Source organism: Pseudomonas sp. DCA-1, assembly GCF_046523955.1.
Taxonomy (GTDB): Bacteria; Pseudomonadota; Gammaproteobacteria; order Pseudomonadales; family Pseudomonadaceae; genus Aquipseudomonas; species Aquipseudomonas putida_Y.
Genome location: NZ_CP169881.1, coordinates 110,859 through 225,242, shown reverse-complemented (window position 1 = coordinate 225,242; position 114,384 = coordinate 110,859). Strand labels below are relative to the sequence as shown.

Sequence of the window (114,384 nt, the reverse complement as noted above, 5' to 3'; positions counted from 1 at the left end):
CACAATTGACGACCATTCCCCCGGTATGGCCCGATTCGTATGGCGTACATCACGCGCTTTGCGCTATCCCTTTAAGCTGGCGCCCAGACTACCTGGCGTACTCGAAACTGCAGGTCGCCCTCGGCCGCGGGGAATTGAGTCGAGAGGAGTTCAAGGCACATGTGCTCAACCACGAGCGGCTGAGGCACCTATGGTCGAATCCTGGTGATGATTACTTAAATTACCTGGTGCACCTCGATGACCTGGGCGGCGTCCAGGAGGTTGGGCCGTACAACAGCCAGCAATTGCTTGAACGCAAGGAGCGGAGCCGTATGGCAATGCTCGCTGCACGCTGAAGGCAACGCTACCGACCGGCCCTTGAGGCCGGTTTTTTTTCGGGCACAAAAAACCGCTGACCTAGGTGGCCAGCGGTGGGGTATTGCGTTGGTACCTCATGCAGCAAGATTGCGCGTCTGGAAAGTCACGTGGTCCATACAGGCAAACAAGCTTTGCGCTTTCTGCTGGAATAGGCACAGGGCGATTTGCTTGAAGTCAGTTTCTTCATCCCTGCTCGGTGTTGATTCGAAGGAGAAGGTGACGGTACCGCCGTATTGGCCTCGGTTGTACAGCACCTCGATGTCAACCAGCGCAACGAGGCGGCCGCCTCGTTTGATGTGCCGTCCCTCGAACTTGTATTGCTGGTGCCGTAACAGGTCACGCCCCATCTCCACGGAGATAGGTTTAATCGTCGCAGCACCATCCTTCAGCAGGGTGATTTCGAAAACCTGCAGTGCCTCCTTCATGTCGAGCGCGCATTCCACAAACTCAGTGAGCTTGGGATGCAGGCCGAGTGAAGCCAGGTGTGTGCCGTTTTCGCGGATGACCCAAACGTATCGACCGCCGACCGTCCCAGTTTTGGTGAGGTGGAGCAGGTCAAACTGGTAAAAGTCTTGTTTGAATCCACGCAGAAGGCAGTCATCAGCCTCAACGATGGCACGCATTTGCTCAAACGCTGGTTGGAATTGCATAGGGTCTCTCCTAGAAAGGCTTTTCATGATGCAAGGAGATGTCCCACAGGCATGTAGAAGGTGGATTGTAGGGCTGTGTGGAGCATCCCCTGAAGTCAGTTAAACAACCAACTACCTGGTGCCCCTCATGAACGATCCAAAAAGCTCCCTACAAGCGGTGGAAAGCCTTCTCAGTGCCGTCAACGCGCACGCCCGAGACCTCAACGACAAAGTATTACCTCCTGATGGGGATAGCTACAACGAGCTCTTGCACTTGGTCACTGATCAGTTGAATGCGATTTTGGGCGCTGCCCAGGGCATCACTGCTGATCCTGCACCTGACACAGCGAGCGCTGTAGCTAAAGCGACTCAGGTGTGTGGTTCTCCTGTTGCCATCGTGCTGGATGCCATCGTCGGCCGGCTCTCCCTAGGCAATCTCCGGTCAATTCTCCAGGCCTATGAGTGCTGCACCCAAGAGCAGCTCAACGGTAACGCAAACTCGCAGCAAATCGCTGGAAAAGCGCTCTCTGCAGCTATTTTGCGGGGTGTCGAGTCGATGGTCGCAAGTGATCGACAACACCTTGAGCTACTGCTGGCGCCGCAAGCGTGAGCAGGTAACCCCACAGCCGGGGTTTGGGGAGCAATGGAACCAAAAACCAACGTAAGCTCTGAATCCCACCGTAAAGGGGCTTTCCGATCTCCAGCTCACCCGCCAGGCATTACTCTCTGATCAGTGCCTCGATGATCGGGCAGATCGTTCCGCCGTCTCCCGCATCACATTGCTGCACCAGTTCGCCTAACAGTTGCTGCATGACGACCAAGTCGGCCATCTTCTGCTCGATCAACGCGAGCTTGCGTGCAGCCCGTGCTCGCGTTTCGGCACAGGCGCACGACTCATCCAGCGTCAGCAGTCCACCGACTTCCGAGAGCGTGAAACCCAGCGCCTGAGCCCGCTTGATGAAACGCAGTCGCTTCACCATGTCCACCGGATAGCGCCGATGGCCACCCAAGGGTTTGGCTGGTTCATCCAGCAGCCCGCGTCGCTGGTAGTAGCGGATCGTCTCGACGTTCACCCCGGCGGCGTCTGCCAGCTTGCCAATGGTCAGCTCTGTGGCCATCACTTTCTCCTTGATTCCGTACTTTGGTACGGAGTTTAGAATAGCACCTAGGCAATCAGGCTCAGGAGATGGGAATGGGGATGCAACTCACCGGGAAAGGCTCGCTGGTCGCGAGTTCGCTGACCGCCATCGGTGCGTCGGTGTGCTGTGTCGGGCCACTGGTGCTGTTGGCACTCGGTGTCGGCGGTACGTGGGTGGGCGCTCTGACCATGATGGAGCCACTACGCCCCCTCTTCATCGGGTTGACTCTACTGTTCCTGGGATTGGCATTCCGCAAGCTCTACCTGGTGCCACAGGTTTGTACGCCAGGTACACCCTGCGCCGATCCGCGCACGCTCGTGCGACAGCGACTCGTGTTCTGGATCGTCAGCGTGCTGCTGCTCGGCCTATTGGCCGTGCCGTGGCTCGCCCCGCTGTTCTACTGAAGGAGATTAACCATGCGCAAACTGCTGATCGCCGTGCTTTTCGCCTTGCCCTTCGTGGCGCTGGCGGCTCCCCCGAAAACCGTCACGCTCGACGTGCAGAACATGACGTGCGGACTCTGTCCGATCACGGTCAAGAAGTCGCTGGAGAAGGTGTCCGGCGTGAGTGACGTCCAGGTCAATTTCGACCAGAAGACGGCGACCGTCACCTACGATCCCGATAAGGCCCAGCCCGAGGCACTGACTGAGGCGACCGCGAACGCGGGATACCCCTCCACAGTGCAGAAGTGAGGTCACGATGAGCGCCATTGTCCTTGAGTCCGTGCTGACTTGCCCGCGCTGCGGCTTCGCCAAGCCGGAAACCATGCCCACGGACGCCTGCCAGTTCTATTACGAGTGCAGCAACTGCAAGGCGCTGCTGCGCCCCAACCCAGGGGATTGCTGCGTTTTCTGTTCGTTCGGCTCGGTGAAGTGCCCGCCGATCCAGCAGCAGCTTGGGTGTTGCTCATAGCGTTTAGGGGGATCACAGGTCGTCGTCTGGATTACGCAGTGGCCGCAGCTCGCCGCGCGCAACTTCTTCCGGTACCGCAAAGGAATACCGCCCGAGCATGTTGATGTGCTCGTAGATCAGCGGCGATAGCCGGGCCAAATCCTCTTCCAGCACTGGATAGCCGTGCTGCTTGAGCCGTTCCACGGCCGCCGTCATGTAGAGGGTGTTCCACAGCACGATGATGTTCACCACCAGGCCCAGAGCACCGAGCTGGTCTTCCTGGCCTTCGCGGTAGCGCTGGCGGAGCTCGCCGCGTTTGCCGTGGAACACGGCGCGGGCCAGGCTGTGCCGGCCTTCGCCTCGGTTCAACTGGGTCAGGGTGGCGCGGCGCTTGGACTCGTCGTCGATATAGGTCAACGTGTGCAGAGTCTTTTCGATCCGCCCGAATTCGGCCAGCGCCTGGGCCAGCCGGGTGGGTCTATCTCCCGTTTGCAGCGTGCGCATGATGCCAGTCGCCGGCACCCGGCCGAGTTTGAGCGAGCCGGCCAGGCGCAGCAGGTCGTCCCAGTGCTCGGCGATCAGGTCGAGTTTGACCGACTGGCGGGCCAGCCCGTTGAGCTTGCCGTAGTCCGCGTCCGGGCGCGTGCGCCAGAAGCGGGTACCGCCGACATCGGCCAGCCGCGGACTGAAGTGGTAGCCAAGTAGGCGGAAGAGCCCGAACACCACATCGCTGTAGGCCCCGGTGTCGGTCATGATTTGCGTCGGCTGCAACTCGGTCTGCTGTTCCAGCACGACCGCCAGCAACACCAGGCTGTCGCGCAGCGTGCCGGGCACGGTGATGGCGTTGAGGCCGGAGAATTGGTCGGAAATCAGGTTGTACCAGGTGACACCCCGGCCGGTGCCGAAATACTTCGGATTGGGGCCGGCATGCACGGTGCGCACCGGTACGACGAAGCGCATGCCATCGGCGGAGGCGACCTCGCCGCCACCCCAGACTTGGGCCAGTTCCAGTTGGCTTTGCGCTCCGACCAGGATGGCGTTAGCCGCTGACAGGGTGTCGTCGCGGATATAATTCTGGCTGACCCAGGACAGCCGGTCACGGCGCAGCGCCGGGTTGTCGGTGCGGATCAAGGGCTCCAGGCCGGTGTTGCAGGCCCCGCCCAACAGCACCGCGCAGAGGCTGGTGACCAGGTTGTCGGCGCGTGCATTGCGTTCGGAGACATGGGTGAAGGCCTCGGAAAAGCCAGTGCGGGCGGCGATTTCCAAGAGGATTTCCGGCAGATCGACACGCGGCATCAGGTCAGACACGGCCGCCCGCAGTTGCAGCAACGAGCAGGGCTCGTCCAGCTTGTCCAGCGCCCCGAGCGACAGTTCGGTCTTGCCCTCGGTGTTCTCGCTCAGTTGAATCGCCGGGTTGTCGGGCAGGCGCGCGGCTACTGCCAGCCAGGTTGCATCCAGCTCGACGGACAAGGCGTCCAGGGTGGTTTTGGCGTCGATGGTCAGGCCCAGTGACCGGCAGATGATCGGTCGCGCCGCCAGCCATTCGGCACCGTCGAGCAGGCCAAGGCGCGGGTCGGCATAGCGCCAACTGGGCGAGACGAAGACATCGCGGCGGCGCAGGGCCGTGCGCAGCGCATCGAGCGTGCAGAACACATAGGCACCCATGTCGAGGGAGCCATCTTCGCGGGTGATGTGCTTCTGCCAAGCCTTGGCCACGATCTCCTGCGGCGCGTCATCCTCTGGCTTCCGGCGCGGCAGGTTCAGTTGCAGCCACTCCAGACTAGCCGCCACGCCCTTGCCGGCCGGGCTGAAGCCGAAGCGGATGTGCTTGAGCAGGTCGGGCAGGAAGCGGCGCACGCTGCGGTAGCGCGCTTCCAATGCAAGAAAATAGACGTCATCTACCGGGCGGATCAGCGCGTTGACCTCTTCCAGGGCCTTTTCCAGGGTGGTCCTCGGCAGGTCGTTGAACAGCCGGGCGCGCACGTTGTCATCGCTGATCGAGCTGTCCAGCACGACCTTGCACGCGGCGGCGAGCGTCGCGGCCGACCGATCCAGGTCTTTCAGGCTGCGCATGCGGGCTTTCTTGTCGGCCTTCTCCGCGTTGCTGAACAGGTCGCGCAGCAAGGCCTCCAGGACTTCCAGTGCGTCGTCGTGCGCAGTCGCCTCCAGGCAGAGTGCGAAGGCCACCAGTGTCGCCATCCGCCGCGACGCCGGCAGCCGATTAATCGCGGTGACCTTGGCCGTGTTGGCGAAGCGGGCCAGGGCGGCGATACGGCTGGGAGGGATGTGCGCCGCCGCCGGCAAGGTGATGCCGATGCCGCGCACGTCATCGAGCCGGCGCAGTGCCCGAATCAACGCGGGGCCACTGACCATGACCGGGCCGGAGCGCAATTGATCCAGCCGGGAGCTGCGGTTGCCTTCGGCCACCGTCAGCAAGTCTTGCAGTTGCAATCGCTGTTCCTCAGTCACGCTGCGGCCCAGCGTAAACCAGAGGCGTTCTTCGACCCGACTGCGCAACTGGGCGATAAAGCGCTCTAGTTGAGACACACCAGGCAGGAGGACTTTCTGTGTGAACAGCCACGAGGTGGCTCGCTCAAACAGCACTCCCGGCCGGTCGGTGCCCGTCCAGCAGAGGGCATACAGCCAGCGGCTCAAGCGAAAGCCGATGCCCGGATCGGTGAAATGACGATAGCCAAAGCGGTTCTGAATATCGGTGGCATGTATCCAGCGGCGATGATCGCTATAGCGCTGGAGGCAGTCGGGGTCTGGAATCGCCAGTTGTCGGCAAAGCACCTGCAGGACTTCCACCGGCACGGCGGCGGGCTTGTCCGGCAGAACGCCAACGAAGCGGACGGTGGTCAGCAGAACGGCATAACCCAGACGGTTATGGCTACCCCGCAGCACCTGGATGGCTTCACGGTCTTCATCGCTCAGGTGGAAGTAACGTTCCAGCTCTTCACGGCTGGGCGAATCAACATAGCGGCCAAAACCGTCGCGTTGCTCTTGAGTCAGAAAACCGACCGGCATTGATCACAGCACCTCGACGCAGAACACGGCGGGCGTGACGATCCGCGTGCGTTCGATGTGCCCGCGTTGCAGCAGGCCGGCGCGGCGATCACCGGTTACCAGGTAGTCCGCATCGCCCGCCAAGGCCATGGCCAGCAAAAACGAGTCATCCGGATCATCGGCTTCGACCTCGATGGTCAGGCGCTCCAGTACCACAGCCCGTTGCAGGTTATTGATCATGGCGCCCACCTTGGCGGGCTGTAGGATGGCCTGAAGCTTGGGATAGCGGCTGGCTCGACGAATTTCATCGAGTTGCATCCGCGAGGTCACCACCTCGAAACGCGCCGCCCGCCAGGCACGGTAGATCGCATCGGGCGCGCCATGTGGCGAGATCAGGGCGCTGAACAGGATGTTGGTATCCAACACGACCCGCATCAGCGCTTACGTGCCCAGTCGAGCGCTTCGTCAACCGCGTTGGTCAATTCTGCCTCACTCAGATGGGCGTTAGCGGCCTTGGCCTGCTCAGCGCTCAGCTCCAGGATGTGTGCCCGTACCGCTTCTTCGATGAAGCGCGACAGGTCGCCCTTACGGCCGCCGCCCTGGCTGGCCAGAAACATCCGAAGCGACTGGTCGGTGTCGGCCGAGACGGCGACATTCCAGCGAATGGTATTCATAGCGTTCTCCGCTAATAGGTGTTTGTGTGTTTATACGCCAATCACAAAGGGCGATGCAATGGTTCGACAAAACGATGGTTTTCCCGAACTAACCAGACGCCACAAGGGTTTGCGGGCAGGCGCTGGGCTTAAGTGCACTTTCTGTTCCGTTGCTCCCCAAACCCCCTCGACCGGCCTCTCATTGGACAGCACGACATTCGGTGCCGTTAGCCAGTGGAGCGCACCTCCTAGATCCCCATCGTACAGCTCCAATAGCGCATCGAGGATCTCGATAAGACGACAGAACACCTCACCAGCCTGTATAGACATCACGGCACTGCCGGGGGACGCAGTGATCCACTGCGCGATCTGCGCTGGCGATCGCTCCAACTCGCTTGCCAAATCGGAGATCAACGACACCGGCAGGCCCGCCAGTACGGCGACGTGCAGATAGTAGTGGCCTCTCGGCAAATCCAGTTTTTCGCGGAGCCTTTCCATAACTGCCTCCAGGATAATTGGCCATTTGATAATGTCATCTTGGCCCCGAGTTTGCGCATGATGGTCTCGAACCATCCGCACCGTAGCTTCGAGAGAGAGCGAATGAACACTATCTGAAGGCTACTCGGCAGTGCGAGAGGGCTTTGGCAGTGACGCTTTGATCGGTGTTATTATTGAAACCTGCCCAAGAGCTTCCTCTCCCGGGTGCGTGTACCGGTGATGAAACTTGGTTTGAGGCGGTCTCGTTGAGGCCGCCTTTGTCGCTTCTGGGAGAGCCCCCAGTACTAAGCAGCCGTTATGCGTCGAAGCGCAAAGCCTCGACCAAAGCTGTTCGCAGGCCCTCTAACTCGGCATTTCTCCAATCTTATGAACTCGCGCTGGGTACGGACGGCGGGAATTATCTGCAATTATCTCGGCATAGATAATTGATCAATATTTAGCCGCCACTACTGAGCAGCGCCTCTCAAAGTTAATCCTTTAGATACAGCAGGTTACAGAACGAATGTCCTAATTTTTGCCTTATCTCGGCATGCCCCCTAATGCGGAAAATGGCTGCTGCGAGGTGCTCGCGGCGGCCAAAAACGGAGAACTGAGCGGGTTACCTGGTCGATTTTGATCGACGGCCCGCTTTCAAAAGCAGCAAGGGCTGAAGTCGACCGGAAATACAGGGTTACTTCAGACCTTCCTTAGGTAGCGGCCATTGCTGCGAGTGAACAACGCGCCAACTTCCGTTCGACAGACATTCACGGCGATCGCCAGGCAAAACAGCGGGAACGAGAGGCGTCCCAGAATGAACAGGTTATCCAGTGATGGCCATGCCAGACGCATGTGGTCGAGCACCATCGTGAGCAGGGCGATCCACTTGATGAGGTCCTGTCCGTTGTGTCGTTCAACCCGCGAAGGTGGTGATTCGTACGCGCTCAACTCAGGTTCTCCAGGATGAGAATCGCAAGGACCAGATACCGTCCGCCCTTGGCGAGCGTGACGATCAGGACGAACCGCCAGAGCGGCTCTTTCATCACGCCGGCGATCACGGTTAGCGGGTCTCCAATGATGGGTACCCAACTGAGCAGCAGCGACCAGTACCCGTAACGTTCATAGGAGGCTTTGGCTTTTTCGAAGGCCGCTTGCTTTACCGGAAACCAGCGCTTTTCGCGATAAGCCTCGATACCTCGTCCCAGCAGCCAGTTCACAACCGATCCGAGTACGTTGCCTGTGGTGGCCACCACCAGCAGGATGGCTGTGGAAAAACGCTCGGATATCAGCAGTCCGCCCAGCACTGCCTCCGATTGCATGGGCAGCAGGGTTGCCGCGCCGAATGCAGCCAGAAACAGGCCGAGGTAACCGCCGTACTCAAACATTCAACAACCGAGCACCGTGCCTACAGGTATTTGGTGATTTGCTTGAATTCGTCCAGTGCCGAACGGTCGCCCTTGCTCAGGGCTGTCACCGAGTCTTCCAGGCAATGGTCGATGTGGTCCTGGATCAGTGTCCGCTTCGCCTGGCACACGGCCTTTTCAACAGCATGGAGCTGCTGGGCGATGTCCACGCATTCACGTCCTTCATCGATCATGGTGATGATGCTGCGCAGGTGGCCGTCCGCTCGCTTGAGGCGTTTGATGATGGCGTCGTGAGTCTGGTGGGTATGAGCGTGACCATGCGGTTGGTCGTGAACGTGTTCTGACATGACTTGAGTCTCAGACGGCGATACTTTACGCTCTGCATGCTATCCCCCTGGGGGGGTTGGGTCAAACGCGCTATTTCACACCGTGTTTCAACCGGATAAGCATTGGGATGTCTCGTCGTTTTCTTTCAGCGACCATGATCGTGGCTTTGGCAATGGCCTTTCTGCTGGCCTGGACCGGTCATGCCTATTCACTTTCCGTCCTCTCGCAAATCACGGCAAAGAGCGCCCAGAGCCTGACTCATGATCACTCCCACGACTCGTCCCTGAGTTGTGCGCAGTGCTCTGATCACTACCACTCCCCCCTGACGCCCGATCACCAGCACGAAACGCCTCAGATACCAGCTGCAATCCACTTCTCCAGTCATTTCGAAGCCTCGGTACACCTGGCCATGCTGGGCGATTCCGTGCCTTGGCCCCCCATCTTCCGTATCGAACGCCCACCCCGTCCTGTGCTTGCTTCCTGACCAAGGCCGCTCTGCGGCCAACAATCACTGCAAGAAAGGATTGATCCATGCATTCGCACTCCCTAAAGGGTGGGGGCCTGTTCGCCATGCGTTCACGCCACCTGTTGTATCTGCTGTTCCTGCTCGTCGCCTCGCTGTTCATCGGCATGCCAGAAGCTCTGGCCCATGCCGTGGCCGAGGGTGACAAGGGCTTCATCCAGGAAAGCACCGGGGTCATGCTGATCCCCTTCATCTACATGGGCGCCAAGCACATGGTCACGGGATACGACCATCTGCTGTTCCTGTTCGGCGTCATCTTCTTCCTCTACCGGCTGAAGGATGTCGGCCTGTACGTCACGCTGTTTGCGGTCGGCCATTCGGTGACGCTGCTGATCGGCGTGCTGACGGAAGTCAGCATCAGCTCGTACGTCATCGACGCAATCATCGGTTTCTCGGTGGTGTACAAGGCCCTGGATAACCTGGGCGCCTTCCAGCGCTGGTTCGGCTATCAGCCGAACACCAAGGCCGCCACGCTGATTTTCGGCCTGCTGCACGGCTTCGGCCTGGCAACCAAGATCCAGGAATACGAGATCTCTCCCGATGGGCTGATCCCCAACCTGATCGCCTTCAACGTAGGGGTGGAGATCGGTCAGCTGATGGCGTTGAGCGCCATTCTGATCCTGATGGGCTTCTGGAGGCAGACCCCAAGCTTCTGGCGTCATGCCTATACCGCCAACGTCGCAATGATGAGTGCTGGTTTCCTGTTGATGGGTTACCAGATCTCCGGCCTGTTTCTGACCGCTTAAGGACTCCTGATCATGTTCAATTCTCCACTCCCATCGGCAAGCGAATTGCCGAGCAGCCGCCAACTCGTTCGTTCCACCGTCATTGCCCTGGCTGTCGCCATGGGCCTGCTGGTCACCGTGGTGATGCCTTCGGAATACGCGGTCGACCCGACCGGCCTGGGCCGCGCCATGGGCCTGACGCAAATGGGCGAGATCAAGATCACCCTCGCTGCCGAGGCTTTGGCTGACGAGGCTGCGTCGAAAGCGGCAGCTGCTCCGGCCCCAGCTCCTGTCGTTGCTGCTGCACCGGCACCTGCACCGGTAGCGCCACCCGTACAGCAAGTGGCAGCAGCCCCTCAGCCCGCGGCTCCCGTATCCAGCAAACCTGCTGCCAACGCCAAGTCCGATCAGGTCACCGTAACCCTGACGCCAGGCGAAGGTCGGGAGATCAAGCTGGAAATGCTCAAGGGCAGCACTGTGAGCTATGAATGGACCGCATCCGGCCCGGTCAACCACGACACCCACGGTGAGATCTACAACGCCGCCCAAGGCGATTTCCACAGCTACAGCAAAGGGCGTCAGGTGAAAGGCGACAAGGGCGACCTGACCGCGCTGTTCGATGGCACCCATGGCTGGTTCTGGCGTAACCGCACCAACGCCGATGTCACCATCGTGCTGAACACGACTGGCGACTACCTGAACGTGAAGAAGTAATCCCGCCGGGGCGAACCTGTTGTTCGCCCCGACTTTTTGATCTCAATTGGAATAGCTGAAGATGACTACCAAAATCCTCAAATCGCTCGTTGTGCTGAGCTTCCTCGGCCTGTTGGCTGCCTGCGGTGGTACTGATACCGAATCGAAGTCTGGCGATGCGGGTCACGGCCACTCGCACGAGTGATGCAAACAGGGCCGCTAAAGCGGCCCTGTTTCTTTCTGGATTACGCGAAGATCATCGATAGAACCCGTGCAACGCGGGCTTTATGGCTTTGGCCATTTCCGGTGATCGTCATCGATGACGAACGAGTGCGCATGCGCATTGCCGTTGGCCACGTGCGGGTGGTCTTCCGGCAGGTCATCGTGATTGTGCGCTACCACGTCTTCCTCATACTCCGGGCGCCAGATCCGCTTGCTCACCAGCCAGGCTACGGCGGCAACCAGACTCAGTCCGATGAACGAAGCCGTCAGGCTGACGCTTGCCCCCAACCATCCCGCGAGCGGGTAGGTGATCAGCCAGCAGGCGTGTGAAAGGGCGAACTGGGCGGCGAACAGCGCAGGTCGATCCTGGGCTGAGGACGAGCGCCGCAGAATGCGTCCGGACGGTGTCTGTGCCAGGGAGTAGCCGGCACCCAACACCAGCCACAACAGGATCAGCGCCGGGTAACTGGAGACGAAGGTACCCAGGATCAAACCGGCTACCAGCACGGCACCGCCGGCCAGCATCGCCTTGCGATCGTCCAGTCGTTCCAGCAGCTTGGGCAGCATCAGGGCGACCACCATCGAGCCACCGCCGAAGGCCATCAAGGCCATGGCGGTAGAGCTCTGGGGCAGCGCGAACTTGGATTGCACCAGTACCACGGTGTTGACGATGACCATGGCGCTGGCGGCTGCGATCGTCAGGTTCAGTGCAAGAAGGCCACGCAGCCGCGGGGTGCGCAGGAAAATCCGCATGCCCTTGGTGGTGCGTTCATAGATGCTGCGTTTGGGTCCTCGTGCCGCCAGGGGCAGCACCACGGTACCGACCATCGCGGCGGACACCAGGAAGCCCACCACCGTGCCCGCGAACAGGCTGTGGAAGCTGACCACCGTAAGCAACAGCGCGGCCAGCATCGGACTGATCACGCTTTCCAGGTCATAGGCCAGGCGCGAAAGGGAAAGCGCCCGGGTGTACTCGCGCTCATCCGGCAGGATGTCAGGGATGGTGGCCTGGAAGGTTGGCGTAAACGCCGCAGAGGCCGACTGCAGCACGAAAATCAGCACGTACACCTGCCAGATCTCGGTGACGAAGGGCAGCATCAGCGCGACCGCTGCCCTGACCAGATCGAGGGTGACCAGCATCGCCTTGCGCGGCAGATGCTCGGCGAACGCGGCGGCAACCGGTGCAACGCCGATGTAAGCCGCCATCTTGATGGCGAGCGCGGTACCCAATACAGCTCCCGCCTGGGCGCCGGCCAGGTCGAATGCCAGAAGCCCGAGGGCAACCGTCGCCAGACCAGTGCCCACCAGGGCGATCACCTGGGCCAGAAAGAGGTGTCGATAAGTACGATTTTTTAGAACGGATAGCATGCGCTACCTCCGGGTAGTGCGGGTGATTCATGTTTCTAGCGTATCCCCCCTGGGGGGATACGGTCAACGTGAGTGAATCGAACCCTCATCCCGGCAGTGCATTTTCCTGAGAACAGAGCTAAAGTAGAGATTCATACATTTTATGTTTGATTCTCTACATGAAAAATTGGCTTCTTCTTGTGTTGGCACTCCCCACGGCCAACGCGACCGAACGTATGCGTGCCTGGCGGGCGTTGAAGGCTTGCGGCGCTGCCGTGCTGCGCGACGGTGTGTACCTGTTGCCTGAGCAGGACGCGGGCCGCGAGGCGTTCGAGTCCGTGGAGCGCGATGTGACGGTCAGCGGCGGCACTGCGTTTCTGCTGGCATTCCCGGACGAAGAAACTCGCTTCGCCGGCCTGTTCGACCGGAGTGAGGAGTACAGCAAGCTGCGCGACGAAGTCGCCGCGTGCAGGGAGGGACTGCTTCCCGAGAACGCCCTGCAGGTCGCTCGCCAGGTCAGAAAACTGCGCAAGAGCTTCGCCCAGTTGGCCCTGATCGACTTCTTCCCCGGCGTTGCGAAGCAGCAGACGGAGACCGCGCTGGAAGCGCTGGAGACGGCAATCAGCCGTGCCCTCTCACCTGATGAACCGCACATTCAGGATCATCCCGTCACGCTGCTGGACCACAGTCATTACCAGGGGCGTCGCTGGGCAACCCGTCGACGTCCCTGGGTCGACCGGCTGGCCTGTGCCTGGCTCATCCAGCGCTTCATCGACAGCGGCGCGGAAATCCTCTGGCTGGAATCCCCGAGCGACTGCCCCGCCGATGCACTGGGCTTTGACTTCGATGGCGCCGCGTTCAGCCATGTCGGGCACCGCGTCACCTTCGAAACCCTGATCGACAGCTTCGTGCTGCAGGCTCCAGGCCTTTCACGCATCGCCGCGCTGGTTCACTACCTCGATGTCGGTGGCAGCCAGCCTGCGGAAGCGTCCGGCATCGAGCGTGTCCTGGCGGGCCTGCGCGAGAGCATTACCGATGACAACCAACTGATGGCAGCGGCAAACGGCATCTTCGACGGGCTGCTGGCGGCCTTTGCCAACGAGGAAAACGGTCATGGCTGAAACGACGACGCTGGCCACGGGCGAAGCCCCCCTCAAGCCAGCGACCCCGGTGGGCTTGTTCGAAGCGTTGCTGTTCTGGCTGAAGATCGGCTTCATCAGCTTTGGCGGGCCGGCAGGACAGATCTCCATCCTCCACCAGGAGTTGGTGGAGCGTCGCCGCTGGATCAGCGAGAAGCGCTTTCTGCATGCCCTGAACTACTGCATGTTGCTGCCCGGGCCCGAGGCCCAGCAGCTCGCGACCTACATCGGTTGGTTGATGCACCGGACCTGGGGCGGGGTGATTGCTGGCGGGCTGTTCGTGCTGCCGTCGCTGTTCATCCTGATCGGGCTGTCGTGGGTCTATATCGAGTTCGGCAACGTTCCGGTGGTTGCCGGGATCTTCTATGGCATCAAGCCGGCGGTCACCGCGATCGTCGTTCATGCGGCGCACCGCATCGGTTCCCGGGCATTGAAGAATGGCTGGCTATGGGCGATCGCCGCAGCATCCTTCGTCGCCATTTTTGCCCTGAACGTCCCGTTCCCGCTGATCGTTCTGGCCGCTGCCGTGCTGGGCTACATCGGCGGAAAAGTGCTGCCGGACAAGTTCGTGACCGCTGGCAAGCATGGCTCCGGGAAGGCCAGTTACGGGCCTGCGCTGATCGATGACGATACACCGCCACCCGCGCATGCCCGTTTCCGCTGGAGCTATCTGCTCAAGCTGATCCTGATCGGTGCGGCGCTATGGATGCTCCCCATGGGGTTGCTGACCGTCATCTTCGGCTGGCAAGGCACTCTGACCCAGATGGGGTGGTTCTTCACCAAGGCTGCGTTGCTCACCTTCGGCGGTGCCTACGCGGTGTTGCCCTATGTCTACCAAGGTGCGGTCGGTCACTACGGCTGGCTGTCGCCCACGCAGATGATCGACGGCCTGGCCTTGGGGGAAACAACGCCGGGGCCGTTGATCATGGTGGTGACTTTCGTCGGCTTCATTGGCAGCTACATCCACCCGATGTTCGGCACCGACCATCCGTTCCTGGCGGGCGCGGTGGCGGCTGTGCTGGTCACCTGGTTCACCTTCCTGCCCTCGTTCCTGTTCATCCTTGCCGGCGGTCCGCTGGTGGAGTCGACGCACAACGAACTGAAGTTCACAGCGCCGCTGACCGGGATCACCGCCGCCGTGGTAGGTGTGATCCTGAATCTGGCGTTGTTCTTCGGTTACCACGTGCTCTGGCCCAACGGCTTTGGGGGAGGATTCGAGTGGGCCTCCGCACTTATCGCCGCGGCCGCCGCTACTGCCCTGTTCTACTTCAAGCGCGGTGTGATCCAGGTGCTGGTGATGAGTGCACTGGCGGGGCTGGCTGTCCAGCTGTCGATGCGTTGAGGAGGATGCCGCTTGAGGGTGATCCGGGGCAGGCGGTCAAGCGCCTGCCTCAAGATCGAGGGGGAAGGAGGAAGTAGAGAAACAGCACATCCATGAGCCTAGGATGGGCTTTTAGCGTTTTCCTTTTCTTTGGTCTCTGCCGGTTTGGCTTTGTCTGCGGTGTCTTTTTCACCCCAGAGGCGTTTCTGGTCCTCGCGGAATTTCTTGTTGAATTCGATCGAGCGGTCGTAGCCATCTTCGGCAAATACCGGTGTCGTCACACCAACAGCCAGTACACCGATGAGAAGCGCTTGGGTCAGTCGCATTTTCAGAAACTCCAGGGGTTTGGATCTCAATGGATCGTGAGATTTTCGATACCCCTGAAGCTTAAAGAAGCGTCTCTGACGACAACGTGAGGCGCGAATTACAATGTTGAAAGACGCCTTGGGCTCAGAGACGGTTCACCGGAAAACTCAGGTGGAACCAGGTAAAGCCCGAGCCCGTTATTTCTACCTTCGCCACGCCTTGGTGCAGGCTCATGATCGATCGCACGATGGCAAGCCCGAGGCCTGTGCCTCCCTCGCTGCGCGCACGCCCTTTGTCGACCCGATAGAAGCGTTCGAACAGATGAGGCAGGTGCTCTTCCGGAATACCTTGGCCTGGATTGCCTACGCTGAGCCTGATGTGCTCCTGCTCACGGTGAACCTTCACCACTACAGCCTGCCCTTGTGGGCAGTAGCGAATGGCGTTGGAGAGCAAATTGGACACTGCCCGTTGAATCATCAGGCGATTGCCTTGGATCACATCGACACTGCCTGACACATCGAGCCGAACGCCGCTCTCTTCGGCACTCAGGCTGAACAAGTCACTGACCCTCTGCACCTCGTCGACCAGTGCCACCGTCTCGAATTGCACCAAGGCTGCAGGCTGGCTGACATGTGCCAGGAAAAGCATGTCGGCCACCATGCTTTTCATGCGATCCAGCTCCTCGGCGCAGGATTCCAGCACCTCACGGTACTCCTCCGAGCTGCGTGGTCGTGACAGGGCCACCTGTGCTTTGCCCATCAGGTTAGTGAGCGGAGCACGCAACTCGTGGGACAGGTCGTCCGAGAACTGCGATAGCTGCTGCACGCCACCGTCCAGGCGGTGCAGCATAAAGTTGATGCCGTCCGCGAGCTCCAGCAGTTCGATCGGCAAGCGGTCGGTAGGCAGCCGATGCTGCATGTTGTCGGTGGAGATCTTCGACGCGACTTTCAGAAAGCGCGTAAGCGGCAGCAAGCCCCGGCGTACCGTCCACCAGGCCACGACCATGATCAGCGCCAGGATGAAGGGTGACGCCATCAGGGCCCAGCTCAGCATCGCCCGGAGCAATTCGGCATCGGAGGATTCATCCACGGTCATGTACACACCGACCTGGGTACCGTCAGCCAGACGCATGAGCTGGGAAACGCTGAGCATGGGCATGCCCAGTTCGTTGTTCCACTCGTAGAACTCCACTTGATCGTTGGCAGGAAAGCTGGTGAGTTCGGTGGTTATCTTTTTCGAGCCGATGGTCAGCAGGGGGATTCGGCTGTTTGCCGTATCGAAAATGCTGACGAACAGGTTGTTGTGGCCCATCGCAAGGTCGACCAACTGGTGGGAGTCTGCGGTGACCTCGGACAGATCCGCGACGGTCGATAGGTTATGGGCCATGCCACCCATCTTGGTGATCAGGCTGCTTTGCGCCGTGCGCTCCAGCGCCTGGCCGAGCATCAGGTAGCCCACGATAGAGAGCAGCACCAGCAGTATCACGCTCATCAAGCCGACTTTGAGTCCCAACCTGGCGGCCAGGCTGAAGCGCTTCATGAACGCTCCTCGATCACATAGCCCACACCGCGCAGGGTGTGGATAAGTTTGTTCTCGAACGGATCGTCGATCTTGGCGCGCAGGCGCCGGATCGCCACGTCGATCACGTTGGTATCGCAGTCGAAGTTCATGTCCCAGACCAGGGAAATGATCTGCGAGCGGGTCAGGGCTTCCCCTGGGTGGCTCATGAGCAGGCGCAACAGGGCGAATTCCTTGGTAGTCAGCTCGACGCGCAGGTCACCCCGGAACGCGCGGTGGCGACCCGGATCCAGCTCAAGGTCTGCGACCCGCAAGGTCGGGTGGTCCACCACCTTGTCGCCACGCCGCTGCAGCGAGCGGATGCGGGCAAGCAGTTCCGGAAACTCGAACGGCTTCACTAGATAGTCGTCGGCGCCGCCGTCCAGGCCCTTCAGCTTGTCGTGCAGGCGGCCACGACCGGTCAGCATGATGATGCGAACCCGACTGGTCTTGCGGATCGTGTCGAGCACGTCCCAGCCGTCCACCTTGGGCAGGTTCACATCCAGGATGACCAGGCCGTAGGTGTTGTGCTGGAACAGGTGCAGCGCATCGACACCATTACTTGCCCGGTCAACGATATAGCCACTTTCGGTAAGCCCTTGCTGAAGATATTCGGCAGTTTTGGCTTCGTCTTCCACTACTAGAACACGCATTATTTGTTTATCTCAAATTAAAAAAGTATTCGGGTGTCAAATAAAAAAATATTCATTTATTTCTTGAAGTGTCATTGCCTCATGCACCGAACCAGCATGGTGATCATCGATGAATCAATCTTAAAACGAAAATCAGGAGGGAGGTGGAATCCAATGTCATCAACCTAAGCTGCAGCCCTGCCCAAGGCAAGCCCCCCGAAGCAGCCAGCCGCCATGGCCGTCGGGCGATGACCAGGCCTCTGCCGCTCAATCAGGCGGTCTAACTGGGCTGGCGGTGATGTGATCATCGTCTGTTCCGGCTGTCTAGGCGAGATTTCTCGTTCTCCGGACGAGCCTATGCCGACCGCTTGTGGCCAGCTTTTTTTTGCACGGAGGTTGGGCGGTGGTGTTTCTTCAGCGCGTCGGTTTGTAGCCCTCACAACCTCGGCTGGCTGCGCGTTTGCGTTGGCGCGCAAAGCTACGGCCTGAGCGTACGGCACTGAGGCTTTTAGCCATCAAGGCCAGCACATTGCTCAGCCCCTGAGCACAGTGCCGCACCAGCAGCTCGACCAGGGTATTTTTGAGCCGTGACACGCCTTGGGTGAAGTTGACTTTCCATCGCAGCTTGCGACCTTTGTGGCGCTGTTCGATGACCGGCTGTAGCAGGTGCTGCATCAACAGCGCCAGGTTCTTCAACAGTTGAGCGGCATGAAAGTCCTGCTTTACAGCAGTCACGCTGCGGCCGCTGAAGTTGTCCAGCGTCAGGGTTTGTTTGAGGCGACGGAAGTCGGTTTCGATGCCCCAGCGGCGGTGGTAAAGCTCGGCAAACACCTCAGCGGGAAAGGCTTCTCGATCCAGCAACGAGGTCAGCAATACCTCGCTTTCGCCGTTGGCCAACTCGACCCGGATCAGTCTCAGCTCGATCTGGCTGGCAGGATCAACGCCAGCCTCGGAGCAGAACAGACGTGCTTCAGGATGGTTGGCCACGAAAAGCTGTGTGTCTTCAACTTGGCCAGAGTATAGAAACGCTTTGACCTGGGCGTTATAGCCACAGGGCAGGCGCATCAGAAAGTGCCGCTGTTGCTGCGCGAACAGCGCGAATAACCAGTGCCCAGGGTAACCACGGTCAAACAGCGTCAGGCTGTCAGCCGGCAGGTGCTCAAGGTGCAGATGGGCACAGTCGCGCTCGCCGACGGTCAGGGGCACGATCAGGCTATGCAGGGTTTGACCGTCAGCGACTTCGTAGAGTGTGGACAAGCGAGCCATGGGAAAGCCAGAGTGACTGCCAAAGAAGGTCGCCATGGTCGACTCCAGGGGTAAATGCACGGTCGAGCCATCCACCGCGAGCACCCTCAGCCCACGCCACTTCTGACGCAGCCCGAAGCAGTCAATTTGTTGCTGCAGGAGGTGATTGAGACTTTCAAATACCTCGGGGTTGAGCTTTTTGCGCGCTTTGCAGAAGGCCTGCGCAGTGACCATTTGCGTCTCAGTCGACGCCTGATTGAGTACGCGATAGAACTGATCGAGTTCGGTTTGCAGGGCCGTGCGCGGCTGATTGAGCAGGAACAGGACGAGGTTCTTGAAGGTGAGCTGGCGTCGGCGGGTAAAGTCTTGAGGATTCTGGCGGTGGGCGGCGATGAAGGCGGGACAATCGAGCGGACTGGTTATTTTTTGTACAATTTTCAAACCAGGGCTTGGCTGGCGGTGTCAAGCGATGCGGTATAGGTAGTCAAAAGGGCTTCTCCCATGCACTGATTTTAGCGCTAATTATATGATATTTATGGATAATTTCCAAAGTTGATGACATTGAGGTGGAATCCTTCAAATTTGTAATTCAGCGGTAACGTTCCTGATAGTCACCCCCCTCTAGAATCGAACCTGTAGAGGAGTCTACGACAATCTCCTTCCATGCAAAGGGTGCAGCAGACGAGTGGGTTACTCATGTGTGTCCTGCGACCGCGCTCGCCTTGCGATTTAAAAATCCTCAAAGACAGGTCTAAAGCATGCCCATGTCATGGCGCTTCACGGGGAACTTTCGATGAATAACGAACATTATCTGCGCAGTGTAAAGGGGCTCTCTTTCGCCATCGCTTTTATTATTTCAGGGCCTGCCATGAGTGCTGAGAAGTTCTCTGTCGCCAATGAACAGATTCAAGCGCTGGGTATCAAGACGTCTGCTGTGCAAAGCATGAAACAGACGGTCAGCACGCGATATCCCGGCCAGGTTGTCGTGCCTCCGAAAGCGGAGCAGATCGTCAGTTCCCCACTTGAAGGTGTGGTGGTGCAACTGCTGGTGGGCGAGTACCAGGCCGTTCGCAAAGGCGAGCCGGTCGTGCGCCTGTCCAGTCCGGCGATGAGCCAGCTCCAGCTCCAGCTGTTGCAGGCATCTGCCCGCGCCACGCTGGCCCGGCAGGCCTACACCCGGGAACAGAAGCTGTTCGATGAGGGCATCATTCCGCAGCGTCGGGCGCAGGAAGCCCAGGCAACGCTGAAGGAAGCGGAAGCGACTCTGGTGCAGACCAAGGCCGAACTGGCCCTGGCGGGAATGACCCCGGCCATGATCGAGCAGGTCATCCGCTCCGGGATTCCTTCCGACAGGATCACCCTCAGCGCCGTTCAGGACGGCATTGTCAGCAACATCTCGGTCCGGCCCGGCCAGCGGGTCGACGGTGCCACGTCGCTGCTGAACATCACCCAGGTCGATGCGCTGTGGCTGGACGTGCAGATTCCGGCCGCGGCCAGTATTGGCATTCAGCCGGGCGCGGGCGTAACGGTGGTCGACAAGGGCATTAATGGGCGTGTCATCAACCTGAGCCCGACCCTCTCGGCTACCAGCCAGTTCGTGGTGCTGCGCGCCGAAATCGAAAATGCCAACGGCGCCCTGCGTCCCGGCGAGCTCGTCACCGTGGAGATCCCGGTTCAGGCCGCTGGCAAATCCTGGGACATCCCTCTGTCTGCCGTCGCTCGCAACAAGACCGACTCCGTGGTGTTCGTCCGCACGCCCGACGGTTTTGAAGCCCGCCCGGTCAAGGTCGAAGTCAGCGCGGGGCAACTGGTCCGTGTCCAGGGCAACATCAGCGAACAGGACCAGGTTGCCGTCGCCGGCGTGATTGCGCTGAAAGGCGCCTGGCTTGAAGAGGACGGTGAGTGATGCTGAGCCGTCTTATCCAATTCTCTTTGTCCCAGCGCCTGTTCATGGTGCTGGCGACGCTGTTGCTGACCGGCGCGGGCTGGTATGCCTACCGTGGGCTGCCCATCGATGCCTTCCCTGATGTGGCCAGCACCCAGGTCAAGGTGATCATGAAGGCACCGGGGATGACCCCGGAAGAAGTTGAAAGCCGGATTGCCGTGCCGATCGAAGTGGAAATGCTCGGTATTCCCAAGACCAAGATCCTGCGCTCGGTCACCAAGTACGGCCTGGTCGATGTCACCATCGATTTTCAGGATGGCACTGACATCTACTGGGCGCGGCAACAGGTTTCCGAGCGTCTCGGCAACCTGAGCGACAGCCTGCCGGACGGCATCAGTGGCGGCATGGCGCCGATCACCACACCGCTGGGCGAGATGTTTATGTTCACGGTGGACGGTACAACCTTGTCTCTGGTCGAACGTCGCAGCCTGCTCGACTGGGTGATCCGGCCGGCGCTGCGTACCGTACCTGGCGTGGCGGATGTGAACTCCCTCGGTGGCCAGGTCAGGACCTTCGAGGTACTGCCAGATCCCATCCGCATGGCTGCCAGCGGCGTGAGCCTTGAGCAGCTGACCAACGCGGTCAACACCAACAACCGTAACGACGGTGCCGGCCGACTGGGTGAAGGTGACGAAGTCCTGCTGGTACGCAGCGAGGGCAGCATCCGCACCCTGGATGACCTGCGGGCCGTTGTGGTCAATTCCAACAGCTCCAGCCCGGTGCGGGTTGGCGACCTGGCCGAGGTTCGCCTTGGCACCCTGACCCGCTACGGCGTGGTGACCCAGGATGGCAAGGGCGAGGCTGTGCAAGGCCTGGTGCTCGGCCTGGCTGGCGCCAACGCCCGCCAAGTGGTCGCCGGTGTGCAACTGAAGCTCAAGGAACTGGAGGCCACACTACCGAAAGGCATCACCATCACCAGCTTCTACGATCGCTCGTCGCTGGTCGATAAAGCGGTAGGGGCTGTGTCCAAGGCGCTGATCGAGGCCACCGTGTTGGTCATCGTGTTGCTGGCCCTGTTCCTCGGCAACGTTCGCGCAGCGCTGACGGTTGCCCTGGTACTTCCGCTGGCGGCGTTGATCACCTTCATCCTGATGCGCTTCGTCGGCATGTCCGCCAACCTGATGAGTCTGGGAGGGCTGGCCATTGCCATCGGCATGTTGGTGGATGCCGCGGTGGTGGTGGTCGAGAACATCGTCCAGCGTCTGGCCACCGATCCTTCCGGTGGCAAGCTGCCGCGTCTGCACATCATCTACCGGGCGGTGCGCGAGGTCGCGGTACCGGTGACGTCCGGCATCCTGATCATCATCACGGTGTTCCTGCCGCTGCTCACCCTGCAGGACCTCGAAGGCAAGTTCTTCGTCCCGGTGGCGCTGACCATCGTCTTCGCTCTGGCGGGATCGTTGCTGCTGTCGCTGACCGTGATCCCCGTGCTGTCCTCCTACCTGCTGCGCGAGGTCAAGCACGAAGACCCCTGGCTTGCCCGCAAGCTGCTGGGCATCTATGGCCCGGTGCTGGAGTGGGGGCTTGGCCGGCAGAAACTGATCGCGATCATCGCTGGCGCCATGTTGGTCGTCGCTGGCCTGGTCTACACCCAGGTGGGCAAGACCTTCATGCCGACCATGGATGAAGGCGACCTGATCGTGGGTATCGAGAAACTGCCATCGGTCAGCCTCGAACAGACGGCCGAGCTGGACAAGAAGATCCAGACCGCGCTGATGGCAGCGGTCCCGGAGATCCGGGGCATCGTGGCGCGGGCCGGTTCCGACGAGATCGGTCTTGATCCCATGGGCCTGAACCAGACCGATACCTACCTGCTGCTCAAGCCCATGAGCGAATGGCGGATGGACACCAAGGAAGAGCTGATGGACGAGGTCCGCAAGGTGCTCGATCCAATGCCGGGTATCGGCTACAGCTTTACCCAGCCCATCGAGATGCGCGTCTCCGAGATGATCATCGGTGTGCGCGGCGACCTCGCCGTGAAGATCTATGGCCCTGACCTGGGCACCCTGAGCCAACTGGGCGGCAAGATCGAGTCGCTGCTCAAGACTGTGCAGGGCAACCAGGACGTCTACACCGTGCAGAACGACGGTGTGCAGTATCTGCGCGTGGAGATCGACCGGCTGCAGGCTGGCCGTTTCGGCCTGAGCGTCGAGGCCATCCAGGATGCACTGCGCGTGCAGATCGAAGGCCAGCAGGCCGGCCTGGTGATCGAAGGCAACCAGCGCACGCCGATCCTCATTCGCTCGGACGAGTCGGTGCGCACGTCGCCGGCGGACTTCAACGCGGTGCGGATCACCACGCCGGATGGCCAGACCATTCCGCTGAGCAGCGTGGCGAGACTGGAGCGTGCCGATGGCCCGGTGAAGATCGACCGGGAAATGGGCAGCCGCTACAGCGTGGTGATCGCCAACGTCAGCGGTCGTGACCTGGTCGGCTTCGTCGAGGAGGCCAAGGCGCTGGTGGCTCAGCAGGTGGAACTGCCCAACGGCTATCGCATCAGCTGGGGCGGCCAGTTCGAGAACCAGCAGCGTGCGGCTGCCCGGCTGTCCATCGTCGTTCCCGTGGCGCTTGGTCTGATCTTCGTCCTGCTGTTCTCGACCTTCGGCTCCGTGCGCCAGGCGTTGCTTATCCTCAGCAACATCCCCTTCGCCCTGGTGGGCGGCATCGTCGCGCTGTGGGTCACTGGCGAGTACCTCTCGGTGCCAGCGTCGGTGGGGTTCATCGCTTTGTTGGGTATCGCGGTGCTCAACGGCATCGTGCTGGTCAGTTACTTCAACCAGTTGCATGGCGAAGGCCTGCCACTGCGGGAAGTGGTGCTCCAGGGTGCCCGTCGCCGGTTACGCCCGGTACTGATGACCGCCTCGATCACCGCCTTCGGTCTGGTCCCACTGTTGTTCGCTACCGGGCCCGGCTCCGAGATCCAGCGGCCGTTGGCCATCGTGGTGATCGGCGGTTTGATCACCGTCACCGCGCTCACCCTCATGTTGCTCCCGATTCTCTATCTGCGATTCGCCCACGCGAAAAAGGAGGCCAAAGATGCCTGATACCTGGTTGACGCTGCTCTGCACCCCAAGCTTGGAGGAGAAGCTCATCGACCACCTCCTGGTCGTGACGGGGAACCAGATCTTCACCAGCACACCGGTTGCGGCGCACGGGCTGTCCACCGCGGCACTCAATCCGATGGAGCGTGTCATGGGGCGGGCCAAGGCTGTGCAGATCCAACTCGTGGTGGAACGGCAGCAACTCACGGAGGTGCTGCAATCCCTCAAGGAGGAGTTTCCAAATACCGGGCTGCGCTATTGGACGGTCCAGGTCAGTAACTTTGGGGAGTTCGTGTGATGAAGCGCCTTGTTCCCCTGGCTCTGCTGATCAGTGTGTGTGGCACGGCCGTGGCGCAACCTGCCGCTCCGGCAAACATTCTGCCCAAGCCGCTGGTGGTGTCGCTGCTCAACGCCGATCCCCGCGTGGCCTCGGCACGCTCCAGCATGGATGCCGCCATGCTGGAGGCTGGCATCATCCGGCGTTCGCCTTATGAATGGACGGCCACGGCAATCGGCCAGCAACGGCGTACCGACGCTGGCCCCAACTACAACGAATGGAACGTGGGTATCGAGCGCACGGTGCGCCTGCCTGGCAAGGCCAGTGCCGACCAGGACATCAGTTCGGCAACGCTGCGATTGGCAGATGCCACCTATGGCGAAGTCCGTCATGAAGCCGCGCGGGAACTGATGACCCTGTGGCTGGATTGGCTGGTGTCGGAGCACGCGCTCACCATCGCCAATAAAGGCCTGGCCTCAGCCAAGGAAAGCCTGGCGGCGGCGGAAAAACGCAACCGTGCGGGTGACGCCTCTAAGCTGGATGTAAGCCTGGTCAAGGCGGAAGTGGCCGAGCAACTGCGACAAGGCAACGAAGCCAAGATAAAAGCCGCTGCGAGCTGGGCAACACTGTCGCGGCGCTTCCCTGGCATCGAGCGCAAAGTGGTTGATCTGCCCATTCCTTCGGCCGAACTCGGTCAGTACGACACCTGGCGCGAGCGGATCCTGGCCGAAAGCGATGTGCTGCGTCGGGTCGAAGCCTCTCTGCTGAGAAATCAGGGGCAATCGGCCCGGGCGAAGGCTGACAGGGTGCCGGATCCTACGTTGGGGGTATTCACCGCCTCCGAGCAGGGCAACCGTGAGCGCATCTACGGTGTCAGCTTCAGCATGCCGATCCCCAGCGGGTCGCGCAGTGCTCGCTACAGCCAGGCGCTGGCCCAGGAGAATGCGGCTCGCGAGGATGTCGACCTGGCCAAACGCGAGCTGGAAGCCGGGATTGCCCGTGACGTCGAACTGGCTTCAGGTGCTTACGAGAGCTACCTGATCGCGAAGGATGGCGCCGCTGCCATGACCCAGAACGAAGCACAGATGCAGCGTGCCTACGAACTGGGCGAGGTGGATCTGCAGTCGTTGTTGCTGGCTCGCCGGCAAGCCGTCGCATCGTCTACCAGCGCCCTGCAGGCCCACGCGGATACGCTGCGCACCCATCTGTCGCTGTTGATCGATGCCCACTGGATATGGGGGTTGGACGAAAGCTGAGTTGTTGCGTTGCCCGGCATAGGCCGGGCAACCTTTCAGAATCGTAATGAGTTACTCATGCTCCGGTTAGTTTTCGGCAGCAATGATAGGAAACGGCCAGTGACCACAGCTGAATAATAAACGGCCGTCCTATCTCAATAAGGGAAGGTCTGAAGTAACCCTGTATTTCCGGTCGACTTCAGCCCTTGCTGCTTTTGAAAGCGGGCCGTCGATCAAAATCGACCAGGTAACCCGCTCAGTTCTCCGTTTTTGGCCGCCGCGAGCACCTCGCAGCAGCCATTTTCCGCATTACAGGTGCACCTTTCCTGCGGTAGTCAGCAAATGTCGGCGCGCCATCCATAGGTTCGACAGCGCGAACAGCGTCACCAGCTGAGCGGTGTTCTTGGCCAGGCCACGGAAGCGCACCTTCACGTAACCGAACTGGCGCTTGATCACTCGAAACGGGTGCTCGACCTTCGCTCGCACTTGTGCCTTGGCCTTCTCGATCTTGCGCTTGGCTTTGTACAGGGCGCTGCGTTTATCGAGCTTCTTGTAGGTGCTGCGGCGTGCTGCGACCTGCCAGATCACTTCGCGGCCCGCATGTTCGGGGCGCTTTTCGACGCCGGTGTAGCCGGCATCGGCGCAGACGACGTTCTCGTTACCGTGCAGCAGTTTGTCGACCTGGGTGATATCGGGGTTTGGGGAGCAACGGAACAGAAAGTGCACTTAAGCCCAGCGCCTGCCCGCAAACCCTTGTGGCGTCTGGTTAGTTCGGGAAAACCAAGGTTTTGCCGAACTCTATCGAGGAATGGCTCGGTTCGTTAAGCTCCCCACGCTACGGTTCAAATAACTGGTACGCTTTATCAAAGTTCAACTATTACTAACGTAGTCGAGTAAACGGTACTTTTGATGAAGATCGGTTATGCGCGAGTGAGCACTCGGGATCAGAAAGCCGACCTACAAGTCGATGCCCTGAAACAGGCCGGGTGCGAACGCATCTACCAAGACATCGCCAGCGGCGCGAAAAGCGCCCGTCCGGAACTGGACAAACTGCTGGCCAACGTGCGTCCGGGTGATGCCGTGGTGATCTGGAAACTGGATCGCCTCGGGCGCTCGCTCAAGCACCTGGTCGAGCTGGTCGGCGAGCTGGCAGAGCGTAAGGTCGGCTTGCAGAGCCTGAATGACCCCATCGACACCACCCATGCCCAAGGCCGCCTGGTGTTCAACCTGTTCGCCTCGCTGGCCGAGTTCGAGCGCGAGCTGATCCGCGAGCGGACTCAGGCGGGCCTGTCGGCCGCACGGTCGCGGGGCCGGATCGGTGGCCGTCCCAAGGGTCTGCCCGCCAAGGCCGAGGCCACCGCCATGGCGGCGCAAACGCTGTACCGCGAGGGTCGCCTGAGCGTCAGCGCCATCGGCGAGAAGCTACACATCTCCAAGAGCACACTGTACAGCTACCTGCGCCACCGGGGTGTCGAGATCGGCGCATACCAGAAGAGCGCCCGGTCACGCGATCAGCAGATCACGGCCTCGTCGTCATCGCCGGCAGAGCCGCCCGCTGTCGAGCGGGTGGCCACCGTCACCCTGCGCCTGGCGGTGGTGAATAACAGCAAGTTCGTGCGCGGCCGGAAACGGGCCAAGGAGAACATCGAGCGCTACTGCCTGGAACCCTACGGCATGAAACGGCTGGAGTCGGGCCACTACGAGTTGGCCATTTCGTATCGAAGCGACGACGAGCTGGACAAGACCGTGCACGACCTGCTGACCGAGATCAGCCAGGAAGCCGACATGCGCAACTGCTTCATCGAGGCGGATGCCTGGGAAGAAGGCACCGAGCGCAGGTGGTAGGGCTTACGTTGGTTTTTGGTTCCATTGCTCCCCAAACCCCATGCAGTGAGCAATTTCATGGCCCGCCAGAGCTCTGCTGCGTAGTCAGGCAAGCAATCAGTCAGCACTTACACCATTACCACTGGACTGCTCAGCCCGGCCATACGCCGGGCTTTTTTATTGCTCGAAACTGATACTTTGGCCGTAGTGCTACGTGTTATGCTTGCAAAAATAACTGCGCATTGAGCGCTACCACTTTCCACCGCTATTAGGGAACGCCGCGATGACTGATACAGCGAATAGCCAAGACCAACAGCCAGGGGACCAAATTCGCCCTGATGACGACAAGGTAAGGACGAAACCAGCACCGGGTGGCAAAGCCAAGCAGGCACCTGCAGGGGTATCGTTTCTGACGTGCACGATCGTGGCTCTCGCTGTATCGGGCTTTACCAGCTACATGTCTTATCACTTCGCCGGTCAGAACCTCAATTCGGGAGCCCAGGTAGTGTTGGTTGACGGCACAAAGCTCGCCAATGCCCAAATGAAGCGAACCCTCGATAAGGCCAGTTTGAGCCCCGAGCAAGCGCAAGCCGACGGCCTGGCATTTGTGACAGACCTTCAGAATGTACTGAAGGGGTACACAGATTCAGGGGTGCTGGTGATCAACTCATCGGTAGCCCTAAACGCACCTGCGGGTCTGAACGTTACCGACCAGGTTGCACAGCACCTTGGCCTTGAGCTGGAGTGATCGCATGAACTCTAAAGCACTGGCGTCTCGACTGGTGTCCCCGCTCAAAACCCTTCGGATAGACAAAGCACGGCTTCGATTTCTTCGAAACTCGATCATAGGTATCGCCGCTTCGTTCATCGTTGCAATTGCGGCTGTTACGACGTTTCGCCAGGACTACCGGATCGGTGTTGATCTTGCGTCAGTCCGTTGCCTGCCCTGGCGCCTGTACATGATCACTTATGGCCAGCCTGCTGACCTCAAACGGGGTGATTTCGTCGCGTTCGTGCCGAAAGGCGGCCTCATGGGCGAGCACTTCGAAGGGAAGACCGTTGGAAAGATGGTCGCAGGCCTCCCGGGTGACAAGCTGGTCGTGAAGAACAATGTCGCCTACATCGGCGATCGACTGATCGGAGAGCTGGACCTCATCGAAAAGCTGGGCAAGAAATCCGGCGATTTCGATCGTGTCATGACAGTACCGGCCGGCAAGATTCTGGTCATTGGGACTGAGCCACGGAGCTATGATGGTCGCTACTGGGGCTTCCTTGATTCGAAGCTGATCATTGGCAAGGTAGGGCCCATCATCTGATGAAAGCTCCATTGAAACACATCATGCGTATGCGTACGCGTGGTGAATTATTGAAAATGGTTTCAGTATTGACGATCGCCGTCTTGTCCAATGTTGCCTATGCGGATACCGAAAGCGGATCCCCGAGGTTCATCGAGCGCAAAGCAGAGGGGTGGTTTTTCTACAAAGATCCAAAAGAGAATCCGCCCCCTCCGCCATTGATCCGTCAAGAGCCCAAAGCGCCTACCGGAAAACCTGCATCCAAAGAGCCGACAGTCCAGCCGTTTTCTGTGTCGTGGTTGCGCGAAAACATGCCGAAGCTGTTGGACGCCGCGATCGACGATCCTAGCAAGGAAAACGTTGAGGCCTATCTCTACGCACAGCGCGTGGCCATGGACAAGTCCCAGCGCTATGCAGAGATGACAACCCGGGTTGTGGCCGCCGATCCATTCCTGGACGAGAACAATCGAGTCCCTATCGCGACTTACACCAAACCGTTCTTCCTGAGGAATGCCCAGGCCGGTGTGACCGAAGCGTTAAAACATGTCGCGACCGTCGGCGGCTTGTGGGTTTTCTTCGATTCGAAGTGTGAATTCTGCCGGCCTCAAGTTAATACCGTTCAGAAACTGGCCAAGGAGTATGGATTTGTCACGAAATTCATTTCCATGGATGGCAAGCCGCTACCGAATGTAACGGAATTCGAAAATAACACCGGGCAAGCCAGCATCCTAAACCTGCGCATCACGCCAACTACGGTTCTCGTTGTTCCACCGAACAACTACTACATCGTCTCGCAAGGGATGATGGCCCAGGACCAGCTTGCTGAACGGATCATTATTGCAGCTGACAGCAACAATCTACTGCCAAAAGATATCGCACAGAAAATCAACACCTATGATCGTGGCGTCTTGACCAACGAAGATACTCAAAAGGGTGCAAGTGATGATCCAAAGCAGTGGGTTAAATACCTGAAGGACAAACTGGAAGGCCGCTACGAGGGGGGCAGAAATAATGCGGAATAAATTAAAGCAACTGGTATCGTTATTACTGGTGGCAACACTTACCATGGTTTCAGTACCAGCATCAGCTGGACTCGCTGATGCTCTTGACGGCATGTTCATGTCGAACAGCACCAGCGGTGGAGCCTTCACAAGCCAAAGCCGCGGCGGCATGGTCGGCGGTGGCGCAGCTCTTCGGAGCCCGGTGCGAAACATCAATCTGGTCGCTTTCGACCCGCCTCGATTCTCGGCCGGTTGCGGCGGGATTGATATGTTCGCGGGGTCCTTCTCGTTCATCAACGCAGATGCCCTGGTTGCATTGTTCCGCCAGATCGCAGCGAACGCAGTTGGCGTTGCGTTCAAAGCCGCCATTGACGCTATCAACCCGGCTCTGGGCAAGCTGATGCAGGACTTCCAGAACAAACTACAAGCCCTGAACCAAATGATGAAGAACACGTGCGCTGTGGCGAACTCCATCGTCAAATCGTTCACAGACCCATCAGCTCGAAAGGAAATGGTAGATCAGGCATCGACAGCAGCATCAGCAGCAACTGGCTCTTTCTCTGATCTGTTCGCTGGTTTGTCGGATTTGTTCAGCTCACCCAACAGCAGTTCTGACAAAGGAACAAATGACGGAAGCTGTGAGGAGTGCGGCAACCCTGTCTGGAAAGCGCTGACAGATACCTCATCCGGCCAATACCTGGGCAACCCCGACACTGGCGAAGCTGACAGCAACCTCGCTAACGAAGTTGTTATGAGTATGATTGGAGCAGTAGTGATGACTGCGCCAGACAGTTCCTCGAAGAACTCTGACGGTTCTGAAAAGCCTAAAGTTGGTCAAATTTATAGTCCAACTTTAACATTGATGAATTTCAAAAACGGCTCAAGCTCGAACAGCACACCACTTAAAATCCTGCATTGCAACAACGGATACGATCGAAATAAGTGCACTAATATCAACCCTAACAAGACGCTGAGCTTTGATGGCACGTTGGGTTACACCAACAAAATGCTTTTTGGATACGCACAAGGTGCGACTGCTGGCACAGCTAGTACATCGATCGTAGGAAAGCTTACAAACTGCACTGGTAATTCATGCGACTTCACCGCAGCACAGAAACAGTTCATTAACTCGATTAAAACACCAGCGCTGGCACTAATTAGAAAAGTACAGCAGTTCCCAGGGGCTATTCAGGGGGTTGCCGAGCAAATGGCACCTATCATCGCCAACGAGCTTGCCCTGAAATATGGTGAAGCTGCTCTGTACGCAGCGAACCAGACTTTCAACGGCGTTAAAGGCATCAAACCTGACTTTGTTGATCAGAACATCAACAAGCTAGTTCAAGAACTCGCAGCAATCAGGGCCGAGGACGCAAATTTCCAACCAAGGGTTGTTGCTACCGAGCAGTGGATCAAAATGATTTTAACCAGCAACCCAGCAATCTTTGTTAAGCCGGGCCTCTAGGAATATATTATGGACTTCACTGTTTTTGTACTTGGTGATGTTTCGACTTTTTACAATACCCTTAACAGCGTAGCAATGATCTTCAACGCCAAGGGCTTCATGACGGGCGTCTACCTCGTAGGGGGGTTCATTGCGTTGATCTCAGGGATTATGTTCGTAATCCAGAAGGGGGCTTCGGAACAGTTTATCCCTGCAAATGGACCTGTGGGTGGTCTGTTTGGCTTCGCCATGATGGTTGCTTGTTGCACGATCAAGGCGGATGTCAAAATCGAGGATATCTACACAGGGACAGTGAACAAGGTAGATAACGTTCCGCTTGTAATCGCCGCGCCGGCTAGCTTGTTCACAACGACAATGTATGGTCTGTTTGAAAAAATCAACACGGCCTACCAAAGCACTTCTGGCAGTTATATGGCCGTCACCCAGAATGGCTTTGTTACTCCGCTGAAGCTACTTCTAACCCTTCGTAAGGGTGTGGAGAATGTTGACCCGTACCTTGTAGCGAGTCTTAAACAATATATTATCGATTGCGTTCCTGGCTCTACTACATTCAGCATTGCGGACTTCCAAAAATCCACAAACATTGTCTCTTATGTATTAGGTCACTCCCGTGGTACTGGCCTCACCACCTATTGGGATAATGTAAATATTTCAGGCTCAGCACTTTCTTGCCAAGAAGCTCAAACCAAGATAGCACTCAAAGTTGATGCGTTTCCATCTTCAGCTGCCGCGAAGCAAATGGTCAATGCGGGCATGAAGGTTAAAAGCCCTACTGGCAGCGCTTACACACCCGATGATGTAAGCGCCGCAATTACCAACTTAGTGCCATCGCTTTGGTCTGCAGCTCAAAGTGCTGATGACTTCATGGTCAACGCGCTTTTTTACAACTCTGTTGTAGGAACTTATAACTGCCTTGATAGCGTTTCCGATCAGAACAGCTTCAACCTTTGTATGACATCGTTGACTCAGCAAGACGAACAATTCCGTTCGGACGCTGCGGCATCTGGCAGTTTCTTCGCCAAAATTATGACGCCGACAATGGTTTTCCTACAGATTCTTTTCTTCGGATTCGCCCCGATAGTGATCATTTACAGCCTCTTTAAAGGGGCTGGCTCTCTTATGATGTATGTGAAGTTTCTCGGCTTCGGAATCTGGACTACATCCTGGCTGCCATTCTCTGCTGTCATTCAAATGTACATCCAAAATGATGTGGCGGAGAAACTGGCGGAATTTAGTGAAAAGGGCCTAGTGCCGAGCAATATGAAGGCTGTCTTTTATGATGTTCTGGCGACCAGGCTCGGTATCGCATCAGACATGTTGGCCGCCACACCACTCATTTCAGCAGCAATGCTTGGACTGACGGCTTACGGCATGGTGAGCCTTGCCAGCCGGTGGTCTGGGCGCGACCATAATGACGAAAAACTTCAGTCTCCTGATATTGTAAAGAACGGGGCTCATGTTGATGTTTCAAGTCGGAATCAATATCAGTCCGAAAATGCTGGTAGCGTTCAAAATGGTCTTTCACGTAATGGGGCAAACTGGAATTCGGCTGATCTAAAAAATACTCTTAGTACATCCACCCAGAGTGCATTCGGTGCCGATCATTCTAAGCGCAGCGAAAGCTCCTCAGCCGTTGAGGCTTCACTCCGCCAAATGTCCTCCTACAAATCCGGTGACAGCTGGACAGATCAGCGCATGCAATCGCTCGATCGCCAGCACAGCAATATTTCTCAGCAGGCGATGAAGCTGGGGGATAGCATTGGTCAGGCATTGGGGTTCACTGGGAAGGAGATGAACTCGTTCAAAGAGGCGTTCGACGCGAAGGTTGGTTTCAGCGGCATCTTCGGCGGTGTTTCTGCTGGCATCCAGAACGCCACTGGGAAGGATATGACCAAGTCTCAAGCCTCAACCATTGCATCCCAGTTTGGTACGGAGATCTCCAAAAACGAAAGTGACATGTCCGGGTGGAAGGCCTCAGTTGCTGATACGTTCTCTCATAGCACTGGCAGAGAAGCCGCAACTGAAAACGCCCTGGGTCGACGTCTAAGTGCAACCACCGCAGACACTCAATCGTCTTTCAATCGTTTCCAGCAAGCTACATCAGCGGAGGCCGGCGTTTCCGCAAACGCGAAGATCAGTGAGGAGACCACCGGCGGGAATCTCACCCGATCGCAACAGGGGATGCAAGCTCTTAATCAGGCGATCGCCGGTCTCAGCGATTCGCAGCGCAGTGAATTCAACAAGAAATTCCCCGAGCTTGAAACCCGCTATGCTCAGCAATCCACTGGCATGGTTGGCGCTCGTGAGTCCGCCCAGCTGTGGGCTCTCAAGTCGATTGGGGCGGACACAGAGTTTGCGAACGTCATTTCGGCTATGACTGGAAACGTTGTGGGTGGACCGAGCGAAGGTAATGCGGCCAAATTCCAAGGCGTAGGGGGGCGAGCAGCCCAGGTCAGTGACAACCCAGCCGGTCAGGTTTCTCGCGCTAATATCGGCAACCCGTCGACCAATGTTCCCGGCGTCAACCCGAATCAGGTCGGCCCTACTGGTGCTCCACAGGCACAAGAGCTCAGGGAAGTCGCATCGGGAATGGATCCATACCGTTCCTACGAGGACCGCGAGACCTATGTATCGTCGCAAATGCCAAGCAGCCATGCCAAAGCTCAAGAGCAGATGCGGGCGGGTAAAACAGCACTCGAAAATGCGGACACCACCCTTTCCCCTGAGCAGATCCGCGACACGCTGTCGACCAAGCCAATTACGAACACCATGGTCGGCGTAGGCCAGGCCGAGCAGCAATGGGAGCAAGAAAACCCAAAAACTGCGATGGCCGTTACGGCAGCGACTATGTTTGTGCCAGGCGCAGGATGGGGCGGAGCAGCTATCAAAGGGACTCAAGCAACAAGAGCGGTTCTGGCAGCACGCAGCGCTGAAACTGCCTTGAAAGCAGCTGAAGCCGGTACCGAAGTTGCTCAGGCTGCACGCGTGGTCAATGCAGCTGGGCACGAAGTCCCTGCGCTGCTTCGTGGCCAAGGCCAGGCTTCGCGGGTCGTGAACGCCGAACATGTGGCAGAAGCTGCTGAAACTGCGAAAGCCGCTTCGGCGACCGCGAAGGCTGCCGGTCGCGAGGCCGCAGCCGCCACCAAGCTCGCTGGCAACGTTTCGGTCGTCCCAGGGATGATGATCGCTTCCGATCACATGGCGGACAATTACAATGCTGATGTGGCCGCCAACGGCAAGCCTGAGCGCTTTGAGCCCGGCTCTAGTGTTCGCTCGGTGCTCCAGAATGATGGCGCCACAGCAGGCGCTCAACCACAGAGTGATCAGCCGCTTGTAACACCAATGCCGGCGCCCGCCGACGCTCTTGCCCCCCTGGGAGGACATGCAGGCAACTTGATGGCCGCCCCGGGCGAAAATATGCAAGCTGCAGCCCAAGGCCAGCCGCTGGTCACACCGATGAACGCAAACCCTGAAGCGCCTGCCCCAGCACCAGCCTTACTTCGACAGGACGCGCCCCGTGCACAGAGCAGTCAGCCCGTGGCGGCCGCAGCGCTGACCGGCGCCGAGGCAATCACAGGTCAAGTAGGGGAGCTTAGAGCGGCCCCAGGTGAGGGGCTCATGAGCGCGGGTACTAGTAAGAACCTGATGGAGCCAATTGGTAACCCGGCCACCTCCGCTCACACCGGTCAACTCCATCTGGGTTCGCAACCCGCCATGGCCGATTCCCACGCTGACCTACAATCGGGCGAAATGATGACGGCATCGGGTGCTGGTTTGATGACCGCTGGTGCCCCATCGCAGGCTAGCGCCGGGCTCTCAGCAGGTGAGCCGCAACTGTCGGGCTCAGATAATGGCCCAGGTAGCCCATACGGAGAAGGCATGATGGGGGCTGCGGATGCTTACGAGTCGCCTTTCACTGGAGGAGGGAAGCCGGCACCCGTTACGCGAGTGATGACCCTGGAAAACACCGTGGTTACCCCGGAAGACAAGGGTGACGACGACTCCAAACCACCGACGACGAGAGGGGGCAAAAGCTAACTACAGCTGAAAAAGGAAAGCCCGACTATGTCGGGCTTTTTCTTATAACTCTGCCTGTCTACAGACTAGACAGCTCATCCCTGGCGATAGGATCCCAACCACCGGGCTAGCCGCTGGAATGCAAAACCCCCGTGGTACGGGGGCTCCTGTTTTGACAAGCATTCTGGGCAGAACCAACCGTGGGCTGGGCTATTGCTCCTGCATCACCTTGGAAATCATGCCGTTGGCCAGGTTCATGTAGAGCGCACTATCGCCGGAAACATCGTCAGGTGTGATCACGTACCTTCCGCTGATGACCATGGAAGGTGTGGCATCAACTCCATATGTGAGGAGCTTGGCAAAAGCCTTCTCCAGCCGCTGCTGAGTGACGTTGTGCCAGGCATCGTTGAATCCCTGAACGTTCGCGATCGCTACAGCTTTCGTCCATGTATCAGGGCTCTCCATCGGCATGCCATTCTGCTGGATCAACGTATAGGCCGCCGACATGAATGCGTCGAGTCGGGCTGGATCTGCATCCAGGACAGCGAAGAATGCACGAGCAGCAATGTAATTAGCTTTGTCGGGGACCGCTACGGGAAGGAACTCCGCGGACCAGCCAGGCGGCATCGTTTTGGCCCACCGAGCCAAGGTCTGATCGTATGATGCACAGACTGGACACGCAAAGGAAAAGAACACGATGACCTTGTGACTGTCTTGAGCCTGGGCCGCAACCTCTCTATACGGCAGCGACGGCAGCGACTCCTGTGCTAAGGAGAGGACTGGAGTTGCCAGCAGGGCTGCCATAGCCATCCGCGCAATAAACTTCTTCATATAAACTTTCCTTGCTGATGAGGTTCTGCTCGATGAGCATGTCGAAGATTGACTCTTGATTTCGCTCAGTGCGCCACAGCTCGACAGTATCCTTCAGTGCCCTGAAGTTGATTTTCCGGGCCGCGGCCAACTCATTCAAAAATTCCACCGCCCCCTCGGTGTAACCAAGAGCGTTCACCACGTCATCTTGTGACACAAGCGCCAGATCAATGAGGGCTTGCCCGAACTTTTTGACCTTGCCTTCAATCGTACACCGCAGCTGAAGTTCAGCTGCCTGATTTGCCTGCGTAAAGGTAATGAGGCCCTGAGCGATTAGAACATCACCGATGCGCCTAACCGCTGGCTTCACAGAATCATCTTTAATTAAGGTCCGTACCCGTCCCAAGGTTGTCAAGCCATCAGTTACCATCCGTACAGCGGATTGGCCTAATGTGTCGAATTGGCTCTGCCGTGCAGCAGCGTTCAACACAGCCATCTCTCCACCGCCACCGATAATGGCTGCACGCACTGATCTGTCTGATCTAATAAGCTCAATGATGGGGCATTTACCTGAAAACGAATCTTTCGAAGGCGCAAATGGAATATTGCCTGTGACAGGCGGCAGCCCATTCTTTTTCAACCACATGCGCTCTACGTCATTAATAGGTAGCCATTCGTGATCTATATCAGTCCGAAGAGTCTGCACAAGTCGCTGAGCAATCACACCAATGAGTACAGACGCAAGTGTTTGGGCATCGACCCCAAGATCAACGATGCGAGGTACAGCTTGTGCTGCACTATTGGAGTGCAATGTGGCAAAGACCAAGTGGCCGGTGTTTGCAGCCTGAATGGCAATCTGTGCGGTTTCCTGGTCACGAATCTCACCAATCAGAATAACGTCCGGATCCTGACGCAACAGGGCCCGTAGACCCAATGCGAAACTGAGCTGGGGCGTTACGTTGATTTGGACAAAGCCCTTAACTACATACTCAACCGGATGCTCGATAGTACAGATGTTGAGCGTACCGTCGTTGATGGCATTGAGTGCTGCGTACAGTGTCGTGGTTTTACCTGAGCCGGTTGGGCCGGTGACAAGGATCAGCCCTTGAGGTTCGTTGATCATCTCGCGGAATGCGTGCTCGACCAGAGGCGGCATTCGAATTCGGTCAAGGCTCATCGACGCGTTTTCTTGGTCGAGCAACCGGCATACGATTTTTTGCCCATTGTGACTTGGAACCAAGCTCACACGGACCTCCAACTCCAGTCCCGGGTATCGCAATCCGATACGACCATCGAGGGGGATTTGATGCTGCGAGAGGTCCATGGTGGCCCGCGATCGAATTTTCGTATCGATCATTTTTCCCATAGCAGGCTCTACGGTTTCAAAATGCCTCAGCTGACCGTCTTGCCGTAGCTGAATATGCACGTGACCTTGAACCCACTGGAAGTGAATGTCCGGGACTTTATTCTCGGCGGCCATCCTGAACAAGTCGTTCAAATAGGTTGCCGCCGGTTTATCTGCCGGGGAGTTGTAAATAAAAAGATCTGGTTCCTTTGCCACAGTCAGCTCCTATTTAGCCTGGCCGGTAGTGCAGTTGAGTTCTGGGCCATAGAACAAGCGCGAAATGAAACTTTGCACGGATTTATCAGCCGCAATGCTCCAAATCAACAAGTCAATACGCGAATCTGTACTAAGGTAGTTCGTACCTGCCCAACGAACTGCATCAAAAACAACTCGGACCGGTAAAGCGCCACGCTCGACGCGTTCACACGGTTCCTCCGGGGATACCGTGTACAAAATCCAGCCAAATAGAAGAACAGCAAAAAAACTGCTGAATAGCTGTTTCATTTACAAACCACCGTAGTTATTCATGACTTTCTGAATGTAAATCCGCTGACTTTTCTCATTAGGGCTGTTGTATGCGCCAACCGCTTTCCAAACATGGCCGTGTGAAGCGATGTTACTTGCTAGGATCCAGGCGCCGACATTCGCGCTAACACAGCGATCTAACAGCTCCTTCTCACCAATACCGTATTTCGATAGCTTTGGAAGCCAAGAGGAATTGATCTGCATCAATCCGATATCCCAGGTCCCATCGCTATTTTTTTGGCTCACTACGTCTGCTTTGCCCGGTCGGTTCTCGGTGACCTGAATGGCGCGGAGTAGCTTCTCGCTGACCCTATATCGCGCAGCCGCCTCGGCGAAGCAGTCCGCGTGGGAGGTCGTAGGAAGCCAGGCCAATGCACCTATCAGGAGAAAAGGGAGGGATAGTTTTTTCATGCGCTAGAGAATACATTACGCGTACCAATAAACAAGGTGTATCCGCTAATGCATTCACTGAATCGACTGCCGATCCTGTTGGCGCTCCCTCTAGCGTTCGTGAGCCTCACCTGTGCTGCAAGCAGCGCCCAAGACACGTCAGCAGCTGCATACTTCAGCAACGAAGCAGCAGCAGGGGGCGCCGACCTCCCAGACATCTCCACTGCTATGAAGGGCCTCCTTTCAACCGCCCGGGAGGGTGGCGAAGTACTTCGGACTTGGGCAGCCTACAAAGCTGGGGACAAAGCTGCACTGCCGAAGCTCTTCGAGCTCGCCCAAGGCGGGAATAGCCGAGCACAGAACGTAGTGGGCTATCTGCTGGATCACGGTGAAGGGGTCAAAAAAGACAGCGCCGCCGCTGCAGCATATTTCTCTGCCGCCAGCTCTGACTACCCCCTTGCTCGGTACAACCTGGCAGTACTTACTTTGCTTGGCCGCGGTGTACCGAAGGACGAGACCAAGGCGATGGAGATGTTTGAGTCGTCAGTAAAGGACGCGTCTGTCGATCTTGCAGCTGTCCGCCTGTCGCTCTACTACCTCAACAAAGGCGACCATGACAAAGCCTGGACATGGGCAAATGAGGGCGCCAACCGTGGCAACGTGACAGCCTACTACCTACTTGGGCGGATGCTCTACGAACGCGGGGGGTACCAAGAGGCATACAACTGGCTGACGAAGGCAGCGCAAGCAAGCGAACCGAATGCACCCGCCATCCTCTCTGCGATGTACAAAAATGGCCAGGGGATGAATCAAAACGTGAAGATGGCCGCATCCTGGTGGATGATCTACGTCGGTCTGAACAAGGGAAAACCGGGCATGAACTCAGCGGGAATGTCGTCCTTCGGACTGACCGCCAAAGAACAGAATGACGCAACCAGCTTCGCAACCAACTGGCTATCGACACACAAACACATGAAGCGTCCTGACTACGACGCCACGCTGCTCCAGGCCAACAGAAACGACAAGTCGTGAGTCCATACGTACAGAGCTGTAGATAGCAGACCTAGCCCCACTATCGGCCACGAGATGAGGGCTATCCGCCAGTCTGCCCTCGATGGCCAGCAGTGCAAGACAATGGGACCTGCGAGAATCCACCAGGCCAGGTCCTCAAAAGCCAGTCCCCCTACCTGATTCGTGGTGCGCCATGAGGCGAGCGCATAGAGGACTGGCAGAGCTAACAAGGGTGCAAGAGCGGTAGCCCAAGCATTCGCCCATGTCAGGCGCTCGAACTCCACGGACCCAAGGATAATTTGATTTCCTTCTCGCCGAGGTATCAGGGTCATTCCAATGGGCCTAGCCCTTGTGAGGTAGCCCACCGCGAAATGGAAGAGTTCATGGCTGAAAACACCAACCGCCCTGAGCAGAGACGCTGCAAGGGATCGAGGTGGCAGCATTCGCACGACAAATGCCATCACAAGCATTGGCACCAGGTAACCCCCAGGGCTTGCCAGCAAAAAATTCTCCAGAGCACTGTATCGCTCCATAACCATCCATCATCCCTCGCGCTAATGAAATCCCATGAAAAGCGCTTTCAATACTGACAGTATTATGCTTATGTGTCATGCGCAGACGATGTACGCAACCATGTGTCATGCGATCGGCGTTTCTAAATTTCGACAATGCTCAGGCCGATCTGACATTGAATCAAGTGCGGTACATGAAGAGGCCAAGCAATCTCAACCGGGCCGTGGGCAGGGGTAGCGGATTGGTACGAGATGGCCTGTTGGGTCCGCATTGTCGCAGTCATGCTGGAAAGGAAGTCCTCACCATCCAGCATCCGATAGCAAGGTGAATGGGATGAAAAAAGGAAAACAACGGGTGCTAACTCTGGCGGGGTTATTGGCCGTAGCCGTTGGTGCTTTAGCCGACCCGCACTCGGAAGGTACCGAACTTGGAAAATCAACTTTAGGTAAACTCTCCTCTAATGTGACTTCAGCTAACGCTAAATCGATGCCTTTTTACACTGACACACCATCGCAATCCTCTCAATTTGGCAGCAGCTCACTTTTCACTGTTGGTACAAGCCGCATCAATAGTTGTAAAACTGAAGCTGACGGCCCTGATGCGATCGCGAATCAAGAGTGTGATGCAGTAAACTTCCTAGCAAAGAACCCATATGAACGCGTTAAAGTTGATGTCGACGAAAATGATCCGATAATCAGTGGCATTGGCGAAATCATCAATAATGCAAAACCCGATGAGATCACTGAGAGCTGCGGCACGAAGACGACTACTACGCCAGACATTTACTCAACAGAAGTGTGCAACGAGTACAACCTCAGCGATCAAAAAATCTGTTCAATGGGCCAGGTTGTGGACGTTGACACAAAGGCCAACTTCCAATGCAATGTCACCCAGAACGCACTAGAAACGGTATCGTGCGACAAGTACCTTGTGCTGTCCTGCCAACCCCCAATCGCAGGCTGCACAGGATCAGGCATCGCCGTAAACTCCGCAACGATCAGTAATGGCGCCTATCAGTTTACTCTGGTCGGCTCTGCCCTGACGATCGTCAATAACGTCACGGCCATCAATGAAGTGACAGAAGCAGACTTTAACTTTTCCATCGCAGGGCTTGACCGTGTCGATGAGTTCTTCATCAACGCCATACATTCCGACAACTATGTAGGCATTGCAGTCAATGGCATCTTTATTGGTGTACACGGCCGTGCATTTGGAGGCTGGAACGCGAATGCCACTAAGCTGGTTCAAGACACCAATTACAGCCCTCCTCATGCTCGGTGGAGTGACAATCCCGCCGACCACTACAAAGCAGAGACTGGCAATAATCTCAAAACAAGCGAGCATATCGACTTGATTCCATATTTGCGAGAAGGCTCGAACGTTATAAATATTAAAGTTCTCAATGGTAAAGGCCCAGGCTATGGGATGGTTTATATCACAGCGCACCAACAGTGCCCTCCAGAATGCGAGGAAACTTGGGTTGATCAGTGCTCATCGTATGAACAACGTTCGCTATAAACCCTCACCACTGAACTACCCCGCGTATCAGCGCATGTAACCCGACCAAACGTATGCTTATGAATCAGAAGCCCGCAGATCATCTGAACTGAGGGCTTCTTTGAGCGTAACCGGCGCCAGATCACTTGCGGATACGTTCCCGATGGCTAGTGGCGTTCAGCCGGCCTCCAATCTGCCAGATTGATTTCGATACCAAAGTGCCTTACATTTACGTGTAAAATACTGTCAGTATCCGGGAAGCCGAAATGCATTTCAGAGCCAAGCTGTTGTCCCTGTGCACCTCCTTCATCGTCCTCGCCGCCGCCCCATTCGCAGCGCACGCCGACACCTCAAAAGAAATTCTGATCGAAGCTGTGAAATCCGGACATGCATCCGCTGAGCTAACCGGTGACCAGGCTGACGTCTGGATGGCTCAAACCCATTCCCGTGAACCGATCATGGTGGAAGCCAAAGTCGTAGAGCAGTTGAAGCAGCCAGGCTGTGCTCGCGTAGCCATTCAGTTCACCCAGCAGATGGTACCGAAAGTCAATGGGGGGTCCGGACCACTTGAAGTTGGCTGGGGGATGAACGTCTGTGAGGACGGAGCTCCACCGGCAGACCCGAGTTTGTTCACTCAAGAACCGCAATCGGCGACCAAGGTCAACAAGGTCCAGTCCAAATGAAATCCAGAATCAATGGCCTGCTGACCTTGGCCGCGGCTCTCGTGCTGTCAACCACAGTTGTGGCTGATCCACACTCTGAGGGGACAGAGCTCGGCAAGGCAAACCTCAGTAAACTTTCCTCCAACGTGAGCTCATCCAATGCGAAGGCGATGCCTTTCTACACAGACACGCCATCGCAGTCTTCACAGTTCGGCAGCACATCACTATTCAACGTCGGTACCGCACGGATAAACACGTGCAAGACAGAGCCAGACGGCCCCGACCAGATCGCGAACCAAGAATGCGATGCTGTCAACTTCTTGGCAAAGAATCCCTACGAACGAGTCAAAGTTGATGTCGACGAGAACGACCCGATCATCAGCGGGATCGGTGAAATCATCAACAATGCCAAGCCAGGCGATATCACTGAAAACTGCGGTACCAAAACCACAACCACCCCGGACATCTACTCGACGGAGGTATGCAACGAGTACAACTTGAGCGAAGCAAAATATTGCTCAATGGGTCAAGTCGTTGATGTCGACACAAAGGCAAATTTTCAGTGCAATGTGACACACAACGCTATCGAGAACGTCACGTGTGACCGTTACCTCACCATGGCCTGCGAGCCGCCTATTGTAGGATGCGACAACGGAGGTATTGTGCCAGGAACCACACAATCCGACATGTACACTTCCTGGAAGCTGGCCAACTCTAACGGTACCTATGCGCTTCAGTTCGGCTCCATCGGTGACAACTACTGGCGCGATGGTATTTATCCGCGTTCGCTTGAGTTCGAAGTCAAAGACCCGACAATGCTCACCGAGTTTACGCTCGCATCCGTGTACTACGACGACTACATCCTGATCAAAATCAACGGTACTTATTTGTTCAGTGGTCCTTATGGCGGTACTGAGCTGTCCCTTTTCAGCAACGGCAAAGTTAACATCGGTGATGGAGTACAGCGCAACCGGGAGCTTGGTAAAAGCTGGGGGGCGAAACCAAACATCAATCTGATTCCTTACCTGGTGGCTGGTGTCAACAAGCTTGAAACGATCACAGCTGTAGGTGGCGGAGGCGAAACTTACATCACAATGTACGCTCGGATGCTGTGCAACGGCCCCTGCACCGAAACATGGACTGATCAATGTAGCGCGCTGAATGCTCGCGCTCAGTAGGGGTTATAACGGATGAGTATTAGAAACGTTTGGAAGAAACTGATTCCGCTAATGGTGTTAGTTTTTTTTGCAACCTTCTCCCATGCGGCTGACTGCCGTAAAACAGGGGAAACATGCGTAGAGGGCGCCGAAACCCGAAATATTGCGGGCAACTTAATCTACAAGGCTTGTTGGCGATATAGATCTACATACGAATGCGTGAAGCCTGACTCTGTTGATTATTGTGCCGCCATTTCGAAGGTCGCTGGCTGTTATCAAACCTCAACATCCTGCATTTCCACCGCTTGGAACGGCACGTGCCTGGTCGAGCAGCGAACTTATCGTTGCGACAATCCGGCCACACCAAAGCCGTCCGACACCATACAGTTGGACGACACCCATACGATTATCCGCGACGAGCTCGACACCAGCCAGTGCGACCCACTCGCTACAAACCCGCTGTGCTATATCGCGTCGCACACGTGCGTTGAGGGATCGGAAACCCGGGTCATCAACGGGTTGCCGGTCTATAAGGCATGCTGGAAATACAAGGACGACTATTCCTGCATCAACCCTGACAAAAAGAACGACTGCCAGCAATACGAGGACAAGGGCTGTAAGAAAATCGACCAGACGTGCATCGAGAGTACCGATCCGATCGGCTGCGTTATGTCCCAGATCACCTATAGTTGTATTACCAAAAAGGGTGAGACGACCACCACCGAGGATTGCAGCACGAAAGTCTCCTGCTACGAGGGTGTCTGCTGGGACACCAGCTATCCATCTGATAGCGATTTCGCCAAAGCTGTTGCAGCTAAAGAGGCAGCTCGTGAAGCCGGTGTGTATGGTTCGGACGGCGAACTGTTTGGCGGTGAAGATGAATCCTGCCGAAAAGGGTACGGTGGTATTAAAAACTGCTGCGGTAAAAGTAGCGGAGCTGAAACCAACTTCTCCATTATGGGCCAGGCAGTCTCTACTGTCGGAGGAGGCCTAGCTAGCTATGGCTCGAAATACATGTATGACTTTGCGTACAACAACGTCGAGTGGGTAAAACAAGGTGCTTCTGCTTTGGGGGCGGCGGCGCCATCTGCGCCAACACTTAGCTTCAGTGTCTACGGCTTGAGCTATGCCGTCGGTGGAACCATCCCTGCCACAGGTATGCTTGGTGGCCCTGTTTATGGCCTTGGCGGCGGCTTTTACTTCGACCCGTACAGCTTTGCGATTGCTGTCGCAATTCAAGTAGTAATGGAGCTCAAGTCCTGCGAGCCAGAGGAGCAGCAACTTGGGATGCATCGTGGCGCAAACCTGTGTCACCTGGTCGGTAGCTACTGCTCTAAAAAAGTCTTTGGTGCATGCCTCGAAACCACTGAGGCGTACTGCTGCTACAACTCTGTGCTTGCAAAAATCATCAACGAACAGGGCAAGCCACAGATAGGGAAGGGCTGGGGAACACCCGAAAGCCCTAGTTGTGGCGGATTTACAGTGGAGGAGTTCCAGCAAATTGACTTCTCAGCACTCGACCTCTCCGAGTTCGTAGATGATGTCATGAATGCAACCGTTCTTCCTGAGGTCAAAAACATTCAGGATGACATCTCACAAAAAGCCAGCGACAACACATACAACTAAAACGGAAACCCTCTAGAGCCCCGCAAATTAGCGGGGCTTTTTTTTGGCTGGGTGTGTCCGGGCAACCGATTAATACACGGCCTTGTGAAGGAAAAGAGAATGGGGCTTAAGAGATGATTTACACGGACCTATAACTGCCAATCAGTTTTTTTCGCCGCCGTTTACAAACCCGTGTGGCACATCCCGTGAGTGTAAAGCTAACCCAAGACCCATTCAGGATTGGATCACACCGTCTCGGCCGTCGCCGTCCTGTGCTCTTTCTAATTCGCACTATTAAAGCGAACAACTGACTTAAGGATAAAAATTATGAATAAAATTATCGCATCTCTGCTGATCGTCACTACTGCTGCAATGTCTGGTTGCGCCTCGAACATGACGAACCGGGATTACTCCCAAGCAACTGCCATGCAGAAGATGAAGGTTGAACTCGGTGTCGTCGACTCTGTTCGTGATGTCAAAATCAATGGGAAGCCCTCGCCAATCGGCGGCATGGCTGGTGGTGCCTTGGGCGCTATCGCCGGCAGCAATGGCGGTGGTGGTCTGGGACAACTGGCCGTGATGGTCGTCGCAGGTGCAGTTGGCGCCGCCATTGGTGCTGCGGTCGACAAAAAAGCCCACGATGCTGATGGGGTCGAGATCACCGTTAAAATGACCAGTGACGGTAGCTTGCAGGCGGTCACCCAGGCAAAAGATCCAGCTGAAACCTTCGCCCCTGGTGATTCGGTTCGCTTGATCACAGGCCAAACCGGCGACTCTCGGGTCAGCCACTAATGTTCCACCCAGCCCTAGACGACATCATTCGTCTAGGGCTTTTTTGTGCCGGCACCGGAACCAAGCGAGTGCTATTTGATTCTCTTGAGTTATAGTTACGCGTGACTATTCATATTCGATCATCAACCGCGAAATCAGATTATGCATGACATAGGCCGCCTCACACGCCTGGGGTTCACATCGCTGCCCGAGTGCCTTCTGACGGTACCGAAGGAATACAGGGATTTTCACGACCCCATTGTGGTGCTTCCCTTGCCTGACACTGGCGAAGCCTCGTACATGGCGCTCACCCTAATCGAGCGATCGATCTACGATCGCACCGGTGCGCCCTTGCAAGAGGCCAAAGGGGCGTTCCGCGGATTCGTCAAAGTGGTCGACGGGCGAGGTCAGCGTCTGCACATCAGCTTGATTGGTAAGCCTTCGATCGAACCCTGGATGGCGTACGACTTTGGCGCGACGGTGCACACCTACGGCGAGGTGGTCACCTATGAGGGCCGTCCCTCCATGTCCAACCCAATGGTCATACCCCCTGCGATGATTGGACGGGTGATGCCCGTCTATCAGGGAAAGCAGAATCAGGTGAGTGCTGAAGTTCTTGGTGAGGCCATCACCGCAGCGATGGCACACATCAACGAGGCAGCCTGCCTGCTCCTAGAACAGGCCCTGATGCACGAAGATGACTTCCGGAAGCTGACAGGCCTTGTCGACCCTGCTGACTTGCTGCGTAACCTGCACACGCCTTTGTCAGTGCGTGAGGGAGACGAGGCGGTGAGGATTGCCAAGGCCGTATGCATACAGGCGCTTGTTAATCGCGTTGAGGCTCATCGCAACCGACCAGCAGTGAAAGGAGCCCTCCTCCGAATCGACCGAGTCCAGGTTGCTGATTTAATCAGGCGTGCTCCTTTCTCGCCGTCTGCCGACCAGCTTCAAGCCATCGACGAGATCGTGTCAGACCTCAGGTCGCCCTATCCGATGCAGCGTGTCCTGTCGGGTGATGTCAGTACGGGCAAGTCATTCACGTTCATGGTTCCAGCTGCGGCAAGCTACCTCGCGGGGGCAAAGGTTGCCATCATCGCGCCCGGGCAAATCTTGGCGCAGCAACTGGCGGCCGAGTTGAGCAGCCTCTTCTACGAAATCCCCGTTGTCACTGTTGTCGGTCCGGTGGGCAAGACCAATATTGACCTGTCTGCGGGAATCGTTGTCGGCACCACTGCTGTGCTTTCTGCCGCCAAAAAAGCGGGGATAGTCTTCGACCTGGTCATCGCTGACGAGCAGCAACGATTCTCTGTGGCGCAACGGCAGAAGCTCATCGCGCCCCATACCAACTTCCTTGAATCAACGGCAACCGCGATTCCCAGAACGGTTGCACTGGTCAAGCTCGGAGGCCTGCCAATCTCAATTCTGAGGACCACGCCGGTACCGCGGGAGATCGTAACAAGGATCATCACGCACAACGCTAGGCAGAAGTTGCATGATCTCGTTATGCAGATCATCAAGCAGGGCGGACAAGCAGCGTTCGTCTATCCCGTCGTCAATGGTGAGGCTGAAACTCGCAATGCCGTGGAAGCCGCCTACGAGCGATTCAGGAGGAGCTTGGGAGACGACGTAGGCCGGGTCCATGGGGGAATGACGGATGACGAAAAGACTGACGTCATAAACAAGATGAAGGCCGGGCAACTGAAACTTTTGGTCGCCTCCACTGTGATCGAGGTAGGCGTTACCTTCCCCGGTCTGACTTTGCTAGTTGCAGTGAGCCCCGAGCACTTTGGTGTGGCTCAGTTGCACCAGCTCCGTGGTCGGGTAGCTCGTAAGGGGGGGCGTGGGTTTTTCATCATGTATCTGCCGAGCCCCATCAAACAGTCAGCGTCATCGCGCTTGCGACTTTTGACAGCCTGCAATGATGGGTTCGTGCTCGCCGAGAAAGATGCGGAGAGTCGCGGCTATGGTGATCTGAGCCTAGAGGGTGAAAAGCAATCTGGTGCCAATCGACCGTTGTTCTTCGGTTTACGGCTAAGTCATGGTGAAATCATGGCTGGCGCAGTCAAAGCGGGCCTCATACCGGCTCAGGAATAGGACAGGGGGACAAATTGGCCGCGAAATCAACACCGCTCGCTGTCAAGGTAGCGATTTACCAGCGACTACTCTCCGGGGACATAGCCCGCGACGTCGGCCGCATGTATGTCATCAGTATGCCAACCGTTTTGAAGTACGCTAATGATGCGGTTGCGGAGCTGCGCCTGCTTGAAGCGGTCGAGAGCTCTCCCATCCTGGTGGGCTTCTTAAGCCGCACCGTTAAAATCCAGTGCTACCAGTATGTGGATGACGAGGTAGTACGAGACCTGATGGCCCCGATCCTGGAGCCCTACCTGGGCCAGGCTGAGAAAATCAACTTCGCAAGCCGGGAGAGCGCTGATCAGCCATTGTCGACCCGCGTAAGCCGTACAACTGAAGAAGATTTTCAAGCGATCGTAGCTGAGATGTCGCAGTCATCCCACCCAGGCCTTACATCGTCGGCACTCCTACGTGACATTGTTGAGGACTACATTGCCCGGTACAAAGCCAACGGCCGGCCCCTACCACCCACCTTGGTCCACCAATCACAGACGCCGGCGCCAGTTGAGCCTGCAGCCCCAGCCCTCGATGGCAAAGCTCTCATGAAGGACCTGCAGGGCGCTCTTCGTGACCAATTGCAGAAGCATGGTATCGAGCTGCCACAGGGTGACGATTGATTTTCTAGTCACGTGTCAAGCATTCCCCTTCGTAAGGCAAAAGCATCGCCGATGCCGTCATTCAATAGAAGGGGATATCCATGGGTCTCGCTCAAGCGCAACTTCCTGCAACGTCCAAAGTCTCGATGCGTCACATTTACCTCTATACCCATCTGCTGATCGCGGAAGCGAACAAGCTGGGGCGACGGGTGCGTGTCATCTGGGCCAACATTAAAACTGCTTCGATTGGCCCGGATCAAAAGGCTGCTGGTGGGTTACTCCTGACCTTGCCTCTGACCGCTGCCATGGGTACTGATGAAGATCTCGAACTGATCCAAGGTCTACTCGACCATGAAATTCTCTGTCACGGCCTGCACACGGACTTTTCTGTTGTGATGAAGCCAGATATCTCCGGAACATTGCTGAACGTTCTAGAGGATCCCCGCGGCGAGCTATTGGCAAAGCCCCGCTTTCGTGGTGCCAACGCCAACATTCACAACACCTTAAAGATCCTGGTGAAAAGAGGAGTTTTTCACGGTCCAGTCGCTGGCCAAGAAACACCTCAGTCAATTCTCGTTGCCTGGTTGGTCACTGAGCTTCGTAGTGAGCTCCTTGAACAAACCTGCCTGAAGGACTTCGCTATCGCGTATCGCGCACTGGCTATTGCAACGTTCGGTGCACCTTTGGTTGAGCAAGTGAAGGCGATTGCTGTAAAGGGCTGCAATGCATCAGACACTCAGGGTGCGAACCTTGCCGCGAATGAGATTGTGGATCTACTCCAACTGACTAAGGACCAACAGAAAAGCCCCCCGCAACAAGGATCTGGTAGCCACAACCCGCAAGGTGAACCTGGTTCTCCGGGGCAACCAGGTAGTAATGGCCAACCCAGTACTCCCGGTAACATCTCCGACGCCATAAACCAAGTGCTGAACGCGAGCCAGATTGATTGTGGAAGCTATGCAAAAGGGTTAGAAGATGTCATCTGTTCCAGCCTGCCTGGCGTGAGTCAGAATCGGTTGGGAGGCTATCAGCCAGACGCCTCAAACGAGATGAAGGAATTGAGTCTTTCAAAGTCTGGTGGCTCATTTGAAAATCGTAGCCTTCTTCGGGCTGGCGCTCAGAAGACAGCTGCAATACTCTCAGCGACTTTCGAGGAACTCATAGAAACAATCACCCAAAATGAAGTATGGGCTGCAAGTGAAGGAAGGCTCAACACTCGAAAACTTTGGCGATACGCAGTGGGAGACGACCTAATCTGCACCAGAAGAAAGCAAGCGGAGGAGATTGACACCTGTTTCTACCTTTTGGGTGACGAAAGCTCTTCCATGGACAATAAATTTGGACCAATTCCAAAGAAGGATGAGAGTGACGATCGGATCTCAGCACAGGAAGCTTGCAACCGGGTTTCGGTGGCAGTAGGTGAAGTTTTGAATAACTCGGCCATTCCATTTGGAATTGCTACCTACAACACAGTAGTTCGTGAATGGCATGGGTTTGAAGAGAGCTGGGCCGGTACATTGCAACGGTACAGCCCTGAGCCCAAAAATGGTACGAAAACTCACCTTGCTGTGGTCTGGGCGCTCAAGAAACTCATCGATCGACCGGAGGCCCGCAGAATTCTGATTGTGGTTACTGACGGGGATCCTGGGAATAGCGATGTGCTGCGTTCAGCCGTTGATGAAGCAATGCTGATGGGCATCGAAGTACGCTTCGTCCTGATCGGTGATGGGTACCATAAACGCTACGCTGACCTGGGTTTGGCCTGTGGAGTGGCACAATCCGACAAAGACCTCGCGACAGCCGTTTTTGCAGCGTTGAAGCAGGGTATCGTATAGAGCCAAAACGAAAGACCAGCCGGACTCCTTGGAGTCCGGTTTTTTATGTTTCTACTCGCGTGTTAGGCATCCCCTTGTACCAGGCCTTCGCAAGAGGCCATCCATTGCCTACTGGGGATTTGACCATGACTGCTTTCCAACACATCAACGACCCGCAACTCGACGCTGGAATCGACACCCTCAATCCAATTGAAGTCCGTTTAGCACCAGAGGTTTTCGGTACAACAGCACCATTTTTCAATGGAATGCAGACCAAGATCTTTGCTGAAACACGCTTCACACCAAAAATCGTACCTTACAGCTTCGACGATGAATTGCTTACGCGCCTGATCCTTTGGGCAGCTTCAGCAGGACTTCCACAGGACTTTTTCAAGGCATCCATCAAGAAAGCGACCTACATCTACGGGCCAACCGGCGCCGGCAAAACCACGTTAGTCGAGGCCTTTGCGTCCCGTACGGGCAGGTCGGTTTTCACCGTTCAATGTTCCGAGGAAACCACTCTTTCTGACCTCTTCGGCAGTTGGAAATTGTGCGGCCCCGAAGGCATGAAGTGGATCTATGGGAAGGTGTGCCAATGGGCTAAAACCCCCAACTCCATCCTGCTCTTGGATGAGTTCGATCAGTTACCACCACAGATCCAGATGGGTCTCAACGGTATTCTGGATGGCAAGCCGATCTTTCTTGATCAGACCAACGAAGTGATCCCGATTGCTCCTGGATGCTTGATCGCTGCTACTGGCAACACAAACGGCCAAGGGTCTGCTGGCGGCAAAGGCGGTAGCGCTACTGGCTACAGGGGTACCAAGAAAATGAACATCGCGACGATGGACCGCTTCAATTCGATGTTCTGCACCTACATGGAGGAGGGTCGTGAAGCCAACCTCATTGTAGACCAGACGAATACTGATCCACTGGTTGCAAAATCCATGGCAACCCTGGCAGCCAAAGTTCGGGCGAACTTCATCGCTCTCAACGAGGATGCTGGGGCAGGGGGGATGGCCTTCAACTTCACCATTACAACCCGTAATGTGCTGAACTGGGCGATGAACTACAAGCTCCTCATGCAGATGGGCAAAACGACTGAAGAAAGCCAGAAGCTTGCTCTGCAAGTGACAGTTCTGGACTTCGCACCGCACGATGAGGCTGCTGCGATCCTGAGCACCTGGTCGACGATCGTCGGAAAAGTCTAACGCTTCACCATACCCCGGCTCGCCGGGGTTTTTTCGTTTATGGGTGCCTGTGAGGCATCTCCTGTCACTGGGTCTTTCGCAAGGGACCCGCTCTTTCAATTTCAGGAGAACCACCATGAGCACTACCAAGCAAACCGATGAATTGGGCATCAGCATCCTTCAGGATGTAGTGCTTTTTGACGTCATCATTGGTGGAAGCACCGGTGAGAAAACTGTAGATGGGGATGACTTCATCCGCGAGGTCGGGCGCATGCTGCCGTCGGGCGCATTCGCTTGGGTTAACAAATACCGATCGGAAGCCAAGCGAGAAATCCTTAAAGTAGGGGTTTCTCGAAAGGTAAACAATCGTATCCGCGGATACTTTGTACCCACCCAACACGCAGACGAGCTTGCAAAAGTGCTGCATGCGATCAAAGGAAAATATCTGGTTGAAAAGGCTTCCTTCCTAAACACTTTACCGGACCTGGTGGAGAAGTGGGCTAGCTCTCCTGCAAACGCGGTTACAACACCAGGTGGTAAATCCCGTGCAGATTTGATCCGCCAGCATGCTCCACAGGCACAAGTGCTCGAAAGACTGTTGACCTTTGACACTTCGGCGATTCGTATCAGCAACACCAGCTACTTTGGCGAAGAAGATGCACTTCAAACGGAAGTTAAAGGCTTAGTCGGCCAGGCCGCTTTGGAGATCGCGGAAGATGTAAATCGCTCCTGGACTCGCAAGGGCAACGGCAAAACGACGTCGAGAATCCTGGGTTTGATCCGTCGGGTTCAGGACAAAGCTGAAGCTATGAGCGTTCTTTCAAGCAAATTCTCTAACTTGGAGAAAATGTGTGCATCGGTGTTGGCTGCTGTTCCGAGCGGACCGAGCATTGAAGGGGTTGCTTACATCCAAGTATCTGGCTTGTTGTCCTTCTGCATGGATCCTGAAAAAATCCTTGGAGAACATGCCACCGAGTTTGATCCTTTGAATGTATCGGCTTCTGATTCAGCGCCGGCTGTTGCTGACGATAACGTCTTCTTCAGTAGCTCAGCATCTGCAACTATTCATCCTCAAGCAGAACAAAATGAAGTTACCATCGTTCCTGAGGTCTCTGTGATTCCGCCACTTCCAACTGGTCGCAAGACAGAGGAGAACCTCTTCTTTGCGGCTGAACCTGAAAAAACCCTGGTAGAGCCTGAAAAGGTTGTGCCATCGGACACCACCTCGCAGCCACCATCGGCTCCGTTCATCTTCTAACCCAAAAAAAACCCCGGTCAATGACCGGGGTTTCTTTATTCCCGCAAATTAAGCCACCGGCGGCGGTTGCACACCAGGCAGCTCGATTTCGGCCTTAGCCAACAGCTGGCGCCCAGAGAGCTGCTCATACAGCAACACCATGGTCATGCGAACGGAGAGAGGCGTTTGCGCCCATTCATCCGGCTTCGGGATATAGCCCGCCCAGGTAGGATCACTACCCATCTTCTCGATCGACAGCCAGAGCTGCTCATCAAGATCTTTCTTGTACACAAAATCTTCTGGCGTGAAGAAATCAGCCAGGTTGTAAACCTGGATGAGGGGGAGGCCAAGGAATTCAGCCACCATTTGCAGCTTTTCCTTACCCAGCGATCGTATCTGGCGGTTCCCGTTAGCCAGGGAGTTCCAGTAGATGACCGTGATACCCATGACATCGGCAATTGCACGATCAGGTAGTCCACGATCGATGATCACCTTTTTGATCATCTTGACGAGGCGAGAGCCCGGCATAGTGTTCCGAGTTTCGACTGCTGCATGTCCCTTATCTTCTGGTACTGCTGTTTTGGCCTTGGCAGAAGCACGAGGCCTCTTAGGCGTAGCAGCCTGAGGGGCTTGCGTTTTTGCAGTAGGCTTTTTAGCTACCGGCTTCGCCGCAGCTTTTGCAGCTGGTTTTGCTGGTGCTTTGGCGGGCGCTTGAGACCGCCGTCCTGTCGATTCACTTGCGGTCTTGTCGCTAGCTTTGGGCATTGTGCGGCTCCAGGTTGGTCGCGGCGTCTAACACGATTCAGGACGCTCCCTAAACAAATAAAGCAGAGAAATCCAGTATAAATTTAAAAAAGATTCTACACAGTTAACAACAAGATTCAAATCTCTTGTTCCGGTGGAAAAAGAGACTTTTGGGCTGGATGTGCCCCCTTGCAGGTAGCTCTGTGACCGCCAAGCACGCGACAAGTGCATTTTGATTCGCCTTGTATTATTGGTACGTGTTGCGTATTCTTGAGAAAACCAAGCCATTCACGTATCGAGGTACTCAATGCTGCCCCAGGACGCAAAGCGGAAGCCTGACTCCTATTCGTATCCAAACGGGATGCTCAACTCTGGCTACATCGCCGGCGTCCTGCGGTTGAATGATCCGGTCAAGGGGATCTGCTACATCCAGCAGACCCGGGCGGAAAACCACATGCTTCCCATCCACTACGATCCCAAGAAGTCGCCGATCCCCAAGGACATCAAGGAGTGGGACCTCATCATGGCGTTCGTTCACACCGATGGCGCCATCGAGGGTGATAACCGTATTGCACGGGTGAAGAGCATCCGATTCGAAGCTCCAAACCTGATGCACCTTGGAGGGCGTTTTCGAGACGACTTCATGCGGAAATGGGATGTAGCCGTGCACGCAGCGGCAAAGGACTCCGGTACTCCGGATTCTGTGGCACAGCTGGAGAGTCTACCCAGCGCTGGCACAGAAGACCGTCTCAACTCGTTCGATTGGAAGGCAATGGATCTCAACAAGAACGCCTCGAACCAGATCCGTATCGCAGGCTTCATTCAAGCCAAGTCGCTGGAACGCAACCGCAAACATCCCGTAGACGGTACTCCAATCAACGACCGCCTGGTCGTGCTGATTCGGCAGTCGAAGGACACCGATGCCTGCATCCCTGTTCGTTGGTACGGCCGTAATCTGCAGCCGCTGTCTGAGAAACTCGCCCGCGGCATGCCTATCATCGTCAACGGCGAATTCCGTATGGACGTAAAGGCAATCTCCCTGCCGGATGGTGAAACAGGGATCGCCGAAGTGTCCAAAATTCCGTTCATTCAGGCCAAGGACATGCCAGGCCCTGTGCTCCCGGACTCTGGCCACATCAAGATCGTGCCAAGCTGGGCGGCTGAGCTCTTCAAGGGCCACGGTACCCAGGCGCCGCAGCCGAAACAAGGAGATGCAGAGCGCAGCGCCATGTTCGCCTCGGCCTTTGGTTCCGACTCGGCAAGCACGCCTGCAACTCCAGGTGAGCAACAAGACGCATAGCAGCGGCCGCCTCACCTCGTTCTGTGAAGCCATCGAGATCCAGCACTGGAGTCGATGGCTTTTTTGTTTCTCACCCAGCAGCCGTCTGGCTAGGCCGGCAGCTTGGAAGAAATGTAATTCTGCACTGGAAGGCTAGTCCGCATGGGCAAGACACTGATCATCACTGAAAAAGCAACCGTAGCGGTCTCAATCGCGCAAGCGGTCGGAGGATTCAGCAAGGTGGAATCATGGCTGGAGAGCGAGAACGCTATTCTTGCCCCCGCTGCCGGCCACCTGGTTGAAATCCATTCAGAGGAAATGGCCAAGGGAGGGCGGGACATCGGCAATCTGCCTGTGATCCCAGATCAATTCGACCTGAGGGTCATTGAGCCAAAGGCCAAGTTCTATAACGTGCTGCAACGCCTAATGCGTCGGCCTGACGTCACCGCTGTTGCGAACGCGTGCGATGCCGGCCGCGAGGGCGAGCTCATATTCAGGCTCATCTACAAAATGGCTGGATGCACAAAGCCAATGCTTCGGATGTGGATGAGATCCATGGTCGATGACGCTATCCGGCAGGCGTACAAGAACATGCAGCCAGGCGCAGATTTCGACAACCTCGCCATGGCAGCAGAGATCAGAAGCGAAGGCGACTTTATCGTCGGCATCAACGCGAGCCGGGGTATCTCACGCCTCTATGAGCGAGAGACTGCTAAAGCCGAGATATTCCCGCTTGGCCGCGTGCAGACCCCAACGCTGTCCTTGGTTTGTGCTTTGGAGCTGGCAATTTTGACCTTCCGGCCCATGCCCTATTGGGAGGTTCACGGGAGCTTTGGGGTTGCTGCTGGTAAATACACCGGCAAGTGGTTGGCACCACAGACGACTGAGCAGAAGGGTGGCTCCCAGCACCGGATCATGGATCGAGCAAAAGCCGATGCTTTGATCAGCAAGTGCTCTGGAGTCGCACCGAGCAGTGTGGTGGATGAAGTCAAGCCGGCCCAGACGGGCCCTGGCAAGCTGTACGACCTCACCTCGCTGCAGCGAGAGGCGAACCGCAAGCTTGGGTTTTCTGCAGCATACACACTGGAGATTGCCCAGAAACTTTACCTGGAGCTCAGCCTCACTACTTACCCGCGGACTGACTCTGCCTACCTTCCCGATGACGCAATCAACGACACGAAGAAGGTCATGGGAATGTTTGCTGGAACCCCCTATGCAGATCACGCGCAGCGCGTGCTCGATGAAGGCTGGGTACGACCCAACAAGAAGATTTTTGACTCGACGAAGGTGTCGGACCACTTCGCTATCATTCCAACCGGAAAGCGAGCTGGGGACCTGGAGCCGGACGTTCAAAAAATCTATGACATGATCGTCAAGCGCTTCATTGCCGTGTTCCATCCAGCAGCTGAGTATTCGGTGACTGTCCGGCTTACGACGGTGGCTGACGAGCTCTTCAGGTCGACAGGTCGTGTGCTTGTGTCCCCAGGTTGGATGGTGGTTTACGGAGCCGGGATCGTCGAGGACGTAACCGATCAAAATGGTGACTCCGACGACAAGAAAGAGCTCGCACGGTACGTCAAAGGAGAGTCAGTCACTCCGCTGGGCATGGAGCTGAAGATGCTCAAAACCAAGCCTCCAGAACGGTACACCGAGGACACGTTGCTGGGCGCGATGGAGACGGCAGGGCGCCTGGTAGAGGATGAGGACCTTCGTGAGGCGATGAAGGAGCGGGGGCTGGGTACACCGGTCACGCGCTCTGCAATGATCGAATCGCTCCAATCCACCAAGGACGGCGCAGGCCGAAAAAAAGAGCCCTATCTCATCCAGCAGAAGAAGTACTTTGCTCCCAGCGCAAAGGGGATGACTGTCTACCGTTTCCTGGTCGACAACGGCATCGATGCCCTTACGTCGCCAGTTCTCACCGGGGAATGGGAGCACAAGCTCCGTCAGATGGAAAAGGGGGCGTACAAGCGTGACGCTTTCAAATCCGAGCTTGCAGAGTTGACCACGGAAATCCTCGACTCCATCAAGAAAAAATACGCAGGTGTCCAGGTCAAGAAGCTTGGCGCTCTCTGCCCCACCTGCGGCGGCGCAGTTGAGATCCAGGCCCGAACGTTCATGTGCGAGCGGCAGTGCGGATTTTCCATATGGCGGGAGATTGCCAGTCGCATGCTGAAAGTATCGGAAGCAGAAACCTTGCTCCGGGACAAGGTAGTGCTTGGGCTCAAGGGCTTTGTCAATCCGAAGAAATCCACCAAGTTCGAGGCCGGGCTGAAGCTGCTCGACACAGGCAAGGTCGAGTTTTACTTCGACCCGACGGCGAATACCCGGGACTCCAAAGGTAATGTCGTTTCCTGCCCGAAATGCCAAGGCGGCATGCGCAAAATCAAAGTCCCCAAAGGGCACTTCTGGGCCTGCGTTGATCGAGAGCAGTGCAATCACACCATGAACGATCGCGACGGCGACCCAGTGGAGCGGCCGAAGTCATTTCCATGTGACCTCTGCGGCAAACCCATGTACCTGCGGAACGCTGAAAAGTCTCCTTTCTGGGGTTGCAGTGGCTTTGTGAAGGGGGGCGGTGGGTGCTCCAACACATTAAAGGACAATAACGGGGCCCCGGTTCCGAAGGAACAACCAGCCAGTTCAGACGGGGCGCCGTCACCTACGGTCCAAACAGACAGCGGAGCTTTCCTGTGAACGCCAACAACAAGGTCATTCGCGCAACGGCCATCGTGTTCGGTTTCTGGTGGCTTCTGCTTACGGCCCGAGCCTTTGGCGGTTCTCCCATGGAGTTTTTAGAGAACTGGCCTCTGGTGGGCTATAACGTCTCACACTGGATCCTGGGCGTTGTTTCCGGTCTGATCATCGGTGTCTGGTTTATCTGGTTCACCAGGTTGTCAGCACTGAACAAGCTATACGCCGGCAAGAAAGGAAACATCCTCAACGGCGCCCGATCGACGCTCGGCAAGGTTCCCATGCCCACCTCAGCGCTACCTCGCATCGAGGTAGCGTCAAAGCGTCTCCCCATCGGCAGTGAAAAAGTGCTGGCTTGGGTTGCTGCCAATGAGAAGAAGTGGCCGGCACATGTAGCGTTTTTCTGGGCTATTTGGGACACCTATTCCGCACATGCGCACTTCCCTGCATCGCATCGCAAGGGGGGGCACGGAAATCGTCGGCTTTGGGAGCATTGTCTGGCCGTGGCAGATACCGCACTGGAGGATGCTGGCGCATACGTATTCGACGGGGTTTATGTAAAGGCCAGGGGCAAGCCCAAATTCAAAATCATTGACCTGAAAAACAAGGAATATCGGTTTGACGCCACTGATCCGCTGATCCCCATTCTGGGCCTGGCGCATGACATCGGTAAGCTGGAAGCCTATGAGCTCCTACCCGACGGCAGTGTTAAGACCCAGGAGGAGGTTGGAGCGCTCACACCGCAGGATGACAACCGGATCCAGCACGATGCCCTGGGTGCGAGAATTCTTGCACGCTTCCCGGAATACTGGGCCTTACCTGCACGCGATCGACAAGCAGTGAACCTGGTCATCGCCCACTACCACCACCCAAGCGATTTCCCGGTTGACCGCAATGGCCTCAGCCTGGACGACCGCATGACGGCGCTCATGGAGTTCCTGATCCTGGTTGACAAAAAGACCGGCATGGCCGAGTCGAGCATCACCGAGACGCTGAGTGATCACGAGATCTCAGAAGACGAGTCCAATGCCATTTATCACAGCTTCGTCGAGATCATGACGGAGTACGGCAGAGTTAACGGCACCGGTGACCAGGCCAAAGATTCCACGCTGAAGATTGCTCAGAAACACGATGGACTGATCGTCATCCGGGAAAAGGACCTTCGATCTCTCATCTTGGCCAAAATGGGCTGGTCGTTGGAGGAGGGTGATGGTCGGTACCGAATGACCCTCAATCTTATGACGACGCTCCAAGAGAAGGGGCTGCTGTACTCGCGACATAATCACGCCGACATGAGCCGATTTTTGCCGATGTACTCGGTATCGTTGCGCAACGCACAAACGGGTGCTCACCTCACGACCTGGGAACCTTGCATTATTGTCGTGCCAGTTGCCACCACCCCCGAGCTTGCGGGCCTCAGTGGATTACCCAACATGGGTACTAAGCTGGATATCGAGCGCCCATTGTTCACGCACAATCTGGGAATCACTGAAGCAGATGCGCTTCGGGAGATCGTTGCCCGTGGTTTCAGTGCTGAAATCGCCGCGAAGATGAACATCGCCGGCAAGCAAGAAGTGAAGCCACAACCAGCACCAGCACCAGCACCAGCACCAGCACCAGCACCAGCACCAGCACCAGCACCAGCACCACAAGTTCGGGCTGATGAAGGATTTAGTCAACCCATAGCTGATACCGCGAGTGTTCCTCAACCTAATGCTCCAACAGTCGACTCAACCGAGCACGCAACATCTGCGCTCGCCGGCGCTGCAAGCGGTGATTCCGAGCAAAGTGACGTTCCAGGGACGCAATCCGGTATCTCCGCTGAAGCGCTAGCGGCGCAGGATGATGACCCGCTCATGAGTGGTGGTGCAGATGACGACTTGCTAGATGAGGACCTGCAGAGCTTGTCGATTAGCTCGTTCGGTCCCGGGCAGGAGGTGGAACTGGAGGAAGATTTTCTCGCCATAGAACCTGGGCACTCAGGGAGCGATGACGTCGATGATGTGGATGATGTGTTCGGCGCATTCGCGCCCAGTGAATCCTCGATCGTGGACACAGCCGAGCAAAGCGTGAATTCAACTGCAGGAGAAGAAGGGCCGGGCGCTTCGCTCATACACAATGATGGTGATCTAGGCGTACCGGCGCCGGCACCTGTGGCGGTAGCCATACCTGATCCTGATGCAACCCCAACGAAAAGGATAAGCCCTGCTGCCGAATCCGCAGCGCTCAGGGCTCTTGAAGAGGCAGGCGCCAACTTCACTGCATTCGTTGCACCAAGGAAGAAAAAGCCAGGCCCTGCTGAGCAGCTAGAGGGTATCCGCGCAGCAGTAAAAGCGGAAGAAATACCGATTTGTGGGACAAGAGATGGGTTTGATTACGTGTTGGAGTCAGACCTGATGGTCTACGACCCAAAACTGAAATTGAGCACGCTGATTCGGGCGGGGAAGTTGCCTACCGTCGAGCCTAAGCCAGGCGTGGTAATGGTGGGCATTCCGATGGCGCCGATGCAGCTGGACCTTTGACGAGCTGCCGGCTCTGATCATGACTCCCTGGCTGACATCAAGAAAGCCAGGGAGCCATGATCAGTCGTAGGTCTGAGCGTACTGCTTTTCGGTCAAACGGCTCAGCAGTTTGAAATAATTTGCTCGCGTCGACTGATCAAATACGTCGGTTTGAACTGAGAGCATGTCCAACGCAGCTGCATCCTCTCCTTTGCCCGAAGTGAAAGGAAGTGGAGCTGTGGCATAAAACACATTGCCGTTACTAGCCTGGGCCGCATCCAAGACGGCTTTAACTTCCAGGTAGCGCGGGTAACGAGTAGCAGTAAGGAAATCCCCATCATAAACGTCGAGCTCGCCTGATTGGTCCTCGACCAACACAGCCATCAATGGCCAGTTGTTTTCGGAGCCATCCTTGCGCGAACCGCCCGTATCTGGGCTAGCAAAAAAGATGACCTTACGAAAGGTGTTGGTGGCAAACACCTGCAGAAGCGCTGCCTCGTTAGATGCACTGTCCGTGCATGTCTTGCGGTTAGCCATAAAAAGTCCTCATCTAAAGTAGCACCACGCGGTGCGTTATTAAACTACCACCCTTCATCCGAAAACCACAAGAAATACTTGACAAATTGACAAAATGTCAATTCAGCAAACTATTCATCCGTGCCAGAAGCTGCTGCTTTACCACCTCTAAAGCCTTCCAGCAGAGCGGCCTGCAGGGTTCTGTTCAGTTCACGCAGCTCCTTGTTCTGTGCTTCTAGGGCGCTCAGGTTCTGTTGGGTAACCTCCAGACGACCGCGGGTCTCAGCGGCATCGTCAGTGGCCTTCGAGCGCTGAATCCGCAGCTGGTCGATGAGCGTCAAAGCTTGCTGCAGCTCCTTGCCGACCTTCTCTGTTTTGCCTCTCTCTTCATCCCGAACCCTGGCGGTCTCCATCATCAGGTGGTTTTCGGTTCTCTCAAGGTGCTCCTCCGCGGCAATCCGCGCAGTCTCGGCCTTCGCACGTGCAGACTCAGTCGCATCGTTTGCTGATTGGAGCTGCTGCTGAAGGCGCTCAAGCTCTCCGCGATGCATGTCCTGGGCACGCTCAACTACGCCACTGTGCACATCCTGCAGGCGCTTGATTTCCTCACCATGAGCCTGACTTGCGGCAGTGAGTCTCTTGTTGAGATCTGCGACCTCAGCTTGAAGTTGCCGAATATAAGCACTCGACTGATCCAGCTGATCGGTCAACCGCTCCTTGTCCGCGATGAGGCCAGCGAGCTCTCTGCTCTGGGATTCAAGGCTAGCAGTAGCTGCCCGCTCATTGTCCTGCGCCGCCTTGGCGGCATCAACGGCAGCCGCTGTCGCCGTCTCAAGCGCTTTGCGCTCAACCGCATGAGTCTCCTCGGCCGCCTTTAGAGCGACATCCCAGATCTCATCAAGCTTTTCGCACACTGCGTTTGGAACACCAGGTCTTCGCAGCCTGGCGCTCAGAATAGGGCCGGTCTCACTCCAGAACCTTTTGATTTCCTCGTTCACCAGATTGGGCGAGGCTTTGAGGTCATGGTGAATGTATATGCACTCGCGAATTTCCGCCTGGCGAACCTCGCGACCCGCATCAAGCAGCTCTCTCGCGTAAAGGTGGACAAGATCTCTGGTGCTCAGCCTTTTGTCAGATGGGAGTCCGGTGTTGGCCATGAGGCGTATCCTTGGAGATAGGGTCGGGAGACTAGGAGCCGGCGACCTCGGCGAGGGGCCAGTACGTGCCTTGGCCGCTCCTCACAGGGAGGGGGCTGGCCTTAGAGGGGAGCATACACTCACGTCTCTAAAACAACAAATTCGTATTGGATATCATACGTAACGTATCCGAAAAATGAAAAACTCGTGAATATCTCCGATTATCACGAGTTTTTTCAAGCAAGAAAAAACGCCCCTCAAAAAGCCTATCGCTATCAGTAGCTGGCTTTTCAGAGAGGCGTTTTGGATTTCTCGTTAACCCCCTATGAACAAGGGGTTCTGAAAAATTTGCTTGCGCTGGAGATCAAGTATCAACGTCAGCCATAAATGCGAAGCCACGGCCAAAAATGCGAAAGCAAGGTGACACTGGATCTGCGGGGCACCATAGCTGAATCGAACCATGGACACTTTTCAAACCCTAGCACAGAGCGGCCGCAACCCGATCATTGCCCGACCAGCTGCAGAAAGCCTGCTGTATTGGCAAAGCCTCACCGATGCTCCTGGGTCAAACGCCCGGGCAAAACCGTCTTGTCGAGCAGTCTGTGCGCCGGCGGTGGTCCAGACGGCTGAGGCATGGCTGCCAACGGCAGGAAGTAATTCGTGAACTTGGAGGATGAACGCTACGGTCCAGGAATCAGTTCCGGAATCGTCCTCAGTATTACTTCCGAGGACAGAGCCCCACGGTACCTTGCTCATAAGCCGCGGCGACCACTGGGATGTACGGACCCCGAAGACGCTCCTACGTCGATTCTGATCAATTCGCAGGGGCTAACATCACCAGATTTCACACAGGAGCACGTAAAAAATCCATCTTCTGGGCTCGTCTCAGGATTCAACGGGCGCAGCCAACCTGGCTCATCCAACTACTTGATTTCATCGTTAATGCCCCTAAAATCAGGGATTTCACAACAAAAGACTTGCGCTGTGGATCAAGCCAAAAATGCAAAGATTTCTCGTGGGCTGCTGCTCCTGCGCCCTGGGAAGCTGTCCCGAGATGACTTCAAGCAACTGATCCTACATAAGGGTTGGCGCATGGCTGATGTGGCATGCCGTTGGTCAATTCGTCCAGAGCACATGAGCCGCATCGCTGCCGACGAGGACAGGGACTTCAAATGGGACGACCTGGCCCGGGCTTTACCAACGCTGAGCCCAAACGAACAGGCTGCGGTGAAAGCAGCTCGCATGGTGCTGGCGCCACCAGCCAAACGGCAGCGCAAGATCACTCAGGTGCAAGATGCACCGATCGAGGTGCCAGTAGCGGTCGCAAGCTCTGCAGCTGCTGATAAGCCCTTCACTTGGAATCATGATGACGACGAAGATGACGAAGAGTTCGCAGGGGTCGCCACAGACGGCTATCGCTGGAGGCGCTACCTATCCCGCGGTGCCGAGCTGGTCGTCGACAGCGAGATCGACAACTTTGCGACGTTCGGGTCCATTCTGGTAGTGGTTGCAACACGGGAAGGTGTCGATTCGGCTGGAGGCGTACAGGAAGAGTACCAGTGCGAAGCACCATCAGGCTCGCAGCGATGGTTCGAGCCCGATGAGATTGACGACTGGCTTGTCTACAACGGCAAAACGCGAGACTTACGATGAACACGAACACTCCAGCCATACACAGAATTCCGTACCTCCAGGCCAAGTCAGAAGTTGCGCTGCTTGATCGCGAGCCTGTCGACGTCATTGACCAGGTCGATGTGATCCAGGCAGATAACGACATCGAAGCAGCTTGGATGTGGCTCCATGCCAAAGGAACGAACCCTAAGACTAAACGGGTTATGCGGAAGGAAGTGGAGCGGTTCATCCTCTGGGCATTGCACACCCTGGGTAAACAGCTCTCCCAAATAACTGTGATGGACATCACCCAGTACATCGGCTTTATGGCTGACCCACAGCCGGCTGAGGTTTGGGTATCGCATACAAAGCACAAGCGCTCTCATCCAGACTGGAGACCGTTCGCTGGACCACTTAGCAAAGCGTCGCAGCAGTACGCCCTGATCCAGATCGGCAGCATGTACAAGTGGATGATCCAGGGTGGACGCCTTAAAGCGAACCCAGTGTCGCTCGTGGCCAAGCCCCAAGTCGACGTCGACTTGACGATCAAACGGCTGCTTCCCGAGGCAGCCATAGGCTTGGCATTTGAGGCTATCGCAGCTACAAAAAGCCCACTCAAACGAGCTCGCGACCATTTCATGTTGAGCTTGTTCTACATGACCGGCGTGCGAACGTTCGAAGCGACCGGCGCTACCATGGGCAAAATCCGGCGATCAGCAAGCGGTACTCTGTGGTTGGAGGTGCTGGGCAAACGAAACAAGGTTAGAGATGTGCCGATATCCGAAGACCTCTATGAGGACTTGTTGCAGTATCGCCACGCGTTCGGGTTGTCACGTGAGGTGCCAGTGAAGGACACAACCCCCCTCCTCCTCGCCTCGAACTCAAAGCTCAAACGCGCGCATAACGACACCATTTTGAAAGCAGTCAAAGAGATCATGCATCGTGCTGCAGCCCTGGCAATAGAGCGCAGCCAGTTCGATTTGGCCGATCGACTTGAGGAGGCCTCAACGCACTGGCTCCGCCACTCGTGCTTCAGTCACCTTGCCAAAGCTACTGGTGACCTGGTGATGATCAAGGCTCTGGCTGGTCACAGCAAAATCGAAACCACCAGTCGTTACCTGCATACGGAGGACGACGCTTTGCATGCGGGTGTCGTTCAAACCCTAAGCACCCCTCGACTACACCGGTAAATATCTCCAGGCCTCAGTGTTGTTGAATCAGTGACGGTGGCTGCCAAGGCCACCCTTCGCTGATGGCCCGGCTGCTGTGAGGGATGAAGCATCGTCCGACCATTTTCGACGAACAACTCTCATACCTGCAGTGTACGTCCTCCGCATAGAGCCCTCTCCGTTACGACGGACATCTGAGCGCCCTACCCTCGATATTTTTGTCGCTAAATCAGTTAATTACCCAAAATCATCTGGTTGACAGCGTTTGAACCCAGACACTACCAGATGACAGATTTCAGTAAGTGTTCTATCTCTATCAGGTAGAAATGCGTTTTTTCTTGTCTGACCGTATGGATTCGTATGAAAATGCGGCCATCCTACCTACCTGACCTCGGTAAACCACATGACTTCAGCTGCTGCGCCACTCGATCAGTACATCTTCACTGATTTCACTCAGCTAACCTTCACCCCACAATTTGTGGCTGAACGCTTGATGATCAGCACGCAGACACTCAAAGCCATCGAGAAGGAACACGACCTCAACATCGCACGTGTCGCACGCGGATCCGTAGAGGTCAGGAGCTACACGCTAGCTGACATGTTCCTGATTGCGTCGATTCGTCGTGCAAATGGGAACACTAAAGGGTTTTCGAGACCAATCACCTGCTCGACTTACGTCCAAAAAGGTGGGACCGCGAAAACTACCACCACTTGCAATATCGGCATCGAGTTCGCTTTGGCAGGTTTCAAGACCCTGATCATTGACAACGATCCTCAAGCCGACGTGTCCAGCATGCTGGGCTATGACCCTGACCAGACTACCGAGGAGCTTGTAGAGCTTGGCCTTCCTGCTGACAGAGCAGTAGAGGGCCACCTCGGGAACCTGATCCGTCTCGGAAACTTCCCAGAAATGACCCTGGACCAAGTGATCAAAAAACCATTTGGCGAGCACGGCCCCCACCTCATCCCAGCTTACGATTCCTTGGACGATATGGACGTTGTGCTCCGTAACGCCCAGGGTGCCGACTTCCGGTACTCACTGTTCATCGAACGAGCTCGCAAAGGTCAGCTCCCTCACTGCGACTTATCAAGCTATGATGTGATCATCATGGATAACGCACCTTCTGGAACCATGCTATCCCGGAACAGCCTGGCCGCAGCTGATTTCCTGCTGTGCCCAATCCGTATGGACAAATTCTCCTTCCGTGCGCTATCTCGACTGGCCCACAAGATCAATGAAATGAGCACCGATTTCGGTCGGGCTCCAGAGATCGTTGCAGTTCCCACCATGTACATGCGCAACCGCCCCCGCCTACAAGCGAACCTCGCTCGCTTGTCCAGTTTGTTCCCAGGGAAGGTTACGGAACAACCGCTCTTCCACTCCGAGGACTACTCGAAAAGCCTGGAAGACGGCGTACCTCTTTCCCTCTGGAAACAAGGTGGTGAGAACTCTTTGGTCGCGTTCCGCAATGTGTTCGAGGAAATGGTTGGCCGAATCAAAACAGTCCTGGAGAAGGGTAAATGAGGAGTTCTAGCCCGATCGGCAAGCCTACTGTGATCGCGCCGGCGGAGGGTTCGTCTAGCATCCAGGGCGTACATGTTCCGAAGGTTATTCCGGAAGCTAACCTCCGGCCGATGAGCGAGGTGCTCAGTTCTTTGCACCTTGATGAAGAAAGGGACAGTTCAGCGGAGCCGCTGGAACGTGCACCGGTTTCTGATGCTGATCACGTTCACCAGCCGGGCTTGGATGACATTTTCTTGAGCGGCGAGCGCTTGCCAGGCGAGGCAAAGTTCTTGCAATTGACGCTCATACGCCGCGGGAAGTATCAGCCACGCCGCAAATTTGACCCCGAGAAACTCGGCCTTCTCGCGAACACGATTGAAGATAAAGGCCTCAACAACGCGATTATCGTTCGCCCTCTTGCTGACGGTACTTACGAGCTTATTGCTGGTGAGCGCCGGTTCCTGGCTCATGAGCTGCTCCGAAAAGCCTACATCTACGCGCTCATCCGGAATCTGTCGGATGCGGAAGCGGCGATCTTGTCCGTTACGGACAACGATGCCCGGGAAGACCTTACTGAATTCGAGCGTGGTGCAAGTTACAAGAAGCTTCTCGATGACAAGGTTGTACAGTCCCAGGCGGAGTTGTCCCGCCGTGTCGGTCGAAGCATGGCCACGATCAGCCGCTGCCTTGCTTATTTCAAGTTGCCTGAGGGTGTCATTTCACTGCTGGAAGAAGATCCTGACCTGATTGGTAACAGGGTTGTCTCCGATATGGTTGCTTTGGCTGACAAGGGACATATTGAAACCGTTCTGGCCGCCGCAAACCGTATTAAAGAAGGTGCATCCCAGGACAGCGCAATCAACTGGGCCAAAGGTGAGATTCGGCGCAAGACATCACCTCAGGCCCCTGTTCCTCCGCGGCAAATCGATTACAAGGAACGCACCCAGCTGGATGCCCGTATCGATGGGCGCAAGTTGATTCTCACTCCTCCCAAAGGCATTGATCCCGCAGAGGTCCTCGCATACATCGAGGAGATGCTCAAAACGCGTAGTTAAAATCCCTTCCGCCGCCGGTCCCTCCGGCGGCAAGGCGCCCTCGCCTTTCCTTTTTTAATCCACTGATATTGTTGAGTTTTTCGTAGTTTCACTGTGAAAAGCTCGGTCTCGGATCACATCACTTCTTGTCCTCCTGGCTATTTTTCACAGTGAAAAATAACGCCCCCTCCTAGGCGTTTCACTGTGAAAAACTAGCCCCTATTCCCATCTCAACTATGTAGCAGCTCCCTCCATCAGCGCTCACTACCAACTGCGCACTGTGCAGTGTTTACTATGCAGTGCACACCTCACACTGCTCACTGCTCACTGCGCACCGCATAGCCAGCTCATTTGCTGGATGAATGAAGTCACGCCGTCATGCTTTTCACTGTGAAACGCTCTAGCAGCCCTTCTCCTAGCCAAACCATTTCACAGTTCGACGCGCTCCCGCCGATTGCTGTAATGCGGGTCGTTTCACAGTGAAAAGGTAATCGGCTTCCACCTGCTCTCTTCCTTCTCCGAGTCGTGCCCAGAAGTCTCGTTCTGCTCCTGCGATCCAGACATCACCGGCGCAGCTGGCAAGTTGCCGAGCACCGACCCATCCCCACTTTTCACGGTGAAAAGTGCGCTCGGGCACTTGGACGGAACTCCTTACCAAGACGGGTGCTACCGGACATCTTCTAGGAGACTCAAGTTATGAGCAGCCGACTGCCGAGTTGAATAGCCAGCGTCCAGGAATGTGCATGTTGTGAATGCCCATAGATTTCCGCCTCCCTTTTCACGGTGAAAAGACTACGGGTTGCTGGTCTGGGGTAGTGCCTGCAGATCCAAAGGAAATGGACATGAGTGATCCGACTTTGCGCGCCTGGCTTCAATCTGGCATCGAGCTTTTCACGGTGAAAAGCCGCGGCCCCCTTCATATACGGACAGGTTCCGGGTTTCTATTTCACTGTGAAAAGCTTCACCTCGGTGAGGGAACTCATGGATTCAAAACGCAGCTCAGTACGTAAACAGGTATCGAACTGTCCTGGCTTAATCAGCTCCGTGGTGCAATTCGCGCCACTGGCGGCATTCCGACGTTTTCACAGTGAAAACCCGCGGGGTGGCACACCATTACGAGCGGTTACCGCGAACTGCTCTCCACCATGCCCAACGGTCATAGGGGATGCGAGGATCGACAGGGTTAACGGCAGTGCATTAAATCCGTGCCGGCTGCTGGATCAAGCTGTGCGTTTCACAGTGAAAACACTCACAACCAAGAGCCCAGATAACGGGCCAGCTTGTTAAGAACCTGCTGCTTTTGGGTTCATACAGCGAGGGTCCCGAGTCGATGGTCATGCCATTGAGCTGTGCCCCGCTGCACGCGGTGACCACCGCCGTTGCCCGTAGCGTACTGCCCCAGGCAACGGCGGAAAGAGGCGGATCACCGGCTACCTTTGATACCGGGGCGGGTTCGGTTTGAATCAAGGCCGGCGACATGATGACGACTCTCCGGCCAGGACCAGGCGAAGCGGCTTTAAGGCACGGTCAGGGCTGTTTTCTCGCGCAGCGTTCTGCCTTCGTATTTCTCGCGGAAGCGGATCCGGCCGGCGGCGCAATTCGGGGCAGCACGTACTCGACGAAATCATCGATGCCATGGGTATAAGTGAGTGGGCGCGATGTTGACGCTATCGGCGGGTTCCTCTTCGACCCAAGCCTCCATCTTGTCGCCCACGTCCTGACCGGTGCTGACGATGGCCAGGTGCTCCTGGGCCTTCCAAGCGATGCGCTTGCACAGCTGAAGAATGCTCAGGCCTTTTCGCTGGGCGGTCTCGTAGTACATCTGCGCGGTGCTGCGCAGCCCGACGATCTCCAGGTTCGATTCCGGTACCGGGCCGTCAATCAACTCGCGTGGTCATTTCACTGTGAAACGTAGGGATGAAACGAGCTCATAAATTAGCCATTTCACAGTGAAAATCAGGCCCCCGGTCATCAAGGACTTTAGGTGAAGTGCATAGATGAACCGCCCAATTGTTCTCGCCTGCCCAACGTAACCAGTACATAGACGGTGCGTATGCTTGGCCTGGCATGGGGTCCTCCTTTGATTTGTAGAGTAGAGGGCGTGGGGCAAGCAGATCAATCTGTTACCATAGGATTCAATAAAAGTACGTTTACGTGTTATGCGTCGAATACAAAACCATGTGCTGCATAACAGCAGTGCAAGCTATGGCGCATACGCCCCCAAAAGATCAGGAGAAACGCATGTCTATTGCACTGGTATTGAGCGAAGGCTCCGGAACCATCTTCGAGAACAAGAACCGCACATCTGATGCAGCACCCGTGATGATCGGCTATATGGAGTTCCCGCTGAACAAGGAGCGCAGCCATAAGCTGAAGCTTGAGGTAGCGGTCTGGCTCAAGCAGAAGAACGGCTCGAACGAGAAGTTCTACTCACTGTCAGTAGGCGGGATCAATGCCAGCCTGTTCAAGGAAGCTGACAAGAAGGAAAAAGGTCCCGACTACGCGGGTAGCTTCGGCTTCAACCACGAAATGCGCATTGCAGGCTGGCGCAAAGACGGCGTGGATGGTGGTGCACCATTCATCAGCCTTTCGGTTACACCAAAGGTTAGACCGGTGAGCCAGCCGTCGCCAGCAGCTGACGCTGCTGCGCATGCAAACCCAGCTCAGGATGGTCTAGTGGATACAGGTGATCCTCGGTTCCAATTCTGATAACCCCAGACCCCGCTTAGCGGGGTTTTTTTTTGCCTGTTCATTTCCGCAGGCAGCTTCGAAGTCGAATCACGAGGTACTGGCCCTTCATCTCAACGGCAATGGACCTCAGCTTACTACCCAGGCTTAACCGCTGTAGGAGGGTGACTTCCGCGAAGCGGTCGAAAGCTCAAACTCTGACTGCAATTGGGCCTTCACAGCGTCATTGGCGCTCTCTGCCATATGTGACCAGGCCGCCCACAACATACGGCCCACATAATCATGCAGCCCTTCATTACTGGTCTTGGGTACCGTGTAGGCAGGCACTGCCGGCGCGAGGCCAGTCAAGACTGCAACCGATCAAGACCAGGGCCATGCTGCCCATACCCATAGAGAGAGCGTGTTCTGCGCACCTGGTTACCGCCCGGGCTTTAGCTGCGTGCGGGCTCGCTCGGTCCGACTGCCATTTAGGAGGCCTTGCCAGGCCGAGCAGATACATTATTCCCGCCAATTAGGCCGGCAACACGGCTGTTCCCGATAAGGCCACGGGCACTCTGGCAATGGTGTCCTATTCCCCCGTTATCGCCCATGCTCGTTCCATCAGACGCAGCATGAGCCTGACATCTTGTTTCGTAGCCTGGTCGACTCGATCGCCCCCCTTTTTCTCTCTGTCATGGCTCAAGTGACCCAGGGCTCTTGATCGAGGTGTAGTGGTCTAATGAAACCGGACACCCATTTAGGCGACAATGCTCGCCACAGAGAGGTGTCTGATGACCAAGCAACGTCGTACCTTTACTCCTGAATTCAAGCGGGAAGCTGCCTGCCTGGTGCTCGACCAAGGCTACAGCCACGCCGAAGCCGCCCGCTCGCTCGGCTTGGTCGAGTCAGCCCTACGCCGTTGGGTTAACCAGCTTCAGCAGGAGCGCGGCGGCATCACGCCGGCGAGCAAAGCGTTGACCCCAGAGCAGCAAAAGATCCAGGAGCTGGAAGCACGGATCACGCGCCTGGAGCGCGAGAAGTCGATACTAAAAAAGGCTACCGCGCTCTTGATGTCGGAAGATCTCGAGCGCATACGCTGATTCGTCAGCTTAGCGCCCATGAACCCGTTGATTTCCTGTGCGAAGTGTTTGAAATCACTCGCTCAACTTATTACGCGCATCGCCACAAAAGGCGGACGCCTGACGTTGAGCGCCTGAAGTTGCGCAGTCGAGTGAATGAGCTATTCACTCGAAGTCGAGGTGCACCCGGCAGCCGCAGCATCAAGTCAATGCTGCAAGATGAAGGTGAGAAAATCGGACGATTCAAGGTGCGCAGCCTGATGCGTGAGCTGTCGCTGGTCAGCAAACAGCCAGGGTCACACGCTTACAAGAAAGCAACGGTGGAGCGGCCGGACATTCCGAATGTGTTGAACCGAGCGTTTGATGTCGACGCGCCAAATCAGGTCTGGTGTGGCGACATCACCTACATTTGGGCGCAGGGTAAATGGCACTATCTGGCGGTTGTCCTCGATCTCTATGCGCGGCGCGTGGTGGGCTGGGCTTTGTCAGAAAGACCGGATGCAGATTTGGTCATCAGGGCGCTGGACGTAGCGTACGAACAACGTGGAAAGCCCCATGGGCTGCTATTTCACTCCGATCAGGGATCGCAATATGGTAGCCGTCAGTTCCGCCAGCGGTTGTGGCGCTACCGCATGCGCCAGAGCATGAGCCGCCGAGGCAACTGCTGGGATAATGCGCCGATGGAGCGGGTGTTTCGCAGCTTGAAAACAGAGTGGATGCCGGTCACGGGCTACCTGACCGGACAGCAAGCTCAGCGAGATATTAGCCAGTACCTGATGGATCATTACAACTGGATAAGACCCCATCAGTTCAACGATGGGCTGGCTCCGGCCAAAGCTGAGGAAAAACTCAAAACTGTGTCCGGGATTAGTTGACCACTACAAGGTGACCTGCTGGGACCGCCTGCAGTGTTTTCACGTGAAAACCTCATGCCGCCAATTGTGCCATGGCTAGAGGTGGCGTCCTTCGTAGGCGCGGACCTCCCTGGACCTGGCTGTCTGATCACAGGGCGAAACAGCGAAATGTGCCATCTCTAGAGGCACGACAGATCGAAATTGCCCAAATGTGCCATGGTTAGTGGGCAAAATTGGGAAGCCGTCCGAAATGTGCCATCTCTAGATGAGGTAGGGGCAGTGGCCACCCAGCCAAATGTGCCACGCTTCGAGTGTCTCCCCATCAGTCTTATGCCACTTTTCACAGTGAAAACTATATCAACGATGCCGATCGCGGGCTTCGTTCAACTAGTTCAAACAGGTTGAGTCATTATGCGTCGTGGCAATCCACTATTAGGGGGGGCTAAGGGGGGAGTCGCACCTCCCTAGAACATCAATTGTGCCATCGTCAGGGGGATGAGGGGTTCTGTAGGTGTCTGATAAGGCTGAAGAAACGAAATGTGCCATTGTTAGAGCACTGCTAAAGCAATTTCGGCAGATCGCTGCGTTCGTGTGCCACGAATCGTGCTGAAGAGTGCCATCGTTAGGGAGGGTGCCGATGCGAAATCGATCATCAGTAATGGCTGGAAAGCCCGTATTTACTGGGATTGGCCCAATTGTGCCATTGCTAGGAAGCCACAGGCCTACCAGTGGCACAATTCACGAGATCGCCTAGCGATGGCACAGTACGGGTCTAAAGGTGGCACATGTTTCTAAGGATGGCACCGGAGCCATCTACCGCCGGCACATTAGTCTCGGAGGATGGCACTGTTTCCCCTGGAGATGGCACAGAAAAATGGCTAGAGCCCTTGTGTATCAAGGGTTTGAGGGATTCACTAACAAAGCTTTAAAAAAGCAGTGAAAACAGAAACAAGCTGTTGTAGGTTTTTTGCTATCGCTTTTTTGAGTCAAAAGCGAAGGGCAAAAGCGGTACCTAGGGATGGCACAATTGGGCACTGACGTTGGAACCGTATTTTCGTTGACCAGAAGTCATACGTTCGAGTAATGTGCCACCACAGTCACCGATGGCACAATTCACATGGACTCAGAAACCCCCACACCGCGAGCTCCGAGAGCAAAGCGTACAGCCGGAGCGACAACGGATACCAGTCCAGCTAAACGCAAGAGGGCACCCAAGCTCCAGGTCGTTCGTGATGTAGAGCCATCCAAAGCCGTAGAGCTGAAAAAGGCAACCGAAGCCCTCTCGATGCGAAACGTCTCTGCCGCCAGTGACTTCACATTCCTTCAGCGAAAACTCTACAACACCCTCCTTCAATTCGCCCAGCAGCGGCCGAGAGAGGAGATGGTTCATGAGATCCCGATCAAACAGGTCGAGGACAACATTGGACACACCACGTCGAACAGCCGTGATTACCTCAAGAAGGTACTCGTGAGCATGTCTCAGACCCAGGTGGAGTTTGACTACAAGGGTGAAAGCCCTGGGCGCAAGAGCGAATGGGGCATCGCAAACCTGATCGCTGAAGCCTACATCTTGGAAGATGGCCAGACCCTTCGCTTTTCGTTCCCACCGGATCTGAAACGCCGGCTACTCGACCCAGCGATCTTCAACTTGATCGACTTGCGGATGCAGTACCACTTCTCCAGCTTCTCTGCTCTCACTCTGCACGAGATCACGTCTCGCTACCTCGGCTCACCCATGGGAGAGACGTACCGTGCACATTGGTCTGAGTGGAGCGTTGTGCTGTCAGGATCTGCTACGCCACATGCCGAATTTCGCGACTTCAACAAAATGCTGGGTCGCGCAATCGACCAGGTCAACAGCATTGAACGCAGATTCCGCATCTCACCGCACGTCACAAAGCTAAACCGGAAGATGGACAAGCTTTGGTTCAAGCTGGAGACACTGATTCAGCCTGGCCTAGACCTTGGACCATCACCAGAGCTGGTTAGCCAGGACGTGTCAAAGCGCCTTAAAGCACTGTCCTTGAGTCAAAAAGATATCGATGAGCTTGGCATGACTCACGATGAAGAGTACCTGCTTGCGCAAGCTGACTACACCGAGGCACAGATGCGCAAGGAAGGGGCTAACGTTGCAAGTCCAGCGGCATATTTCAAGGCTGCAGTAGCCAACAACTACGCCAAGGCGCCAACTCAACAGAAGGCCGCGGAACCAGGCAGGGGCAAAAAGCCAGCCGCCTCTAAAACCGGTGAGAAGTCGAAGCCGGCGCAGGCGCCATCGCAAGCGCCGAAAGCAGCACCATCGAACCAAATGGCAGACCTGCTGGAGCAGTGGGGAGCAGCTCAGCGTGAAGCTATTCGCGCCCAGTTCATGGAACTGTCGGACGAGCAGAAGAAAGAGCTTGCGGAGAAATATGAGACCGAGCTGCGCAAAGACGATCTGGCCTACTCGCAATACCGGTCGAAGGGTTTGAACACGATGGTGATCAATTGCTTGGTAGCGATCCAGTTCCAGGAGCGTTTCCCTGAGACCCCAAGCTCGGAAACACTCCTGCAATTCTTGCTGGGTGGAGCGAAGATCTAAAGCTATCTGTGGCCGTTCGAGGACGGCTGCGGGGCTATCTGTGCGGTGCGCTGGACAATGTTCAACAGCGTATCAGCGGAGAGGAAAGGGGAGTTCTTCAGCATCTGCTCAATGAGCAGAGTCACCACGCCAAAGCAGTCGCCTGGCCCGATAGGCACCGATCGAGGTGGCCGGCCTTTCGTATTCACTGAGAGAAAAACCTTCCCGGGCTGATTCTCGATCGTGAACCACTTTTCGTTTTGTGCACCATGCCCTTTCCCATCAAACTTTGTCTGCATTTGCATGAAGGTCGCCAGCACGCCAGGCAGCTCGCGTCCAGATAGCTGAATGCTGATCTTGTCAGACCAGTTGAATCTCTTGGATGCGGTCGACTCCGCGGCTTCGATCCTAATCGTGTGCTCACCGCCCCTGGTCATATCGGACTGGAAGCAAACGGCGACCTTTCCGCCGTACACATGCCGAGTAACAAAGGTCTTCTCGCCTGCAGGCTCGCAGGCATTGTCGGAAGTGACAGGCTCCTCGGCAGCCTCAATATCCGCAGCTTCGATCAGCACCTCTGGTTCCAGGGATGCACTGTGCTGCGAATGAGCGTTCCGGTAGATTTCGCACAGAGACTGACCAACATCTGAGTCTACGTAACCACCATTGGCCCATTGTTTGAGATCTTGAGAGAACTGCGGGCCCTCGGATTTCCCAATGCTGATCAGCACTGGGAGGGATGGTTGTGGGAGCTTGGCCTGGAGGATGCGCTCGGTACACCCTGGTAGAATCGTGAAGAAAACTCCACGAAGATAGTGCAGGGCTGAGTTGTCGCCGGCTTTTGCCCGATCGATCGCGTCGGTGAGGTCATCACCCTCTGATTTGTAAACCTCATCGAGCACTTCGATGTCGGGTGCAGGAATTCGCAAACTAGAGAGCTTGGCAGATGCAGACTGGGCATCGAAACGCATAAAGAAGAACCCTTGGCTCAGTAAAATACCGTTCGTAGCCTTACGGATACTAGCAATAGGGTCTTTTCTTATCAATACGTGTTATATCCCATTTGGGAATAACTACGCAAAAGATACTACAGGATGTCTATATCCAGGGCTTTGTTTAGCTCGTCTTCAATGTCGACGGAGCAGCCATCCAGCTGGAAATCAGATTTCGCCAGTACGCCCAACGCCATCATGATCACTGGGGTTCCGAGATCAATACGCTTTGCTACGATCCTGATAGCAGCAAGATCGCGGAGGGAGGGCTTAGGGCGACCTGTGCGCCACGAGTTGAGCGTCTCATACGGCACATCGATTTTCTCGGCGGCCTCCTTCAGGTCTTCTGACCAAGTGGCTGCGATCAGTTCATCCAGAATGAAAATCGGGGATGAGGCGACGTCTGCCTTCGTGACCTCTTCGAAATAGGCCGCGGTCTCATGGCTCTGGCTGACAGCTTTCGAATTGAACACCGCTGACTGCTGAATCAGACAGTAGTCCGACCAGCGAAAAACGTCCGCCATCTGCAGAACTCGGAACCCCGAGCAATGAAGAAATGCAGCAATAAGGTCGATTCGTTTTCGATCCAGTACGTCATGGAGGGGGCGCGGTTTGGCTTTTGACTCATCCCCAAAACAACTGGCCAGCGTGTCTGCGGTGAAACCACAGGCCTTGCTAGCCTCTTGGAAGGGGAGCGATAGCAGTTCAGATCTATCGATTATGGCCTGATATAGGCGGAGCCCTGGGTTCACTACAAATCCTTCTCTCTTAACCGATCATCAGCACTGATTCAGACACACGTTGTCGGCAGCTATCCAACAAATCATGAGAGAGGCCAAGAGATTTTGCTATCTCTGGGTCCACCCAGTCTGCGAGTGATGATCTATCCAACCCCATAACCACGCCATAAGCATAGGTCGAGGATACTGATAGCAATTGGCCAAGGATATCGGGTAGGGGGGATCTATTGGAATACGTGAGCAACGCTTTTTGGATTGGGGTCGGGAATTTCCAGCGCTTCAGCAGCTCTGCTCCAACCTCAGCATTGTCAAATCCAAGCTGCGCCTGCTCGACAGGACGCCGGCCGACAAGATCGAATGCATCAACGGATTGAACTACAGTGCAGGCTTCATCGGGCATTACCAGGTGAATGAGTAGAGCGCCTATGCCTTGCATCAAACCCGTAGTGAAAGCGATATCCCGTTCTGCACCTATGCTCTCCGCCAGGGCAGATGCCATGAACGCAGTATGCAAACCCATTTTCCAGTAGGTCGGCATATCAATGCCTGGTGCGTCCGGCAGCGCCTTCAGTAGGCCAGTCGTGATAATGGTGGTACGGAAGTTGTGTATGCCAATTGTAGATATGGCATCTTCGAGACGGGAGACAGTTCCGCTGCGTCCGAAATAAGCAGAGTTGGCCGTGCGTAGTACTTTTGCGGCGAGAGCCTGGTCAAGGCTCACTGCTTTCACAATGCTGGACAACGGCACTGAGGGATCCCTAGACATCGCTAGTAGCTCCATAACCACCGAAGAGATCGTGGGTAAGGCTGCGGGATTCTTGAATATTTTTGCTAGGGCTTTCATAAAAAGTCTCAGTGAAATTTTGAGCCATCTATCCGTAGGTAGAAATTCAAATTGTAACGTCTTGAACAGGCACGGTCATTAATGATTCAAGAATTGGAAACCTGCGCCGATAGTGTCAAATGGCCAAAAAAAAGTAATTTCAGCAATCCGTAACGCGGAGATGTACGTCACCTGTATTGATTAAATTTTGATAGTATTTTTCGTTATTGGTTCGTGATTTCATCTTACACACGCATGTGACACATCCCCTGAGGCAAGGCAGTTAGGCGAAAAGCCTCAACAGCACACTCTTTCAGGAGACCCACATGATTTCGTACCCACAACATAATCAAGCGCAAACTCGTTCCCTGCTGATTTCCGGACTGTTCCCCAATGGGGAGCCGTTCGCGGAAGAGGTCCAAGCCGATTCTTCCTACGTAGCCCAGATCAAGGTGCTCGCCCAGTGTCGCTATAGCGATCTGGGTGGTGACCTGGATGTCACCGGGCTGACAGATGCTGCCACTGGGTCATCTGTACAGGACTCGCTACTGTCGGCCAAGCAGGACCTCCTCAGCGAAGTAGAGGCTGTCGAGTATGTGATTCACACCGTTCAAAATTCCCTCAATAATGGCCGCACGTTTTCAGCTGGTTCCACCAGCGAGTTGCGCGCTTACGTTGAGTTCTTCGACCTCATCCTATCCGAGGCCCCTCATGCGTTTGACGGGCTATGCTCCGGCGATCGGGTGGCAGATGATGAGGAAATCACCCTTGATTTCGAAGATTCCAGTTCCGCTGAGTTTGCGCTCGTGCCGGCAGATGCTTTGCTGACGCTGGCCACCTTGGCGCTGGGGGAGGGGAGGGCTGTTGCCGCTTATCAGGTACTGACGATGGCGAGCATCACCCGTGTTGCATTGAGCAAGGCCTGCATTCGGGCCTTGGTGTAAAAAAGACCTTCTGGATACCCTCCAGAAGGTCTTTTTTTTACCACTGCATTTTCAGTTGGTGTAGCTCACTGATGCGCGCATGCAACTGGTCCTGGAAGTGAGCTACCTGGCCTCTCAGAAGCACCCAAATGCTCGTAAAGCAGTCACCCTCTACCCAGCCTGCCCTTGCTGGATCAACGATGCAGCTGATGGTGCCGGTGAGGTCGGATGCAATGAAGCTCAACCAAGTCTCCCCCTCAATGAGTGCGCTCTTGGGTGGCTCTGAAATCAAGTAGACGCCCTCGAAGTTACGGCCGGCAAGCAGTGTTGCAATGTGGTGGTGGCGGCCGCTTTCTGCGTACTCATCAGCGTTGCAAATCATGGAATTTCCGTCGACTCAGTAGAAAAAGAACAGCACCTAGGGTATAGTAATTTTTATGCAAATTAGTTATAGATACTTGTTTGCTGAATTGTACACCAATGAGGATTACGCATGAGCAAGTTGGCTGAATTTCGTGCTGCAGAGAAAGCACTGCAAGAGCAACTTTCTGCTTTGGAAGCGCTGAAAAATGATTCAGGGCTGCAACGTGAGATTGAGTTCGAAGAAAAGCTCAAAAGCCTGATGGAAGAGTACGGCGCGAATTTGGGCAAGGTCATCGCCATACTTGACCCGGCTTCAAGTCTGCGCAAAATCAATGCACGGCCAGAAGCCGATCGTCAGCAACGTAAGCCACGTGAGGTCAAGGTCTATAAAAATCCCCACACCGGTGAGACTATCGAGACCAAAGGCGGCAATCACCGCCAGCTGAAAGAGTGGAAAACTCAGTATGGTGGTGACGTCGTCGAATCCTGGAAAAGCTAAGCCCCATTAGCTCTTCACAAAACCGGCTTCTGCAGCCGGTTTTTTTTCGTCCAAAAAAAACCCGCATAGATGCGGGTTCTTATTTAAGTGCGCTCTGCTTGAAGCCGCTGCTCTACAGCTTTTCTCATGCGCATTTCGTAGTCGATCCGCTGCTCATAACGAGCCAGGGCCGTTGCATCGGGTTTGGTCTCGTTGTTGCGCCACCGGTAGATCGTCATTTTGGTCACCCCAAGTATGGTGGCCATGTCTTCGTCTTTCTCGGTATCGATGGCGAGGCGAGTCATCCATTCAGCCAAGATGACGTTCATGTCCCGGTCGAAACGCAAAAGGCGTTCTCTCCGGTGCGGCTCCTCTGCCAGAAGACCCCGAGCCTTTTCCATTACCTCCGTGGGCACCGACGCAGTCCGGCCATAGATGTAGGAGGAGAGTCGAGGGAGACCGATGCCCAGGGCAAAGGCGTAGTCTTGATTGCGTAGGCCCAGGTCAGAGCCGATCTTCACCAGTTCTTGCTGATCAACCGAAAGCTCGGCCCGGCTTCCGCCGCGGGGACGCTTCACACCAGCATCAGCTGGCTTGGATCGCGATGAAGTGTCCGTATCGTTTTCTTGGTCGTCCGTAGGCTGAGGTTGTACAAGGCGTACCATTGGATCTTGATCCATGGCATAGATGCCGGAACTGGCCACTGTTTGTTCTCCGTTGATCACCCGTTTAAGTGCTGCGGCCATTTTAATGGTGGCAGCTTCTGTATCGATATCTCGATCGTGGTCTACTTCTACCTGGTCGGCTAGACCGACTTGCTCCAGTTCCTCACCCTTCTCTTGCATGTCCTCGATGGAGCGATGATTGATCATCAGCTTCTGGCGATCTCGCAGGACTTCTCGGCTGACGTTGTGCGCCACAGCGTACACAACCGCATAGACGGCATCCTGATCTTCAATCTTAGCCAGCATAGAGCCGAAGAAGACTTCCAGCGTCCTTTGCAGGACCTCTTCAAAGTCGCTGAGTTCGCACTTGTTTTGACGGAGCTTGACCCTGCAGATTTTGCGAACGCGCTCATCGCGATCCATCTCGAAGGCCAGACGGTTCACAAACTTGCGTGAGCGGTCCACATTCGAGATGTAAGTCCCGCACAGCTTTTCAAAGGTCGAGGGGGGGCCGGATGGCTCGGAGGGGGGGAGTGACTCGATGTCGGTGTCTTGCACAAGCCCTGAAGCAGTCTCTTGCTCCAGGGCATCAATCTTTTCTACTGCCATAAAGGGCTCGTTGATTTATCCAACCTACGCAGCCACGGTATCCACAGATCGGTCCAGTTGAGGGAGAGCGACACTCCTGAATTGCGCCAGCGAACTGGACACATCGAGGAGGACATTGATGCCGGCGGCCAAGATCTCAGTCTTGATCTCAGGGTAGGCACTCATCGCGTGCTCGATCCGCTCACCTACTTTTCGGATCTGGTCCGCTTGGCTTAGATCATCCACCCCGAACACTGTGCTGGGGTTCTGACCAGGTTCCACACCAAGGGCGTCCAGGCCGATTTCGATTGGGGAGTACTCGTGGATCATGAAGCATTACCTCTGGTAGCGACCGCATAAGGCCGCTTTTATTGATTATACGTACGTGACAGAGAACGTCAATCAAATCCATAACGCGTAAGTGGAAGACTGGTCCGTTTCAAATCGTTGTACTGTGCATTACGCAGGCATGTGATTGGTGATGCAGGGGCGAGTGATCAGATGCAGGTAGCCTGGATTGCCCGCTCGAAGCCGGACAATGCCGCGTGAACCTCAGTCATATCTGATGCAAATGTTGACGCGATAACGACGCCAGCCAGAAGAATTTCAGTCTTGGCTTCTGGGAAGTCTGTCATTGCTTTGAGCATGCACTTGGATGCGCATTTGTTAGAGCAGCTTTTATTGAATCGTGGGCAGTGCGGTTTGCCATCGGTTGAGAGGCAACCCAGCGACGAAAGACCGATTTCCGTAGCTCCCTGGTATGTGTCAAAGCTGAAAGACATGCTGTGTCCCTAATTCCTATCTAGTCCGTTGATTGGCGATGCGGGACAAATTATAGGGACGTGTTGTTATGAGGGTCAACAAATCGGCGCCAGAAAAGTTCCCTAAAAAGTGCGGTTTAATGCGTGCAAAATTTGGTCTGCACGATTTTTCGTATGCAAAAATGCAGCTCAGGCCTTGGGTGGGTGAAGTGTAATCTATTTGATGAATAAAAAAACCAGCGCCTTAAATAAGGCGCTGGTTTATGTGATGCAGTTAAAGAAAGACGTCTCCATCAGGAACAATGAGAATGTCTTCTAACGTGTCTACTATGCGGGTTTGATCTTCGAACAGGTCGCCCATGGATCCAATAGTAGGAGCTACATTTTCCGGGATCAGTTGCTTGACCCTTTTGGCTACGAGTGCACATTGCACGGGTTTTGGCCGCTGTTTACTGGTGGGTGGACTGATGCCGTTTCCTTGAGGAAGATTCTTGAGATGTGCATCGTTTCTTCTTTTAGGTGGGTGCGGAATGTCGCTAAGGTCATACGCCTTCGGCGTATCCCGCTTGCCTTTAGTCTGTCCTGTACGTTCGTGGTCGTATGTCCGTTTTGGTTTAAATGAAGCATTGTCACTTTTGGTATGAATAACCGGCCAATATGTGAAGCTTCCTGTTTTCCACCAAGCAATCACTGGTACACATATAACAAACGTCAATGTGAATAGCGCTAGCTTATGCGATGCACCCGTAGCCGCCACCAACGCGGTGTAGATACAAACTACTACAAGCCACGCGGATACATGCCTATTGATACGTTTCATTTGGTCTCCCAGGTTCGCTTTATGAGAGGGGATGCCGCACACGCCTGTGCAAAACAGGCAAAAAAAACCCCCGTTTCCGGGGGGTGTAGCGTTAGAAGATGAACTCCTTCCTCAAGGTTTGTACCGCTGGTTTAGGTGCTGGCTGTCCAGTTTGCACGGTGGGGGATACCGATTGAGGCAAAGTCGCCGCCGGCAAGTTAGGCATCGTCAGGGGTGCATTGAGCTGATCACGAACAGTCACATGTTCTACAGAGGGTTTCCTGTAGACATCGATTTGGCTTTCAGTCAGGTCTACGCCGTGTGCTTTGAGCAAGGCGCGCCAGTCGACAGATCCTTTACGTGTGGAAAGGTGAACAGAGACACCTTCACTTTCATGTCGCTTGCGGCCTGGCGGCATCTGAGAGAGCAGCACAGCTCGGGCTGCTTCCTCTCGCGCTGTGGCTTCCTGAAATTGCCGGTTTGACAGCCGCCAGGCGGCCGCTGCGGCTTCCCATTCATCTGTACTCCATTTGCCTGTTTGGAGCCGGTGCCAGAAGTCGAGCTCGCCTTTAAGTATTTGATCGATCCGCTTCTGGTTACGCGGGACTTTGAGCAGCACGCCTTTAGACCCATCGAATGAGTAGTAGTGGGCGAAGCTGGCTTCAGCAACAAAGATCTGGTGCTGAACCTGGTCCACATACTCCGGTGGGACGATTCCTTTGAGAGCAAGCCCATGAGCTGTATCCCCTGGACATTTGATCTCGACCGGTATCCCCAGAAAGGATCCGGTACGTAGCAACCGTTACATCGTTGTGCTATTTGCATAATAGACCTTTTTGAGGGGGTGGGGAGCAGCGCCTCATCACGAGGCTAATGCACGGAGGGATGCAGATGGAGCTTGTATGGAGTACTGAGGATTTCTTGATCGCAGGGCGTCCTTACCCCGGGTTTCCCATTCTGCTTTGGGACTCAATGGCCAGTTGCACCGAGGCCAATCAGTTCCTTCGTCACTACCTGCTTCGCGGGAGCATAGGTTCGCGAAACTCTTGGCCCAATACCGGGCGAGCAATATTCGACTTTTTCAGTTTTTTGCAGGTGCATGAACTTGATTGGCGAGAAGTAGATCGCGGTGAGGCTAAGAGCCTTGTAGCTGCTTATCGAGATTATTGCTTGCACACATGCGGATTAGCGAAGACCACTACACGGCAACGCCTGACGTATATTTGCAGTTTCTACGAGTTCGCGCTTAAAAATGGCTGGGTAGAGCGCCTGCCATTTCATTATGAGGAGCGGTTTGTACAGCGCACTACGAGCTTCCTTCAGCATATTTCCGCCAAGGGCGGCAAGTCGCTAGTAAAAGATGTAATGCCCCGCCACCACAAGAATCTTCCGAAATTTTTAGGCATGAGCGAAATCAGGTCTCTTCTTTCTGCATCGGAAAATCAGCATCACCGAGTCATGATTAGGTTAGCACTACACACGGGCCTCCGCCGCAACGAACTTGCAACGTTCCCATTGACTTATATTTTCGATCCTGACAAGGCTAACCGAACCGAGCGAAATCTTCGTATTCGACTCGATCCTTACGACGGCAGCGGCATGGAAACCAAGGGTAACAAGGCGAGACATATACATTTCAGTCGGAAATTCATGAAAGAACTTCACCACTATGCCTCCAAAATTCGCGGAGAGCGAGCATCACTGAAAAACAACCAAAAGACATTACTTCTCAACCAGTTGGGGGAACCTTTTGGAAGCGACGGAAAAAGCTTAAATCGGATCATTGCCGATACTGGAAGGAAGGCCGGAATCAAAGTCAATACACATATGCTCCGACATACTTACGCAACTCACACCCTCGTGAATCTTCGGCGCAACCCTCAAAATGGAATTGATCCGCTAGTATTCCTTCAACGTCAACTTGGCCACAGTTCAGTTCAAACCACAATGGTTTACCTGCACCTTGTCAATGAAATGGTAGATGAGGCGATATTGGCATATGATGATGAGTTAAGCGAAATGACGGAAGACAATTAATGGGCAGGCGCAAAACATTCATTAGGACTGAACTGAGCACTCCAGAAGATGAGCGCGCTCTCGCCACAGAAAGAAAAACAATAATACCATCGGAATCTATCCCACCGAAAAATACCATAGTCAATTTCAAGCGTAACGCACTCGGCAGTCGAAGCTTTGATTTCACATCATGGTATGGCATCAAAATAGATACTATCACCTATGCGTGTCAACGCCAAATTGAGCGCTTTCTGGCGGGTCAAGACAACATCATATCGACCTCAACCATCAGTGCATACTGCCAGACTGGACTACGCAGCTTCCTAGATTATTGTTCCCTCAGGGCAAAGGCCATTAGACGAAAGCTAACACTCTCAGATATAGATAGAAATCTTATTGATGGTTACCTGCACTATCTAAAAAAACTACCTATTACAACCACATCCCAAAAAGCATATTACGCCAAAGCGAAGGCAGTACTCAGAGCACTTGGACTGCGTAAGGTATTCCCCCTCATCAGCACCGGCGACAATGCTACCTTTCCGAAAAATTCATTCCCCAACAACTCCCGAAAACACCAGAGCGCAACTGCATTATCAAAGCGAGAACGAAAGGATTTCACAAAAGCGCTACAAGAAGCCATTGGACCAATTTGGATGGTGGATGCCATTATTACAGCGAACCTTTTATCATTCGCACTACTAGCAATAGCACTCCATACTGGACGCAATACTACCCCCTTGCTGGAAATGGACCGCAACTGCTTGCACCCACATCCGAAAGAGAACACCGCATTCTTAGTTTTATGGAAGCGACGCGGCCATACCCACAGCAGAGTGGCTCTTAGGGTGAAAGCGAACACAAAACTTCGGCTTGAATCCATGTTCAGCGTGAAAAATAGCGTAGAAAATCTTATTCGTCGAGTTATGGCCCTGACAGAGCCACTAGATTCAGAGGCTCCGGATGAGTATAAGGGGCGTGTGTGGTTATATCGCAGTCGCGCCAACGCTTCAACCGGACAAGTCACAGCACTAACAAGTATGGCATTACACAAATCGATAGACCAACTTGTTAAAAACTACTCTCTTAAGGATAGTAACGGAAAACCACTGCGCATCAACATTTCGCGACTGCGGAAAACTTTCGCAAACCGCATCTTCGAACTGTCAAACGGAGATCTCTTAATCACAGCAGCTGCCCTCGGCAACACCCCACGCGTAACCGACCAAAACTATCTGGCGCCTGGAGAAGATAGTCAGCGAAACTGGCAATTCATGGGAGGTATATTAGTAAATGAATTACTGACCGCCACCATCGGTGCAACTTATAAGGAAACCCCTACCGGCCGCTGCGCTGACCCAGTCAATGGCCAATATGCCCCAAAGCGAGAAGGTGCGACTTGCATGAACTTCACGAGTTGCTTGCGCTGCAAACATTACGCAGTGACTTCTCAGGATCTATATAAATTATTCAGGGCGGCGGCAAAAACTGAGTGCAACACCTGACCTTTCCGGTACGGTGCTGCCCCTATGTCTTATACCGAACTCAGCGTTGAAGAGCGCGCCACCATTCAAATCGGTCGTACCCAAGGCTTCAGCCTGCGCAGGATTGCCTGCTTGATCAACCGATCCCCTTCGACCATCAGCCGTGAGCTGCGCCGTAACCGAGGTGCTTGCGGTGGCTACTCGGCCCGCCTGGCCCAGCAGCAAATGCAGGCCCGCCGCCAGGTTTGTCGACCGATGCGAAAACTGTTGCCGGGTAGCGAGCGCTTCGAACTGGTGACCCATATGCTGCGTGAGCGTTTGTCTCCCGAGCAGATTGCCGGCAAGCTGCGCAGCATGAACATACCCAACCTGCGAGATGCCTACGTCTGTCGCGAGACGATCTACAACGCGATCTATGCCCTGCCAGTGGGTGAGCTGCGTAAGGAGCTGATCATCTGTCTGCGCCAAGGCAAGACGACGCGCCGGCCGCGCTCTGGTGGCGTGGATCGGCGCGGCCAGATCCCCGAGATGGTCAGTATTCATGTGCGCCCGCCGGAGATTGAAGACAGGCTGATGCCGGGGCATTGGGAAGGCGACCTCATCAAGGGTAAGGCCAACGCCTCGTCCGTCGGTACGCTGGTGGAACGCACCAGTGGCTACCTGATGTTGGTGAAGATGAACGACGCGACGGCGACTTCGGCGCTGGAAGGCTTCAGCGCCGCGCTCAATAGCATGCCGCTGGAGATGCGCAAGAGCATGACTTACGACCAGGGCCGGGAGATGGCGCGACACGCCGAGATCACCCAAAGAACCGGCGTGGCGATCTACTTCTGCGACCCGCACAGCCCCTGGCAGCGCGGCAGCAACGAAAACATCAACGGCCTGATTCGCCAGTACTTGCCCAAGGGCACAGACCTGTCGGTACATAGCCAGGAGGAGCTGGACGCCATTGCGCTGCAACTGAACATGCGACCGCGCAAGCGCTTCGACTTCAAATGCCCCATCGAGGTGATGGGAGAGGTCATGCAAAATGCCATGGCAATGCGGCATGATGCTCCGGTTTCAATTCAATAACCGTGTTGCACTCAGCTCCTGCAACCGCCCAGCTTCTACTTTCGGGTTCTAGCAGAACGCTCACGAATGGACAAACGCCGCTGGACCCGAGATTACAGTCATATTCCTCGCTTGATTGACGACTATATCGTTGCTGAAGGATTGCGCCGTAAAATCTTTAAAGCCTCGATGGTTGATGCCACACGTGAGCGCGCTAGGTCTCAACCGCACCCGTTCTGGTCAGTAGACCTTATTGGAAGCCTGGAGATTTTCTCATGAGCCACTCCACCCTGGATGTGATCGAAGTTCAATCCTTCCCCGGCCAGCCTATCGATACACTTGGGCTACTTGAATCGGAACGCGATAGTCTAATCATAGCCGCAACCAAAATAAATGGACAGTGGACCACAATTAGCCGGTACGGAGATAACATCTGGCATCTACGTGACCAGCCAAGCAATGTCCCTGACAGCAGGAGGAAAATAAACTTTGACAACGTGCCATTAGCTTTCCGCGCAGTAATGAAAGCGATGATGTACCGGCACATAATGCGGGGTCGTATCGGTTCAGCGCGACCCAAGGGCGGCACAACACGGGTCGCCTTTGAGCACTCACTCCCATTCTTTCGATACTTGGAAAAACTTAAGATCTCCAAGCTATCCGAAATATCACCTATAATCACCCAAAACTATGCCACCACTTACAAAGATCGCAATGCAAATTCGGGATTCTTCACATCGGTTGAAGTCATCTACGAACTAAGCCAGTTTACTGACCAACCAATGCCACAGCATCCATGGCCCGACACCTCCGCATTCATACTATCAGGCAGCGGAGGAAAATCTCGCGGAGGCGCAACTCCGCTCATCCCAGATGATGTATTTTGCACACTCTTCTCGCATGCGTATCAGCAATTAGAAAACAGCAAACTAATACTTGATCTCCGTGACGAACTTGATGTCTTGGCAGTAGAGTGGAAGGGTAGTACTCACGGAGGTCTCAATCTTGCTAAGACACGGTACCTGAAGGCTAAAGGTTGGAGCGGCGGAATAATGAGGCTGTCGAAATCGCTAAACAGTCTACGCACCGCCTGTTACATTGTGCTTGCAAGCACTTCAGGCTGTCGAAATCATGAGTTATGTAATTTGCAGATAGGTGCGCATCACTGCACCGAGGACGATGAAGGTACGATATATCATTGGATGCGCTCCAAATCCGAGAAAACTGATGCAGGGATAATTAAATGGATGATCCCAGAAGTAGGCGTACTTGCCCTGCGCGCCATGGAACGCTGGTCCACGCCTTACCGCGCATTGATTGCCGAGGAAATTATTCGGCTATATCGTATCAACCCACACCACGCGCAAATCGCTGAGGCAGAGAAGCACCGAAACTCGCTATTTCTGAGCATCGACAGGACTGGAAAATTGAGAGTTCGCACACTTACCCTCGCAGGTTGGCAAAAAAACCTACAAGCATTCGCCAAAAATTGCGGACTTAGCTGGAACCTTACCAGCCATCAATTTCGTCGTAAGTTCGCAAACTACGTCGCGCACAGCAAATTTGGCGACTTACGCTATCTCAAGGAGCATTTTGCTCATTGGTCCTTAGATATGTCCTTGGGTTATGCGATGGATGATACCTGGGGACAGCATCTGGATCTTGACCTTTATGACGAAATTCAAGACGAACTGGTAGATATAAAAATCACCACTGTAAGTGGCTGGATAGAGGGTGAGAGCCTGGCAGGAGGATACGGATTGGCTATTAAAAAATGGAAGAGGGAACCACATAATTTACTGATATTTAAAGACCATGCTGCGATGATCAAATCCATCGCTGAAAGCACTTGCATCCGCAGCAATGGACATGCATGGTGCACTGCAGATAGTGATGCCTGCATCGGCAACACCATTGAGCGCACTCGCTGTAGTGGTTGTGATCATTCGGTCATCGGACCGTCTCATGCGCCGATGTACCAGCGTCTTTATAATGATCTCAAAGATTTGAGAAACTGCACTGACATTGGCGAGTCTGGTCGCCGACGTGTAGAGCGCGACCTTAGCCGCAGCCAAGAAGTATTAACCCAACTCGGAATGCCACAGGATCTGATTTCGTGAAGCCTAAGACGAAGGCTGTTAACAATTACAAGCCGGCTGCGGATCGTGAAAAGGATCTGAAGCTAGCCCTCAGTCGTATCCAAAAGGGTCGCGCCCACACTGGCGAGACCAAGCTCAGTATCGCGGCAGTAGCTCGCGAGGCGGGCGTCTCAACAGCGTTAATTCACAACCAGTACCCCAAAATTGCGGAGGCGATCCGCGATGCTCAAGGGCGCTCAAGCCGTGCTACACGTGATTCAAAACATCAAGAGTTGACTGCCGAACGTAATAAAGGCGCTGCATATCGCTCAGAAATAGCGGAGCTTCGGGCAAAAATAGCACGACTAGCATCACTCAATGAGGTGTTGCTGGAAGAGAACCTTGTGCTCAAAGCTAAGCTAAAGGACATGAAGGTCATCGAAATTGGGAGATGAGCTCAACCCACATTTTTGAGCACTGTCAATTTCAAGGTGACGGCAGACGCCCACCTTACCAACCGCTGCCGGACCTCAGAAGGCCCATCTGGTGAGCAGCCCTACACGGAGAATCGTGTGTCCCGCGTCGCTGAACCCCGTCTACTCGAACCACAGCTTGCTGAACGAGTACAGCTTTGCGCTGCGCCAGGACATCGAGATACTCGATCCAAAACCACTCGCGATGGTTGTCAGCGCGACGACCAGCTCATAATTCCATCAGGACGATCCTGCTTTAAGAGGCACCCACGAGGCCCCTTTAGGGCAGCGGTGTAAACCTGTTTTTTTCACTGTAAACCACTGTGGTTTACAGTGAAAAAAACTAGTTTACAAGGCCCTACTGGCGGGGCTTTCCGGCGATTCGACTCCTACCAGAGCACTCAAATTCACACCACTTTCTCCTCCCCTAGCTGATTGGTGCTGAGACAGAGCCGGTCATCGCTGTTACGCCGCGTCTTCTCCAACCCCAGCTCAGCGCCTAGCTAGGAATTACTCTGGCACCTGACTACGTCATCAGCAGGTCTAGGCGTTGTAAAGTCCCAGCCCAGGTATTCTTCCATCTGTCGAAATGCCTCTTGCATGCTAGCATTCCAGTGGGGCATGATAAATCCATAACTACAAACAAGCGGTGCCCATCATGGTCAGCATTGCGTGCAAAGACTCATCGCCCTTCTTGTCACGCCGGCATGTGACGAGATCCTCCAATGGCTGCCATCGAGGCAACCTTCTCCGACTCGTTTTCCCAGACAGATAAACCCTTTCGCTATCGCGAGCTGGAGGGGTTCCCTGCTGTTCAGTGCCCACGGCCTCTGGCCCAATGAAAATAAGGAAAATAGAAATGAGCATGATGAAAGCTGCCCGCCTTCATAAGGTTGGTCCGACCTTCCAACTCGACTCGATCGAGGTCCCTAGACCCCGTGCACATGACGTGGTGGTAGAGGTGAAGGCTTGCAACTTGGTACCTAACCTTCGCAATGTCATCGAGAGCTACTCCACTTGGTTCCCCTACCTCCCGCTTCCGAAGCTGCCGGCGGTTTACGGTTTGGATGCTGCCGGCATCGTCAAAGAAGTGGGAGAAGGCGTGCACGGCATCAAAGTCGGAGACCGCGTGTACGTGAACCCCGGCCGTAGCTGCGGCTCCTGTCATGCCTGCCTGCGTGGTCAGCACATCAATTGCACCGCATTCACCTTCCAGGGCTACTTCGGGTTTGGCCCAGGCTCGCAAGAAATCTTCGAAGACTACCCCTACGGCGGATTGTGCCAATACATGACCGCGCCAGCGTCGGGCTTGGTCAAGCTCCCTGAAGCGATATCCTTCGAGCAAGGATGTCGCTTTGGCTATCTCGGCACAGCCTATTCGGCCCTTCGAAAAGCAGGCGTGTGTTCAGGTCAGTCTGTGCTGATCAGTGGCGCCACCGGAACGCTAGGACTTGGGGCCGTCCTGCTTGCCCTGGCCATGGGTGCTACAAAAATCTTCGCGATGGCCCGAAACCGCCAGTTGCTGGAGCGCGTACGCGCTCTCGCCCCAGATCGCATTTTCACGATTTCCGTCGGCGATGAGCCACTGGGTGATTGGGTTCGGAAGCACACCGATGAGCTCGGTGCTGACGTCTTCATCGATGCGGTTGGCCCGGGCGCTCCTCATGAACTTACCGTTGAGGCGATTGGTGCGCTTCGCCGCGGCGGCCGCATGGTGGATATCGGCGGTATGTCTGAAGATCTACCGGTCCCCATGTTCAAACTCATGTGCTTTCAGATCAGCGTGATCGGCTCCCTCTGGTTCACTGTGGCAGAAGGTCAGGACATGGCCGAAATGGCTGCCGCTGGCACCTTGGACCTATCGGTATTCGACCAGGAAGTATTCGCCATCGAACAGGTCAACGAGGCAATGGATGCAATAGCAGACCGCAAAGGCGGTTTCACCAACGTTGTAATCAATCCCAGCCTGGCCTGAACAGCAGTGCCGCTCGATCGAGCGGAGCTCAATCGGAGACCGAACATGAAAGTGAGACGAGTGGTTGCAGGTACGCAGAATGGTAAAGCTGTGTTCCTATCCGACGGTTTAGCGCCTCAGACCTATGAATACAAAAAGGTTCCGGGATTCGCTACTTCTTTAATTTGGCACACGGTGGCGTCTCCGACCGTTCCTGAAGCATTTGACGACCCAGTTCAAGCCACCTCTTCCCTGCTGCCTCAGCCTGGAGAAACAAAGTGTCTGGCGGTGAGTTTCCCGCCTGACTCAATCTTCCAGTCCTCGGATTTCAATCCCGAGGAGGCTCATGCTGAGCAGCAACGCCACCTACTCGGACTGTATGAATGCTTCGATCCTGAGCGACCAGGTATGCACGCTTCTCCCACAATCGACTACGGCATTGTGGTCAAAGGCCCTCTCGTTCTCGAACTGGACGACGGCCAGATAAGGGAGCTTGCGAGCGGAGACGTCGTGGTGCAGCAAGGCAATATCCATGCTTGGAGAAACCCTGGCACCGAACCTGCGATGGTTACGTTCGTTCTTATTGGGGCCCATGCCAAGCTGTAAAACTACATAGGATAATAACAATGAAAAGTTATGTAACACGCGCTGGCGTTGCCAGCGCGCTTGGATGCTCTTTGCTCGTTTCTTCGCTCTGTTACGGAACTGAAAATGGAGATACCGTTTGGCCGCTAGGTGTACAGACCGTTCTTCCGGCGATCTTGCCTCCCCCAGGTGAAACCTCTTTGTACAGCTATACCGCCTACTACAAGGCGGACAGCTTCAAAGATAATAGCGGCAAATCCTCTGTACCCGGATTCAGCTTGGAAAACTTTGTTCAAGCCATTCGAGTAGTGCATACATGGGACGTGAAATTCGATAGCGGCGTTACACTCAGCAGTGGAATTATCGGTTCAGCGAACAAGATCAAGGTTGAGGCATTCGGAAATAGTGATACAGACTCCGGCTTCAGGCAGCTGTACCTTACCCCTCTGTATGTCGGCTACTCGCCTTCCGAAAAATTGCACTTGCTAACGGGATTCAGTGCCTTTGTCCCGTTGGGACACTATGACGGTAATAAGTTAGCGAATAGCCCGCCAGGCTATGCGAGCTATACCCAGGAATTTGACCTAACCTGGTTCCCCCACCCTAACTGGGAGGTCTCAATTGCACCGACCTTCACCATCAATGCGAAGAACGACGAGACCGACTATCGATCGGGCAACGTGTTCAACGTCGACTACCTGCTTGGCTACAGGCTGCAGTCCAATCCCAAGGTTCAGCTGGGTTTGGTGGGATATTACACCAAGCAGGTCACCGATGATCGCTACGACCATGGTGACCTCGATGATGGGAACCGGCTGAGTAAATTCGCCGTTGGCCCCCAAATCTTCTATGCGTTTGATCAGAAGTCAGGGGTCGTGCTCAAGTGGATGCGTGAGACCGCGGCCAAGAACGGCCCCAAAGGCGACTCTGTATGGCTTGAGTTCGCGTTCCCGCTATGAGGCTAGCTTCTCAGCCTCAGGCATTTTAGATACGACATCCTTCGCCACACTGTGAATATGGCTCGCAGCCGCATTGGCTGCAGCCTTTTTGTTCCTGGTTTTCAGCGCTGCAAGAATCTCATCATGCTCATCAGTAGCAGCTCCCAAGTGCACTTGGAAGCCGCAGGTTTGTACGATGAAAAAGTCGGATAGCTCAAAATTTGCTACTTGGCGTGACGAGAGTATTGGCGATTTCGCCATTGAGTGCAGCACGCGATGGAATTCAACGTTCAAATTGCGATAACTGTCGGCAGCATCGCTGTGAGCTGGATTGATGCTTCTAATTTTGTCGTTGATCTCGGACATCCGCAGCACATCATCAGGGGAGCCACGCTCAGCAGCAAGCCCGGCGATAAGCGCTTCGTTGTTCGCAAACATTTGATAGAAATCATCAACTTCCAAACGTGTAGGGTGCACAACCTCACATCCAACCTGGGCCGTGATCACTACAAAGCCCCTTTCCTGCAGGCTGTTCAGTGCGGTCATGATTGGCTGACGACTGACACCGGTCTCTTCGCCAATTTCTTTTACGAGGATCTTTTCGCCGAACGCATACCTACGATTCAGCAGCCGCTCCAAAATGTGCTGGTAAATAGCGGTCTTCTTGTTTGCCACTTGCATCGATGTGGTTTTCCTAGGGCTGAGTGCGCGGTTCAACATTTCGCTAACTGGCTTGCATACTAGCATTTCGGATAGTAAACCAGATTTTTGCAACCATCGCTTCGTCATCCGTCGCAACCCAGTTCCCATGGTGAGGATCCATTTCGACGATGAGCGGGCATCGTCAAGCTTGCATGCTAGCATTCTAGCGTGCATGATGATCAGGCAGACAAAAACAAATCTACCTGCATGGCGCTGCCCCTCTGCCGTAAGGCATTGAGGAAAGCGCTCATGCCGTCCCAGTGCGAGGCGGCCGGCACTGGGGCACGACGTAAAGGTTTCGTATCGATGAACGCTTACCTGCATTGCCTATCGCACACACCCCTCATTGGGCATTTCGATCCGCCCAAAAACGTGCTCGATGAAGTGGATGAGGTGGTCCGCGCTGCCCGTGCACGCATCGCCGCTTTCGATCCTGAGCTCGTGGTGCTTTTCGCTCCAGACCATTACAACGGATTCTTCTACGATGTCATGCCCCCTTTCTGCCTGGGCATGGCCGCTGAAGCCATCGGCGATTTCGGCTCGCTCGCCGGCACCCTTTCTGTCCCCAAATCCATCGCGGAAGCTTGCGCTGAATCTCTGCTGAGCAATGGCATCGACATGCCAGTTTCGTATCGCATGCAGGTCGACCACGGCTTCGCTCAACCGCTCGAATTCCTTCTTGGCGGTTTGGACAAATATCCGGTCTTGCCGATCTTCGTGAACTGCGTGGCCCCGCCTCTACCTTCCTTCGAGCGGGTCAGATTGATGGGTGAAGCGGTTGGTAGATTCACCCGCACTCTGAACAAGCGGGTGCTGTTCCTGGGATCCGGAGGCCTTTCACACCAACCGCCAGTTCCAGAGCTAGCCAAAGTCGATGACCGGATGGCTGATCGGCTCATGGGCAGTGGACGCAATCTGCCAGAAGACGAGCGCACCGCCCGCACTCAACGAGTGGTCATCGCAGCTGAGCGGTTTGTCGAAGACCAGAACACCCTGCATCCGCTGAATCCCGAGTGGGATCAGTACTTCCTGGACGTTGTTGAGCAGGACCTTTTGAGCGACCTGGATCACCTCCCCAACGCACATCTATCCGAATTGGCCGGTAAATCCACGCATGAGGTCAAGGCCTGGGTCGCAGCCTTCTCAGCGCTCGCTGCCCACGGCGCATACACCGCGACAGATCGCTATTACCGAGAGATCCCAGAGTGGATCGCAGGCTTCGGCTCAATCAGTGCGCACTCTCAGCGCTAACACACCTTCACGGAGATTCAATCGTGACTGCAATTACTGAAAAAGGCACCAGCAAATTCGTTCGCATCCAAGACGGCGAGCTGGATCTGAATATTCATTACAACGACTGCGGTGAAGGCAAAGAAACGGTTGTCATGCTGCACGGTTCTGGCCCTGGTGCGAGCGGCTGGGCCAACTTCAATCGCAACATCGAGCCGCTTGTAGAGGCTGGCTTCCGGGTCATCCTCATGGACTGCCCTGGCTGGAGTAAAAGTGATTCGATCGTCAGCACCGGCTCTCGCTCCGATCTCAATGCCCGCGTTCTGAAAGGATTGGTCGATAAGCTTGACCTAGACAAGGTGCACTTGCTCGGCAATTCCATGGGTGGCCATACAGCCGTAGCTTTCACGCTGACCTGGCCTGAGCGCGTAGGCAAACTCGTGCTTATGGGCGGTGGCACCGGTGGGGTCAGCCCATTCGTATCAATGCCGACTGAAGGCATCAAATTGCTCAACGGTCTGTACCGCGAGCCAACGATCGAAAACCTCAAGAAGATGATGAACATCTTCGTCTACGACACCAGCGACCTCACCGAGGAACTGTTCCAAGCGCGCCTGGACAACATGTTGGCTCGAAAAGACCACCTCGAAAACTTCACCGCGAGCCTCGCTGCGAACCTCAAGCAGTTCCCTGACTTCAGCCATCGCCTCGGCGAGATTCAGGCCGAGACCCTCGTAGTTTGGGGTCGCAATGACCGCTTTGTGCCGATGGACACCGGTCTGCGCCTGGTTGCCGGCATTCCCAACTCACAACTGCATGTCTTCAACAAATGCGGCCACTGGGCCCAATGGGAACACGCGGACACGTTCAACCGCATGGTTCTCGACTTCCTCACCCACTGATCGAGGTCACGATGAACATCACACAAGAGACCCTTGAGCGCTTGGCGGCAGATCTGCGCAGAGCTGAAGGAAAGGGCGAGCCAGTTGGACCACTGCGTGACGTCATCGGCGCCACAAACGTGGAAAGTGCCTATGCGATTCAACGCTTGAACCAAGCCTACGCCATCGCCAATGGACAACGCCTGGTTGGCCGCAAGATCGGTATGACCAATCCCAAAGTCCAGGCCCAGTTGGGCGTAGACCAGCCGGACTTCGGATGCCTGTTCGCTGACATGGCTTACGGCGACAACGAAGTGGTTCCGTTCGAACGTGTTCTGCAGCCCAAAATCGAGGCAGAAATTGCACTGGTTCTGGAACGCGACCTCCCTAGCGCTTCCACAACCTTCGCAGATGTCATCGCTGCTACCGGCTGGGTACTCCCGGCGCTTGAAATTGTCGGCAGCCGCATTGAGGGCTGGAACATCAAGTTCGCCGACACCGTAGCAGACAACGCATCAAGCGGATGCTTTGTGCTCGGTGGTCCTGCACAGCGCATCGACGGGCTTGACCTGCGGGGTGCAACGATGCGCCTCTCGAAAAACGGTGAACTTGTCAGCTCCGGAAGTGGCGCTGAATGCCTGGGTAACCCGCTGAACGCGGCCGTTTGGCTCGCCCGCACAATGGCTGAGTTTGGTGAGCCACTGAAAGCAGGTGACATCATCCTCACCGGTGCATTAGGGCCGATGGTTGGCGTAAGCCCAGGTGATCATTTTGAAGCCGAGATCGATGGCCTTGGCCGAGTCGGCGTGTCGTTCAGTGTCGAGTGATGGAGATCTAAAATGACAACAAAACGCAAAGTCGCCATCGTCGGCTCCGGAAACATCGGCACCGACTTAATGATCAAGATTCTGCGCAATTCCAAGCACCTGGAAATGGCCGTGATGGTTGGTATCGACCCTGCATCTGATGGCCTGGCCCGCGCAGGCCGAATGGGCGTGGCTATCACTCACGAAGGGGTCGCCGGCCTGATCAAAATGCCAGAGTTTGCTGACATCGATTTCGTCTTTGATGCAACCAGCGCCGGTGCTCACGTCAAAAACGACGCCATGCTGCGTGAGTGCAAACCGGGCATCCGTGTGATCGACCTTACTCCGGCAGCTATCGGCCCATACTGTGTGCCGGTGGTGAACCTCGAAGAACACGTCAACGCGCAGAACCTGAACATGGTCACGTGCGGCGGGCAAGCAACTATTCCGATGGTCGCTGCAGTATCGCGTGTTGCCAAAGTGCATTACGCAGAGATCGTCGCATCAATTGCCTCCAAATCGGCAGGCCCTGGCACCCGTGCGAACATCGACGAGTTCACTGAAACCACCTCGAAAGCCATCGAAGTAATTGGCGGCGCAGCCAAAGGTAAAGCCATCATCATCATGAACCCGGCTGAGCCTCCTCTGATGATGCGCGACACCGTCTACGTGTTGTCTGAAGCAGCGGACCAAGATCAGGTTGAGGCCTCCATTGAAGAAATGGTTGCCGCAGTGAATGCGTATGTCCCCGGCTACCGCCTCAAGCAGAAAGTGCAGTTTGAAGTCATCCCTGAATCTGCCCCACTGAACATTCCCGGCCAAGGAAAATTCAGTGGCCTGAAGACCTCTGTGTTCCTGGAGGTCGAGGGTGCTGCCCATTACTTGCCATCGTACGCAGGCAATCTCGACATCATGACTTCTGCTGCGTTGGCTACCGCCGAGCGCATGGTGCAGTCGATGAGCCAAGCCTGAGGAGCGCAGATATGAACGGTAAAAAGCTCTACATTTCGGACGTGACCCTGCGTGATGGTATGCACGCTATTCGTCACCAGTACTCGCTGGATCAGGTCCAAGCAATCGCTCGAGCACTGGATGCCGCCAAGGTCGATTCGATCGAGGTCGCTCATGGTGACGGCCTTCAAGGCTCCAGCTTCAACTACGGCTTTGGCGCACACACCGATATCGAGTGGATCGAAGCTGCCGCCGACGCAGTGAAGCACGCCAAGATTGCAACGTTGCTGCTCCCAGGCATCGGTACTTTGCACGACCTCAAAGCTGCCTATAGCGCGGGCGCTCGCGTTGTCCGTGTCGCCACCCATTGCACCGAGGCCGATGTCTCCAAGCAACACATCGAGTACGCCCGTGAGCTTGGTATGGACACGGTAGGCTTCCTGATGATGAGCCACATGCAGACCCCCGAAGGGCTCGCGCAGCAGGCAAAACTGATGGAAAGCTACGGTGCCACCTGCATTTACGTCGTCGACTCCGGCGGCGCGATGAATATGGATGATATCCGAGCGCGCTTCCGCGCAGTGAAAGCGGTGCTCGATCCGGCCACTCACACCGGTATCCACGCGCACCACAACCTGAGCCTAGGCGTAGCCAACTCGATCGTCGCCGTCGAGGAAGGCTGTGACCGCATCGACGCGAGTCTTTCGGGGATGGGCGCCGGTGCTGGTAATGCACCACTGGAAGTTTTCATTGCAGCCGCAGACAAGCTGGGCTGGAACCACGGCACTGACCTGTACGCCCTGATGGATGCAGCAGATGACCTGGTTCGCCCACTCCAGGACCGCCCGGTACGTGTTGACCGAGAGACTCTCGCGCTCGGTTACGCCGGTGTGTATTCGAGCTTCCTTCGCCATGCAGAAGTTGCAGCTGCTCGCTACGGCATCAAAGCAGTAGACATCTTGGTCGGGCTGGGCAAACGCCGCATGGTTGGCGGCCAGGAAGACATGATCGTCGACGTCGCATTGGATCTGCTGAAGCGCTGAGGTTCGCAGACAGCTCCACGCAAGCTGTCTGCAGCAATCCCCTCCCGTAAGGGAGGGGGTCTATGACACAACAATAAGAGAGATCACCAGATGAATGCCTCGCAGACTCCCGACTCGCAGCACCTCCGAACACGCAGTGATCAGCCCACCTACTCACTCTTTCTTGAGTGATTACTGAGCTGATGTAGTTCCACATCACTGGCGTTACTAAAACCACAATCATGTGATTTCTGAAGACCTTTCAAAGGGCTTCGGAGGGGGTCGTTATGACTGATAAAACCGATAAGACCAAACTTTTCATCACCATCGCGCTTTGCTTCCTCGTTGCACTGATGGAAGGCCTGGATCTCCAAGCACCAGGAATTGCGGCCCACGGCATGTCTGCCGAGTACAGCTTGGATAAGCTGGAAATGGGCTGGGTTTTCAGTGTTGGCGTCCTGGGTATGCTTCCAGGCGCTTTCGTTGGCGGCCGTCTGGCTGATCGCTATGGCCGGAAAAAAGTGCTCATCGCCTCTGTTGCACTGTTCGGCATCTTCTCTCTCGTCACAACGGTAGCCTGGAGCTTCGGCGCGTTGCTATTCGCCCGGTTCCTGACAGGTGTGGGCCTGGGTGCATCGTTGCCCAACCTCATTGCACTCGCATCTGAGGCTGCTGGTGAGCGCATGCGAGGCACAGCAGTCAGCTTGATGTATTGCGGTGTACCGCTGGGGGCCGCGTTGGCAGCCGCCATTGGGCTGCTGGATTTCGGGGCTGGCTGGAAGCTCGTCTTCTACGTCGGCGGCGTGGTCCCTTTGGTCATCGTTCCCTTGCTGGTTCTCTTCCTGCCCGACGTGTACAAGCAATCGATTGCTGCCACCACCACGATCGAAGTTCCCTCCACCAAAGCCATCTTGGTTGAAGGCGGTGCACTGAAGAAAACCCTGCTCCTGTGGGTTAGCTTCTTCTTCACACTGATGGTCACCTACATCCTGATCAACTGGCTGCCAAGCATCCTGATTGGACAGGGATTCAAGCCGAGCGAGGCAAGCGTCGTAGTATTGGCCATGCAGCTTGGCGCGGCCGTGGGTACCTTGATGCTCGGCGTTGCAATGGATCGCCTGCCTATCTGGGCCATGTCGGCGCTGGTATATGGGGGCATCCTGATTTCTTTGGCCTGCCTCACAGTGGCGGCCTCACTCCCTACCATGATCGGCGCAGGATTCTTGGCAGGCATTTTCACAACGGGTGGCCAGTGCGTCCTCTACGCCCTCGCTCCTCAGTTCTATCCCGCCAATGGTCGGGCTACCGGGACCGGTGCAGCACTCGCAGTCGGTCGTATCGGTGCAATGACAGGTCCACTTGTCGTAGGAAAAATGATGGTCCTTGGAGCCGGTGCAGGCGGTGTCATGTTGGCCTCGGCACCCGGCATCGTTCTGGCGGCTATCTCGCTGCTTTATCTCTCGTCGCTGAAGAAACGCCCTGAGCTGAGCCCTTCGGTGGTTTGAGCGGCATTGCGTCATCACAAAAACAAGAAAGAAGACACGACATGAGCAAATCAAAAAAAATTGCATTCGCAGGGCTGCTGGCTGCAAATGCAGCTTCGCTACAAGCGGCCGGCTTCGTGGAAGATTCGAAAGCCAAGGTAACACTGCGCAACTACTACTTCGATCGCAACTACATCAACCAGACACCGCAAGCTGCAGCGCGAGAGTGGGCTCAGGGTTTCATCGTGAACTTCAATTCGGGGTTCACCGAGGGTGTAGTCGGCTTTGGACTGGATGCTCAAGCCATGATGGGGTTGCGCCTCGACTCCTCACCAGATCGTGTCGGCACCGGCCTATTGCCGTTCTCTGCCTCCACCAGGGAGCCAGCGAAGGACTACTCCGAGCTAGGGCTGACAGCGAAGGTCAAGGTTTCCAAAACTGAGCTTCAGTACGGAACCGTGAGCACGTTCTTGCCAATCGCGTTCGCAAGTCCGACACGGCTGCTGCCACAAACCTTCCGCGGCACCTACCTGCGCTCACAAGACATCCCAGATCTTTCTCTGCACGCGGGTTGGCTGGACCGAATCAACCTACGGGACTCTACTGACTATCAAAAGATGCGAGTTTCAGCGCCAAACGGACGCTTCAACGGAGCAGCGGAGTCTGATGCCTTTTACTTCCTTGGCGGCGATTACGCCTGGTCGAAGAACCTTACGCTCAAGTACTACTACGCAGAGCTCGAAGACATCTACGACAAGAACTATCTCGGTGTCGTGGACAACCGTGAGCTGGGTCCAGGGCGGCTCACCTCCGACTTCCGCTTTTATGATTCCAAAGACAACGGATCCGCAAAAGCTGGGAAGGTAGACAACCGCAATACCGCCTTAATGCTGACCTACCAGCTCGGCGTGCATCGTCTCGGCGCTGGCTACATGCAGCTGACTGGGGACACTGCAATGCCCTATCTCTTTGGTACCGAACCACTAGTGATTACGGAAGGCACCTTGAGCTCGGAGTTCCTAAACCCTAAGGAGAGAAGCTGGCAGGTCAAGTACGACTACGACTTTGTAGGCGTTGGCATCCCCGGCCTAAAGGGGATGCTGCGCTACGTCAGCGGAGACAACATTGACCTTCCGAACCTCGGCGGCAACAAACTTAAAGAATCGGAAAAAGACGTCGAGCTTTCATATGTAATCCAAAGCGGCACGTTCAAGGACGTGGCATTCCGGGTTAGACACGCTTGGTATCGAAATGATTTCGGTCCTGGAGCGACTCACCGTGACGACAATGAGCTTCGTGTGAACATCGATTATACGTTTGCTTTGTGGTGAGAAAAACGGGCAATCGCCGTACGATTTTTCAGGCAAAAGAAGTGACGATATGAGGAGTTCAGCATGACAGGTCGCAGCTCACTAGGAATCTGGTTTATCTTTCTGTTTGGTGCGATCTGCGCGCTGGGCCCGATGTCGATTGACATGTCCTTGCCTGGAATTCCTAACTTGGAAAATGAGCTCGACGCGCAAGCGGGAAAAGGCTCACTGACCTTGGCGATATTCCTTGCTGGCTTCTGCTCTACTCCTCTTGTCAGCGGACTGGTCGCTGACCGATTCGGTCGTCGCATTACGCTGCAAGTAGGCCTACTGTGCTACAGCCTCGCAGCCTTGGCCTGCTCACTATCCAATGACTTCATCGAGCTCCTAGTGGCCAGAGCGTTCCAGGGCGCAGCTGCTGGCGCATGTGTCGCAGTGCCGTTCTCCATTGTCAGAGAAAGCCTCCCAGAACGGGCCGCACGCACCCATATTGCCAGCTTGACCGCGGTTGTGGGGCTCGGACCGTTGATCGCGCCTTTGCTTGGTGGGGTGATCATAGATTTCTGGACTTGGCGCATGGTACACATCGTACAAGCGCTCGTGGGAGCCGCCATTTGGATTGGCGTTTGTTTAACCTACAAAGAAACGCTGTTGCCACACCTGCGGAAGCAGATTTCATTCAGTTCAGCATTCATTCGATGCCAGGCCTTCCTGAAGAATAGTGTTTTTTCCTGCTCGTCAATTATCTACGCCGCTTGCTTCACCATAATGTTCGTATTCATCACTGCATCTCCAAAAATTTTTTACGGCGATTACCCGGTAACGAGCCTTCACTTTTCATTGCTTATTTGTCTGATCTCAGGTGCCGCGTTCTTTGGATCCCTGACCACCGCAGCCTTTAGTCGTCGAGGTTGGACCGACAGAAGAGTCATGGTGATAGGCTGTACAGGCCTATTAGTTAGCATCGCAGCACTCGTCTTGCAGAAAACGCTTGGCGGCATAACGTTGGTCATGCTGGTTATCTGCTCCAGCCTAACGATCTATTTTTTTGGGTTGGTATCTCCGGCAGCTACCCATAGCGCCCTATCGACGGCTACAGAGGACAGAGGCACTGCCTCCGGACTAGTACGAACTGTTCAAATGCTGTTCTCCGCTGGCATCAGCATGACTCTTCCTTTGTTTTTCAAGGTTATGTCGGCGTTGAGTGCGGCATTACTGCTGATGAGCTTTTGTCTAGCTTTGGCGCTCATTGCCCTGATAGCACTGATCGCCACAACCCGCTTAGCGCCCAAAGTAGACGGAATTGGGACGGTCAGCGAGCCCTAGCGCAGATGTGCCTCTTACTCAGAGAAAATGCGAGCGAACAGGTAAGAGCGGCTGACGAAATGCAGGACCGATATCGTTGTCTACGCAATACTTGCATGCTAGCATGCAAGAATGGATTGGTAGCAGGCTGTCCCTCGCGCTTAACCTGGACCTGACTGCCCTTGAGCCTGAAAACAAAAATATTTGGAGGTCCCATGCAGCATCCCCTCATCCCACACGTATGCGCCATGTCGCTGCGTTCTGACGTACGTCCATAAAAACTGGCATTCCCTGACGCCTCGTTCGTCGGCGTATCGGTTACCAGTACCCAAACTGATCCGAGCCTCCTTGCGAGCTCGAAAAGACTTTTGTAATGCCTGGAGAATAAGAAAATGACTACCTCCGATAGCTTTGACACCGACGTTTTGGTGATCGGCACGGGCCCTGCCGGTGCGACCACTGCTTTAGCGCTGGCCACCTACGGTGTCCGGGTAAAAATGGTCACCATGTTCAATTGGCTGGCGAACTCGCCGCGGGCTCATATCACGAACCAGCGTGCCATGGAGGTCGTGCGTGATCTTGGGTTGGAAGAGGAGGTTGTGAGAGCGGCCACACCTTGGGATCAGATGGGCGATACGCTGTTCACCACCAGTCTGGCAGGTGAGGAAATCGCACGTATGCGCACCTGGGGCACAGGCGACAAACGCAAGGGCGACTATGTCCAAGGCAGCCCATGTACCATGCTGGATCTCATCCAGCCCGAGATGGAATCAATCCTTCTCAAGCATGCCGCGATCCGCGGTGCTCAATTGAGCTTCAACACCGAGTATCTGAGCCATGTGCAAGATGCCGAAGGTGTGACTGCTCGCATGAAAGACGTTTTGACCGGTGTCGAGTACGAAGTCCGAGCGAAGTATCTGGTGGGCGCCGATGGAGCTAACTCCAAAGTAGCAAAAGAGATCGATCTGCCGATCGTTGGCGAGATGGCCAGGGCCGGAACCGCTTACGTTATCTTCAACGCTGACCTGAGTAAGTACGTAGAGCACCGCCCGAGCATCCTGCAATGGATCGCTACTCCCGAAGCGGGCTTCGGTGAAATCGGGATGGGCTTGCTCCGCGCCATTCGCCCGTGGGACCAGTGGATTGCGGGCTGGGGCTTCGACATGGCCAAAGGCGCCCCTGACCTGTCCCCAGAAGCAGTTTTGGAGAAAATCCGACTCTTGGTCGGCGATCCTAAGTTGGAAGTCCAGGTTGAGCGGATGTCGACCTGGTATGTAAACCAGGCGCATGCCACCGAATACTCCCGTGGTCGCGTGTTCTGTGCCGGCGATGCTGTGCACCGTCACCCGCCATCCAGCGGCCTGGGCTCCAACACCTGCATGCAGGACGGTTTCAACCTCGCCTGGAAACTGGCTTACGTCCTCAAAGGATTCGCCGATCCGAATCTACTGGAAAGCTACACCGCGGAGCGCGCTCCCGTGGGCAAACAGATCGTGGCGCGTGCCAATCAGTCCCGTAAGGACTATGCCCTGCTGAAAGAGTGCTTCAACTTCGGCAACGGCGTGGACACCATCGCCAAACTGCTTGATCGCATGCGCGATCCGAGCCCGGCAGGTGTAGAAGTGCGCATGAACCTGCAGAAAGCGCTGGAAATCAAGAGTCGCGAGTTTAACGCTCAAGGCGTCGAGCTGAACCAGCGTTACGTATCCTCTGCCGTTAAGCCTGACCCAAGGGACGGTGTTGAGCTCTGGGCCCGGGACAAAGAGCTGTATCTCCAGGCTACCACTCGCGCAGGTGCCAAACTTCCCCACGCCTGGCTGGTGAACGAGAACGGACACCGGATTTCGACGCTCGACGTCGTGGGTAAAGGGCAAATGACCCTTATCACTGGCCTTGCCGGTCAGGCCTGGGTGGCTGCTGCAGAGAGATTGAACCTGCCATTCTTGAAAACTGTTGTCACAGGCGCAAAAGGTACGGCGGACCTTTACTGCGATTGGCAATCGGTTCGAGAAATTCACGAGGCAGGCGCGCTCTTAGTTCGACCTGACGGCTATATCGCATGGCGGCACAGCAATGCTGTTTGGTCTGCCGACGAAGCTGCCTCAGAACTGCAGCAGGCGCTCCAAAGCGTCCTCGGTTAAGCATTACCTCAAAGGCCCGGCGCGATGCTGGGCCTTCTTTTTATTTGGTCCCACCAGCGCAATGGGCCACTAGGCCCCTACGCTGCGAACGCTAGAAATCAAAATCAACCGATAAGAGCCCGTGGGTTGAGTGGCGCAGCTGCCGCTATGCCACACTTCGTGGGCCCCAACTGCCTCGAGTGCGATGAGGATGAATATGGCTAAGGCCGCTGATGTCGTTGTGCAATGCCTGGAAAACGAAGGTGTCGAGTATGTATTCGGCATTCCTGGTGAGGAAAACCTCGACCTGCTCGAATCCCTGCGCAAGTCGAAGATCAAGCTGGTACTGACCCGTCACGAGCAGTCTGCAGGCTTTATGGCCGCCACCTATGGCCGTCTGACCGGCAAGACCGGCGTCAGCCTGTCGACCCTCGGCCCTGGCGCCACCAACCTGGTTACTGCCAGCGCCTACGCCTACCTGGGCGGCATGCCGATGATGATGATCACCGGCCAGAAGCCGATCAAGAAGTCCAAGCAGGGCCGCTTCCAGATCATCGACGTGTGCGGCATGATGGACCCCATCACCAAGTACACCCACCAGTTCGCCTCGGCCGACAACATCCCGTCGCGCATGCGAGAAGCCTTCCGCCTGGCCGAAGAAGAAAAGCCGGGTGCGGTACACCTGGAGCTGCCGGAAGACATCGCCGCCGAGCAGACCGATGCACTGCCGATCCCGCGCAGCCTGCACCGCCGCCCGCTGGCCGAGCATGTGGCCATCGAAGCCGCCGTGCAGAAACTGCATAACGCCCGTAACCCGATCCTGGTGATCGGTGCCGGCGCCAACCGCAAGATGACCGCCAAGGTCCTCAAGCAACTGATCGACAAGACCGGCATCCCGTTCATCACCACTCAACTGGGTAAAGGTGTGGTCGACGAGCGCCACCCGCGCTTCCTGGGCAACGCCGCCCTGTCGTCCGGTGACTTCGTGCACCGCGCCGTCGAAGCGGCCGACCTGATCATCAACATCGGCCACGACGTGATCGAGAAGCCGCCGTTCTTCATGGTCCGTGGCGGCACCGAAGTCATCCACATCAACTTCCGCTCCGCCGAAGTCGATGCCGTGTACTTCCCGCAGGTTGAAGTGATCGGCGACATCGCCAACGCCGTGTGGCAAATCAGCGAAGCGCTGAACGACACGTCGCACTGGGACTTCACCCGCCTGATGGCCATCCGTGAAGCCAACGAAGCACAGATCGCCGAAGGCGCCGACGACGACCGCTTCCCGGTCTACCCGCAGCGCCTGGTTGCCGACATCCGTCGCGTGTTGCCGTCCGAAGGCATCGTGGCCCTGGACAACGGCATCTACAAGATCTGGTTTGCCCGTAACTACAAGGCGCACAAGCCGAACACCGTGCTGCTGGACAACGCCCTGGCGACCATGGGCGCCGGCCTGCCATCGGCGATGGCGGCGCACCTGGTGCACCCGGATCGCCCGGTGATCTCGGTGTGCGGCGATGGCGGCTTCATGATGAACAGCCAGGAGCTGGAAACGGCAGTGCGCCTGGGCATGCACATCACCGTGGTAATCCTGCGTGACGACGGTTACGGCATGATCCGCTGGAAGCAGGCGAACATGGGCTTCACCGATTTCGGTCTGGACTACGGTAATCCGGACTTCGTCAAATACGCCGAAGCCTATGGTGCCCATGGACACAGGGTGGAAAGCGCGGATGCTTTGCTGCCACTGTTGGATCATTGTATTGCCAACCCCGGCGTTCACGTCATTGACTGCCCGGTCGACTACAGCGAGAACGACCGCATCCTGAACAGTGAACTGCGCGAGCGAGCGCTGGCGGTGTAATCAGTGGCAGAAACGGCGCTACTGCTGACAGTACTCTGTTGAGGCTTGCGGAACTTGAACCTCCTCGCACAGTAAGTGGCGAGGAGGCTCCTTGAGCAACGCCAAGAATGATCTCAGCGCGGCTTTGATGACTTGAGACGGTTGATGCTGGCTGCGTAGGCCCTCATAAAGCAACCCGGTGACCAACCCTTTGAAGACGGCTATCGAAGTGTGAAGGTCCAGAGTCTGCGGCAATTCACCTTGAATAATCGCATACCTAAGCACCTGATGAATGTACTGCAGGAATCGATTACTCGCTTGCTCCATGCGGCTATGGATCAGACCCGATTCGTCCACCCCCTGATAAATCAAGATTTCCGAGAACTGCTTTGACTGGGGGCTGTTAACAGCATCAAGCATGGCGGTCACCACTGCTTCCCAAGAGAGTTCGATCCCGTCGTCGGCGGAGAACTCCAATTCAAGTGGATGCTGCCGCGATGTCAGCACCGCCTGAAGTACTTCTTGCTTCCCATTGAAATGCCAATAAACGGCGCCACGAGTGACGCCTGCCTTTCGGGCTATTTCGTCCAGCGTAGCGTCTGGAACTCCTTGGGCAGCGAACACCTCGACAGCCGCGTCGATGATGCGCTGTCGTGTCTCCTCAGCCTCGGCTACCGTCTTCCTGGCCATTTTAACTAGGGCGCTTTCTTTGACGCGCGACCGATGGCGCGCTCTATATTCTGCTTGCTCAATAGCAGAGCTTTTTTGATGGTGTCGGACTGCTTGCTCGCTCTGGAACTCGGCATTACGACTGCGAGGGAGTAATAGCCAAGGTAGGTATCCAAAAGCGTTGCGAATGAGCAAACGCCATCGATATGTTCATCCAGATCGGTTGCCACCCCACTCGCCCTGACTTCACTCAGCTGTTTGATCAGCGCCTGTCGTCCGAGCGTGTTTGGGGTGAACACTGGAAGTTGATCACTGAGTGCTGCAGGGAGTGACTCCTCAGGCAGCGCTGCCAAAAGGACCTTACCTGCGGCGGTCGCAGCGGCGGGCACATTGATGCCAATCGGGAACACCACACGCAGCTCTCGTTCTGACACGATGCGATCCAGCACGTAGATTTTATCGCCGGCTAGAGAAGCCAGGCAGACCGACTCTTCAAGCTCCTCCGCCAATGAGCGTAAGTACGGCTTTACCAACGAAAGAATGTCTGATTGTGCCTGGTTGATGAGCTGGCCAAGCGCCGGCCCAAGGCGGAAGCCTCCGCTAGGGCCCAATGCCTCAACCAAAAACTCTTCTTCCAGGGCGTTGATGATTCTCTGGACGGTCGAGCGCGGCAGCCCAACCAACTGCGCAATAGCCGCCAAACTCAAGCCATTCGGATGACTGCCAAGGGCTCGCATGATCGAGGCAGCTCTGGCGATGACTTGAATACCTCCCGCCTTGCCACCGACTTCGTCTGATTGGTTCATATCTCTCCTCGGCGTGCACCGCTGCAGCATCTGTTATGGCCGCCACTTTAGAGCTCCGTGCCTTGCCTAGCCAGTCACACGTTCCAAACACCCATCTCACCAAGGTTCGACCGATGGTCGTTACTGCTTGCTTGCGCTCATCGTACCGCATAATGATACACTTCCCCACATTGTGATTCAGCAATTACAAGTCCCCGCCATAGGGGGCGCAGAGATGGAGCAAATCGGTGAGACAGATACGATCCTCGCGTGCATTACATGCAATTCCTCTAACGGCGCTGATGCTGGTGACCGCCTGTGGTGAAAAAGACCACGTCGCCTCAGCTCCGCCCCCCCCTGACGTGGGCGTATACACCGTCCGCTCACAATCTCTGACCCTAACAACCGACCTGCCCGGCCGGACCTCGGCCTACCGGGTAGCGGAAGTGCGCCCACAAGTATCGGGGATCCTTCAAAAGCGGTCTTTTGTTGAGGGGACTGAGGTCAAGCTGGGTCAGCAGCTCTATCAAATTGACCCGCGTACCTATGAGGCGCAATTGCGTCGGGCCGAAGCTAATCGAACTACTGCGCAGAACCTGGCGCGACGATATGAAACGTTGTTGAAAACCAAGGCTGTGAGCAAGCAGCAGTACGACGATGCCCTTGCCGCATGGAAACAGGCGGAGGCCGACTATCAGGTCGCTCGTATCGACGTTCAGTACACCCGTGTGCTTTCGCCGATCTCAGGCCGCATCGGACGGTCGACAGTTACCGAGGGTGCACTCGTTACTAACGGTCAAGCACAGTCGCTCGCCACTGTTACTCAGCTGGACCCGATTTATGTTGACGTCACTCAGCCGATCACGAAGCTGCTGGGCCTGCAACAGGCATTGGAGTCAGGGCGACTTCAGAAGACAGGTGAGAACCAGGCCGAGGTCAGCCTGACCTTGGATGACGGTAGTGCTTACCCAATCCCAGGCACCCTTAAGTTTTCAGAGGTCAGCGTTGATCCGACTACAGGTTCAGTAACCCTTCGCGCCGAATTCCCGAATCCTAATCGCAAGTTGCTTCCAGGCATGTTTGTTCACGCCCTCCTGAAGGAAGGTGTGCAGCAGGCGGCGATCCTGGTTCCACAACAAGCCATCAGCCGCGATACGCGTGGCGTGCCAAGTGTCTGGGTGGTGAAGGCCGACAACACTGTTGAGGCCCGCGAGGTCCAGACCCTTCGAACTGTGGGCAACGCCTGGCTGATCAGCAAAGGCGTATCCGAGGGAGAGCGAATCGTGACCGAAGGTGTTCAACGTGTCCGCAGCGGCATCGCCGTCAATGCGGTAGAAGCCAAAAATGTGGATTTGGTAGCTGACTTCGCCGCTACCACTGAAGCCTCGGCTAACTGAGGGGGCGCCGTAAATGTCTCGCTTCTTTATCGATCGGCCGATCTTCGCTTGGGTTCTCGCTATCGTAGCCATGCTCGCCGGAGCGCTCTCGCTGGCCAAGATGCCGATTAGCCAATATCCAAACATCGCGGCCCCTGCCGTTTCGATCCAGGTCAGCTACCCAGGTGCTTCTGCACAAACCGTCCAGGACACGGTGGTCCAGGTCATTGAGCAACAGCTCAGTGGTCTTGATGGGTTCCGATATATGTCGGCTGAGAGCGCCTCTGACGGCAGCATGACCATCATCGTGACCTTTGAACAGGGGACCGATCCGGACATCGCTCAAGTTCAGGTGCAGAACAAGCTGCAACTGGCGACACCTCGTTTGCCGGAGGAAGTTCAGCGTCAGGGGCTTCGCGTAGTGAAGTACCAGATGAATTTCTTCTTGGTCATGAGCTTGGTGGATCGCTCGGGGAAGCTCGATAACTTCGACCTGGGCAACCTGATCGCTTCACAGCTTCAGGATCCCATTTCGCGTATTCCAGGCGTCGGTGATTTCCAGCTGTTTGGCTCGCCTTACGCAATGCGTATCTGGCTAGATCCAGGCAAGCTCAACAGCTATCAGCTGACACCTACTGATGTAGCCAACGCTATCCGGGAACAGAACGTCCAAGTGTCCTCTGGCCAGTTGGGTGGGCTACCAACTCGCTCAGGCGTCCAGCTGAATGCCACCGTTCTCGGCAAGACGCGCATGACAACGCCTAGCCAGTTCGATGAGATCTTGGTCAAGGTGAACGCGGACGGCTCACAGGTACGAGTGAAGGATGTCGGACGTGCCGAACTGGGGGCTGACAGCTTCGCCATTTCTGCACAGTACAAGGACTCGCCAACTGCAAGTCTGGCGCTGCGGTTGTCCACTGGTGGCAACTTGCTGGAGACCGTAGAGGCGGTCAAAAAGCTGATGGAGGAGCAAAAGGCCTACCTGCCTGACGGCGTGGAAGTGATTTATCCCTACGATACAACACCTGTCGTTGATGCTTCGATTGAATCGGTAGTACACACCATCTTTGAGGCAGTGGTACTGGTCTTCCTGGTCATGTATCTGTTCCTGCAGAGCTTCAGGGCCACACTTATCCCCACTCTGGCAGTTCCTGTGGTGCTGCTCGCCACATTCGCCCTTCTGCCGTACTTCGGCCTGAATATCAACGTGCTCACCATGTACGCCATGGTGCTTGCTATCGGCTTGCTGGTTGACGATGCAATCGTCGTAGTCGAGAACGTTGAGCGGCTTATGCATGACGAGCGCTTGTCGCCTCTTGAGGCTACCCGCAAATCGATGGATCAGATCTCCGGGGCCTTGGTGGGCATCGGAATGGTGCTGTCGGCTGTATTCGTACCAATGGCGTTCTTTGGTGGATCCGCTGGCATCATCTATCAACAGTTCGCGATCACGATCGTGGTCTGCATGGGGCTGTCGATCTTCGTCGCCCTTGTGTTCACCCCAGCACTTTGCGTGACCATCCTCAAAGCCCCGGAGGGTAATTCCCACCACGAGAAAAAGGGCTTCTTCGGCTGGTTCAACCGCGTTTTCGACCGCGGCACGGTGCGATTCGAGCGAGGCGTCGGCGCAATGCTGAAGGGCCGCGTTAGGTACCTGCTCGCATTCTTGCTCATCACGGGGGGAACTGGCTATTTGTTCACTCAGATCCCGAAGGCATTCCTGCCCAACGAGGATCAGGGCTTGATGATGATCGAAGTGCGTACGCCGGCAAACGCTTCCGCAGAGCGTACCGAGGGTGTACTTCAAGAGGTGCGAGACTACTTGGCAAATGATGAGGGCGCGTTGGTTGAGCACTTCATGACGGTGAATGGCTTCAACTTTGCTGGTCGTGGTCAGAACTCGGGGCTGGTGCTGATCACCTTCAAGGATTGGAAGGAGCGTCACGGGGCCGGGCAAGACGTATTCAGCATCGCGCAGCGGGCTAATCAGCATTTTGCCAAGATCAAAGATGCAAGTGTGATGGCATTCGTGCCCCCTGCCATTTTGGAAATGGGCAACGCGATGGGCTTCAACTTGTACCTGCAGGACAACCTTGGTCTTGGCCATGAAGCATTGATGGCAGCTCGAAACCAGTTCCTGCAACTGGCTAGCGAGAATCCGAAGCTCCAAGCAGTGCGTCCAAACGGCAAGGACGACGAGCCGCAATTCCAGGTGAACATTGATGACGAAAAGGCCCGTGCGCTGCAGGTAAGCATCGCGTCTATCAACGAAACGATGTCGGCAGCCTGGGGCTCGATGTATGTCAACGACTTCATCGATCGCGGCCGGGTCAAGCGAGTGTATGTCCAGGGCGAAGATATCTCGCGAATCTCACCTGAGGACTTCGATAAATGGTACGTGCGCAATAGCCTTGGCCAGATGGTTCCGTTCTCGGCGTTTGCAACCGGTGAGTGGGTGAACGGCTCACCGAAGCTGGAGCGCTACGGTGGCATTTCTTCCCTGAACATCCTCGGCGAGCCAGCCCCTGGATACAGCACTGGTGACGCGATGATTGCCATCGCTGAAATCATGCAAAAGCTGCCTGCTGGCATCGGCCTGAGCTACACCGGTCTCTCTTATGAAGAAATACAGACTGGCGACCAGGCACCGTTGCTCTACGCATTGACTGTGCTGATCGTATTCCTGTGCCTGGCCGCACTGTATGAAAGCTGGTCGGTACCGGTCTCGGTGATCATGGTTGTTCCTCTGGGTATTTTGGGCGCCGTGCTAGCAACGCTTTGGCGCGACCTGACGGCGGATGTGTACTTCCAGGTGGGCTTGATGACGACAGTTGGCCTGTCCGCCAAGAATGCCATCCTAATCGTGGAGTTCGCAAAAGAGCTGTATGAAAAGGAAGGTTATCCGATCGTCAAAGCTGCGATAGAGGCCGCCAAGCTGCGTTTGCGTCCGATTTTGATGACCTCGCTGGCATTCACATTCGGTGTGCTGCCGATGGCCATTGCATCGGGCGCAGGCGCTGGCAGCCAGCACTCCATTGCTACGGGCGTCGTCGGAGGCATGATCACAGCAACCGTGCTGGCCGTCTTCTTTGTTCCGCTGTTCTACGTGGTAGTTGTCAAGCTTTTCGAGGGGCTCATGAAACGAAAGCCAAAAGCGGTCAAGGAGGTGACTCATGAAGTTTAAGTCGCTCCCCGTCTTTGCACTGCTGATGCTCAGCGGATGCAGCTTGATACCCGACTACCAGCAGCCAGCCGCCCCCGTGCAGGCGCAATGGCCAACGGGCGAGGCCTACGGCGTGCAGGGAGACCAGCGTAGTATCGCGGCGGCTCTCCCCGAGGCAAGAAAATTCTTCAAAGATCCAGCGCTGGTCCGCCTCCTCGATGCGGCGTTGGAGAACAACAGAGATCTTCGAATCGCTGCCAAAAATGTTGAATCCTACAGAGCGCTTTACCGTATCCAACGAGCGGAGAGGTTTCCCACACTTGATGGCGAAGCATCTGGAAATCGAACCCGCTTGCCTGATGATTTGTCCCCCACCGGCGATTCTCGGATCGATAGCCAGTACCAAGTCGGCCTGGTGACTGCCTACGAGTTGGACTTATTTGGCCGAATCCGAAGCTTGTCCAGCCAAGCGCTTGAAAAGTATCTGGCTACTGAGGAGGCGCAACGCAGCGTTCAGATCGCACTGATAGGCGATGTGGCAACCACTTATTTTCTGTGGCGAACCGACCAAGCACTTTTGGAGCTGACCGAAGCGACGCTGACCAGCTACGTCGAAAGCCTGGCAATGATCGAGTCCAGTGCAGCGGCGGGTACTTCGTCGGAGCTGGATGTTCGACAGGCGAGGACGCTGGTTAACCAAGCCCAGGCACAGCAGGCTTTGTACACCCGGCGTATCGCGCAGAATGTAAACGCACTGCAATTGTTGCTGGGCAGCAAGATTCCAACTGATTTGCCACAAAACTTGCCACTGGCCATGAGTGCCATAGAGAAGGTTCCAGCAGGGCTACCAGCAGATCTGCTACTAAACAGACCGGACATTCGTTCTGCCGAGCATCAACTTATGGCCGCTAATGCAAACATCGGGGCGGCTCGTGCGGCATTTTTTCCACGCATAAGCCTGACAGCGTCAGCGGGCTCAGCCAGCAGCGATCTGGACGGACTGTTCAACAGCGGATCTGACAGCTGGAGCTTCGCTCCAAAAATCAGCGTGCCGATTTTTAACGCAGGAAAGCTGCGAGCCAATCTCGATTACGCTGAGCTTCAGAAGGATGTGGGCGTAGCGACCTACGAGAAGAGTATCCAAACGGCTTTCCGAGAAGTAGCCGATGGACTCGCTGCGAGGGGAACTTATGGCAAGCAGCTCAGTGCTCAAAGCGAGTTGGTTGATAATTATAAAGCCTATTTTAGCTTGGCTCAGCAGCGCTATGACCAAGGCGTCGATAGCTATTTGACAGTGCTGGATGCTCAACGCGAACTGTTTTCCTCACAACAGAAGCTGTTGAATGATCAGCTCGACCAAATCAATAGTGAAGTCCAGCTTTACAAAGCCCTCGGGGGCGGCTGGAGCGTGAGTCAAAACTAAGATCCTGGGCAGCGGCTAGCAGTAGTGCTGCCCTAGATTTCAAATATTGAAATATTTTTCGAACTGAAGTGGCGAATTATCGTCAATTTTAAATCGGGAGTATTAGCAATGGGATTGATTTCAGTCAGCGCGTTAGAGGTTCGCTTCGAAGACCGCCCTGACGAAGATGTACTTTTAGCCGTAGACGACCTGGTTAACGTGCTTCGCACTGCGCCGGGGTGTATGAGCTATACGATAATCGCGCTGAACAAGTACTTCAGCTCGATGATCATTAGCGGCTTCTGGGACAATGAGCAAGATATGATAGATCATTTTTCAAGCTCAAGTTTCGCAGTGTTGACGGAATGCTTGACCTCCCATTGCCGAAGCATCTCCTTTAGAGCATTGTTCATGGACAATGAAATGCGGGGGCAACATGCAGAATCCTGAAAAAGTGTTACTGGATGCAGATCTACACAGTCTGATTACTTTCTTAGTGGTTTATCAAGAAGGGGGAGTGACTCGGGCTTCTGAGCGCTTGGGTGTAAAACAGCCAGCCATCAGCAATACCATAGCTAAGCTTCGCAAACGATTTGGTGATGAGCTCTTTTTGGGCAAGCGGGCTTGGACACCGACAAAACGCGCCAACCAGCTTGCAACCGCTCTAGGACCTGCTCTCAGCACTTTGCATGAGGCGCTTGCTAGCGTGGATAAAGAAGGCGCTCAGTAAGTCTCAAGGAAACACTTCTACCGCCTTTCCCAAGGCGGTTTCACCCTCTGCCTCAACCGAAAATGTAAAAAAACCATGGCCTGACGGCCATGGTAAAGGGAGGTTAGTTATCCCATCCCAAGGAGCCAAGAAGTGATCACTGCGTGCTCATTCGATACGCAATGACTGAAAGATGTCTGGTAAAAAAGCCGCCTGCAGGCAAGCGGCAACACCAAAGGGCAATGAAGGACACTCGGTTAGTGCAAGGAGGGGTACCGCGCCTCGCTTCATTGAAAGTTACAGTAATGGAAAAACTAGCGCTGGCAAAATCAAACACGCTGATAGTCACTATTAATAGACTTCTCATCCTATACGTTGAACTGGTCTAATCCAGTAATTCCTAGGTTTCGCCACCAACATTACGCGACGCGTATTTAAGCTCCTCGCCGTTTGATCGTCATGGAAGGTGTTTCTCCGAATCGCTGCTTGTAGTCAGACGAAAACCGACCAAGATGGGTAAAACCCCATTTTAGTGCCGTGGACGATACCTGAACGTCTGGATGCTGCTGGGTTTCGAGCTCTACACGAACGCGCCGCAGGCGAATCTCCTTCAAGAACTGCATCGGCGATAGCCCACGGAATCGTTGAAAACTGAGTTGCACTGTACGAGCAGTCACGCCGGCGTGTCTTGCAATTTGCGAGATCGTGAGAGGCTCCTGAGCATGATCTTCCATGAAATCCTCAATCATCCGAACAACCGCAGGGACCACCCTTTTTTCGGCCGACTCTCGCAGCGCCTGGCTGTAATTACTAACATGAAAATCGAGCAAAGAAGAGGCCAGCACCTCACCAATTTGGCTTTGTAGATGCGATGAAACTAATGACTTGGACGATAGCTGACTGTAAGCCCACCACATTGTCTGTAGCCAATTCAGGCCTGCTGACGTATCCGTGGGCAGATGAGGCTGAAAGTAGATGTCTTGCTTGATACTTCTTCCCAGCTGACGTTGAAGCATGGTTTCCAACAGCGTTCGATCAATGCAGACGAGCAGCTTGTCAGTGCCAGGGAAATGATTGAAGAAGGAGTGCCGATGGTAGTTGAAAACCGTGGCATGTCCGGGGTTACAGTTGAGGCGCAACTGATCACTGATCGCGTGCTCATGTCCAGTAAGGACCGACTGGACCAGCACGATGTCATCCAGCTTTCCAGGGTTGATCGCTACCTCTCCCCCAAAGGACATTCTGGCAACCCCAGCCTCGCCGGTCGATCGATGAAAAAATCGAGCCTTGAAGTCGATTCCCTTTTTTTCAAGCCGGTTCTTGCAGAACATCCACTCACCGCATAGCACCGCCTCCTCTAGGTCGGACGACTCGCATACGCTGAAATCCGCGAGTACCTGATCAGAGGGTATAAATGGGGAGACGTTGGGCCAGGCCATGGAAAGCCCTCCAAAACTGCGATGACTTATACCAGCAACCTACCAACATAAGAGAGCTGAGAACAACGTCAAGGCGACGATCTGTGTCGTCGCCTTGCTTCGCCGTTATGCGTGCACGATGTGATAGTTCAAGAAGCCGCTGGCATCGGTTTGGATATCTTCAAGGGCTTGGTTGAGCTGGTCCAGTGTGTAAGGACGAGGTGCCCACTGATTGGTGTCGAGTAAT

101 protein-coding genes and 3 pseudogenes (2 of these 104 running past the window's edge) are annotated in these 114,384 nt (G+C 55.5%); 67 read left to right on the top strand and 37 right to left on the bottom strand.

What is annotated here, in order from left to right; translation table 11 throughout:
• On the top strand, positions 1-335 hold the 3' end of the coding sequence (locus tag ACE4QZ_RS01085) for a hypothetical protein (protein ID WP_410480292.1). Its footprint begins 460 nt before the window's first position; the window shows 335 of its 795 coding nt (coding positions 461-795); its start codon lies off the left edge, out of view; its stop codon occupies positions 333-335.
• A 96-nt stretch (positions 336-431) separates the two neighbouring features.
• Here ACE4QZ_RS01085 and ACE4QZ_RS01080 read toward each other — a convergent pair whose 3' ends face one another.
• Positions 432-1,007 carry a hypothetical protein gene (locus ACE4QZ_RS01080; protein WP_023383753.1) on the bottom strand — a complete coding sequence of 192 codons (576 nt, stop codon included), beginning with the start codon at positions 1,005-1,007 and terminating at the stop codon, positions 432-434.
• A 127-nt stretch (positions 1,008-1,134) separates the two neighbouring features.
• Here ACE4QZ_RS01080 and ACE4QZ_RS01075 point away from each other — a divergent pair, with 127 nt between their 5' ends.
• Entirely contained in the window at positions 1,135-1,596 is a 462-nt protein-coding gene (locus tag ACE4QZ_RS01075; protein ID WP_023383754.1) for a hypothetical protein, read from the top strand.
• A 109-nt stretch (positions 1,597-1,705) separates the two neighbouring features.
• Here the strand turns inward: ACE4QZ_RS01075 and merR are convergent, their stop codons facing one another.
• The gene (merR, locus tag ACE4QZ_RS01070; protein WP_003089120.1) at positions 1,706-2,104 is read right to left on the bottom strand and encodes an Hg(II)-responsive transcriptional regulator; all 399 of its coding nucleotides are present in this window, start codon (positions 2,102-2,104) and stop codon (positions 1,706-1,708) included.
• A 74-nt stretch (positions 2,105-2,178) separates the two neighbouring features.
• Here merR and ACE4QZ_RS01065 point away from each other — a divergent pair, with 74 nt between their 5' ends.
• From ACE4QZ_RS01065 to ACE4QZ_RS01055, 3 genes are read left to right on the top strand one after another with little or no spacing between them, the layout of a single operon-like run.
• The gene (locus ACE4QZ_RS01065; RefSeq protein WP_003089115.1) at positions 2,179-2,529 is read left to right on the top strand and encodes a mercuric transporter MerT family protein; all 351 of its coding nucleotides are present in this window, start codon (positions 2,179-2,181) and stop codon (positions 2,527-2,529) included.
• 12 nt (positions 2,530-2,541) lie between these two features.
• Complete coding sequence (merP, locus tag ACE4QZ_RS01060) at positions 2,542-2,817, top strand: mercury resistance system periplasmic binding protein MerP (RefSeq protein WP_003150552.1); 276 nt, start codon at positions 2,542-2,544, stop codon at positions 2,815-2,817.
• Positions 2,818-2,824: 7 nt separating this feature from the next.
• Positions 2,825-3,037, top strand: a complete 213-nt coding sequence (locus tag ACE4QZ_RS01055) for a GDCCVxC domain-containing (seleno)protein (RefSeq protein WP_003089113.1) — start codon at positions 2,825-2,827, stop codon at positions 3,035-3,037.
• A gap of 12 nt (positions 3,038-3,049) precedes the next feature.
• Here ACE4QZ_RS01055 and ACE4QZ_RS01050 read toward each other — a convergent pair whose 3' ends face one another.
• The 7 genes and pseudogenes from ACE4QZ_RS01050 to ACE4QZ_RS01020 all read right to left on the bottom strand — a co-directional run bounded on the left by ACE4QZ_RS01050 (position 3,050) and on the right by ACE4QZ_RS01020 (position 8,860).
• Positions 3,050-6,043 carry a Tn3 family transposase gene (locus tag ACE4QZ_RS01050; RefSeq protein ID WP_003089110.1) on the bottom strand — a complete coding sequence of 998 codons (2,994 nt, stop codon included), beginning with the start codon at positions 6,041-6,043 and terminating at the stop codon, positions 3,050-3,052.
• Positions 6,044-6,046: 3 nt separating this feature from the next.
• Entirely contained in the window at positions 6,047-6,457 is a 411-nt protein-coding gene (locus tag ACE4QZ_RS01045; protein WP_003150546.1) for a putative toxin-antitoxin system toxin component, PIN family, read from the bottom strand.
• On the bottom strand, positions 6,457-6,696 hold the full coding sequence (locus ACE4QZ_RS01040) for a ribbon-helix-helix domain-containing protein (protein WP_003089107.1): 240 nt from the start codon (positions 6,694-6,696) through the stop codon (positions 6,457-6,459). The genes ACE4QZ_RS01045 and ACE4QZ_RS01040 overlap by 1 nt, the downstream gene beginning before the upstream one ends.
• Positions 6,697-6,726: 30 nt before the next feature.
• Positions 6,727-7,173 carry a hypothetical protein gene (locus ACE4QZ_RS01035; RefSeq protein WP_003288519.1) on the bottom strand — a complete coding sequence of 149 codons (447 nt, stop codon included), beginning with the start codon at positions 7,171-7,173 and terminating at the stop codon, positions 6,727-6,729.
• 687 nt (positions 7,174-7,860) lie between these two features.
• Positions 7,861-8,016, bottom strand: a pseudogene (locus ACE4QZ_RS01030) (TraX family protein); the annotation flags it as partial.
• A 77-nt stretch (positions 8,017-8,093) separates the two neighbouring features.
• Positions 8,094-8,534: a YqaA family protein gene (locus ACE4QZ_RS01025; protein WP_003089095.1), complete on the bottom strand. Its 441-nt coding sequence runs from the start codon at positions 8,532-8,534 to the stop codon at positions 8,094-8,096.
• A 20-nt stretch (positions 8,535-8,554) separates the two neighbouring features.
• Positions 8,555-8,860 carry a metal-sensing transcriptional repressor gene (locus ACE4QZ_RS01020; RefSeq protein WP_003089094.1) on the bottom strand — a complete coding sequence of 102 codons (306 nt, stop codon included), beginning with the start codon at positions 8,858-8,860 and terminating at the stop codon, positions 8,555-8,557.
• A 511-nt stretch (positions 8,861-9,371) separates the two neighbouring features.
• Between ACE4QZ_RS01020 and ACE4QZ_RS01015 the strand changes: the two genes are divergently transcribed.
• The 3 genes from ACE4QZ_RS01015 (at position 9,372) to ACE4QZ_RS01005 (ending at position 10,986) form a co-directional block, all read left to right on the top strand.
• On the top strand, positions 9,372-10,109 hold the full coding sequence (locus ACE4QZ_RS01015) for a HupE/UreJ family protein (RefSeq protein WP_003089091.1): 738 nt from the start codon (positions 9,372-9,374) through the stop codon (positions 10,107-10,109).
• A gap of 12 nt (positions 10,110-10,121) precedes the next feature.
• Positions 10,122-10,802, top strand: a complete 681-nt coding sequence (locus ACE4QZ_RS01010) for a hypothetical protein (protein WP_003089089.1) — start codon at positions 10,122-10,124, stop codon at positions 10,800-10,802.
• Between the two features lie 61 nt (positions 10,803-10,863).
• Complete coding sequence (locus ACE4QZ_RS01005) at positions 10,864-10,986, top strand: hypothetical protein (protein ID WP_016713062.1); 123 nt, start codon at positions 10,864-10,866, stop codon at positions 10,984-10,986.
• An 80-nt stretch (positions 10,987-11,066) separates the two neighbouring features.
• Here the strand turns inward: ACE4QZ_RS01005 and ACE4QZ_RS01000 are convergent, their stop codons facing one another.
• Positions 11,067-12,371 carry an MFS transporter gene (locus ACE4QZ_RS01000; RefSeq protein ID WP_003089087.1) on the bottom strand — a complete coding sequence of 435 codons (1,305 nt, stop codon included), beginning with the start codon at positions 12,369-12,371 and terminating at the stop codon, positions 11,067-11,069.
• 158 nt (positions 12,372-12,529) lie between these two features.
• Between ACE4QZ_RS01000 and ACE4QZ_RS00995 the strand changes: the two genes are divergently transcribed.
• Positions 12,530-13,471 carry a chromate resistance protein ChrB domain-containing protein gene (locus ACE4QZ_RS00995; RefSeq protein WP_023095846.1) on the top strand — a complete coding sequence of 314 codons (942 nt, stop codon included), beginning with the start codon at positions 12,530-12,532 and terminating at the stop codon, positions 13,469-13,471.
• Positions 13,464-14,831: a chromate efflux transporter gene (gene chrA / locus ACE4QZ_RS00990; protein WP_410480291.1), complete on the top strand. Its 1,368-nt coding sequence runs from the start codon at positions 13,464-13,466 to the stop codon at positions 14,829-14,831. Before ACE4QZ_RS00995 ends, chrA begins: the two co-directional genes overlap by 8 nt.
• Positions 14,832-14,929: 98 nt before the next feature.
• Here the strand turns inward: chrA and ACE4QZ_RS00985 are convergent, their stop codons facing one another.
• The 4 genes from ACE4QZ_RS00985 to ACE4QZ_RS00970 all read right to left on the bottom strand — a co-directional run bounded on the left by ACE4QZ_RS00985 (position 14,930) and on the right by ACE4QZ_RS00970 (position 18,991).
• The gene (locus tag ACE4QZ_RS00985) at positions 14,930-15,136 is read right to left on the bottom strand and encodes a hypothetical protein (protein WP_003089081.1); all 207 of its coding nucleotides are present in this window, start codon (positions 15,134-15,136) and stop codon (positions 14,930-14,932) included.
• Between the two features lie 124 nt (positions 15,137-15,260).
• Positions 15,261-16,655 carry a heavy metal sensor histidine kinase gene (locus tag ACE4QZ_RS00980; RefSeq protein ID WP_003089080.1) on the bottom strand — a complete coding sequence of 465 codons (1,395 nt, stop codon included), beginning with the start codon at positions 16,653-16,655 and terminating at the stop codon, positions 15,261-15,263.
• Positions 16,652-17,326: a heavy metal response regulator transcription factor gene (locus ACE4QZ_RS00975; protein ID WP_003288515.1), complete on the bottom strand. Its 675-nt coding sequence runs from the start codon at positions 17,324-17,326 to the stop codon at positions 16,652-16,654. The genes ACE4QZ_RS00980 and ACE4QZ_RS00975 overlap by 4 nt, the downstream gene beginning before the upstream one ends.
• A 393-nt stretch (positions 17,327-17,719) precedes the next feature.
• On the bottom strand, positions 17,720-18,991 hold the full coding sequence (locus ACE4QZ_RS00970; protein ID WP_023082049.1) for an IS4-like element ISPa1635 family transposase: 1,272 nt from the start codon (positions 18,989-18,991) through the stop codon (positions 17,720-17,722).
• 352 nt (positions 18,992-19,343) lie between these two features.
• Here ACE4QZ_RS00970 and ACE4QZ_RS00965 point away from each other — a divergent pair, with 352 nt between their 5' ends.
• The 4 genes from ACE4QZ_RS00965 to ACE4QZ_RS00950 are packed head-to-tail and all read left to right on the top strand — an operon-like array spanning position 19,344 to position 25,069.
• Positions 19,344-20,456 (top strand): efflux RND transporter periplasmic adaptor subunit, encoded by a 1,113-nt coding sequence (locus ACE4QZ_RS00965; RefSeq protein WP_003089078.1) that lies wholly within the window; start codon positions 19,344-19,346, stop codon positions 20,454-20,456.
• Positions 20,456-23,539, top strand: coding sequence for an efflux RND transporter permease subunit (locus tag ACE4QZ_RS00960; RefSeq protein ID WP_003089077.1), 3,084 nt, complete (start codon positions 20,456-20,458; stop codon positions 23,537-23,539). Before ACE4QZ_RS00965 ends, ACE4QZ_RS00960 begins: the two co-directional genes overlap by 1 nt.
• Positions 23,532-23,834, top strand: coding sequence for a DUF3240 family protein (locus ACE4QZ_RS00955; RefSeq protein ID WP_003288512.1), 303 nt, complete (start codon positions 23,532-23,534; stop codon positions 23,832-23,834). The genes ACE4QZ_RS00960 and ACE4QZ_RS00955 overlap by 8 nt, the downstream gene beginning before the upstream one ends.
• Positions 23,834-25,069 carry a TolC family protein gene (locus ACE4QZ_RS00950; protein WP_003089075.1) on the top strand — a complete coding sequence of 412 codons (1,236 nt, stop codon included), beginning with the start codon at positions 23,834-23,836 and terminating at the stop codon, positions 25,067-25,069. The genes ACE4QZ_RS00955 and ACE4QZ_RS00950 overlap by 1 nt, the downstream gene beginning before the upstream one ends.
• Before the next feature lie 288 nt (positions 25,070-25,357).
• Here ACE4QZ_RS00950 and ACE4QZ_RS00945 read toward each other — a convergent pair.
• Positions 25,358-25,741: pseudogene (locus tag ACE4QZ_RS00945) on the bottom strand (transposase); the annotation flags it as partial.
• Between the two features lie 216 nt (positions 25,742-25,957).
• On the opposite strand from ACE4QZ_RS00945, the gene ACE4QZ_RS00940 reads away from it, so the two are divergent.
• From ACE4QZ_RS00940 to ACE4QZ_RS00915, 6 genes are all read left to right on the top strand, one after another.
• Positions 25,958-26,893, top strand: coding sequence for a recombinase family protein (locus ACE4QZ_RS00940; RefSeq protein ID WP_003089068.1), 936 nt, complete (start codon positions 25,958-25,960; stop codon positions 26,891-26,893).
• A 262-nt stretch (positions 26,894-27,155) separates the two neighbouring features.
• Positions 27,156-27,620 carry a hypothetical protein gene (locus ACE4QZ_RS00935; protein WP_225786285.1) on the top strand — a complete coding sequence of 155 codons (465 nt, stop codon included), beginning with the start codon at positions 27,156-27,158 and terminating at the stop codon, positions 27,618-27,620.
• Positions 27,621-27,624: 4 nt separating this feature from the next.
• Positions 27,625-28,188 (top strand): S26 family signal peptidase, encoded by a 564-nt coding sequence (locus ACE4QZ_RS00930; protein WP_135001439.1) that lies wholly within the window; start codon positions 27,625-27,627, stop codon positions 28,186-28,188.
• The gene (gene traF / locus ACE4QZ_RS00925; protein ID WP_410480290.1) at positions 28,188-29,189 is read left to right on the top strand and encodes a conjugal transfer protein TraF; all 1,002 of its coding nucleotides are present in this window, start codon (positions 28,188-28,190) and stop codon (positions 29,187-29,189) included. The genes ACE4QZ_RS00930 and traF overlap by 1 nt, the downstream gene beginning before the upstream one ends.
• A complete protein-coding gene (locus tag ACE4QZ_RS00920) occupies positions 29,179-30,630 on the top strand; it encodes a conjugal transfer protein TraH (RefSeq protein WP_135001441.1) in 1,452 nt (483 codons plus the stop codon). Before traF ends, ACE4QZ_RS00920 begins: the two co-directional genes overlap by 11 nt.
• 9 nt (positions 30,631-30,639) lie before the next feature.
• Positions 30,640-34,668: a conjugal transfer protein TraG N-terminal domain-containing protein gene (locus ACE4QZ_RS00915; RefSeq protein WP_225786287.1), complete on the top strand. Its 4,029-nt coding sequence runs from the start codon at positions 30,640-30,642 to the stop codon at positions 34,666-34,668.
• Positions 34,669-34,857: 189 nt separating this feature from the next.
• Here ACE4QZ_RS00915 and ACE4QZ_RS00910 read toward each other — a convergent pair whose 3' ends face one another.
• The 4 genes from ACE4QZ_RS00910 to ACE4QZ_RS00895 are packed head-to-tail and all read right to left on the bottom strand — an operon-like array spanning position 34,858 to position 37,738.
• Complete coding sequence (locus ACE4QZ_RS00910) at positions 34,858-35,478, bottom strand: thiol:disulfide interchange protein DsbA/DsbL (RefSeq protein ID WP_225786288.1); 621 nt, start codon at positions 35,476-35,478, stop codon at positions 34,858-34,860.
• Positions 35,384-37,018, bottom strand: coding sequence for a GspE/PulE family protein (locus ACE4QZ_RS00905; RefSeq protein ID WP_225786289.1), 1,635 nt, complete (start codon positions 37,016-37,018; stop codon positions 35,384-35,386). Before ACE4QZ_RS00905 ends, ACE4QZ_RS00910 begins: the two co-directional genes overlap by 95 nt.
• A 9-nt stretch (positions 37,019-37,027) precedes the next feature.
• Complete coding sequence (locus tag ACE4QZ_RS00900) at positions 37,028-37,306, bottom strand: hypothetical protein (RefSeq protein ID WP_023383799.1); 279 nt, start codon at positions 37,304-37,306, stop codon at positions 37,028-37,030.
• Positions 37,307-37,738 (bottom strand): lytic transglycosylase domain-containing protein, encoded by a 432-nt coding sequence (locus ACE4QZ_RS00895; RefSeq protein WP_023383800.1) that lies wholly within the window; start codon positions 37,736-37,738, stop codon positions 37,307-37,309. It lies immediately after the preceding gene.
• 48 nt (positions 37,739-37,786) lie between these two features.
• Here ACE4QZ_RS00895 and ACE4QZ_RS00890 point away from each other — a divergent pair, with 48 nt between their 5' ends.
• From ACE4QZ_RS00890 to ACE4QZ_RS00840, 11 genes are all read left to right on the top strand, one after another.
• A complete protein-coding gene (locus ACE4QZ_RS00890) occupies positions 37,787-38,749 on the top strand; it encodes a tetratricopeptide repeat protein (RefSeq protein ID WP_135001444.1) in 963 nt (320 codons plus the stop codon).
• Positions 38,750-39,574: 825 nt separating this feature from the next.
• Positions 39,575-40,759 (top strand): hypothetical protein, encoded by a 1,185-nt coding sequence (locus ACE4QZ_RS00885; RefSeq protein WP_175442732.1) that lies wholly within the window; start codon positions 39,575-39,577, stop codon positions 40,757-40,759.
• Positions 40,760-41,004: 245 nt separating this feature from the next.
• Positions 41,005-41,421 (top strand): hypothetical protein, encoded by a 417-nt coding sequence (locus ACE4QZ_RS00880; RefSeq protein ID WP_023383803.1) that lies wholly within the window; start codon positions 41,005-41,007, stop codon positions 41,419-41,421.
• Positions 41,418-42,578 (top strand): hypothetical protein, encoded by a 1,161-nt coding sequence (locus ACE4QZ_RS00875; protein ID WP_041925803.1) that lies wholly within the window; start codon positions 41,418-41,420, stop codon positions 42,576-42,578. The genes ACE4QZ_RS00880 and ACE4QZ_RS00875 overlap by 4 nt, the downstream gene beginning before the upstream one ends.
• A 12-nt stretch (positions 42,579-42,590) precedes the next feature.
• The gene (locus ACE4QZ_RS00870) at positions 42,591-44,183 is read left to right on the top strand and encodes a conjugal transfer protein TraN (protein ID WP_410480289.1); all 1,593 of its coding nucleotides are present in this window, start codon (positions 42,591-42,593) and stop codon (positions 44,181-44,183) included.
• 306 nt (positions 44,184-44,489) lie between these two features.
• Entirely contained in the window at positions 44,490-44,954 is a 465-nt protein-coding gene (locus ACE4QZ_RS00865; protein ID WP_041925804.1) for a membrane protein, read from the top strand.
• A gap of 279 nt (positions 44,955-45,233) precedes the next feature.
• Positions 45,234-47,027 (top strand): helicase-related protein, encoded by a 1,794-nt coding sequence (locus ACE4QZ_RS00860; protein WP_224459422.1) that lies wholly within the window; start codon positions 45,234-45,236, stop codon positions 47,025-47,027.
• Positions 47,028-47,041: 14 nt separating this feature from the next.
• Positions 47,042-47,683 (top strand): hypothetical protein, encoded by a 642-nt coding sequence (locus ACE4QZ_RS00855; protein WP_064492179.1) that lies wholly within the window; start codon positions 47,042-47,044, stop codon positions 47,681-47,683.
• A gap of 80 nt (positions 47,684-47,763) precedes the next feature.
• Positions 47,764-49,497, top strand: a complete 1,734-nt coding sequence (locus ACE4QZ_RS00850) for a hypothetical protein (protein WP_373939478.1) — start codon at positions 47,764-47,766, stop codon at positions 49,495-49,497.
• A gap of 125 nt (positions 49,498-49,622) precedes the next feature.
• The gene (locus tag ACE4QZ_RS00845; protein ID WP_023383810.1) at positions 49,623-50,687 is read left to right on the top strand and encodes an AAA family ATPase; all 1,065 of its coding nucleotides are present in this window, start codon (positions 49,623-49,625) and stop codon (positions 50,685-50,687) included.
• A 115-nt stretch (positions 50,688-50,802) separates the two neighbouring features.
• The gene (locus ACE4QZ_RS00840) at positions 50,803-51,924 is read left to right on the top strand and encodes a DUF3150 domain-containing protein (protein ID WP_023383811.1); all 1,122 of its coding nucleotides are present in this window, start codon (positions 50,803-50,805) and stop codon (positions 51,922-51,924) included.
• Positions 51,925-51,972: 48 nt separating this feature from the next.
• Here the strand turns inward: ACE4QZ_RS00840 and ACE4QZ_RS00835 are convergent, their stop codons facing one another.
• Positions 51,973-52,668, bottom strand: a complete 696-nt coding sequence (locus tag ACE4QZ_RS00835) for an XRE family transcriptional regulator (RefSeq protein WP_224459423.1) — start codon at positions 52,666-52,668, stop codon at positions 51,973-51,975.
• Between the two features lie 286 nt (positions 52,669-52,954).
• On the opposite strand from ACE4QZ_RS00835, the gene ACE4QZ_RS00830 reads away from it, so the two are divergent.
• The 3 genes from ACE4QZ_RS00830 to ACE4QZ_RS00820 all read left to right on the top strand — a co-directional run bounded on the left by ACE4QZ_RS00830 (position 52,955) and on the right by ACE4QZ_RS00820 (position 59,142).
• Positions 52,955-53,947 (top strand): hypothetical protein, encoded by a 993-nt coding sequence (locus tag ACE4QZ_RS00830; protein ID WP_004574787.1) that lies wholly within the window; start codon positions 52,955-52,957, stop codon positions 53,945-53,947.
• 141 nt (positions 53,948-54,088) lie between these two features.
• Positions 54,089-56,623 (top strand): DNA topoisomerase, encoded by a 2,535-nt coding sequence (locus ACE4QZ_RS00825; RefSeq protein WP_023383812.1) that lies wholly within the window; start codon positions 54,089-54,091, stop codon positions 56,621-56,623.
• Positions 56,620-59,142, top strand: coding sequence for a hypothetical protein (locus ACE4QZ_RS00820; RefSeq protein ID WP_236185411.1), 2,523 nt, complete (start codon positions 56,620-56,622; stop codon positions 59,140-59,142). The genes ACE4QZ_RS00825 and ACE4QZ_RS00820 overlap by 4 nt, the downstream gene beginning before the upstream one ends.
• Positions 59,143-59,202: 60 nt before the next feature.
• Here the strand turns inward: ACE4QZ_RS00820 and ACE4QZ_RS00815 are convergent, their stop codons facing one another.
• Together ACE4QZ_RS00815 and ACE4QZ_RS00810 are read right to left on the bottom strand one after the other, a co-directional pair.
• Positions 59,203-59,658, bottom strand: coding sequence for a hypothetical protein (locus ACE4QZ_RS00815; RefSeq protein WP_023383814.1), 456 nt, complete (start codon positions 59,656-59,658; stop codon positions 59,203-59,205).
• Positions 59,659-59,768: 110 nt separating this feature from the next.
• Entirely contained in the window at positions 59,769-60,794 is a 1,026-nt protein-coding gene (locus tag ACE4QZ_RS00810; protein ID WP_023383815.1) for a DNA-binding protein, read from the bottom strand.
• Between the two features lie 963 nt (positions 60,795-61,757).
• Between ACE4QZ_RS00810 and ACE4QZ_RS00805 the strand changes: the two genes are divergently transcribed.
• The 4 genes from ACE4QZ_RS00805 to ACE4QZ_RS00790 all read left to right on the top strand — a co-directional run bounded on the left by ACE4QZ_RS00805 (position 61,758) and on the right by ACE4QZ_RS00790 (position 66,112).
• Positions 61,758-62,426 (top strand): hypothetical protein, encoded by a 669-nt coding sequence (locus ACE4QZ_RS00805; protein WP_023383816.1) that lies wholly within the window; start codon positions 61,758-61,760, stop codon positions 62,424-62,426.
• Positions 62,423-63,574: a tyrosine-type recombinase/integrase gene (locus ACE4QZ_RS00800; RefSeq protein WP_054893896.1), complete on the top strand. Its 1,152-nt coding sequence runs from the start codon at positions 62,423-62,425 to the stop codon at positions 63,572-63,574. The genes ACE4QZ_RS00805 and ACE4QZ_RS00800 overlap by 4 nt, the downstream gene beginning before the upstream one ends.
• Positions 63,575-63,956: 382 nt before the next feature.
• Entirely contained in the window at positions 63,957-65,078 is a 1,122-nt protein-coding gene (locus ACE4QZ_RS00795; protein WP_023383511.1) for a ParA family protein, read from the top strand.
• Positions 65,075-66,112 (top strand): ParB/RepB/Spo0J family partition protein, encoded by a 1,038-nt coding sequence (locus tag ACE4QZ_RS00790; RefSeq protein ID WP_023383512.1) that lies wholly within the window; start codon positions 65,075-65,077, stop codon positions 66,110-66,112. Before ACE4QZ_RS00795 ends, ACE4QZ_RS00790 begins: the two co-directional genes overlap by 4 nt.
• A 1,603-nt stretch (positions 66,113-67,715) precedes the next feature.
• Here the strand turns inward: ACE4QZ_RS00790 and ACE4QZ_RS00785 are convergent.
• Entirely contained in the window at positions 67,716-67,976 is a 261-nt protein-coding gene (locus ACE4QZ_RS00785; RefSeq protein ID WP_023383513.1) for a xenobiotic compound monooxygenase A subunit, read from the bottom strand.
• Positions 67,977-68,332: 356 nt separating this feature from the next.
• On the opposite strand from ACE4QZ_RS00785, the gene ACE4QZ_RS00780 reads away from it, so the two are divergent.
• From ACE4QZ_RS00780 to ACE4QZ_RS00770, 3 genes are all read left to right on the top strand, one after another.
• Entirely contained in the window at positions 68,333-68,800 is a 468-nt protein-coding gene (locus ACE4QZ_RS00780) for a hypothetical protein (protein ID WP_023383514.1), read from the top strand.
• Between the two features lie 749 nt (positions 68,801-69,549).
• A protein-coding gene (locus ACE4QZ_RS00775; protein WP_096010314.1) for an IS3 family transposase occupies positions 69,550-70,712 on the top strand; the annotation gives its coding sequence in 2 pieces (ribosomal slippage) (positions 69,550-69,805 and positions 69,805-70,712; 1,164 coding nt in all).
• Between the two features lie 1,096 nt (positions 70,713-71,808).
• Positions 71,809-73,272, top strand: coding sequence for a RepB family plasmid replication initiator protein (locus ACE4QZ_RS00770; protein WP_175442762.1), 1,464 nt, complete (start codon positions 71,809-71,811; stop codon positions 73,270-73,272).
• A gap of 2 nt (positions 73,273-73,274) precedes the next feature.
• Here ACE4QZ_RS00770 and ACE4QZ_RS00765 read toward each other — a convergent pair whose 3' ends face one another.
• The 3 genes from ACE4QZ_RS00765 to ACE4QZ_RS00755 all read right to left on the bottom strand — a co-directional run bounded on the left by ACE4QZ_RS00765 (position 73,275) and on the right by ACE4QZ_RS00755 (position 75,827).
• A complete protein-coding gene (locus tag ACE4QZ_RS00765) occupies positions 73,275-74,222 on the bottom strand; it encodes a hypothetical protein (protein WP_023383516.1) in 948 nt (315 codons plus the stop codon).
• A gap of 116 nt (positions 74,223-74,338) precedes the next feature.
• Positions 74,339-74,995 carry a hypothetical protein gene (locus tag ACE4QZ_RS00760; protein ID WP_023383517.1) on the bottom strand — a complete coding sequence of 219 codons (657 nt, stop codon included), beginning with the start codon at positions 74,993-74,995 and terminating at the stop codon, positions 74,339-74,341.
• Positions 74,996-75,011: 16 nt separating this feature from the next.
• The gene (locus tag ACE4QZ_RS00755; protein ID WP_023383518.1) at positions 75,012-75,827 is read right to left on the bottom strand and encodes an HDOD domain-containing protein; all 816 of its coding nucleotides are present in this window, start codon (positions 75,825-75,827) and stop codon (positions 75,012-75,014) included.
• A 305-nt stretch (positions 75,828-76,132) separates the two neighbouring features.
• Here ACE4QZ_RS00755 and ACE4QZ_RS00750 point away from each other — a divergent pair, with 305 nt between their 5' ends.
• On the top strand, positions 76,133-76,750 hold the full coding sequence (locus ACE4QZ_RS00750; protein WP_023383519.1) for a hypothetical protein: 618 nt from the start codon (positions 76,133-76,135) through the stop codon (positions 76,748-76,750).
• A 37-nt stretch (positions 76,751-76,787) separates the two neighbouring features.
• Here the strand turns inward: ACE4QZ_RS00750 and ACE4QZ_RS00745 are convergent, their stop codons facing one another.
• Positions 76,788-77,111 carry a hypothetical protein gene (locus ACE4QZ_RS00745; protein WP_023383520.1) on the bottom strand — a complete coding sequence of 108 codons (324 nt, stop codon included), beginning with the start codon at positions 77,109-77,111 and terminating at the stop codon, positions 76,788-76,790.
• Positions 77,112-77,222: 111 nt separating this feature from the next.
• Between ACE4QZ_RS00745 and ACE4QZ_RS00740 the strand changes: the two genes are divergently transcribed.
• Positions 77,223-77,591, top strand: coding sequence for a histone-like nucleoid-structuring protein, MvaT/MvaU family (locus ACE4QZ_RS00740; protein ID WP_023383521.1), 369 nt, complete (start codon positions 77,223-77,225; stop codon positions 77,589-77,591).
• Between the two features lie 83 nt (positions 77,592-77,674).
• Here ACE4QZ_RS00740 and ACE4QZ_RS00735 read toward each other — a convergent pair whose 3' ends face one another.
• The 5 genes from ACE4QZ_RS00735 to ACE4QZ_RS00715 form a co-directional block, all read right to left on the bottom strand.
• The gene (locus ACE4QZ_RS00735; protein ID WP_023383522.1) at positions 77,675-78,844 is read right to left on the bottom strand and encodes a hypothetical protein; all 1,170 of its coding nucleotides are present in this window, start codon (positions 78,842-78,844) and stop codon (positions 77,675-77,677) included.
• 24 nt (positions 78,845-78,868) lie between these two features.
• Positions 78,869-79,153 carry a hypothetical protein gene (locus ACE4QZ_RS00730; RefSeq protein ID WP_023383523.1) on the bottom strand — a complete coding sequence of 95 codons (285 nt, stop codon included), beginning with the start codon at positions 79,151-79,153 and terminating at the stop codon, positions 78,869-78,871.
• Positions 79,154-79,320: 167 nt separating this feature from the next.
• Positions 79,321-79,605, bottom strand: a complete 285-nt coding sequence (locus tag ACE4QZ_RS00725) for a hypothetical protein (protein ID WP_135001454.1) — start codon at positions 79,603-79,605, stop codon at positions 79,321-79,323.
• A gap of 253 nt (positions 79,606-79,858) precedes the next feature.
• The gene (locus tag ACE4QZ_RS00720; protein ID WP_082412236.1) at positions 79,859-80,404 is read right to left on the bottom strand and encodes a hypothetical protein; all 546 of its coding nucleotides are present in this window, start codon (positions 80,402-80,404) and stop codon (positions 79,859-79,861) included.
• Positions 80,405-80,495: 91 nt separating this feature from the next.
• On the bottom strand, positions 80,496-81,080 hold the full coding sequence (locus tag ACE4QZ_RS00715; RefSeq protein WP_410480288.1) for a hypothetical protein: 585 nt from the start codon (positions 81,078-81,080) through the stop codon (positions 80,496-80,498).
• A gap of 194 nt (positions 81,081-81,274) precedes the next feature.
• Here ACE4QZ_RS00715 and ACE4QZ_RS00710 point away from each other — a divergent pair, with 194 nt between their 5' ends.
• The 9 genes and pseudogenes from ACE4QZ_RS00710 (at position 81,275) to ACE4QZ_RS00670 (ending at position 90,985) form a co-directional block, all read left to right on the top strand.
• Positions 81,275-82,420, top strand: coding sequence for a tyrosine-type recombinase/integrase (locus ACE4QZ_RS00710; protein ID WP_023383525.1), 1,146 nt, complete (start codon positions 81,275-81,277; stop codon positions 82,418-82,420).
• The gene (locus ACE4QZ_RS00705; RefSeq protein ID WP_410480287.1) at positions 82,420-83,904 is read left to right on the top strand and encodes a phage integrase SAM-like domain-containing protein; all 1,485 of its coding nucleotides are present in this window, start codon (positions 82,420-82,422) and stop codon (positions 83,902-83,904) included. Before ACE4QZ_RS00710 ends, ACE4QZ_RS00705 begins: the two co-directional genes overlap by 1 nt.
• 24 nt (positions 83,905-83,928) lie before the next feature.
• Positions 83,929-84,957: an IS30-like element ISPsp7 family transposase gene (locus tag ACE4QZ_RS00700; RefSeq protein ID WP_011911495.1), complete on the top strand. Its 1,029-nt coding sequence runs from the start codon at positions 83,929-83,931 to the stop codon at positions 84,955-84,957.
• Positions 84,958-84,987: 30 nt separating this feature from the next.
• A pseudogene (locus tag ACE4QZ_RS00695) lies at positions 84,988-85,215 on the top strand (hypothetical protein); the annotation flags it as partial.
• Positions 85,212-87,056 (top strand): integrase, encoded by a 1,845-nt coding sequence (locus tag ACE4QZ_RS00690; protein ID WP_041925780.1) that lies wholly within the window; start codon positions 85,212-85,214, stop codon positions 87,054-87,056. The pseudogene ACE4QZ_RS00695 and the gene ACE4QZ_RS00690, both read left to right, overlap by 4 nt.
• Positions 87,053-87,469, top strand: a complete 417-nt coding sequence (locus ACE4QZ_RS00685; protein ID WP_023383527.1) for a hypothetical protein — start codon at positions 87,053-87,055, stop codon at positions 87,467-87,469. The genes ACE4QZ_RS00690 and ACE4QZ_RS00685 overlap by 4 nt, the downstream gene beginning before the upstream one ends.
• A gap of 877 nt (positions 87,470-88,346) precedes the next feature.
• Entirely contained in the window at positions 88,347-89,462 is a 1,116-nt protein-coding gene (locus ACE4QZ_RS00680) for an alcohol dehydrogenase catalytic domain-containing protein (RefSeq protein WP_023383528.1), read from the top strand.
• Between the two features lie 45 nt (positions 89,463-89,507).
• Positions 89,508-90,047, top strand: coding sequence for a cupin domain-containing protein (locus tag ACE4QZ_RS00675; protein ID WP_023383529.1), 540 nt, complete (start codon positions 89,508-89,510; stop codon positions 90,045-90,047).
• Between the two features lie 20 nt (positions 90,048-90,067).
• On the top strand, positions 90,068-90,985 hold the full coding sequence (locus ACE4QZ_RS00670) for a transporter (RefSeq protein ID WP_238546573.1): 918 nt from the start codon (positions 90,068-90,070) through the stop codon (positions 90,983-90,985).
• On the opposite strand, the gene ACE4QZ_RS00665 is transcribed toward ACE4QZ_RS00670, so the two are convergent.
• Positions 90,980-91,645 carry a GntR family transcriptional regulator gene (locus ACE4QZ_RS00665; protein ID WP_023383531.1) on the bottom strand — a complete coding sequence of 222 codons (666 nt, stop codon included), beginning with the start codon at positions 91,643-91,645 and terminating at the stop codon, positions 90,980-90,982. The two genes, ACE4QZ_RS00670 and ACE4QZ_RS00665, sit on opposite strands and share 6 nt — an antisense overlap.
• Before the next feature lie 327 nt (positions 91,646-91,972).
• Between ACE4QZ_RS00665 and mhpB the strand changes: the two genes are divergently transcribed.
• The 10 genes from mhpB (at position 91,973) to ACE4QZ_RS00615 (ending at position 104,636) form a co-directional block, all read left to right on the top strand.
• Entirely contained in the window at positions 91,973-92,917 is a 945-nt protein-coding gene (gene mhpB / locus ACE4QZ_RS00660; protein ID WP_023383532.1) for a 3-carboxyethylcatechol 2,3-dioxygenase, read from the top strand.
• 23 nt (positions 92,918-92,940) lie between these two features.
• Complete coding sequence (locus ACE4QZ_RS00655; RefSeq protein WP_023383533.1) at positions 92,941-93,798, top strand: alpha/beta fold hydrolase; 858 nt, start codon at positions 92,941-92,943, stop codon at positions 93,796-93,798.
• 11 nt (positions 93,799-93,809) lie between these two features.
• Positions 93,810-94,604: a 2-keto-4-pentenoate hydratase gene (gene mhpD, locus ACE4QZ_RS00650; RefSeq protein WP_410480468.1), complete on the top strand. Its 795-nt coding sequence runs from the start codon at positions 93,810-93,812 to the stop codon at positions 94,602-94,604.
• A gap of 12 nt (positions 94,605-94,616) precedes the next feature.
• A complete protein-coding gene (locus ACE4QZ_RS00645; protein ID WP_023383535.1) occupies positions 94,617-95,555 on the top strand; it encodes an acetaldehyde dehydrogenase (acetylating) in 939 nt (312 codons plus the stop codon).
• An 11-nt stretch (positions 95,556-95,566) separates the two neighbouring features.
• Positions 95,567-96,577 (top strand): 4-hydroxy-2-oxovalerate aldolase, encoded by a 1,011-nt coding sequence (gene mhpE, locus ACE4QZ_RS00640; RefSeq protein WP_023383536.1) that lies wholly within the window; start codon positions 95,567-95,569, stop codon positions 96,575-96,577.
• 266 nt (positions 96,578-96,843) lie between these two features.
• Complete coding sequence (mhpT, locus tag ACE4QZ_RS00635; RefSeq protein ID WP_023383537.1) at positions 96,844-98,061, top strand: 3-(3-hydroxy-phenyl)propionate transporter MhpT; 1,218 nt, start codon at positions 96,844-96,846, stop codon at positions 98,059-98,061.
• A gap of 41 nt (positions 98,062-98,102) precedes the next feature.
• Positions 98,103-99,371: an OprD family porin gene (locus tag ACE4QZ_RS00630; protein WP_023383538.1), complete on the top strand. Its 1,269-nt coding sequence runs from the start codon at positions 98,103-98,105 to the stop codon at positions 99,369-99,371.
• A 63-nt stretch (positions 99,372-99,434) separates the two neighbouring features.
• Complete coding sequence (locus ACE4QZ_RS00625) at positions 99,435-100,676, top strand: MFS transporter (RefSeq protein WP_023383539.1); 1,242 nt, start codon at positions 99,435-99,437, stop codon at positions 100,674-100,676.
• 371 nt (positions 100,677-101,047) lie between these two features.
• The gene (locus ACE4QZ_RS00620) at positions 101,048-102,796 is read left to right on the top strand and encodes an FAD-dependent monooxygenase (RefSeq protein ID WP_023383540.1); all 1,749 of its coding nucleotides are present in this window, start codon (positions 101,048-101,050) and stop codon (positions 102,794-102,796) included.
• Positions 102,797-102,992: 196 nt separating this feature from the next.
• Complete coding sequence (locus tag ACE4QZ_RS00615) at positions 102,993-104,636, top strand: acetolactate synthase large subunit (RefSeq protein WP_023383541.1); 1,644 nt, start codon at positions 102,993-102,995, stop codon at positions 104,634-104,636.
• Positions 104,637-104,654: 18 nt separating this feature from the next.
• On the opposite strand, the gene ACE4QZ_RS00610 is transcribed toward ACE4QZ_RS00615, so the two are convergent.
• Positions 104,655-105,305 carry a TetR family transcriptional regulator gene (locus tag ACE4QZ_RS00610; RefSeq protein WP_023383542.1) on the bottom strand — a complete coding sequence of 217 codons (651 nt, stop codon included), beginning with the start codon at positions 105,303-105,305 and terminating at the stop codon, positions 104,655-104,657.
• A 5-nt stretch (positions 105,306-105,310) separates the two neighbouring features.
• Entirely contained in the window at positions 105,311-106,090 is a 780-nt protein-coding gene (gene srpS, locus ACE4QZ_RS00605) for a solvent efflux transporter transcriptional repressor SrpS (protein ID WP_023383543.1), read from the bottom strand.
• A gap of 227 nt (positions 106,091-106,317) precedes the next feature.
• Here srpS and srpA point away from each other — a divergent pair, with 227 nt between their 5' ends.
• From srpA to ACE4QZ_RS00580, 5 genes are all read left to right on the top strand, one after another.
• Positions 106,318-107,466: a solvent efflux RND transporter periplasmic adaptor subunit SrpA gene (gene srpA / locus ACE4QZ_RS00600; RefSeq protein ID WP_148299951.1), complete on the top strand. Its 1,149-nt coding sequence runs from the start codon at positions 106,318-106,320 to the stop codon at positions 107,464-107,466.
• Positions 107,467-107,479: 13 nt separating this feature from the next.
• Positions 107,480-110,629: a solvent efflux RND transporter permease subunit SrpB gene (srpB, locus tag ACE4QZ_RS00595; RefSeq protein WP_410480286.1), complete on the top strand. Its 3,150-nt coding sequence runs from the start codon at positions 107,480-107,482 to the stop codon at positions 110,627-110,629.
• Complete coding sequence (gene srpC / locus ACE4QZ_RS00590) at positions 110,619-112,031, top strand: solvent efflux RND transporter outer membrane subunit SrpC (protein WP_410480285.1); 1,413 nt, start codon at positions 110,619-110,621, stop codon at positions 112,029-112,031. Before srpB ends, srpC begins: the two co-directional genes overlap by 11 nt.
• Before the next feature lie 108 nt (positions 112,032-112,139).
• Positions 112,140-112,460 (top strand): antibiotic biosynthesis monooxygenase, encoded by a 321-nt coding sequence (locus ACE4QZ_RS00585; protein WP_410480284.1) that lies wholly within the window; start codon positions 112,140-112,142, stop codon positions 112,458-112,460.
• Positions 112,447-112,740 (top strand): LysR family transcriptional regulator, encoded by a 294-nt coding sequence (locus ACE4QZ_RS00580; RefSeq protein ID WP_023383548.1) that lies wholly within the window; start codon positions 112,447-112,449, stop codon positions 112,738-112,740. The genes ACE4QZ_RS00585 and ACE4QZ_RS00580 overlap by 14 nt, the downstream gene beginning before the upstream one ends.
• Positions 112,741-113,153: 413 nt before the next feature.
• Here ACE4QZ_RS00580 and ACE4QZ_RS00575 read toward each other — a convergent pair whose 3' ends face one another.
• Together ACE4QZ_RS00575 and ACE4QZ_RS00570 are read right to left on the bottom strand one after the other, a co-directional pair.
• Positions 113,154-114,158 (bottom strand): AraC family transcriptional regulator, encoded by a 1,005-nt coding sequence (locus tag ACE4QZ_RS00575; RefSeq protein ID WP_410480283.1) that lies wholly within the window; start codon positions 114,156-114,158, stop codon positions 113,154-113,156.
• Between the two features lie 105 nt (positions 114,159-114,263).
• A protein-coding gene (locus tag ACE4QZ_RS00570) for an alcohol dehydrogenase catalytic domain-containing protein (RefSeq protein ID WP_368972385.1) crosses the window boundary here: on the bottom strand, positions 114,264-114,384 show its 3' end. Its footprint extends 1,061 nt past the window's final position; the window shows 121 of its 1,182 coding nt (coding positions 1,062-1,182); its start codon lies beyond the right edge, outside the window; it ends in the stop codon at positions 114,264-114,266.

What these genes read in the sequence shown, in the direction of transcription:
- ACE4QZ_RS01080 (WP_023383753.1), bottom strand. Translation starts at nt 1,007, where the DNA reads ATGCAATTCCAACCAGCGTTTGAGCAAATGCGTGCCATCGTTGAGGCT.
- ACE4QZ_RS01075 (WP_023383754.1), top strand. Translation starts at nt 1,135, where the DNA reads ATGAACGATCCAAAAAGCTCCCTACAAGCGGTGGAAAGCCTTCTCAGT.
- merR (WP_003089120.1), bottom strand. Translation starts at nt 2,104, where the DNA reads ATGGCCACAGAGCTGACCATTGGCAAGCTGGCAGACGCCGCCGGGGTG.
- ACE4QZ_RS01065 (WP_003089115.1), top strand. Translation starts at nt 2,179, where the DNA reads ATGGGGATGCAACTCACCGGGAAAGGCTCGCTGGTCGCGAGTTCGCTG.
- merP (WP_003150552.1), top strand. Translation starts at nt 2,542, where the DNA reads ATGCGCAAACTGCTGATCGCCGTGCTTTTCGCCTTGCCCTTCGTGGCG.
- ACE4QZ_RS01055 (WP_003089113.1), top strand. Translation starts at nt 2,825, where the DNA reads ATGAGCGCCATTGTCCTTGAGTCCGTGCTGACTTGCCCGCGCTGCGGC.
- ACE4QZ_RS01050 (WP_003089110.1), bottom strand. Translation starts at nt 6,043, where the DNA reads ATGCCGGTCGGTTTTCTGACTCAAGAGCAACGCGACGGTTTTGGCCGC.
- ACE4QZ_RS01045 (WP_003150546.1), bottom strand. Translation starts at nt 6,457, where the DNA reads ATGCGGGTCGTGTTGGATACCAACATCCTGTTCAGCGCCCTGATCTCG.
- ACE4QZ_RS01040 (WP_003089107.1), bottom strand. Translation starts at nt 6,696, where the DNA reads ATGAATACCATTCGCTGGAATGTCGCCGTCTCGGCCGACACCGACCAG.
- ACE4QZ_RS01035 (WP_003288519.1), bottom strand. Translation starts at nt 7,173, where the DNA reads ATGGAAAGGCTCCGCGAAAAACTGGATTTGCCGAGAGGCCACTACTAT.
- ACE4QZ_RS01025 (WP_003089095.1), bottom strand. Translation starts at nt 8,534, where the DNA reads ATGTTTGAGTACGGCGGTTACCTCGGCCTGTTTCTGGCTGCATTCGGC.
- ACE4QZ_RS01020 (WP_003089094.1), bottom strand. Translation starts at nt 8,860, where the DNA reads ATGTCAGAACACGTTCACGACCAACCGCATGGTCACGCTCATACCCAC.
- ACE4QZ_RS01015 (WP_003089091.1), top strand. Translation starts at nt 9,372, where the DNA reads ATGCATTCGCACTCCCTAAAGGGTGGGGGCCTGTTCGCCATGCGTTCA.
- ACE4QZ_RS01010 (WP_003089089.1), top strand. Translation starts at nt 10,122, where the DNA reads ATGTTCAATTCTCCACTCCCATCGGCAAGCGAATTGCCGAGCAGCCGC.
- ACE4QZ_RS01005 (WP_016713062.1), top strand. Translation starts at nt 10,864, where the DNA reads ATGACTACCAAAATCCTCAAATCGCTCGTTGTGCTGAGCTTCCTCGGC.
- ACE4QZ_RS01000 (WP_003089087.1), bottom strand. Translation starts at nt 12,371, where the DNA reads ATGCTATCCGTTCTAAAAAATCGTACTTATCGACACCTCTTTCTGGCC.
- ACE4QZ_RS00995 (WP_023095846.1), top strand. Translation starts at nt 12,530, where the DNA reads ATGAAAAATTGGCTTCTTCTTGTGTTGGCACTCCCCACGGCCAACGCG.
- chrA (WP_410480291.1), top strand. Translation starts at nt 13,464, where the DNA reads ATGGCTGAAACGACGACGCTGGCCACGGGCGAAGCCCCCCTCAAGCCA.
- ACE4QZ_RS00985 (WP_003089081.1), bottom strand. Translation starts at nt 15,136, where the DNA reads ATGCGACTGACCCAAGCGCTTCTCATCGGTGTACTGGCTGTTGGTGTG.
- ACE4QZ_RS00980 (WP_003089080.1), bottom strand. Translation starts at nt 16,655, where the DNA reads ATGAAGCGCTTCAGCCTGGCCGCCAGGTTGGGACTCAAAGTCGGCTTG.
- ACE4QZ_RS00975 (WP_003288515.1), bottom strand. Translation starts at nt 17,326, where the DNA reads ATGCGTGTTCTAGTAGTGGAAGACGAAGCCAAAACTGCCGAATATCTT.
- ACE4QZ_RS00965 (WP_003089078.1), top strand. Translation starts at nt 19,344, where the DNA reads ATGAATAACGAACATTATCTGCGCAGTGTAAAGGGGCTCTCTTTCGCC.
- ACE4QZ_RS00960 (WP_003089077.1), top strand. Translation starts at nt 20,456, where the DNA reads ATGCTGAGCCGTCTTATCCAATTCTCTTTGTCCCAGCGCCTGTTCATG.
- ACE4QZ_RS00955 (WP_003288512.1), top strand. Translation starts at nt 23,532, where the DNA reads ATGCCTGATACCTGGTTGACGCTGCTCTGCACCCCAAGCTTGGAGGAG.
- ACE4QZ_RS00950 (WP_003089075.1), top strand. Translation starts at nt 23,834, where the DNA reads ATGAAGCGCCTTGTTCCCCTGGCTCTGCTGATCAGTGTGTGTGGCACG.
- ACE4QZ_RS00940 (WP_003089068.1), top strand. Translation starts at nt 25,958, where the DNA reads ATGAAGATCGGTTATGCGCGAGTGAGCACTCGGGATCAGAAAGCCGAC.
- ACE4QZ_RS00935 (WP_225786285.1), top strand. Translation starts at nt 27,156, where the DNA reads ATGACTGATACAGCGAATAGCCAAGACCAACAGCCAGGGGACCAAATT.
- ACE4QZ_RS00930 (WP_135001439.1), top strand. Translation starts at nt 27,625, where the DNA reads ATGAACTCTAAAGCACTGGCGTCTCGACTGGTGTCCCCGCTCAAAACC.
- traF (WP_410480290.1), top strand. Translation starts at nt 28,188, where the DNA reads ATGAAAGCTCCATTGAAACACATCATGCGTATGCGTACGCGTGGTGAA.
- ACE4QZ_RS00920 (WP_135001441.1), top strand. Translation starts at nt 29,179, where the DNA reads ATGCGGAATAAATTAAAGCAACTGGTATCGTTATTACTGGTGGCAACA.
- ACE4QZ_RS00915 (WP_225786287.1), top strand. Translation starts at nt 30,640, where the DNA reads ATGGACTTCACTGTTTTTGTACTTGGTGATGTTTCGACTTTTTACAAT.
- ACE4QZ_RS00910 (WP_225786288.1), bottom strand. Translation starts at nt 35,478, where the DNA reads ATGAAGAAGTTTATTGCGCGGATGGCTATGGCAGCCCTGCTGGCAACT.
- ACE4QZ_RS00900 (WP_023383799.1), bottom strand. Translation starts at nt 37,306, where the DNA reads ATGAAACAGCTATTCAGCAGTTTTTTTGCTGTTCTTCTATTTGGCTGG.
- ACE4QZ_RS00895 (WP_023383800.1), bottom strand. Translation starts at nt 37,738, where the DNA reads ATGAAAAAACTATCCCTCCCTTTTCTCCTGATAGGTGCATTGGCCTGG.
- ACE4QZ_RS00890 (WP_135001444.1), top strand. Translation starts at nt 37,787, where the DNA reads ATGCATTCACTGAATCGACTGCCGATCCTGTTGGCGCTCCCTCTAGCG.
- ACE4QZ_RS00885 (WP_175442732.1), top strand. Translation starts at nt 39,575, where the DNA reads ATGAAAAAAGGAAAACAACGGGTGCTAACTCTGGCGGGGTTATTGGCC.
- ACE4QZ_RS00880 (WP_023383803.1), top strand. Translation starts at nt 41,005, where the DNA reads ATGCATTTCAGAGCCAAGCTGTTGTCCCTGTGCACCTCCTTCATCGTC.
- ACE4QZ_RS00875 (WP_041925803.1), top strand. Translation starts at nt 41,418, where the DNA reads ATGAAATCCAGAATCAATGGCCTGCTGACCTTGGCCGCGGCTCTCGTG.
- ACE4QZ_RS00870 (WP_410480289.1), top strand. Translation starts at nt 42,591, where the DNA reads ATGAGTATTAGAAACGTTTGGAAGAAACTGATTCCGCTAATGGTGTTA.
- ACE4QZ_RS00865 (WP_041925804.1), top strand. Translation starts at nt 44,490, where the DNA reads ATGAATAAAATTATCGCATCTCTGCTGATCGTCACTACTGCTGCAATG.
- ACE4QZ_RS00860 (WP_224459422.1), top strand. Translation starts at nt 45,234, where the DNA reads ATGGCGCTCACCCTAATCGAGCGATCGATCTACGATCGCACCGGTGCG.
- ACE4QZ_RS00850 (WP_373939478.1), top strand. Translation starts at nt 47,764, where the DNA reads ATGGGTCTCGCTCAAGCGCAACTTCCTGCAACGTCCAAAGTCTCGATG.
- ACE4QZ_RS00845 (WP_023383810.1), top strand. Translation starts at nt 49,623, where the DNA reads ATGACTGCTTTCCAACACATCAACGACCCGCAACTCGACGCTGGAATC.
- ACE4QZ_RS00840 (WP_023383811.1), top strand. Translation starts at nt 50,803, where the DNA reads ATGAGCACTACCAAGCAAACCGATGAATTGGGCATCAGCATCCTTCAG.
- ACE4QZ_RS00835 (WP_224459423.1), bottom strand. Translation starts at nt 52,668, where the DNA reads ATGCCCAAAGCTAGCGACAAGACCGCAAGTGAATCGACAGGACGGCGG.
- ACE4QZ_RS00830 (WP_004574787.1), top strand. Translation starts at nt 52,955, where the DNA reads ATGCTGCCCCAGGACGCAAAGCGGAAGCCTGACTCCTATTCGTATCCA.
- ACE4QZ_RS00825 (WP_023383812.1), top strand. Translation starts at nt 54,089, where the DNA reads ATGGGCAAGACACTGATCATCACTGAAAAAGCAACCGTAGCGGTCTCA.
- ACE4QZ_RS00815 (WP_023383814.1), bottom strand. Translation starts at nt 59,658, where the DNA reads ATGGCTAACCGCAAGACATGCACGGACAGTGCATCTAACGAGGCAGCG.
- ACE4QZ_RS00810 (WP_023383815.1), bottom strand. Translation starts at nt 60,794, where the DNA reads ATGGCCAACACCGGACTCCCATCTGACAAAAGGCTGAGCACCAGAGAT.
- ACE4QZ_RS00800 (WP_054893896.1), top strand. Translation starts at nt 62,423, where the DNA reads ATGAACACGAACACTCCAGCCATACACAGAATTCCGTACCTCCAGGCC.
- ACE4QZ_RS00795 (WP_023383511.1), top strand. Translation starts at nt 63,957, where the DNA reads ATGACTTCAGCTGCTGCGCCACTCGATCAGTACATCTTCACTGATTTC.
- ACE4QZ_RS00790 (WP_023383512.1), top strand. Translation starts at nt 65,075, where the DNA reads ATGAGGAGTTCTAGCCCGATCGGCAAGCCTACTGTGATCGCGCCGGCG.
- ACE4QZ_RS00780 (WP_023383514.1), top strand. Translation starts at nt 68,333, where the DNA reads ATGTCTATTGCACTGGTATTGAGCGAAGGCTCCGGAACCATCTTCGAG.
- ACE4QZ_RS00770 (WP_175442762.1), top strand. Translation starts at nt 71,809, where the DNA reads ATGGACTCAGAAACCCCCACACCGCGAGCTCCGAGAGCAAAGCGTACA.
- ACE4QZ_RS00765 (WP_023383516.1), bottom strand. Translation starts at nt 74,222, where the DNA reads ATGCGTTTCGATGCCCAGTCTGCATCTGCCAAGCTCTCTAGTTTGCGA.
- ACE4QZ_RS00755 (WP_023383518.1), bottom strand. Translation starts at nt 75,827, where the DNA reads ATGAAAGCCCTAGCAAAAATATTCAAGAATCCCGCAGCCTTACCCACG.
- ACE4QZ_RS00750 (WP_023383519.1), top strand. Translation starts at nt 76,133, where the DNA reads ATGATTTCGTACCCACAACATAATCAAGCGCAAACTCGTTCCCTGCTG.
- ACE4QZ_RS00745 (WP_023383520.1), bottom strand. Translation starts at nt 77,111, where the DNA reads ATGATTTGCAACGCTGATGAGTACGCAGAAAGCGGCCGCCACCACCAC.
- ACE4QZ_RS00740 (WP_023383521.1), top strand. Translation starts at nt 77,223, where the DNA reads ATGAGCAAGTTGGCTGAATTTCGTGCTGCAGAGAAAGCACTGCAAGAG.
- ACE4QZ_RS00735 (WP_023383522.1), bottom strand. Translation starts at nt 78,844, where the DNA reads ATGGCAGTAGAAAAGATTGATGCCCTGGAGCAAGAGACTGCTTCAGGG.
- ACE4QZ_RS00730 (WP_023383523.1), bottom strand. Translation starts at nt 79,153, where the DNA reads ATGATCCACGAGTACTCCCCAATCGAAATCGGCCTGGACGCCCTTGGT.
- ACE4QZ_RS00725 (WP_135001454.1), bottom strand. Translation starts at nt 79,605, where the DNA reads ATGTCTTTCAGCTTTGACACATACCAGGGAGCTACGGAAATCGGTCTT.
- ACE4QZ_RS00720 (WP_082412236.1), bottom strand. Translation starts at nt 80,404, where the DNA reads ATGAAACGTATCAATAGGCATGTATCCGCGTGGCTTGTAGTAGTTTGT.
- ACE4QZ_RS00710 (WP_023383525.1), top strand. Translation starts at nt 81,275, where the DNA reads ATGGAGCTTGTATGGAGTACTGAGGATTTCTTGATCGCAGGGCGTCCT.
- ACE4QZ_RS00705 (WP_410480287.1), top strand. Translation starts at nt 82,420, where the DNA reads ATGGGCAGGCGCAAAACATTCATTAGGACTGAACTGAGCACTCCAGAA.
- ACE4QZ_RS00700 (WP_011911495.1), top strand. Translation starts at nt 83,929, where the DNA reads ATGTCTTATACCGAACTCAGCGTTGAAGAGCGCGCCACCATTCAAATC.
- ACE4QZ_RS00690 (WP_041925780.1), top strand. Translation starts at nt 85,212, where the DNA reads ATGAGCCACTCCACCCTGGATGTGATCGAAGTTCAATCCTTCCCCGGC.
- ACE4QZ_RS00680 (WP_023383528.1), top strand. Translation starts at nt 88,347, where the DNA reads ATGAGCATGATGAAAGCTGCCCGCCTTCATAAGGTTGGTCCGACCTTC.
- ACE4QZ_RS00675 (WP_023383529.1), top strand. Translation starts at nt 89,508, where the DNA reads ATGAAAGTGAGACGAGTGGTTGCAGGTACGCAGAATGGTAAAGCTGTG.
- ACE4QZ_RS00670 (WP_238546573.1), top strand. Translation starts at nt 90,068, where the DNA reads ATGAAAAGTTATGTAACACGCGCTGGCGTTGCCAGCGCGCTTGGATGC.
- ACE4QZ_RS00665 (WP_023383531.1), bottom strand. Translation starts at nt 91,645, where the DNA reads ATGCAAGTGGCAAACAAGAAGACCGCTATTTACCAGCACATTTTGGAG.
- mhpB (WP_023383532.1), top strand. Translation starts at nt 91,973, where the DNA reads ATGAACGCTTACCTGCATTGCCTATCGCACACACCCCTCATTGGGCAT.
- mhpD (WP_410480468.1), top strand. Translation starts at nt 93,810, where the DNA reads ATGAACATCACACAAGAGACCCTTGAGCGCTTGGCGGCAGATCTGCGC.
- ACE4QZ_RS00645 (WP_023383535.1), top strand. Translation starts at nt 94,617, where the DNA reads ATGACAACAAAACGCAAAGTCGCCATCGTCGGCTCCGGAAACATCGGC.
- mhpE (WP_023383536.1), top strand. Translation starts at nt 95,567, where the DNA reads ATGAACGGTAAAAAGCTCTACATTTCGGACGTGACCCTGCGTGATGGT.
- mhpT (WP_023383537.1), top strand. Translation starts at nt 96,844, where the DNA reads ATGACTGATAAAACCGATAAGACCAAACTTTTCATCACCATCGCGCTT.
- ACE4QZ_RS00630 (WP_023383538.1), top strand. Translation starts at nt 98,103, where the DNA reads ATGAGCAAATCAAAAAAAATTGCATTCGCAGGGCTGCTGGCTGCAAAT.
- ACE4QZ_RS00625 (WP_023383539.1), top strand. Translation starts at nt 99,435, where the DNA reads ATGACAGGTCGCAGCTCACTAGGAATCTGGTTTATCTTTCTGTTTGGT.
- ACE4QZ_RS00620 (WP_023383540.1), top strand. Translation starts at nt 101,048, where the DNA reads ATGACTACCTCCGATAGCTTTGACACCGACGTTTTGGTGATCGGCACG.
- ACE4QZ_RS00615 (WP_023383541.1), top strand. Translation starts at nt 102,993, where the DNA reads ATGGCTAAGGCCGCTGATGTCGTTGTGCAATGCCTGGAAAACGAAGGT.
- ACE4QZ_RS00610 (WP_023383542.1), bottom strand. Translation starts at nt 105,305, where the DNA reads ATGGCCAGGAAGACGGTAGCCGAGGCTGAGGAGACACGACAGCGCATC.
- srpS (WP_023383543.1), bottom strand. Translation starts at nt 106,090, where the DNA reads ATGAACCAATCAGACGAAGTCGGTGGCAAGGCGGGAGGTATTCAAGTC.
- srpB (WP_410480286.1), top strand. Translation starts at nt 107,480, where the DNA reads ATGTCTCGCTTCTTTATCGATCGGCCGATCTTCGCTTGGGTTCTCGCT.
- srpC (WP_410480285.1), top strand. Translation starts at nt 110,619, where the DNA reads ATGAAGTTTAAGTCGCTCCCCGTCTTTGCACTGCTGATGCTCAGCGGA.
- ACE4QZ_RS00585 (WP_410480284.1), top strand. Translation starts at nt 112,140, where the DNA reads ATGGGATTGATTTCAGTCAGCGCGTTAGAGGTTCGCTTCGAAGACCGC.
- ACE4QZ_RS00580 (WP_023383548.1), top strand. Translation starts at nt 112,447, where the DNA reads ATGCAGAATCCTGAAAAAGTGTTACTGGATGCAGATCTACACAGTCTG.
- ACE4QZ_RS00575 (WP_410480283.1), bottom strand. Translation starts at nt 114,158, where the DNA reads ATGGCCTGGCCCAACGTCTCCCCATTTATACCCTCTGATCAGGTACTC.